This is a genomic window from Streptomyces sp. E11-3, from assembly GCF_046540415.1.
In the GTDB taxonomy this organism is placed as follows: Bacteria; Actinomycetota; Actinomycetes; order Streptomycetales; family Streptomycetaceae; genus Streptomyces.
This window is the reverse complement of record NZ_JAZGRL010000001.1, coordinates 477,677-593,019: the sequence shown is the minus strand read 5'-3', so window position 1 is coordinate 593,019 and position 115,343 is coordinate 477,677. Positions and strand designations below refer to the sequence as shown.

At 69.9% G+C, this 115,343-nt stretch carries 93 protein-coding genes, 1 tRNA gene and 2 pseudogenes (1 of these 96 cut by a window edge); 36 read left to right on the top strand and 60 right to left on the bottom strand.

Annotation, left to right across the window (positions count from 1 at the left end):
* On the top strand, positions 1–847 hold the 3' end of the coding sequence (locus tag U9R90_RS02655; RefSeq protein WP_411054728.1) for an Ig-like domain-containing protein. 2,519 nt of this gene lie to the left of the window's left edge; 847 of the gene's 3,366 nt are visible here — the last part of the coding sequence; the start codon falls outside the window, past its left edge; its stop codon occupies positions 845–847.
* A 117-nt stretch (positions 848–964) separates the two neighbouring features.
* On the opposite strand, the gene U9R90_RS02650 is transcribed toward U9R90_RS02655, so the two are convergent.
* Positions 965–1,309 (bottom strand): ArsR/SmtB family transcription factor, encoded by a 345-nt coding sequence (locus U9R90_RS02650; RefSeq protein WP_411054727.1) that lies wholly within the window; start codon positions 1,307–1,309, stop codon positions 965–967.
* Positions 1,310–1,390: 81 nt separating this feature from the next.
* On the opposite strand from U9R90_RS02650, the gene U9R90_RS02645 reads away from it, so the two are divergent.
* From U9R90_RS02645 to U9R90_RS02615, 7 genes are all read left to right on the top strand, one after another.
* Positions 1,391–2,440, top strand: a complete 1,050-nt coding sequence (locus tag U9R90_RS02645) for a flavin-containing monooxygenase (RefSeq protein WP_411054726.1) — start codon at positions 1,391–1,393, stop codon at positions 2,438–2,440.
* A 256-nt stretch (positions 2,441–2,696) separates the two neighbouring features.
* Positions 2,697–3,671, top strand: coding sequence for a PstS family phosphate ABC transporter substrate-binding protein (locus tag U9R90_RS02640; protein WP_411054725.1), 975 nt, complete (start codon positions 2,697–2,699; stop codon positions 3,669–3,671).
* The gene (pstC, locus tag U9R90_RS02635; RefSeq protein WP_411054724.1) at positions 3,668–4,615 is read left to right on the top strand and encodes a phosphate ABC transporter permease subunit PstC; all 948 of its coding nucleotides are present in this window, start codon (positions 3,668–3,670) and stop codon (positions 4,613–4,615) included. The genes U9R90_RS02640 and pstC overlap by 4 nt, the downstream gene beginning before the upstream one ends.
* The gene (pstA, locus tag U9R90_RS02630) at positions 4,612–5,517 is read left to right on the top strand and encodes a phosphate ABC transporter permease PstA (protein ID WP_411054723.1); all 906 of its coding nucleotides are present in this window, start codon (positions 4,612–4,614) and stop codon (positions 5,515–5,517) included. Before pstC ends, pstA begins: the two co-directional genes overlap by 4 nt.
* A gap of 62 nt (positions 5,518–5,579) precedes the next feature.
* Positions 5,580–6,428, top strand: coding sequence for a phosphate ABC transporter ATP-binding protein PstB (gene pstB / locus U9R90_RS02625; protein WP_411054722.1), 849 nt, complete (start codon positions 5,580–5,582; stop codon positions 6,426–6,428).
* A gap of 55 nt (positions 6,429–6,483) precedes the next feature.
* A complete protein-coding gene (locus U9R90_RS02620) occupies positions 6,484–7,275 on the top strand; it encodes a winged-helix domain-containing protein (protein ID WP_411054721.1) in 792 nt (263 codons plus the stop codon).
* A gap of 108 nt (positions 7,276–7,383) precedes the next feature.
* Positions 7,384–7,758 (top strand): ArsR/SmtB family transcription factor, encoded by a 375-nt coding sequence (locus U9R90_RS02615; RefSeq protein ID WP_411054720.1) that lies wholly within the window; start codon positions 7,384–7,386, stop codon positions 7,756–7,758.
* 101 nt (positions 7,759–7,859) lie between these two features.
* On the opposite strand, the gene trxB is transcribed toward U9R90_RS02615, so the two are convergent.
* Together trxB and U9R90_RS02605 are read right to left on the bottom strand one after the other, a co-directional pair.
* Positions 7,860–8,855, bottom strand: coding sequence for a thioredoxin-disulfide reductase (gene trxB / locus U9R90_RS02610; RefSeq protein ID WP_411054719.1), 996 nt, complete (start codon positions 8,853–8,855; stop codon positions 7,860–7,862).
* Positions 8,852–9,265, bottom strand: a complete 414-nt coding sequence (locus U9R90_RS02605; protein WP_411054718.1) for an arsenate reductase ArsC — start codon at positions 9,263–9,265, stop codon at positions 8,852–8,854. Before U9R90_RS02605 ends, trxB begins: the two co-directional genes overlap by 4 nt.
* Before the next feature lie 162 nt (positions 9,266–9,427).
* On the opposite strand from U9R90_RS02605, the gene U9R90_RS02600 reads away from it, so the two are divergent.
* From U9R90_RS02600 to U9R90_RS02570, 7 genes are all read left to right on the top strand, one after another.
* Complete coding sequence (locus U9R90_RS02600) at positions 9,428–9,739, top strand: ArsR/SmtB family transcription factor (RefSeq protein ID WP_411054717.1); 312 nt, start codon at positions 9,428–9,430, stop codon at positions 9,737–9,739.
* Complete coding sequence (gene arsB, locus U9R90_RS02595) at positions 9,739–10,860, top strand: ACR3 family arsenite efflux transporter (protein ID WP_411054716.1); 1,122 nt, start codon at positions 9,739–9,741, stop codon at positions 10,858–10,860. The genes U9R90_RS02600 and arsB overlap by 1 nt, the downstream gene beginning before the upstream one ends.
* Positions 10,861–10,902: 42 nt before the next feature.
* The gene (locus U9R90_RS02590; RefSeq protein WP_411054715.1) at positions 10,903–11,340 is read left to right on the top strand and encodes a hypothetical protein; all 438 of its coding nucleotides are present in this window, start codon (positions 10,903–10,905) and stop codon (positions 11,338–11,340) included.
* Between the two features lie 120 nt (positions 11,341–11,460).
* Complete coding sequence (locus tag U9R90_RS02585) at positions 11,461–12,519, top strand: hypothetical protein (protein WP_411054714.1); 1,059 nt, start codon at positions 11,461–11,463, stop codon at positions 12,517–12,519.
* A gap of 186 nt (positions 12,520–12,705) precedes the next feature.
* Positions 12,706–12,921, top strand: a complete 216-nt coding sequence (locus U9R90_RS02580) for a hypothetical protein (protein ID WP_411054713.1) — start codon at positions 12,706–12,708, stop codon at positions 12,919–12,921.
* 134 nt (positions 12,922–13,055) lie between these two features.
* Positions 13,056–13,193: a hypothetical protein gene (locus tag U9R90_RS02575; RefSeq protein ID WP_411054712.1), complete on the top strand. Its 138-nt coding sequence runs from the start codon at positions 13,056–13,058 to the stop codon at positions 13,191–13,193.
* Between the two features lie 96 nt (positions 13,194–13,289).
* Positions 13,290–15,395: a UvrD-helicase domain-containing protein gene (locus U9R90_RS02570; protein ID WP_411054711.1), complete on the top strand. Its 2,106-nt coding sequence runs from the start codon at positions 13,290–13,292 to the stop codon at positions 15,393–15,395.
* Here U9R90_RS02570 and U9R90_RS02565 read toward each other — a convergent pair.
* The 9 genes from U9R90_RS02565 to U9R90_RS02525 all read right to left on the bottom strand — a co-directional run bounded on the left by U9R90_RS02565 (position 15,379) and on the right by U9R90_RS02525 (position 25,195).
* A complete protein-coding gene (locus U9R90_RS02565; RefSeq protein ID WP_411054710.1) occupies positions 15,379–17,934 on the bottom strand; it encodes a polysaccharide lyase family 8 super-sandwich domain-containing protein in 2,556 nt (851 codons plus the stop codon). The two genes, U9R90_RS02570 and U9R90_RS02565, sit on opposite strands and share 17 nt — an antisense overlap.
* 204 nt (positions 17,935–18,138) lie before the next feature.
* Positions 18,139–18,232: transfer RNA gene (locus U9R90_RS02560), tRNA-Gly, on the bottom strand.
* A 64-nt stretch (positions 18,233–18,296) separates the two neighbouring features.
* Positions 18,297–19,112 (bottom strand): SDR family oxidoreductase, encoded by an 816-nt coding sequence (locus U9R90_RS02555; RefSeq protein WP_411054709.1) that lies wholly within the window; start codon positions 19,110–19,112, stop codon positions 18,297–18,299.
* Positions 19,109–20,770: an FAD-binding dehydrogenase gene (locus U9R90_RS02550; RefSeq protein ID WP_411054708.1), complete on the bottom strand. Its 1,662-nt coding sequence runs from the start codon at positions 20,768–20,770 to the stop codon at positions 19,109–19,111. Before U9R90_RS02550 ends, U9R90_RS02555 begins: the two co-directional genes overlap by 4 nt.
* Positions 20,767–21,414 (bottom strand): TetR/AcrR family transcriptional regulator, encoded by a 648-nt coding sequence (locus U9R90_RS02545; RefSeq protein WP_411054707.1) that lies wholly within the window; start codon positions 21,412–21,414, stop codon positions 20,767–20,769. The genes U9R90_RS02550 and U9R90_RS02545 overlap by 4 nt, the downstream gene beginning before the upstream one ends.
* Before the next feature lie 121 nt (positions 21,415–21,535).
* Positions 21,536–22,069 carry a chloramphenicol phosphotransferase CPT gene (cpt, locus tag U9R90_RS02540; protein ID WP_411054706.1) on the bottom strand — a complete coding sequence of 178 codons (534 nt, stop codon included), beginning with the start codon at positions 22,067–22,069 and terminating at the stop codon, positions 21,536–21,538.
* A 96-nt stretch (positions 22,070–22,165) separates the two neighbouring features.
* Positions 22,166–22,963 carry a crotonase/enoyl-CoA hydratase family protein gene (locus tag U9R90_RS02535; RefSeq protein ID WP_411054705.1) on the bottom strand — a complete coding sequence of 266 codons (798 nt, stop codon included), beginning with the start codon at positions 22,961–22,963 and terminating at the stop codon, positions 22,166–22,168.
* Positions 22,960–24,600, bottom strand: a complete 1,641-nt coding sequence (locus U9R90_RS02530; RefSeq protein ID WP_411054704.1) for an acyl-CoA dehydrogenase family protein — start codon at positions 24,598–24,600, stop codon at positions 22,960–22,962. The genes U9R90_RS02535 and U9R90_RS02530 overlap by 4 nt, the downstream gene beginning before the upstream one ends.
* Entirely contained in the window at positions 24,584–25,195 is a 612-nt protein-coding gene (locus tag U9R90_RS02525; RefSeq protein ID WP_411054703.1) for a TetR family transcriptional regulator, read from the bottom strand. Before U9R90_RS02525 ends, U9R90_RS02530 begins: the two co-directional genes overlap by 17 nt.
* Before the next feature lie 160 nt (positions 25,196–25,355).
* Between U9R90_RS02525 and U9R90_RS02520 the strand changes: the two genes are divergently transcribed.
* Both U9R90_RS02520 and U9R90_RS02515 read left to right on the top strand, forming a co-directional pair.
* On the top strand, positions 25,356–27,575 hold the full coding sequence (locus U9R90_RS02520) for an NADP-dependent isocitrate dehydrogenase (protein WP_411054702.1): 2,220 nt from the start codon (positions 25,356–25,358) through the stop codon (positions 27,573–27,575).
* A gap of 196 nt (positions 27,576–27,771) precedes the next feature.
* The gene (locus tag U9R90_RS02515; protein WP_411054701.1) at positions 27,772–28,212 is read left to right on the top strand and encodes a nuclear transport factor 2 family protein; all 441 of its coding nucleotides are present in this window, start codon (positions 27,772–27,774) and stop codon (positions 28,210–28,212) included.
* A 7-nt stretch (positions 28,213–28,219) separates the two neighbouring features.
* On the opposite strand, the gene U9R90_RS02510 is transcribed toward U9R90_RS02515, so the two are convergent.
* Both U9R90_RS02510 and U9R90_RS02505 read right to left on the bottom strand, forming a co-directional pair.
* Complete coding sequence (locus tag U9R90_RS02510; protein WP_411054700.1) at positions 28,220–28,936, bottom strand: HAD family hydrolase; 717 nt, start codon at positions 28,934–28,936, stop codon at positions 28,220–28,222.
* A gap of 25 nt (positions 28,937–28,961) precedes the next feature.
* On the bottom strand, positions 28,962–29,447 hold the full coding sequence (locus U9R90_RS02505) for an Lrp/AsnC family transcriptional regulator (RefSeq protein WP_411054699.1): 486 nt from the start codon (positions 29,445–29,447) through the stop codon (positions 28,962–28,964).
* A 156-nt stretch (positions 29,448–29,603) separates the two neighbouring features.
* Between U9R90_RS02505 and U9R90_RS02500 the strand changes: the two genes are divergently transcribed.
* Positions 29,604–31,403 carry a DUF2264 domain-containing protein gene (locus tag U9R90_RS02500; RefSeq protein ID WP_411054698.1) on the top strand — a complete coding sequence of 600 codons (1,800 nt, stop codon included), beginning with the start codon at positions 29,604–29,606 and terminating at the stop codon, positions 31,401–31,403.
* Positions 31,404–31,524: 121 nt separating this feature from the next.
* Positions 31,525–32,550: a LacI family DNA-binding transcriptional regulator gene (locus tag U9R90_RS02495; RefSeq protein WP_411054697.1), complete on the top strand. Its 1,026-nt coding sequence runs from the start codon at positions 31,525–31,527 to the stop codon at positions 32,548–32,550.
* A 23-nt stretch (positions 32,551–32,573) separates the two neighbouring features.
* On the opposite strand, the gene U9R90_RS02490 is transcribed toward U9R90_RS02495, so the two are convergent.
* Positions 32,574–33,530: a GlxA family transcriptional regulator gene (locus U9R90_RS02490; protein ID WP_411054696.1), complete on the bottom strand. Its 957-nt coding sequence runs from the start codon at positions 33,528–33,530 to the stop codon at positions 32,574–32,576.
* Between the two features lie 138 nt (positions 33,531–33,668).
* Here U9R90_RS02490 and U9R90_RS02485 point away from each other — a divergent pair, with 138 nt between their 5' ends.
* The gene (locus U9R90_RS02485) at positions 33,669–34,631 is read left to right on the top strand and encodes a proline dehydrogenase family protein (protein ID WP_411054695.1); all 963 of its coding nucleotides are present in this window, start codon (positions 33,669–33,671) and stop codon (positions 34,629–34,631) included.
* 57 nt (positions 34,632–34,688) lie between these two features.
* Here U9R90_RS02485 and U9R90_RS02480 read toward each other — a convergent pair whose 3' ends face one another.
* A complete protein-coding gene (locus U9R90_RS02480; protein ID WP_411054694.1) occupies positions 34,689–37,004 on the bottom strand; it encodes a xyloglucanase in 2,316 nt (771 codons plus the stop codon).
* A gap of 158 nt (positions 37,005–37,162) precedes the next feature.
* Entirely contained in the window at positions 37,163–40,120 is a 2,958-nt protein-coding gene (locus U9R90_RS02475; RefSeq protein WP_411054693.1) for a glycoside hydrolase family 48 protein, read from the bottom strand.
* Between the two features lie 255 nt (positions 40,121–40,375).
* On the opposite strand from U9R90_RS02475, the gene U9R90_RS02470 reads away from it, so the two are divergent.
* From U9R90_RS02470 to U9R90_RS02460, 3 genes are all read left to right on the top strand, one after another.
* A complete protein-coding gene (locus tag U9R90_RS02470; RefSeq protein WP_411054692.1) occupies positions 40,376–41,890 on the top strand; it encodes a cellulase family glycosylhydrolase in 1,515 nt (504 codons plus the stop codon).
* A gap of 49 nt (positions 41,891–41,939) precedes the next feature.
* Positions 41,940–43,676: a glycoside hydrolase family 6 protein gene (locus tag U9R90_RS02465; RefSeq protein ID WP_411054691.1), complete on the top strand. Its 1,737-nt coding sequence runs from the start codon at positions 41,940–41,942 to the stop codon at positions 43,674–43,676.
* A 228-nt stretch (positions 43,677–43,904) separates the two neighbouring features.
* Positions 43,905–44,912, top strand: a complete 1,008-nt coding sequence (locus U9R90_RS02460; RefSeq protein ID WP_411054690.1) for a LacI family DNA-binding transcriptional regulator — start codon at positions 43,905–43,907, stop codon at positions 44,910–44,912.
* Between the two features lie 99 nt (positions 44,913–45,011).
* Here the strand turns inward: U9R90_RS02460 and U9R90_RS02455 are convergent, their stop codons facing one another.
* From U9R90_RS02455 to U9R90_RS02430, 6 genes are read right to left on the bottom strand one after another with little or no spacing between them, the layout of a single operon-like run.
* Positions 45,012–46,949 (bottom strand): rhamnogalacturonan lyase, encoded by a 1,938-nt coding sequence (locus U9R90_RS02455; RefSeq protein WP_411054689.1) that lies wholly within the window; start codon positions 46,947–46,949, stop codon positions 45,012–45,014.
* A complete protein-coding gene (locus tag U9R90_RS02450; protein ID WP_411054688.1) occupies positions 46,924–49,173 on the bottom strand; it encodes a glycosyl hydrolase family 95 catalytic domain-containing protein in 2,250 nt (749 codons plus the stop codon). The genes U9R90_RS02455 and U9R90_RS02450 overlap by 26 nt, the downstream gene beginning before the upstream one ends.
* The gene (locus U9R90_RS02445; protein ID WP_411057612.1) at positions 49,170–51,143 is read right to left on the bottom strand and encodes a beta-galactosidase; all 1,974 of its coding nucleotides are present in this window, start codon (positions 51,141–51,143) and stop codon (positions 49,170–49,172) included. Before U9R90_RS02445 ends, U9R90_RS02450 begins: the two co-directional genes overlap by 4 nt.
* A gap of 4 nt (positions 51,144–51,147) precedes the next feature.
* Positions 51,148–52,074, bottom strand: coding sequence for a carbohydrate ABC transporter permease (locus U9R90_RS02440; protein WP_411054687.1), 927 nt, complete (start codon positions 52,072–52,074; stop codon positions 51,148–51,150).
* Positions 52,071–53,096 (bottom strand): ABC transporter permease, encoded by a 1,026-nt coding sequence (locus U9R90_RS02435; protein ID WP_411054686.1) that lies wholly within the window; start codon positions 53,094–53,096, stop codon positions 52,071–52,073. Before U9R90_RS02435 ends, U9R90_RS02440 begins: the two co-directional genes overlap by 4 nt.
* Position 53,097: 1 nt before the next feature.
* Complete coding sequence (locus tag U9R90_RS02430; protein ID WP_411054685.1) at positions 53,098–54,780, bottom strand: extracellular solute-binding protein; 1,683 nt, start codon at positions 54,778–54,780, stop codon at positions 53,098–53,100.
* A gap of 291 nt (positions 54,781–55,071) precedes the next feature.
* Between U9R90_RS02430 and U9R90_RS02425 the strand changes: the two genes are divergently transcribed.
* The 5 genes from U9R90_RS02425 (at position 55,072) to U9R90_RS02405 (ending at position 63,687) form a co-directional block, all read left to right on the top strand.
* A complete protein-coding gene (locus tag U9R90_RS02425; protein ID WP_411054684.1) occupies positions 55,072–57,975 on the top strand; it encodes a glycoside hydrolase family 3 C-terminal domain-containing protein in 2,904 nt (967 codons plus the stop codon).
* Positions 57,972–60,245, top strand: coding sequence for an alpha-xylosidase (gene yicI / locus U9R90_RS02420; RefSeq protein WP_411054683.1), 2,274 nt, complete (start codon positions 57,972–57,974; stop codon positions 60,243–60,245). The genes U9R90_RS02425 and yicI overlap by 4 nt, the downstream gene beginning before the upstream one ends.
* Before the next feature lie 249 nt (positions 60,246–60,494).
* Positions 60,495–62,267 carry an RNA polymerase sigma factor gene (locus tag U9R90_RS02415; protein WP_411054682.1) on the top strand — a complete coding sequence of 591 codons (1,773 nt, stop codon included), beginning with the start codon at positions 60,495–60,497 and terminating at the stop codon, positions 62,265–62,267.
* Between the two features lie 8 nt (positions 62,268–62,275).
* A complete protein-coding gene (locus tag U9R90_RS02410; protein ID WP_411054681.1) occupies positions 62,276–62,842 on the top strand; it encodes a SigE family RNA polymerase sigma factor in 567 nt (188 codons plus the stop codon).
* Positions 62,839–63,687, top strand: a complete 849-nt coding sequence (locus U9R90_RS02405) for a hypothetical protein (RefSeq protein WP_411054680.1) — start codon at positions 62,839–62,841, stop codon at positions 63,685–63,687. The genes U9R90_RS02410 and U9R90_RS02405 overlap by 4 nt, the downstream gene beginning before the upstream one ends.
* A gap of 101 nt (positions 63,688–63,788) precedes the next feature.
* Here the strand turns inward: U9R90_RS02405 and U9R90_RS02400 are convergent, their stop codons facing one another.
* From U9R90_RS02400 to U9R90_RS02380, 5 genes are all read right to left on the bottom strand, one after another.
* Positions 63,789–64,943, bottom strand: a complete 1,155-nt coding sequence (locus U9R90_RS02400; RefSeq protein WP_411054679.1) for a right-handed parallel beta-helix repeat-containing protein — start codon at positions 64,941–64,943, stop codon at positions 63,789–63,791.
* Positions 64,944–65,085: 142 nt separating this feature from the next.
* Positions 65,086–66,087: a galactofuranose ABC transporter, permease protein YjfF gene (gene yjfF / locus U9R90_RS02395; protein ID WP_411054678.1), complete on the bottom strand. Its 1,002-nt coding sequence runs from the start codon at positions 66,085–66,087 to the stop codon at positions 65,086–65,088.
* Positions 66,084–67,184, bottom strand: a complete 1,101-nt coding sequence (locus U9R90_RS02390) for an ABC transporter permease (protein WP_411054677.1) — start codon at positions 67,182–67,184, stop codon at positions 66,084–66,086. Before U9R90_RS02390 ends, yjfF begins: the two co-directional genes overlap by 4 nt.
* Positions 67,181–68,737 (bottom strand): sugar ABC transporter ATP-binding protein, encoded by a 1,557-nt coding sequence (locus tag U9R90_RS02385; protein ID WP_411054676.1) that lies wholly within the window; start codon positions 68,735–68,737, stop codon positions 67,181–67,183. Before U9R90_RS02385 ends, U9R90_RS02390 begins: the two co-directional genes overlap by 4 nt.
* Positions 68,738–68,742: 5 nt before the next feature.
* Positions 68,743–69,765 (bottom strand): ABC transporter substrate-binding protein, encoded by a 1,023-nt coding sequence (locus tag U9R90_RS02380; protein WP_411054675.1) that lies wholly within the window; start codon positions 69,763–69,765, stop codon positions 68,743–68,745.
* Between the two features lie 452 nt (positions 69,766–70,217).
* Between U9R90_RS02380 and U9R90_RS02375 the strand changes: the two genes are divergently transcribed.
* On the top strand, positions 70,218–71,726 hold the full coding sequence (locus tag U9R90_RS02375) for an alpha-N-arabinofuranosidase (RefSeq protein ID WP_411054674.1): 1,509 nt from the start codon (positions 70,218–70,220) through the stop codon (positions 71,724–71,726).
* Positions 71,727–72,009: 283 nt separating this feature from the next.
* On the opposite strand, the gene U9R90_RS02370 is transcribed toward U9R90_RS02375, so the two are convergent.
* The 3 genes from U9R90_RS02370 to U9R90_RS02360 are packed head-to-tail and all read right to left on the bottom strand — an operon-like array spanning position 72,010 to position 75,686.
* The gene (locus U9R90_RS02370; RefSeq protein ID WP_411054673.1) at positions 72,010–72,777 is read right to left on the bottom strand and encodes an enoyl-CoA hydratase-related protein; all 768 of its coding nucleotides are present in this window, start codon (positions 72,775–72,777) and stop codon (positions 72,010–72,012) included.
* 15 nt (positions 72,778–72,792) lie between these two features.
* Complete coding sequence (locus U9R90_RS02365) at positions 72,793–74,082, bottom strand: hypothetical protein (protein ID WP_411057611.1); 1,290 nt, start codon at positions 74,080–74,082, stop codon at positions 72,793–72,795.
* Between the two features lie 14 nt (positions 74,083–74,096).
* Positions 74,097–75,686, bottom strand: a complete 1,590-nt coding sequence (locus tag U9R90_RS02360; RefSeq protein WP_411054672.1) for an amino acid adenylation domain-containing protein — start codon at positions 75,684–75,686, stop codon at positions 74,097–74,099.
* 343 nt (positions 75,687–76,029) lie between these two features.
* On the opposite strand from U9R90_RS02360, the gene U9R90_RS02355 reads away from it, so the two are divergent.
* Positions 76,030–76,464, top strand: coding sequence for an NUDIX hydrolase (locus U9R90_RS02355; RefSeq protein ID WP_411054671.1), 435 nt, complete (start codon positions 76,030–76,032; stop codon positions 76,462–76,464).
* Between the two features lie 71 nt (positions 76,465–76,535).
* On the opposite strand, the gene U9R90_RS02350 is transcribed toward U9R90_RS02355, so the two are convergent.
* The 14 genes and pseudogenes from U9R90_RS02350 to U9R90_RS02285 form a co-directional block, all read right to left on the bottom strand.
* Positions 76,536–77,273: a hypothetical protein gene (locus U9R90_RS02350; protein ID WP_411054670.1), complete on the bottom strand. Its 738-nt coding sequence runs from the start codon at positions 77,271–77,273 to the stop codon at positions 76,536–76,538.
* A gap of 24 nt (positions 77,274–77,297) precedes the next feature.
* Complete coding sequence (locus U9R90_RS02345) at positions 77,298–78,725, bottom strand: hypothetical protein (protein WP_411054669.1); 1,428 nt, start codon at positions 78,723–78,725, stop codon at positions 77,298–77,300.
* 117 nt (positions 78,726–78,842) lie between these two features.
* Positions 78,843–81,692 (bottom strand): glycoside hydrolase family 2 TIM barrel-domain containing protein, encoded by a 2,850-nt coding sequence (locus tag U9R90_RS02340; RefSeq protein WP_411054668.1) that lies wholly within the window; start codon positions 81,690–81,692, stop codon positions 78,843–78,845.
* Positions 81,693–81,704: 12 nt separating this feature from the next.
* Positions 81,705–82,574 carry a carbohydrate ABC transporter permease gene (locus tag U9R90_RS02335; RefSeq protein WP_411057610.1) on the bottom strand — a complete coding sequence of 290 codons (870 nt, stop codon included), beginning with the start codon at positions 82,572–82,574 and terminating at the stop codon, positions 81,705–81,707.
* A 17-nt stretch (positions 82,575–82,591) separates the two neighbouring features.
* Positions 82,592–83,566 (bottom strand): carbohydrate ABC transporter permease, encoded by a 975-nt coding sequence (locus U9R90_RS02330; RefSeq protein ID WP_411054667.1) that lies wholly within the window; start codon positions 83,564–83,566, stop codon positions 82,592–82,594.
* A gap of 13 nt (positions 83,567–83,579) precedes the next feature.
* On the bottom strand, positions 83,580–84,857 hold the full coding sequence (locus U9R90_RS02325) for an ABC transporter substrate-binding protein (protein ID WP_411054666.1): 1,278 nt from the start codon (positions 84,855–84,857) through the stop codon (positions 83,580–83,582).
* An 85-nt stretch (positions 84,858–84,942) separates the two neighbouring features.
* Positions 84,943–86,808, bottom strand: coding sequence for a glycoside hydrolase (locus tag U9R90_RS02320; RefSeq protein ID WP_411054665.1), 1,866 nt, complete (start codon positions 86,806–86,808; stop codon positions 84,943–84,945).
* 57 nt (positions 86,809–86,865) lie between these two features.
* Positions 86,866–87,492 (bottom strand): annotated as a pseudogene (locus U9R90_RS02315) (ROK family protein); the annotation flags it as partial.
* Between the two features lie 223 nt (positions 87,493–87,715).
* A complete protein-coding gene (locus U9R90_RS02310; protein ID WP_411054664.1) occupies positions 87,716–89,059 on the bottom strand; it encodes a jacalin-like lectin in 1,344 nt (447 codons plus the stop codon).
* A gap of 155 nt (positions 89,060–89,214) precedes the next feature.
* Positions 89,215–90,459 (bottom strand): multiple monosaccharide ABC transporter permease, encoded by a 1,245-nt coding sequence (mmsB, locus tag U9R90_RS02305; RefSeq protein WP_411054663.1) that lies wholly within the window; start codon positions 90,457–90,459, stop codon positions 89,215–89,217.
* The gene (gene mmsA / locus U9R90_RS02300) at positions 90,456–92,030 is read right to left on the bottom strand and encodes a multiple monosaccharide ABC transporter ATP-binding protein (RefSeq protein WP_411057609.1); all 1,575 of its coding nucleotides are present in this window, start codon (positions 92,028–92,030) and stop codon (positions 90,456–90,458) included. Before mmsA ends, mmsB begins: the two co-directional genes overlap by 4 nt.
* Before the next feature lie 59 nt (positions 92,031–92,089).
* The gene (chvE, locus tag U9R90_RS02295) at positions 92,090–93,205 is read right to left on the bottom strand and encodes a multiple monosaccharide ABC transporter substrate-binding protein (RefSeq protein ID WP_411054662.1); all 1,116 of its coding nucleotides are present in this window, start codon (positions 93,203–93,205) and stop codon (positions 92,090–92,092) included.
* 243 nt (positions 93,206–93,448) lie between these two features.
* Positions 93,449–94,471, bottom strand: coding sequence for a zinc-dependent alcohol dehydrogenase (locus tag U9R90_RS02290; RefSeq protein WP_411054661.1), 1,023 nt, complete (start codon positions 94,469–94,471; stop codon positions 93,449–93,451).
* The gene (locus tag U9R90_RS02285) at positions 94,468–95,622 is read right to left on the bottom strand and encodes a mandelate racemase/muconate lactonizing enzyme family protein (protein WP_411054660.1); all 1,155 of its coding nucleotides are present in this window, start codon (positions 95,620–95,622) and stop codon (positions 94,468–94,470) included. Before U9R90_RS02285 ends, U9R90_RS02290 begins: the two co-directional genes overlap by 4 nt.
* 239 nt (positions 95,623–95,861) lie before the next feature.
* On the opposite strand from U9R90_RS02285, the gene U9R90_RS02280 reads away from it, so the two are divergent.
* Genes U9R90_RS02280 through U9R90_RS02270 form a run of 3 tightly spaced genes read left to right on the top strand, consistent with a single transcriptional unit; the run spans position 95,862 to position 97,977 of the window.
* On the top strand, positions 95,862–96,632 hold the full coding sequence (locus U9R90_RS02280; RefSeq protein WP_411054659.1) for an IclR family transcriptional regulator: 771 nt from the start codon (positions 95,862–95,864) through the stop codon (positions 96,630–96,632).
* The gene (locus tag U9R90_RS02275; protein WP_411054658.1) at positions 96,629–97,477 is read left to right on the top strand and encodes an SMP-30/gluconolactonase/LRE family protein; all 849 of its coding nucleotides are present in this window, start codon (positions 96,629–96,631) and stop codon (positions 97,475–97,477) included. Before U9R90_RS02280 ends, U9R90_RS02275 begins: the two co-directional genes overlap by 4 nt.
* Positions 97,477–97,977 carry a GNAT family N-acetyltransferase gene (locus U9R90_RS02270; protein WP_411054657.1) on the top strand — a complete coding sequence of 167 codons (501 nt, stop codon included), beginning with the start codon at positions 97,477–97,479 and terminating at the stop codon, positions 97,975–97,977. Before U9R90_RS02275 ends, U9R90_RS02270 begins: the two co-directional genes overlap by 1 nt.
* Here the strand turns inward: U9R90_RS02270 and U9R90_RS02265 are convergent.
* The 13 genes from U9R90_RS02265 to U9R90_RS02205 all read right to left on the bottom strand — a co-directional run bounded on the left by U9R90_RS02265 (position 97,966) and on the right by U9R90_RS02205 (position 112,013).
* Entirely contained in the window at positions 97,966–98,706 is a 741-nt protein-coding gene (locus U9R90_RS02265; RefSeq protein WP_411054656.1) for a hypothetical protein, read from the bottom strand. The two genes, U9R90_RS02270 and U9R90_RS02265, sit on opposite strands and share 12 nt — an antisense overlap.
* A 9-nt stretch (positions 98,707–98,715) precedes the next feature.
* Positions 98,716–100,455, bottom strand: coding sequence for a hypothetical protein (locus tag U9R90_RS02260; RefSeq protein ID WP_411054655.1), 1,740 nt, complete (start codon positions 100,453–100,455; stop codon positions 98,716–98,718).
* On the bottom strand, positions 100,452–101,276 hold the full coding sequence (locus U9R90_RS02255; RefSeq protein WP_411054654.1) for an SIR2 family protein: 825 nt from the start codon (positions 101,274–101,276) through the stop codon (positions 100,452–100,454). The genes U9R90_RS02260 and U9R90_RS02255 overlap by 4 nt, the downstream gene beginning before the upstream one ends.
* On the bottom strand, positions 101,273–102,961 hold the full coding sequence (locus U9R90_RS02250) for an AAA family ATPase (RefSeq protein ID WP_411054653.1): 1,689 nt from the start codon (positions 102,959–102,961) through the stop codon (positions 101,273–101,275). The genes U9R90_RS02255 and U9R90_RS02250 overlap by 4 nt, the downstream gene beginning before the upstream one ends.
* A gap of 2 nt (positions 102,962–102,963) precedes the next feature.
* Positions 102,964–105,222 (bottom strand): hypothetical protein, encoded by a 2,259-nt coding sequence (locus U9R90_RS02245; RefSeq protein ID WP_411054652.1) that lies wholly within the window; start codon positions 105,220–105,222, stop codon positions 102,964–102,966.
* A gap of 536 nt (positions 105,223–105,758) precedes the next feature.
* A complete protein-coding gene (locus U9R90_RS02240; RefSeq protein WP_411054651.1) occupies positions 105,759–107,426 on the bottom strand; it encodes a Mov34/MPN/PAD-1 family protein in 1,668 nt (555 codons plus the stop codon).
* The gene (locus U9R90_RS02235; protein WP_411054650.1) at positions 107,423–107,752 is read right to left on the bottom strand and encodes an EsaB/YukD family protein; all 330 of its coding nucleotides are present in this window, start codon (positions 107,750–107,752) and stop codon (positions 107,423–107,425) included. Before U9R90_RS02235 ends, U9R90_RS02240 begins: the two co-directional genes overlap by 4 nt.
* Before the next feature lie 3 nt (positions 107,753–107,755).
* Positions 107,756–108,331 (bottom strand): hypothetical protein, encoded by a 576-nt coding sequence (locus U9R90_RS02230; RefSeq protein ID WP_411054649.1) that lies wholly within the window; start codon positions 108,329–108,331, stop codon positions 107,756–107,758.
* A gap of 6 nt (positions 108,332–108,337) precedes the next feature.
* Complete coding sequence (locus U9R90_RS02225; RefSeq protein ID WP_411054648.1) at positions 108,338–108,853, bottom strand: ubiquitin-conjugating enzyme E2; 516 nt, start codon at positions 108,851–108,853, stop codon at positions 108,338–108,340.
* The gene (locus U9R90_RS02220; protein ID WP_411054647.1) at positions 108,850–110,055 is read right to left on the bottom strand and encodes a HesA/MoeB/ThiF family protein; all 1,206 of its coding nucleotides are present in this window, start codon (positions 110,053–110,055) and stop codon (positions 108,850–108,852) included. Before U9R90_RS02220 ends, U9R90_RS02225 begins: the two co-directional genes overlap by 4 nt.
* Positions 110,045–110,521 (bottom strand): hypothetical protein, encoded by a 477-nt coding sequence (locus U9R90_RS02215; protein ID WP_411054646.1) that lies wholly within the window; start codon positions 110,519–110,521, stop codon positions 110,045–110,047. The genes U9R90_RS02220 and U9R90_RS02215 overlap by 11 nt, the downstream gene beginning before the upstream one ends.
* Before the next feature lie 142 nt (positions 110,522–110,663).
* Positions 110,664–111,425 carry a hypothetical protein gene (locus U9R90_RS02210; protein WP_411054645.1) on the bottom strand — a complete coding sequence of 254 codons (762 nt, stop codon included), beginning with the start codon at positions 111,423–111,425 and terminating at the stop codon, positions 110,664–110,666.
* 198 nt (positions 111,426–111,623) lie between these two features.
* The gene (locus U9R90_RS02205) at positions 111,624–112,013 is read right to left on the bottom strand and encodes a hypothetical protein (RefSeq protein ID WP_411054644.1); all 390 of its coding nucleotides are present in this window, start codon (positions 112,011–112,013) and stop codon (positions 111,624–111,626) included.
* A 234-nt stretch (positions 112,014–112,247) separates the two neighbouring features.
* Between U9R90_RS02205 and U9R90_RS02200 the strand changes: the two are divergent.
* Positions 112,248–112,391 (top strand): annotated as a pseudogene (locus U9R90_RS02200) (IS982 family transposase); the annotation flags it as partial.
* Positions 112,392–112,739: 348 nt separating this feature from the next.
* On the opposite strand, the gene U9R90_RS02195 reads toward U9R90_RS02200, so the two are convergent.
* A complete protein-coding gene (locus U9R90_RS02195) occupies positions 112,740–113,087 on the bottom strand; it encodes a winged helix-turn-helix transcriptional regulator (RefSeq protein WP_411054643.1) in 348 nt (115 codons plus the stop codon).
* A gap of 80 nt (positions 113,088–113,167) precedes the next feature.
* Here U9R90_RS02195 and U9R90_RS02190 point away from each other — a divergent pair, with 80 nt between their 5' ends.
* Positions 113,168–114,004 (top strand): MBL fold metallo-hydrolase, encoded by an 837-nt coding sequence (locus tag U9R90_RS02190; RefSeq protein WP_411054642.1) that lies wholly within the window; start codon positions 113,168–113,170, stop codon positions 114,002–114,004.
* The gene (locus U9R90_RS02185; protein ID WP_411054641.1) at positions 114,001–114,885 is read left to right on the top strand and encodes an alpha/beta hydrolase; all 885 of its coding nucleotides are present in this window, start codon (positions 114,001–114,003) and stop codon (positions 114,883–114,885) included. The genes U9R90_RS02190 and U9R90_RS02185 overlap by 4 nt, the downstream gene beginning before the upstream one ends.
* Positions 114,886–115,151: 266 nt before the next feature.
* On the opposite strand, the gene U9R90_RS02180 is transcribed toward U9R90_RS02185, so the two are convergent.
* Positions 115,152–115,343 (bottom strand): hypothetical protein (locus U9R90_RS02180; RefSeq protein WP_411054640.1); only part of this gene is annotated, 192 nt, incomplete at its 5' end.

The following is a 115,343-nucleotide window of genomic DNA, read 5'->3' as shown; positions in this document are numbered from 1 at the left end:
CGGGAAGGACACCGCGACGTCGGGCGGTGCGTACGAGATCGTCAGCGATCCGCTCGGCGACGGGGTGTACGTCTTCACCGTGCAGCTGGAGGATCTCGCGGGCAATGTGACCACCGGGCTGTCCGGGCTCCAGGTGACCATCGCCCACAAGTCGCTGACACTGTCGGGCGCGACCGAGGACGTGGTCGTCGACATCGCCGAGGGCACGGTGACGGGCTATCCCGGAATCCCCGGTGGCGTGATCGGAATCGAGGGAGTTCCGACCGTGCGTCTCGACGCGAGCGGGAACGGTCTGTCCGTCGTGGGCGGTGCGGCCGACGAGTCGCTGACGTTCACCCCGACGAGCGCCGACGGCGGACGCCTGACCCGGGCGGGCACCGCACCGGTGCTGAACGTCTCCGGGGTGGACGGCCCGGTGGGGATCGCTCTCGGCAGCGGTGACGACGTCGTCACCCTCAGGGGCACGACTGGCGCCGATTCGATCACCGGCACGGTGGACACCTTGGCCTTGCTCGCGGTCGAGGGCCTGCTGGGGCTTGAGATCGTGACCGCCGAGGCCGAGCGGATCGCTGTCGTCGCACGTGACGGCAAGGACACGGTGGACCTCACCGTCATGGACACGGTCAGTACTCGTCTGTCCGTCGACGCGGGCCCGCCGACGACGGCCCCGCCGCCTCAGGGTGACGAACTGATCGTGCGGGCCGGCTCGCCGCAGGGCCAGGTCAACAAGTCACCCGGCGGCCCGAACACGGCGCAGGGGTCGGTGTTCGTCACCTATCCGCAGACCACCGATGCCGAAACGCGGGTCGACTACACGGAGGCCGAGAAGCTGGACCTCGCGAAGTAGCGCAGCCGCAGCCGCGGCCTCCGCCGCGCGGCGTCAAGCAGACCGAAGGCCGTGGTGTCCGCCGACAGTGCGACGCCACGGCCTTCGGCCGCTGTGGTCTGAGCACCAGGTCTCGGGTCAGCCGCAGGGGTTGGTGGAGGGGTTGGTGGAGGAGGCGCCCTGTGGCGGGCAGCAGCTCACCAGGTATCCCTGGAGTTGGGTCAGGCGCTCGGTGATGCCCTCGGTGTTGGTGCGGTAGCGGACGAGTTTGCCGTCGCGGGTCGAGGTGAGCAGGCCCCCGCGACGCAGCAGGGACAGGTGTTCCGAGGTCGTGGACTGGCCCAGGCCCGCGCGTTCGGCGACTTCGCCGACCGTGAGCTCGACGCCGCCGGTGAAGTGCAGCATCAGCTGCTGGCGGGTTTCGCTGGCCAGGGCCTTGAGGAAGTCCTGCAGCTGGTCGTCGGGCTGGGCGGGGGCGGTCACGGCTTCTCCTCGGGCAGTCGCTGGAGCTCCAGTGTACGCGGTACGTATCGTCACTTCCCGATATGACGATACAGTGGTGTCATGGAGCGCATGGAACACATAGACATCGCCGTGATCGGTGGCGGCCAGTCGGGACTCGCCGCCGCGTACGCCGCGAAGAAGGCCGGCCTGCGGGCCGTGGTGCTGGAAGCGGGCCAGGAGCCGAACGGCTCCTGGCCGCACTACTACGACAGCCTCACCCTCTTCTCGCCCGCCCGCTTCTCCTCGCTGCCGGGTCTGCCGTTCCCGGGCGACGGGCGGCGGTATCCGCGCCGCGACGAGGTGGTGAAGTACCTCAAGGAGTACGCCGACCAGCTCGGCGCCGACATCCGCTGCGGCCAACGCGTGACGAAGGTGTCCGCGAACGGCGGCTTCAGCCTCACCACCGAGACCGGCCAACAGCTCACCTCGTCCTACCTCATAGCCGCGACCGGCGGCTTCGGCGCCCCGCACACACCCGCACTCCCGGGCCTCGACGCCTTTACGGGAGAAGTCCTGCACGCATCGGCCTACCGCGCGCCGGACGCGTACGCGGGTCAGCGCGTCGTGGTCGTCGGGGCAGGCAACTCGGCCGTGCAGATCGCCGCCGAGCTGGCCAGGACCGCCCGCGTCAGCCTCGCCTCCCGCAACCCCGTGCGGTGGATGAACCAGCGCCCGCTCGGCCGGGACCTGCACTGGTGGCTGACCCGTACCGGCATCGACAGCGCCCCCATCGGTCGCTTCCTGGGCGGCCAGTCCATGCCGGTCATCGACGACGGCCGCTACCGGGCGGCACTCGGCTCCGGAAACCCGGACCGCAGGCCGCTGTTCACCCGCCTGGAACGTGACCGCGCGGTATGGGCGGACGGCACCCACGAGCACATCGACGCCGTCATCCTGGCCACGGGCTACCGACCGGACCTCGGCTACCTGGAGGGCACGGGTGCGCTCGACGAGCAGGGCGCCCCACTGCATCGCGCCGGAGTCTCGACGACCGTACGCGGCCTGGGCTACGTCGGCCTCGAATACCAGCACAACAATGCCTCCGCCTCCCTGCGCGGGGTCGGGTGCGACGCGGCGTACGTCCTGCGGAAGTTGGTGCGGCGGGCATGACGGTCGGGCGCCTGTTGTCCTGCGTGACAGCGGGCGACTGTCACGCGTAGCAGTGGGCGACTCCAGCCTCAACTCGCCTGCGGTCACTTCTGGATCACAACCCATCTATATAGATGACCCTCTATCGTTCATTCGCGATGGGGCTCCCGTACACCCGAGGTTCATATAGGAGGACTTCGATCCAAGGTGTCCGAACGGAGCGCGCTGCGCACCGATCCATACGCCGGGTGACCGGCAGACGCGAGGGTCGAGAGTCGTGAACATTTCCACTTCGTTGCGCCGGGTCAAGGCTCCGCTCGCCCTGGTGGCGGCTGTGACGCTGGCCGCGAGTGCGTGCGGCGGGTCCGACGCGGGTTCGGACGGCGAGAACGGTGGCGCGCTGTCCGGCAAGGTGAAGATCGACGGTTCCAGCACGGTCGCCCCGCTGTCCAGCGCCGCCTCGGAGTTCTATGCCGAGGAGCAGTCCAAGGTCCAGGTCACGGTGGCCACTTCGGGCACCGGCGGCGGCTTCAAGAAGTTCTGTGTCGGCGAGACCGACATCTCCGACGCCTCGCGTGAGATCAAGGACGAGGAGATCGAGACCTGCAAGAAGAACAACATCGAGTACGAGAAGTTCTCCGTCGCCAATGACGCGCTGAGCGTGGTCGTCCACAAGGACAACGACTGGCTGGAGTGCCTCACCACCGACCAGCTGAAGAAGATCTGGGAGCCGGGCTCCAAGGTGAAGAACTGGAACGAGGTGGACCCGAAGTTCCCGAAGGAGGAGCTGAAGCTCTTCGGTCCGGGCACCGACTCGGGCACGTTCGACTACTTCACCGACGCCATCAACGGCGAGGAGGGCGCCTCCCGTACGGACTACAGCCCGAGCGAGGACGACAACGTCATCGTGACCGGCGTGGCCGGATCCAAGGGCGGGCTCGGCTACTTCGGCTTCTCCTACTACGAGGAGAACAAGGACAAGCTGAAGCTCGTCGACATCGACGGCGGCGACGGCTGTGTCACGCCCAGCGTGGAGTCCACGCAGGACGGCTCGTACGCCCCGCTGGGCCGCCAGCTGTTCATCTACCCCTCGAACGCCGGTCTGAAGAAGCCGCAGGTCCTCGATTTCGTCGAGTACTACGTCGAGAACCACAAGAAGATCGCCGAGGATGCCCAGTTCATCCCGCTCAACGACGAGCAGGAGAAGGAGCTCGAGGCGTCCCTGGACAAGCTGAAGAAGGCCGCCAAGTGACCGGCCCACCTACCAAGTCTGCCGCGGGGACCGGTGTCCGGTCCCTGCGGCGGACGCGTCCGCGCTATGGCGAAGCCGCGGTCAAAGGGGTGCTGCTGACGGCGGCCCTGGTCTCGGTGGCCACCACGGTGGGGATCGTCATCTCGCTGATCCCCCCGGCCGTGGACTTCTTCCAACAGGTCAGCGTGGTGGAGTTCTTCACCGCCACGGAGTGGACCCCGCTCTTCGCCGACAAGCACTTCGGCGTGCTGCCGTTGGTGGCCGCCACTTTGGTGATCACGGGCATCGCGCTGCTCGTCGCGATACCCGTCGGCCTCGGTTCGGCGATCTACCTCAGCGAGTACGCCAACCCCCGGGTACGGAAGGTGCTCAAGCCCGGCCTGGAGGTACTCGCCGGTATCCCCACAGTGGTCTACGGCTTCTTCGCCCTGGCGTTCATCACCCCGTTGCTGCAGGACGTCATGCCCAGCGGCATGGTCCCCGAGGTGCGCAACGGCCTCGCCGCAGGGTTGGTGATGGGCGTGATGATCGTGCCGACCATCGCCTCGCTCACCGAGGACGCGCTGTCCGCGGTGCCGCACGCACTGCGCGACGGGGCGTTCGCGCTGGGCTCCGGCAAGCGCACGGTCTCCACCCGGGTCGTCGTCCCCGCCGCGCTCTCCGGCATCGTCGCCGCCTGCGTACTCGGTATCTCCCGGGCCGTCGGCGAGACCATGATCGTGCTGATCGCGGCGGGCGCGAAGCCCGACTTCACGCTCAGCCCCCTGGTGGAGATGGAGACGATGACCGCGTTCATCGCCCGCGCCGCCTCCGGTGACGTACCGGTGGACTCCCTGGAGTACAACACCATCTTCGCGGTGGGAGCCCTGCTGTTCGTCGCGACGTTCGTGATGAACCTGATCAGTATTCGTCTGGTGCGCAAGTACCGGGAGGTGTACGAATGACCGCGACCATCAAGGACGCACCCCCGGCGGCGCCCGGCCGCGGGACCCTGTCCGGCCCCCGGTTCCGCCCGGGCGAGAGCATCTTCCGGTGGGTCCTGCTGGCCTGCCTGGCCATCGGGTTCATCTTCCTGGTCGCGCTGCTCGCCTACATCCTCGTCGAGGCGTGGCCGCGGCTCGACTCCCGGCTCTGGAGCAACTTCCCCTCGGTCCGCAGGCCCGAGAACGCCGGTGCCCAGTCGGCCATCATGGGCACCATCTGGGTCATCAGCCTCACCGCGCTGTTCTGTCTGCCCACCGGCATCATGGCGGCGATCTACCTCGAGGAGTACGCCGACCCCGACCGCTGGTACAACCGGCTCATCGAGCTGAACGTCCAGAACCTCGCCGCGGTCCCCTCGATCATCTACGGCATCCTCGGACTCGGCCTGCTCGCCCGGCAGTTCGGCCTGGGTACCACGGTGCTCACCGCCGCACTCACACTCTCCCTGCTGGTGCTGCCCGTCGTGATCATCGCCTCCCGCGAGGCGATCCGCGCCGTACCCCAGTCCATCCGGCACGCCTCGCTCGCCCTGGGCGCCACCCAGTGGCAGACCATCTGGCGCCAGGTCCTGCCGGCCGCGGTGCCGGGCATGGCCACCGGTTCGATCCTCGCGCTGTCCCGCGCGATCGGCGAGGCGGCACCCGTGATCATGCTGGGCGCGGTCACCTTCGTCATGTTCAACCCCGAAGGCCTGCAGAGCTCGTACACCGTGCTTCCGGTCCAGATCTACAACTGGATCAGCGAGTCCCGGGAGGAGTTCCACCACCTGGCCGCCGCGGCCATCGTCCTGCTGCTGGCCATCCTGCTCGTGATGAACGCCGCCGCGATCTGGCTGCGCAACCGCTACTCCCGCCGGTGGTGACCGCCGTGACCTCCTCAACCGCTCAGCCGGACCAGCCTGTTACCCCTTCGCAGGAGACCCCCATGACCCCTCCCTCCGACGCCGCGAGCGGCACCAGGGCACCGAAGGTCGCCTACCGCGAAGCCCGCGACCTGGTCAGCCCGGTCTTCGAGGTCGGCAGCCTCTCGGTCTTCTACGCCGACCACGAGGCGGTCCGCGACGTCAACATGAACATCGGGCACCAGCAGATCACCGCGATGATCGGCCCGTCCGGCTGCGGCAAGTCCACCGTGCTGCGCGTCTTCAACCGCATGAACGACCTCGTGCCCACCGCCCGGGTGGTCGGCAAGGTCCTCTACCACGACGAGGACCTGTACGGCCGTGAGGTCGACCCCATCGAGGTGCGCCGCCGGATCGGCATGGTCTTCCAGAAGCCGAACCCCTTTCCCAAGTCGATCTACGACAACATCGCGTACGGGCCCAGGGTGGGCGGCTTCAAGGGCGATCTGGACGGCCTGGTCGAGGAGACCCTCACCCACGCCGCACTGTGGGACGAGGTCAAGGACAAACTCAAGAGCTCCGCCCTCGCGCTCTCCGGCGGGCAGCAGCAGCGGCTGTGCATCGCCCGCGCCATCGCGGTCAAGCCCGAGGTGATCCTCATGGACGAGCCCTGCTCGGCTCTGGACCCGATAGCCACCGCCAAGATCGAGGACCTCATGGAGCACCTGGCCGAGGAGTTCACGATCATCATCGTCACGCACAACATGCAGCAGGCCGCGCGCGTCTCGCACCGCACCGCCTTCTTCACGGCGGACGTCGACGACAAGGGGGAACGCCACGGCCGCCTGGTCGAGTACGACGAGACGGCACGCATCTTCAGCTCCCCCTCCGACCAGCGGACCGAGGACTACATCTCCGGCCGATTCGGCTGAGGGACCCGTCCGATGTCCGCGTCCCTTTGCGCGATTACGTGAAGGAGTTACGCGGGTGACACCCGACGCACACGAGCCGCCGAGTACCGCTGGCGACAGCGGGCCCGGCGGGCTGGAAGACGGCACGACCCCCGACCTGCTCCTCGCCGAGCCCGACAGGGAGCTGGCCGTCAAGGCCATGACGCGCTTCGAGAGCGCGGGCGTGCGCACCATCGTCTGCCACGACGGAGCCGAAGCCCTCCTGCAGGCCGGGGCCCGTCACCCCCGTGTCATCCTGCTCGGCGCCCCACTGCCGGTCGTCGACGCCGCACGGGTCACCGAGCTGATCTCCCGCTTCCACCCGGTGCCGATCCTGGTCGGTGCCGACCGTGAGGGCGCCGCGGAGGCCAGCGCCGCGGTGGCAGCGGGAGCCATCGCCTCCGTGGCCCGCCCGTACCGGACGGAGGAGATCGTTCCCATCCTCAAGTCCGGGCGGTCGCCGGGTGGTTCGGACCGACCGCTGAAGGTCGGTGACATCGAGCTCGATCCCGCGGGCCTCCATGTCAACGTGGCCGGGCGCCCGCTGCAGTTGCCGGTCCGTGAGTTCATGGTGCTGCGCTACCTGATGGAACGTCCCAACAAGGTGGTGAGCCGGGCCGAGTTGACCCAGGCGCTGTGGGGCACGGACGCCTTGGAGAGCAACACGCTCACCGTCCACATTCGCCGGGTGCGCAACAAACTCCGTGAAGCACCAGGGAGTTGCTGCACCATCGGCGCCATCCGCGGCATGGGATACCGCCTGGACTGCGGCCCCTCCTGCTTCGCCGGCGCCCCCGAGGAGTCGTCCCGGCCCGCGCCCACGGCGTAGGCATCTACGCACGGGAAGTGTCGCGGGAAAGGTGAACCCTTGGTGAACAAGGGTTGTGGTGTGGCGCAGGCCACGGGGGCGTATCCGCAGGCCGCTTAGGGTGCATAGATGGCTATCACTGCATACGGGGCGTCGGAGACAGCGGTGGACACGGCGCAGGCGGACGCGTGCTCGCCGAGCCTGGCCTGCCTGCTGATCGACCGCGAAGAGGCCGAGCGGCTGGCGGCCATGCTCAAGGCCATCGCCGACCCCACCCGGCTGCAGCTCTTCCGCCTCATCGAGCGTGCGCCCGACGGCGAGGCGTGTGTCTGCGACCTCGCCGACTGCCTGGGCTTCAGGCAGCCGACAGTCAGCCACCACCTGAAGATCATGACCGAGGCCGGCCTGCTCAGCCGCGAGCGCCGGGGGACCTGGTCCTGGTACTCGGTGAACCATGACGGCCTGCGCAAGGTGCAGGAAATACTGGAGCCCTCGGTCCACTGACGGTTCTCCGCACGCGACAGGGCCGGAACCCGGTAGGGGTTCCGGCCCTTCGTCGTGCCGCCGCGCGCGGGCCTCGGTCGAGTCCGTACGTCAGACGTACGTCAGGCGGTGGCCGCGGCCGGCTGGGTCGCGAGGTCGGCGTCCGCCAGGGTGGCCAGGTACCGCTCGGCGTCGAGCGCGGCCGCGCAGCCGCTGCCCGCTGCCGTGATGGCCTGCCGGTAGGTGTGGTCGACGACGTCACCGGCTGCGAAGACGCCGGGCAGGTTGGTGCGTGTGGTGGGCGCGGCGACCTGCAGGTAGCCCTCGTCGTCCAGGTCCAGCTGACCCTGGACGAGCTCGGTGCGCGGGTCGTGGCCGATGGCGACGAAGAGGCCCGTGACGGGGAGCTCGGAGGTCTCACCGGTCCGGGTGTCGCGGAGCGTGAGGCCGCCGAGTTTGCCGTCCTTCTCGTGGATCTCGGCCACCTCGCTGTCCCAGGCGAACGTGATCTTCGGGTCGGCGAAGGCGCGCTCCTGCATGGCCTTGGAGGCGCGCAGCGCGTCGCGGCGGTGGACGACCGTGACCGACCTGGCGAAGCGGGAGAGGAAGGTGGCCTCCTCCATCGCCGTGTCGCCGCCGCCGATCACGGCGATGTCGTGCTCGCGGAAGAAGAAGCCGTCACAGGTCGCGCAGTAGGAGACACCGCGTCCGGAGAGTTCGTCCTCGTTGTCGAGGTCCAGCTTGCGGTGCTGTGAACCGGTCGCGATGATCACGGACTTGGCGCGGTGCACGGTGCCCGCCGCGTCGGTGACGGTCTTGATCTCGCCGGTGAGGTCGACCGCGACGATGTCGTCGGGGACCAGTTCGGCGCCGAACCTCTCGGCCTGGGCGCGCATGTTGTCCATGAGCTCCGGGCCCATGATGCCGCTGGGGAATCCGGGGAAGTTCTCGACCTCGGTCGTCTGTACGAGGGCGCCGCCTGCCGTGACCGCGCCCTCGAAGACCAGGGGGCTGAGGTTGGCGCGGGCGGTGTAGAGCGCTGCGGTGTAGCCCGCGGGGCCGGAGCCGACGACGATGACGTTCCGGATGTCGCTGACGTTCCGTACGTCGTCGCTCATGCCGTCTTCTCCGGGGCGATCTCGGCGATCAGGCCCTCGATCAGGGTCTTGATCTCGTCGCGGATGGGGCGGACGGCCGCCACGCCCTGACCGGCCGGGTCCTCGAGCTTCCAGTCCAGGTAGCGCTTGCCCGGGAAGACGGGGCAGGTGTCTCCGCAGCCCATCGTGATGCAGACGTCCGACTCCTTGACCGCGTCCACGGTGAGGATCTTCGGGACCTCGGCCGAGATGTCGATGCCGACCTCGCGCATCGCCTCCACGGCGGCCGGGTTCACCGCGTCGCCGGGGTTCGACCCGGCCGAGCGGACCTCGACACGGTCACCCGCCAGGTGGGTCAGCCACGCGGCGGCCATCTGGGAACGTCCGGCGTTGTGGACGCACACGAAGAGGACGGAGGGCTTCTCGGACATCGGAGGTCTCTCTTGTCTCGCGACGGGGGCGGGCGCTGGACCGCTGACCGCACAGGTCGCGGGCTGCGGCTCACATCAGCCGCTCAGTCGCTCGACCACTCAGCTGCGGCTCACATCAGCACCCGGTGGTGTCAGCCACCACTGATGTGACAGTATCAGTCCATGATGACGTCAGCCAACACTGATCTGATCCGGGTCGTCGCCGACCCGCTCAGGCTGCAGATCGTGACTCTGCTCGCCCACGAGACCCTGTGCACCAGCCATCTCGTGGCAGAGACCGGTGCCCGGCAGACCAACCTCTCCAACCACCTCCGCGTGCTCCGCGAGGCGGGCGTGGTGGAGACCGAGCCGTGCGGGCGCTTCACGTACTACAAGCTGCGGCCCGAGGTCATCGAGGCCCTTGCCGAGGTCTTCGGCGAGCTGGCCGCCACCGCGCGTACGACGATCGAGACCAACCGAAAGCGAGCCTGCTGATGACCGCGACCGAACCCGGCACCACCGCACCGCCAAAGGCGGGCGATGATGCCTCGATCGCCGATGCCTCGATCGTCGCCAAGCTCTCCACGCTCGACCGCTTTCTCGCGGTGTGGATCCTGCTCGCGATGGCCCTCGGCCTGGGGCTGGGCCGGGCGATCCCGGGCCTGAACGACGCGCTCGCGAAGGTCGAGATCGGCGGGGTCTCGCTGCCCATCGCCGTCGGCCTGCTGATCATGATGTACCCGGTCCTCGCCAAGGTCCGCTACGACAAGCTCGACGCGGTGACCGGCGACCGCAAGCTGATGATCTCGTCGCTCGTCATCAACTGGATCGCCGGGCCCGCGGTGATGTTCGCGCTGGCCTGGATCTTCCTGGCCGACCTGCCCGAGTACCGCACCGGCCTGATCATCGTCGGCCTGGCCCGCTGCATCGCCATGGTCATCATCTGGAACGACCTGGCCTGCGGCGACCGCGAGGCCGCCGCCGTCCTGGTCGCCCTCAACTCCGTGTTCCAGGTCCTCGCCTTCGGCCTGCTCGGCTGGTTCTACCTCGACCTGCTGCCCGGCTGGCTGGGCCTCGGCGACGGCGAGAGCCTCGACATCTCGATGTGGAAGATCGCCCTGAACGTGGTCATCTTCCTCGGCGTGCCGCTCCTCGCGGGGTTCCTGACCCGCCGCGTAGGCGAGCAGAAGCTGGGCCGCGAGGCCTACGAGTCGAAGTTCCTGCCGAAGATCGGCCCTTGGGCGCTGTACGGCCTGCTCTTCACGATCGTCATCCTCTTCGCCCTGCAGGGCAAGACCATCACCTCGCAGCCGCTGGACGTCGCCCGGATCGCCCTCCCGCTGCTGGTCTACTTCGCCGTGATGTGGGCCGGAACCTTCCTGCTCGGCAAGGCGATCGGCCTCGCGTACGACCGCACCACGACTCTCGCCTTCACCGCAGCGGGCAACAACTTCGAGCTCGCCATCGCGGTCGCGATCGCCACCTTCGGCGTGACCAGCGGCCAGGCGCTCTCGGGTGTCGTCGGCCCCCTCATCGAGGTCCCGGTCCTGATCGCCCTCGTCTACGTATCGCTGGCCTGGCGCAAGAAGTTCGCGGCGGACAAGCTCACTACGTGATCCACCCTTGTGGGCGGCGTGCCGGGCCGGGAGTATCGGGGCATGGGGGATGAGCGATGTGCGCATGAACTCGTGGTCGGACAGTGCACGGAGTGTGCTCCGGTGCCTCGGGGCCTTGTTGCCCGGGTCTACGTCACCAGCGGCGGCTCGGTCTTCCACCGCGCCACGAACTGCGAGGCGTTGCATGACGGGCAACGGAAAGCCCGCCGTTTCGGCCGGGACAATCACGTCCCGCAGCAGATAGGGGTGTCCGTGGCGCTGGCGGAGGGGCGGGGCGCCTGCATTCCCTGTTTCCCCGACTTCCGGCCTTCGGCCGAAGCGAAGCCATGCCGGGTGCTGGTGAATGGTGCCTGGGTACCGGGGCTGCTCACCCAGTGGCGACGAGGACCCGACGGCCGGTGGTCCGGCGTGGTGACGTGCATCGCCGACGGCGATCAGGTGACCGTGACCAAGGACCAGACAGAGCTCCGGCCGGCGTAGCTCACCCGGCTGCTGACTGCCCTCGCGGTATCTCAGCTCACCGCCCCCGTGGCGCTGTGCGCGCCCGCCGGTGCTCGTGAGCTGGGATAATGCGCGGGTCAAGGGCTGGGGGGAGGACGCATGGCCGTGTTCGTGTGTGCGGGGTGTGGCGTCGTGTTGACCGCCCCTGTGGCGCAGGTCGCGCTTCCCGTCCATGCCCGTCAGCGGTACGGACACGCCCTGCTCCCCGCGCTGATGGAACCGGGGACGTACGCCATCGACCCGGAGCCCTCCGGGCCGCCGTGGCGTCCGTGGAGCGAGATCGGAGCGGACGAAGCAGCGGCGCGCGGCGTCTTCGCACCGGTGCACTCGCTCTCCTTCGGGGCGCCGGGAGCGATCGTCGTCGCGCCGGGTGACATCCGCGGCACCGTCTTGATCCCCGAGCGATGCGATGGCTACTGCATGGGACTGGACGGGAGGGATGGCCCGAACCTCGCATGCGCGCAGTGCGGGCGGGCGGTGGCGACCCGGATCGACGACTGCACGTACTGGCAGGCGGTGTGGCTCGACCCGGACGCTGTACGCCGCGTCCCCGCCGACGACCCCGCTCGCCGTACGGTCGACTGGGAGGCGCTGGCGGGGGAGCGGCAGGGCACGCCGCCGGTCGAGGCGTCCGGCGTGTGGAGCCCACGGTGGGAGGCGGCGGTCGGGGCGGCGCTGGCCCACCTGCTGGCGGCCTCGGCGGGCATGCCGGTGGCTGTCCCCGACGGCCTCGTCGCGGACACGTTCGCACGCGCGCTTGAGGCGCTGCTCCCGCCTGGACCGCCAGCGAAAACGGTGGCCTTGGCCGGGCCGGGGCTGTCCGCGCCCGACCCCGCCGCCAGCATCGCCCTGGTTCCGCGACATCCGCAGACGGGGAAGGCGTGGCGGCCGTCCGGCACTGTGGACAGCGTGCCGTTGGCCGCCGACGTGTGGCTGCATCTCGCCTTCCACCAGGATCAGTTGACCGTTCCCGTGACAGGCGGAATGCCCGACGGCGTCCTTCGCGACGATCCGCTCCCGCTGCGTCCTCGGGAGCTGTTCCGGCCCGACTCGCGCGTGTTCCTCGACACGCTGGCACGGCTGCCTGCCGTCGATCAGCCCTGGCTGCGCAGGATCTACGAGCACGTCAAGGATGCCCCGTACGCTCGACCGTTCTAGCACCGGTGCATCGCGGCGCACGGGTGCCGTGTGCCTGCCCTATGCCCTGTTGTGCGCCTGGGGAATTCGGCCCCAGGCGAGCGTTTTATCGCCAACCACCAGTAAACGGACCACTGCATCGCCTGGTTCGGGCTATGCAGAAAGGCCGGGATGTCTGACGTCTCTCCTGATGGGAGGACTGGCCGGATGATTCTGACGCTCAACTTGGCGGTACTGCTGGCGGTCATCATCGTCCTGCGGCTACGTCGGCGCGTGCAGGCCCGAAGTCGGTCCGACCAGATGCTGACCGTGGCCCTTGTGCTGGTGTTCGGCGTGCTGATCGCCCCGACCAGCTTCGGCCAGGGGGTCTTGAACTTCGTGGGCCAGCTCTCGCAAAGCATCTCGGAGGCCGGCAGCCCGTGAGCGCCGCGGCTGCCGCCTGAGGTCTTCGCCCTGCTTGGGGGTGAGGACCTCGTACGCCTCAGTCGAGGCCGCATCGAGGAATCGGGACAGTTCATCGGGCTGACTCCTGCGAACTGGACGGGCAGCCAGGCGAGTTGCGGACCTACCTCCGCGACAAGGTGTCCCGCTGGCGGAATCAGGAGATCCAACTGCTCGGCGACGACACGGTGGCGGCCCGCGCGCGCCGTCTCATGCGTGCCGCCATCGGCGAGCGCGCCACGCTCGGAGGGTGACCGGCAACAGGCCGATCTCCAGGGCGCGGTGTGCACCCTGCCCTTCTGGTCGCGGAGCGCTCTATGATCGCTACTCCGTGTGCGAGGGGGCTTGGTATGGGGGCGGCTGGTTGGTCGGCGTCTCGGAGGGCGCAGGAGGCGCGGCGGCAGGAGCGGGTGCTGCGGGAGCAGTGGCAGGCGGCCCGGCAGCGGGCACGTAGGTGGGAAGCGGCGAGCGAAGGGGAACGCCGGGTCGCCGCACAGTTGTTGGTGCTGACCGAGCGAGGCTGGCGGCTGCTCGTGGACCGCCGGTGGCCGGGGACCCGAGCGGCCAACGTGGACATGCTGCTCATCGGCCCCGGTGGTGTCTTCGTCATCGATGTGAAGAACTGGCGGTCCGAACCGGAGGTATCGGACGGCAAGCTCCGCGCCGGAGGCGAACCGCGTGACGTCCACGCGGAGAAGCTGCTCGCGGTGACGAAGGCCGCCGAGGGCGCGGTGGCGGCCTTGGGTTTGTCCCCTGTGGCGGTCCAGCCGCTGATGGTTTTCGCGGGGCAGCGCGTTGACGCCGAGTTGGGCAGAATCCGGCTGTTGGGAGAGCACGCGGTAGGTCCCGCCCTGTTGTCGCAGAGCAACCGGGTTCGCCCGGCGTCGGTGCGCGCCATCGCCGACCACCTTGAGCGTGTCTTCCCCGAGTACGAGGAGTCGGCCGTCACCCAGGTGCGGCCTACTCAGACTCAACCCCAAGAGCCGACGTCTGACGGCTTGTTCGACATCGAAGGTCTGCGGGACGCCGCACTGGACGAAGCACTGCGGGCCCCGATCGAACAATGGATGACCTTCCTCCACCCCGACCAGATCGCGCTGGTCCGCCGCAACTGGGCCGGACCCGCACGGATCAGCGGCCCTGCCGGGACCGGGAAGACGGTCGTCGGCCTGCACCGTGCCGCCTATCTCGCTCAGCGCAGCACCGGCCGCATCCTGTACGTCACCTTCGCCAACAACCTGCCCAGGGTTCAGGGCACGTTCCTCAAGACCATGTCCCCGGCCGTCGCGGACCGGTTCGACTTCCGGAGCCTGCACTCCTGGGCCCAGGAACTCCTCCACGCTCGCGGGGTCCCGGTTCGGCTGCATGGCGACAAGGCCGAAACCGCCTTCAGCCTCGCCTGGAAGCACGTCGGGCGCGACAGCGTCCTCGCCGAGGTCGATCCCGCGCCTGGGTACTGGCGCGAGGAGATCGACCACGTCATCAAGGGGCGGGGTATCACCTCCTTCGCCGAGTACGCGACCGTGCCCCGGCGCCGCCGTCGGGCAGGCCTGCGCCGGGCGCATCGAGAGGCGGTGTGGGCCCTGTACGAGGCCTACGAGTCGTTGCGTGTCGAACGCGGGGTGCACGACTTCAACGATGTCCTCTCGCTCGCGTTGGCAGAGGTCGAACGCGGAGCAAGCAGCCCTCGGTACGCGGCGGTCATCGTGGACGAGGTCCAGGACCTCACGCTCGTCGGCGTACGGCTGCTGCACGCCCTGGTGGGCGACGCGCCCAACGGGCTGCTGCTCGTCGGGGACGGCCAGCAGGCCGTCTACCCCGGTGGATTCCGCCTCTCCGAAGCGGGGATCGACATCCGCGGCGATCGCGGACAGGTGCTGAGCATCAACTACCGCAACAGCAAGGCAATTCTGGACGCGGCGCTCGCCTTGGTCGCCGACGACGCGTTCGAGGACCTGGACGGGGTACCCACTTCGGGGCTGCGGGACGTCGATCTGACGTACCACGAGGGGCACGTGGTACGTGTCGTGAAACCGACGCGGCCCGAGCACGATCAGGCGCTTCTTGACGCCCTGCGGTCGCTGCCCACGTCGGCGCGTCCCGACGTGGCCGTGCTCTGCCCCTCCATGCGGGCCATCGGCCACTACCAGCGTCTGCTCACCCGGTCAGGCCTTCCGGTATGCCTGTTGGAGCACTACGACGGCCATCGGGTCGATGCGATCAAGCTCGGAAGCTACCGCCGCGCCAAGGGGCTGGAGTTCAAGTCCGTCTACCTACCGCAGCACGATGCCGGTCTGACCAGCGCCAGTACGGAGCGCGACACCGGCCTGTCCGAAACCGCGCGCGAACGCGCCGAACTCGCCCGGAGTCAGCTGTTCGTCGCGATGACCCGGGCGAGGGACGTCCTCTGGCTGGGCAGTGTCCGGCCTGAGGCTGCCCCTAACCCCGCAGGGTGACGGTGAGGCTTCGGCCGTAGGCGTGGTGGGTGTTGAAGTCGAGGCGGGTGCCGCCGTGGGTCGGGGTGACGCGTACGCCGTCGTCCGATGTGACCTTGCGCAGGGACCTGCCGCGGATCAGGACGCTGACCGAGTCCCGGTGCATGGTCGGGTCGGAGACGGCGACGGTGGTCAGGCCGCGGCGCCTGCGGTGTACGAGGACCGAGGCAGGGCCCTCGATGCGGAGTCCCCCGGCTTCGTGGCGGCCGGGCGTGAAGGTGTTGGCGGCTGTGAGGCCGAGGCCGGTGTGGGCGGCGGCCTGGAGGCGCGGGGTGTTGGACAGGATCTTCAGCGGGCCGCCGTGGCGGTACGAACGCAGCGCGGGCTCGGTCGCGTTCGGTATCAACGCGTAGGCCAGGTGGGAGGGCTGGGCTTCAGCGGGCTGGTCAATCGTCAGGCTGAAGACGTTGCGGGTCACGGGGGTGTCCGGGTTCGCGGTGCGGACGGCTCTGCGGCTGCGGGTGACCTCGTCCAGGGCGACTCGTACCTGCGGGGTGTCGAGGAAGACGTAGCCGACGGCGGCGCGTTGTGTGGTGTTGGCGTAGCGCAGGTAGTGGAGGTCGGCGGTGCCCGGACCGGTCCAGGGGCCGCCGTCGCGCAGGAGGCCGGTGGCGGAGATGTGGTCGTCCGGCGCGGCGGTACGGGCGTCGACGGTCGTGGTCACCGGCCGTCCGGCGAGGTCGCCGACCCCCGCGGCGAGTACCACGATCTCGTCGTCGAACAGGAACCATGACTTCGTCGCCGTCGCGTTGCGGTAGGCCACGAAGTCGTCCGGCAGCAGGCCCGACTCCTTGTCGCGGTAGGGGACATCGTCGGACAGCACCATCGCGGCCGTGCCGTACGCCCCGAGCACCGCGCCACCGGAGTGCCGGTTGGTGCCGCGCGGGAAGTAGACGTAGGTGTTCTGGGACTCGGACGACGGGGTGAAGTTCAGTGGGTGGCCGGGGTTGTCGTAGTACGGCTTTCCGTACAACTCAGGGATAGTGCGGCGCTGTTGGACCGGCGCGGTGACACCGGCGAGGCCGTACGGGGAGACCGTGGTGAAGTAGTCGACGCCGTACGACCGGGTCTGGTCCTGGCCGGAGAGGTAGAGGTAGTGCGCGCCGTCGCCCTGGAACCACGGCATCAGGTTCTCGCCGTTCATGTACTCGTACTTGCTGATCCGTTCGGAGCTGCGGGCCAGCGCGAAGGCGTAGCCAGGTCGGCGGTGCACGGCCTTGTCCATGGCGTTGAAGGCGACGCTGCGCGCGGCGGGGTTGAGGTCCGCGGGTGGGATGGAGGCGTCGCCGATGATGTCGGCGTAGCGCACGATGCTGACGGGGGAGACGAAACGGGCCGGATCGAGCGCGGTGGGTGTGGTCGCGCGCAGGTGTTTGACGTAGCCCTTGAGGGCGGTGGCGTCGGTGCCGGTCGCGAGCGAGGAGAGGTCGACGACCGCTTCGACGATCACCGCGACGTCGGCGTAGCCGGTCGTCGTACGGGACACCGCCCGCCCCTTGACGATCTCCATCATCCAGCCCTCGAAGATCAGCGGCGCGAAACCGTCGCGCACCCAGCCCCGTACGGTCGGCACCAGCTCCGCACCGTGCGCGAAGCCCGTGCCGTCGAGGATGGTGAGGGTCTGCACGACCCGGGTGAGCAGGCCCTTGCCGTAGGAGCCGGTGTAGGCGACGGAGGAGTGCTGGAGGAAGGAGCCGTCGGCGTAATGGCCGTCCGTGACACCGTGGTTGAGGTGGTAGGGGTCGATGGTGACGAAGACCGTCAGCTGGTCGGTGAGGGCCTTGCGGATGCGCAGATCGTCGTCGAGGAGGGCGCCTTGCAGGATGCGGTTGGTGGTGATGTCGGCGAGGTTCGCGCCGGTGTGGAAGCGCGAGTCGAGGTCCACGTCCCCGTCGATGCCGTTGCGGAGATAGGCGTCCATCGACGTGACGTAGGTGCGGATGAGGGCTGGGCGGTAGGCCCGTACCTGGTCGGACAGGAGGGCCAGGGTCTTGCTGATGTGCTGGGAGATGCCGATCTCCCAGTGGTACCAGTTGCCGTAGTAGCCCTGGGACTGGTCGCCGTAGTACCGCTCGTGCAGCCAGACGAGTCCGTCGATCACCCGGCGCTGCACGACGGTGTTCTCGAACAGGTCTGAGGCGGTGTCCCCGCTCGGCGCTGGGGTGCGGGTGGCGAGCGCGATCTCGTAGAGCCGCCTGAAGGCGGTGTTGAGGTTGGCCTCGTTGGTGCCGAGGGGCAGACCGGCGAACAGTTCGTCCTCGGCCGCGTTGTCCATCGCCGTCAGGTTCGTACGCGCTGTCTTGTCGACGGTGGCGAGCTTGTCGGCCGTCTCGGGGCGGGAGTTGGACGCGGCGGTCCCGGCGAAGAACGCCACGGTGTTGGCCAGGAGCCGCGCGCTGCCCGCGGCGACATCGGCGGCGCTCGCCCGCTGCGAGGGGATTACGGACAACAGGCCGGTGGCGGCCAGGGTGGACAGCAGACGTCTGCGGCTGATCTCCATGTGCCCTCCGCCGGTGATGAGTTGGCGCTCTGGCGGGCGGAGTCAAGCAGATGCCCCAGGTGTCGACAAGGGGGCAGAACGGTCGGCTACGGCGATGCCGCCCGCCCCGTGTCCCCCGTGGCGGGCGGCTCGCGCCGTGCTGTTCAGAGGTCAGAGTCGGCGGCGGCGACGTAGCGTCCTGGGCCGCTGGACGACACCGGCCGAAGCCGGCGACGGGATTCGAACCCGCGTTGCTCTCTTGGCAGGAGAAGTAGCCGCAGCCTGCGCACCTGAACGAGATCGAGCCTAGCCGCACCGGTCCGTGACGGCACGCGAATTAGTCGCCGCCGCCTCCATACAGACTGGCAGGACGGCCGTGCGGGTCAGCGCAGGCCGTGGCGGCGGGCGACCATCCGTTCGGCGGCCGAGCGGGGGACCAGGCGGCGTAGCGCGAAGACCAGCGGTGCGTTGCTGCCCACCGCGTAGAGCGGCTTCGGGCGGGTGGCCTCGATGGCCTTCACTATGGTCGCGGCGACCTTCTCGGCCGGGATGCCGCTGGCCTCGTTGGCGTTGAGGGCGGCCAGCATCGTGCGGTACTCGTCGGCGAACGGGGAGTCGTCGGCCACGTACTGCGTGCGGCGTTCGCTGATGCCGGTGTTGATCGCACCGGGCTCCACAGTGGTGATGCCGACCCCGTACGGCGCGACCTCGCGCCGGGCGGCGCTGGCGAAGCCCTTGAGGGCCGCCTTGGAGGCGACGTACGAGGAGCGGTAGGCGAGCGGGAAGCTGGCGAGCATCGAGCCGACCATGACGACGCGGCCGTGGCGCCTGGCGCGCATGCCGGGCAGCAGGAGCTGGGTGAGGCGGACGGCGCCGAAGACGTTGAGCTGGAAGAGGCGGCCCACGGCGTCCATGGGGAGTTCCTCGAAGGGGCCGTTCTGGCTTTCCCCGGCGTTGTTGACCAGGACGTCCACCGCGCCCGCCGCCTCGGCGCAGGCCGTGATGCTCGCCTCGTCGGTGAGGTCGAGGGCGAGGTACTCGACGCCTGGGACGGGGTGGGCGGTCGCCGATGGCTTGCGGCTGGTGCCGTACACCCGGTAGCCGCGCCGGACGAGGGCCTCGGCGACGGCCGCCCCGATACCGGACGAGGCGCCGGTCACCAAGGCCGTGCCGCGGCCCGTGCCGCGTCCGGTGTTCACGCCAGCCGCCGAGCCAGCGCGCGCCCCGCGGCACGGCCGGAGAAGATGCAGCCGCCGAGGAACGTGCCCTCAAGCGCGTTGTAGCCGTGTACGCCTCCTCCGCCGAAACCGGCCACCTCACCGGCCGCGTACAGGCCGTCGAAGGGCGTGCCGTCGGGGCGTACGACCTGCGAGTCCAGGGTCGTCTCAAGGCCGCCGAGCGTCTTGCGGGTGAGCAGGTGCAGGCGTACGGCGATCAGCGGGCCCTGCGCGGGGTCGAGGAGGCGGTGCGGCTTGGCCACCCGCATCAGCTTGTCCGGGCGGTAGTTGCGGGCGTTGTTGACGGACATCATCTGGAGGTCCTTGGAGTACGGGTTGGCCGTCTCACGGTCGCGGGCCACCACCTCCCGTTCGACCTGGGCGAGGTCGAGCTTGGGGCCGGGGGTGATCGCGTTCATGCCGTCGACGAGTTCGGCGAGGCTTCGGCGTACGACGAAGTCCTCACCGTGGTCGAGGAAGGCCTGTACAGGGCCTGGCGCGCCCTTCTTCACGCGCGACAGCACCAGTTTGATGTCCTTGCCGGTGATGTCGGGGTTCTGCTCCGAGCCGGAGAGGGCGAACTCCTTCTCCACGATGGCGCGCGTGAGGATGAACCAGCTGTAGTCGTAGCCCGTACCGACGATGTGCCGCATGGTGGCGAGCGTGTCGTGGCCGGGGAAGAGCGGCGCGGGCAGCCGCTGGCCCGTGGCGTCCAGCCAGAGTGACGACGGGCCCGGGATGATGCGGATGGCGTGGTCGGGCCAGACGGGGTCCCAGTTCTTGATGCCCTCGGTGTAGTGCCACATCCGGTCCCGGTTGACGATCGAGCCGCCCGCGCTCTCGGTGATCCCCAGCATCCGGCCGTCCACGTGCGCGGGGACGCCGGTGATCATCGACTGGGGTGCCGGGCCGATCCGGTCGACCGGCCAGTTCTCGCGCACCAGTTGCTGGCTGCCGCCGATGCCGCCGGAGGTCACCACCACGGCCTGGGCGCGCAGTTCGAATTCCCCCGCGGTCTCGCGGGAGGAGGCGACGCCGCGTGGCTCGGTCGACGGGGCGAGCACGGTGCCGCGTATACCCACGGCGGCCCCGCCCTCGACGATCAACTCGTCGACCTGGTGCCGGTGTTTGAAGGTGACCAGGCCGCGCTCAGCGGCGGCCATCACCGGCTCCAGGAAGACCCGTACGACCTCGGGGCCCGTGCCCCAGGTCAGGTGGAAGCGCGGCACCGAGTTGCCGTGCCCGCTCGCTGAGCCGCCGCCGCGCTCGGCCCAGCCGACCATCGGGGTCAGGCGCAGGCCGAGCCCGCGCAGATAGCCGCGCTTCTCGCCGGCGGCGAAGTCCACATACGCCTGCGCCCACTTGCGCGGCCAGTGGTCCTCGCGCTCGCGGTCGAAACCGGCCGAGCCGAGCCAGTCGGCGAGGGCGAGATCGTAGGAGTCCTTGATGCCCGCCCGTCGCTGCTCGGGGCTGTTGACGAAGAAGAGCCCGCCGAGCGACCAGAAGGCCTGGCCGCCGATGTTGGCCTCGTTCTCCTGGTCGACGACCAGGACCCGGCGCCCCGCGCGGGTGAGTTCGTACGTGGCGACCAGTCCGGCCAGCCCCGCGCCCACCACGATGACATCGGCGTCTTCGCTCATTGCGGCTCCTCGGTGATCGGTGCGCTGGTCGGTGTGCTGATCGGTGTGCTGATCGGTGTGCTGTACGACTGCAGAACGTGCTGGAACAGCTCCTCGCGGCGGTGGCGCGCGGCGTCGCTGTCCGGTTCGAGCAGGACCTGTACGGAGGTGCCGTCATGCACCGCCACCAGGGCCTGCCCCAGTGCCGTCGCGTCGGTGACTCGGCGTCCGGCCCGGCCGAGCGCGGCCACCACGACCGGCAGGATGGTGTCCTGGATGGCCTGCTCCCGCGCGGCCATCACCCGCCGCAGACCGGGGTTGCGCAGCGCGTGCGCGGTGAACTCCGCGGTCACCCGGTACCAGGCGTCCTCGACGGGGATCGCGCGGAGCGCGGCCCGCAGCGCCTCGTCCGGCGTCGCGTCGGGCACCTCGGCCAGGGCGGCGCGCAGTCCGGCGATCAGCTGCGTCGAGCGCTCCTCCCACATGGCGAGGAACAGCTCGTCCAGCGAGGAGAAGTTCGAGTAGAACGCGCCGCGCGTGTACCCGGCCCGCTCGCAGATCTGCTCCACCGTGGAACGCCCGAAGCCCTCTTCCGCGAACACGTCGAGTGCCGCTACGAGCAGCCGCTGCCGGGTCTTCTCGCGGCGGGCCGTGGGTGCCGCCATGGCTCACCACCTCTTTCGATACATGAACGTATCCGATACGCGCGTGTATCGAAAGAGGTGGGGAGTGCCTGACCGGCTGCCCGCGCTGACGCAACGCCGACGCCCGCGGCCGGTCCGGTGATCAGCTGACGTGGGCGGCGATGGTTCGCGCGCACACCAGGGACTCGGTGTGCGTCGTGTCCACCTCCAGGTCGTAGGACACCCCCTCGTGAACCGCATCCGCCTGCGACGCGGCCATCCCCTGGATGCGATCTCCTCGTGCGACCTCACGGCCCGCGGCGACCGCACTCTCACACCTGACGCCGACCCACAGCACGGTCAGGTGGCCCAGAGCCTTCCGCCACCGCTGCTGGGACGCCGCCGAGCCGAGGAAGACGTCATCGATGATGATCCTGGCTCCCGCACCGGCCATCGCCACGATGCCGTCCCTCCAGGCCGCCTCCAGCGCCCGGAAGTCCGCCCCGACGCTCACCTCGCCGTCCGCCGCGAACACGATGCCCTCGTCCGACGCCCGCATCTTCGCGGGCATGGCGTCGACGAACGAGTCGCACCCGAACGCCAGCCACGGATCCGGCAGTACGTCCTGCAGGCACCGTACGATCCCGGACTTCCCCGAGCTGGAACCACCGTTGAGAATGATCATCTGTGTCGTCACCGCGCCACGGTATGGCGCTTCCCGTACCGCACGAAACGAATATCGGCGCGCCCTGCGCTGCTGCCACGGCTCCGTGAACGTGTCCCGGTGACAGCATCAGCAGGGCGCGTCGAACGCGCCATGGCGCCCCGCACCCGAGGCGAACCGCGCCGCCCCCGCCAGGGTGTCGGCCGCCAGTGACACCGTGCCGTGGGCGAACTCCCCGGCGAGCGCGGCCGGTTCACTCAGACCCTCCTGGTCGAGTACGGACAGCCGGTCGTGCCGTAGGCAGGTCTGCGGGAACGCCGCCAGCTGGGCCGCGAGCTCCTGCGCGGCGGACAGGGCCTGCCCGGCCGGTACGACGCGGTTGGCCAGGCCGATCCGCAGGGCCTCGGCCGCGTCGACCGGCCGGCCGGTCAGGATCAGGTCCATCGCGACGCTGGTGCCGATCAGCCGGGGCAGCCGTACGGTGCCGCCGTCGATCAGCGGGACGCCCCAGCGGCGGCAGAACACGCCGAACACCGCGCTCTCGTCGGCCACCCGCAGATCCGCCCAGAGCGCGAGCTCCAGACCGCCCGCCACGGCGTGTCCCGAGATCGCGGCGATCACCGGCTTGGACAGACGCATCCGGGACACGCCCATCGGGGCGTCGCCGTCCGCCGCCACGCGGTTGCCCTCCCCGGTGCTGACGGCCTTGAGGTCGGCGCCGGAGCAGAAGGTGCCGCCTTCGCCGTACAGGACGGCGACCGAGGCGTCCGGGTCGGCGTCGAACGCCCGGAACGCGTCCGCCAGCGCGGTCGCGGTGGCGCGGTCCACGGCGTTGCGGACCTCGGGCCGGTGCAGCGTGATCGTGGTCACCGGCCCGGCACGCCGTACGTGTACGGCCTCCGGAGGAGAGGGCTCCGCGCCGCTCACCGCGTGCCTTCGGCGGGGCGCGTCCGTTCGATGATGGCCGAGGTGTCGACGCCGGTCGGCAGAGTGCCGAAGGCGATGCCCCAGTCGCTGTCGAGCCGGGACGCGCAGAACGCGTCCGCGACGGCCGGGTGGCCGTGCCGCAGCAGCAGCGAGCCCTGGAGCACCAGCGCCATCGACTCCACGATCCGGCGCGCCCGGAACTGCACGTCGTCGAGGTCCGTGAGCTGCTTGCGCAGCCGCGCGACGGCCGAGTCCAGGCGCCGGTCGGCGCCCGCGGCCCGTTCGACCTCCGTGAAGAAGGCGTCCACCGTCTCCGGCTGCTTGCCCATCGCGCGCAGCACATCCAGGGCGGCGACATTTCCCGACCCCTCCCAGATGGAGGGCAGCGGCGACTCGCGGTACAGCCGGGGCAGCCCCGACTCCTCTACGTAGCCGTTGCCGCCGAGGCACTCCAGGGCCTCCGCGGCGTGCGCGGGCGCCCGCTTGCACACCCAGTACTTACTGACCGCGAGACCGATCCGGCGCAGCAGCTCCTCCGCCTCGTCACCGGCCGTCGCCCGGTCGACGGCACCGGCCAGACGCATGCCGACCACGGTCGCCGCCTCCGCCTCGACGGCGAGGTCCGCCAGTACGTTGGTCATCAGCGGCTGGTTGATCAGCCGGTCGCCGAAGGCGCTGCGGTACGTGGCGTGGTGCACCGCCTGGACGACGCCGTGCCGCATCCCGGCCGCGGAGCTCACCGCGCAGTCCAGCCGTGTCATGTTGACCATCTGGATGATGGTGGCCACGCCCCGGCCCTCCTCGCCGACCAGGCGGCCCAGCGCACCCTCGTACTCGATCTCGGACGAGGCGTTGGAGCGGTTGCCGAGCTTGTCCTTGAGGCGCTGTAGCCGGATCGCGTTGCGGGTGCCGTCCGGCAACACACGTGGCACCAGGAAGCAGGACAGCCCGCCGGGGGCCTGGGCGAGGGTGAGGAACACGTCCGACATCGGTGCCGAGGTGAACCACTTGTGCCCGGTCAGCGCGTGCAGTCCGTCGCCCGCGGGCACGGCGCGCGTGGTGTTGGCGCGTACGTCCGAGCCGCCCTGCTTCTCGGTCATCGACATGCCCGCGATCAGCCCGCGCTTGGTGGTCGGCACGCGCAGCCCGTAGTCGTACGTGTCCGAGGTCAGCAGCGGTTCGTAGATCCTGGCCAGCTCGGGCTCGGCGCGCAGCGCGGGCACAGCCGCGTACGTCATCGAGATCGGGCAGAGGTGTCCGGGGTCGGTCTGGCCCCATACGTACACCTTCGCGGCCCTGGCCACGTGTGCGCCGACGCGGTCCTGCCGCCAGGGCGCGCCGTGCAGGCCATGCTCCACGGCGACGGTCATCAGGTCGTGCCAGTACGGGTGGAACTCGACCTCGTCGACGCGGTGGCCGTAGCGGTCGTGGGTGTGGAGTACCGGTGGGTTCTTCTCCACCACCCTGGCCCACTCCTGGGCCTCCTCGCCGCCCGCGCGGACGCCGAGCTCGCGCACCTCGTCCTCGGCCCAGGCGGCGCCCTCGCGGCGCAGGCCCTCCAGGAGGGCCGGGTCATTGGCGACGTCGTACCCGGTCAGCGGGGGGACCTGGTTGGTGACCTCATGTGTCGCTGGCATCGGTGACTCCCAAAGCTCGGATGGTGAAGGTGACCAGGGCGGGCACGGTGTCCGGCCCCGCCTGAGGGTCGGACAGCGGCCCGATGAGCGCCTCCGCGCCCGCGCCGACCAACGCGGCCGCGGTCAGCGCGGCGTCCTGCGGGGGCAGCACCCCGCGCGCGACGCCTTCCGCGATGCGCTCGGCGAACACATCGCGGAAGGCGCGCCGGAATACCAGGCGCTCCGCGTCCACCGCGGGGTCGGCGGGCTCGGCGAGCAGCGCGTACGCGAGCCGCGGCGCCTTGAGGGCCCGGCTCGCGAACGTCTCGATCGCCGCCACTATCGCGTCGACCAGATCGGCGTGCCGGTGCGCGGCCTGGGACACCGCCGCCACCTCACGGGACACCACGGTGCGGAACAACTCGACCGAGAGTGCGGACTTGCTGGGGAAGTGCCGGTACAGGCTGCCGGTGGCCAGCCCCGCGCGCTCGGCGACAGCCGACATCGTGCAGCCCGCGTACCCCCGCTCGGCCAGCAGCTCGACGGCCGCGTCCAGGACGGCGCCGCGCTGGGCGTCGAGACGGGCCTGCACCGCGGGGGTACGTCGGTAGGGCATATAAGAAGTGAAGCAGTGATTCACATCTTCAACAAGAGTCTGTCGCCAGTCCGCCCGATACGCCACGGGCCGCCGAAAGGGGCAGGGTCCTGTCAGGCCACGGCCGATCACGAGATATCTTGATGTCGAGCAATGTTGCAGACGTGGAGCGGAGCACCCGGTGACTGACTCGACCATCATCTATACGCACACTGACGAGGCCCCGGCCCTGGCGACGTATTCGTTCTTGCCTGTGGTCCAGGCGTACGCCTCGACGGCCGGGGTCGGCGTGGAGACCCGTGACATCTCCCTGGCGGCGCGGATCATCGCCAGCTTCCCCGAGCGCCTGACGGAGGACCAGCGCATCGACGACGCGCTCGCCGAGCTCGGCGAGCTGGCCAAGACTCCCGGCGCGAACATCATCAAGCTGCCGAACATCTCGGCGTCGATCCCGCAGCTGAAGGCGGCCGTCGCCGAGCTCCAGAAGCAGGGTTACGCCCTGCCGGACTACCCGGACGACCCGCAGAGCGACGAGGACAAGGACGTCCGCGCGCGCTACGACAAGGTCAAGGGCAGCGCCGTGAACCCGGTCCTGCGCGAGGGCAACTCCGACCGCCGCGCCCCCGCGTCGGTCAAGAACTACGCCAAGGCGCACCCGCACCGCATGGGCGCCTGGACGGCCGACTCCAAGACGAACGTCGCGACCATGGGCGCCGACGACTTCCGTTCCACCGAGAAGTCCGTGGTGATCTCCGAGGCCGGTGCGCTGCGCATCGAGCTCGCCGGGAACGACGGCACCACCACCGTGCTGCGCGAGTCGGTACCCGTACTCGCCGGTGAGGTCGTGGACGCGGCGGTGCTGCGGGTCGCGGCGCTGCGCGAGTTCCTCACCGCGCAGATCGCCCGCGCCAAGGCCGAGGGCGTGCTGTTCTCGGTGCACCTGAAGGCCACCATGATGAAGGTCTCCGACCCGATCATCTTCGGCCACGTAGTGCGCGCCTTCTTCCCGAAGACCTTCGCCGCGTACGGTGACACGCTCGCCGCCGCCGGTCTGAGCCCGAACGACGGCCTCGGCGGCATCCTGGCCGGTCTCGACGCGCTGCCCGATGGCGCGAAGATCAAGGCCTCCTTCGAGGCCGAGCTCGCCGAGGGCCCCGAGCTCGCCATGGTCGACTCCGACCGCGGTATCACCAACCTGCACGTGCCGAGCGACGTCATCGTGGACGCCTCCATGCCCGCCATGATCCGTACCTCCGGTCACATGTGGGGACCGGACGGCGACGAGGCGGACACCCTCGCGGTCCTGCCCGACAGCAGCTACTCGGGCGTCTACCAGACCGTCATCGAGGACTGCCGCGCCAACGGCGCCTTCGACCCGTCGACCATGGGCTCGGTCCCCAACGTCGGTCTGATGGCGCAGAAGGCCGAGGAGTACGGCAGCCACGACAAGACCTTCGAGATCCCCGCCGCGGGTACGGTGCGCGCTGTGGACGCCGCGGGCGACGTCGTCCTTGAGCAGGCCGTGGCCGCCGGCGACATCTTCCGCATGTGCCAGGCCAAGGACGCGCCGATCCGGGACTGGGTCAAGCTCGCCGTGACCCGCGCCCGCGCGACCGGCTCCCCGGCCGTGTTCTGGCTCGACGAGAACCGCGCCCACGACGCGCAGCTGATCGGCAAGGTCAGGACGTACCTCGCCGACCACGACACCGACGGTCTGCAGATCGAGATCATGTCGCCGGTCGACGCGACGGCGTTCTCGCTGGAGCGCATCCGCCGCGGCGAGGACACCATCTCGGTCACCGGTAACGTCCTGCGTGACTACCTGACCGACCTGTTCCCGATCCTGGAGCTCGGCACCAGCGCCAAGATGCTCTCGGTCGTGCCGCTCATGAACGGCGGCGGCCTCTTCGAGACCGGCGCCGGTGGCTCCGCCCCGAAGCACGTCCAGCAGCTGGTCAAGGAGAACTACCTGCGCTGGGACAGCCTGGGCGAGTTCTTCGCGCTCGCGGCCAGCTTCGAGCACCTGGCGCAGACCACGGGCAACGCGCGCGCCCAGGTGCTCGCCGACACCCTGGACCGCGGTACCGCGACCTTCCTCAACGAGGACAAGTCGCCGACCCGCCGTGTCGGGGGCATCGACAACCGCGGCAGCCACTTCTACCTGGGGCTCTACTGGGCGCAGGAGCTGGCGAAGCAGACCGACGACGCGCAGCTGGCTGAGGCGTTCGCGCCGCTCGCCAAGACGCTGGCCGAGCAGGAGGAGACCATCGTCGGCGAGCTGCTCGCCGTGCAGGGGTCGCCGGCCGACATCGGTGGCTACTACCAGCCGGACGCGGCCAAGGCCGAGGCCGTGATGCGTCCTTCGGCGACGCTGAACCAGGCGCTGGCCACGCTCGCCTGACGCGCGCCAGCCGCACAGCTGACCCGCACCGCCGCGCACCGAACGCCACTGCGCCCGCGCTCCGCGCGGACGACGGGGGTTCAGAAACAGGCTCCTACCCCCGAGGTAATCGACCGGCATCTCCTCCCTCCGGCAGGATCGAGCACATCGGCGGGAAGCTCCGCCAGGTACCGGCCGCAGTTGCGAGGAGAGCGCCATGTCCGTCAAGTCCACCGCCACCGCGCCGGGTTCCGTCGCCGAGGCCACCCGGGCCGTCGTGCAGGAGTTCCTCGCCGCCCGGCTGGCCGGGGACACCACGCGGCTCGTCGAGCTCTTCGCCGCCGACGTCGACTGGCTGCTCGCCGAGAACCCCGCCGTCCCGTGGATCCGCCCGCGGTCGACCGCCGCCGAATGCGCCGCCCAGTCCGCGGAGCTGGCGGAGCACACGGTGCCCGAGGACGCCCGTGCCTCCCTCGACACCTTCCTCGTCGACGGCACCGACGCCGTCCTGACGGGACACCTGTCGGGGACCGTACGCGCGACGGGGAAGTCCTTCGAGGGCCCGTTCGCTCTGCGCCTCACCGTCGAGGACGGCCGGATCACCCGGCACCACCTCTACGAGAACAGCCTGTCGATCGCCGAGGCCTGCACCCCGTGAGGGCCGGTCAGACCCCCGTCACCGGCCGCGTCAGCCAGTCGTACGCCGCGCGTGCCGTGAACTCTGCCTGGCCGCCCTTGAACAGCAGCTCCGCCGTGGCGAACTCCGCGTCGTCGGCGCTCGCCGCCACGTACGGGATCGCCACGCACCGCATCCCGGCGCCATGCGCCGCCACCACGCCCGGAGCGGCGTCCTCCAGTACCACGCAGTCAGCGGGATCGACCCCGAGCCGACGGGCCGCTTCCAGGAAGATGTCGGGTTCGGGCTTGCCTCGGGCGACCTCTTCGGCGGAGACGATCGTGGGCAGGAGCGTGTCCAGGCCCGTGCCTTTGAGGATCGCCTCGATCGCGGCACGCGAGGAGCCGGATGCCACCGCCATCGGTACGCCGTCGGCGTGCAGCAGTTCCACGAAGGCGTACATCTGCGGGTACGCGCGCGTGGCGGTCCTCGCCAGCTCCAGATAGCGGTTGTTCTTGTCGGCGAGCAGCTCTTCGAGCGGAGCCGTGAGCCCGTACTCGTGGCGCCAGAGCGCGAGCGTTTCGGCCGTGGAGATCCCGATGTAGCGCTCGTGGTCCTGCCAGGTGAAGTCGGTGATCCCGTGCCGGGCCAGCAACTGGCGTCCCGCTTCGAAGCAGTTCGGTTCGCTGTCCACCAGGGTGCCGTCGAGGTCGAAGATGACCGCGGTGGTGCGGGGGATGCGCGGGCTGGTGTTCGAAGTGCTCATGGTGTCCAGGATGCCCGTACACCGCTCAGCGGCGCTGCTCACCGGCTGCTCGGCCCACCGCCTCGACCAGCGGCAGCAGCCGGTGCGGTACCCGCTCGCGCAGCACCACCTCGGTCCGGGTACGCACCACACCCGGCAGCTGGATCAGCTGCTGGATCACATCCTCGAGGTGGGCGTTGTCGCGGGCGGCCACCCGGGTCAGCAGGTCGCCGCCGCCGGTGATCGAGAAGGCCTCGATGATCTCGGGAACGGCGGCCAGCGCGTCGCCCACCTCGTCGAGATGCCCCTGGGTGACCTCGATGTGGACGAACCCGAGCACCGGGTGGCCGAGCGCGGCGGGGGAGAGGGACGGGGCCGTACCGGTGATCACTCCGTCCCGTTCGAGACGGTCGAGCCGCGCCTGCAGGGTGCCGCGGGCGATCCCCAGGATGCGGGCGTACTCGCGCACGCTGGTACGCGGCTGCTCCAGCAGCAGTCGCAGAATCCGGGTGTCCAGCTCGTCGACCGCCATGGTTCGTTGGCCTCCTGGGTGCGCAGCATGATCGCGTACGACTTTACCCAGGGTGTGGCACTGAGGGGCTGGCGCGCGAGTGGTGGAGGGGTTGACGCCTGCGAGGAGGGGTTGAAACCATTCAGGGTCGTTCGGTGCCACCGACCAGGGAGACACGTGCTCAATCCGCTCGCTCAACTCCCCCTCGAAAGCCGCTCCGACCTTCAGGAAGCGGTCCGGGCACTGTGCGCCCCGCTCGCCCGGCGGACCAGCCCAGCAGGCGCCCGGGTCCGCGCCGGTCACACGGCCGCGCACTTCGGTGACGCCCCGGCCGAACTCGAAGGGTTCGCCCGCCCGTTGTGGGGGCTTGTTCCGCTGGCCGCGGGCGGCGGCGACTTCGACGGATGGGAGCGCTACCGGGAGGGACTCGTGGCCGGAACCGATCCCGGGCACCCGGAGTACTGGGGCGCGATGACGGGCTTCGACCAGCGCATGGTCGAGTCGGCCGCGGTGGGCCTCGCCCTGGCGCTGGTCCCGGAGCACGTCTGGGACCCCCTGCCGCCCAAGGCACGCAGGGCCCTGGCCGACTGGCTCTTCGAGATCAACCGGCACGACATCTGCGACAACAACTGGCTGTTCTTCCGCGTACTGGTCAACCTCGGACTCGCCCGTGTCGGCGAGCGCCACGACCACCAGGCGACGCACCAGGCGCTGGACCGGCTCGAAAGCTTCCACATCGGCCAGGGCTGGTACGCCGACGGCCCCGCCAGGCCGAGCGACTACTACGTGCCCTGGGCCCTGCACTTCTACGGTCTGGTCTACGCCAAGCTGGCCGGAGACCAGGACCGGGCCCGCGCGCAGCGGTTTCGCGAGCGGGCCGCCGAGTTCGCCGGTGACTTCCTGCACTGGTTCGCCGCCGACGGGTCGGCGCTTCCGTACGGCCGCAGCCTCACCTATCGGTTCGCCCAGGGCGCGTTCTGGGGGGCACTCGCCTTCGCCGATGTGGACGCGGTGCCGCCGGGCGTCGGCAAGGGGCTGCTGATGCGGCATCTGCGCTGGTGGGCCGCGCGTCCGATCTTCCAGCCCGACGGGACCCTGTCCATCGGGTACGGCTACCCGAACCTGTCGATGGCCGAGGGGTACAACTCGCCGGGCTCTCCGTACTGGGCCCTGAAGGCCTTCCTGCCGCTCGCGCTCGCGGACGAACACCCCTTCTGGGCGGCCAAGGAGGAGCCGCTGCCGCGGCTGCCGGAGGTCCATCCGCTGCCGCACGCCCAGATGACCATGCTGCGGGATCCGGCTGGTTCCCACGTCGTCGCCCTGACCAACGGGCAGCCCGCCGAGGGCCATCGGCACAGCGCCGAGAAGTACGCCAAGTTCGCCTACTCCACGACCTTCGGCTTCAGCGTCCCGGTCGGCGGCCAGGGGCTGGCGCACGCCGCGCCCGACAGCATGCTCGCGCTGTCCGACGACGGCACCCACTTCCGCGTACGTGAGGAGGCGGTGCTGGCCGAGCGCGAAGGCGAGGTGCTGCATTCGCGCTGGGAGCCCTGGCCGGGCGTCGAGATCGACACCTGGCTGCTGCCGCACACGCCGTGGCACATCCGTATCCACCGGCTGCGCACCGACCGGACGCTGGCCAGTGCGGAAGGAGGGTTCGCCGTCGACCGCGCAGGCCACGAGGCCGCGGCCGCGCGCCGGGGCGCGGCGTCCGCCCTCGCCTGGGCGCGCGGTGCGGCGGGCGCCAGCGGCATCCGGGACCTGACCGGTGCACGCACCGGCGAGGTGATCAACCCGGAGCCCAACACCAATCTGGTCCTGCCCCGCACCGCACTGCCGCTACTCCACGGTCGGCACGACCCCGGAGAGCACTGGCTGGCCTGCGCGGTCCTCGCCGACCCGGACACCGGGCGCTGGGAGCAGGCCTGGGACGCCGGTGCGCCGCCGCTGCCCGAAGGGTACGTCCCGCGCCCGTGAGGGCCCGGGTCAGCCATCCGTAGACCTGCCTGTAAGGCCGTCTGCAAGGCTGTCTGTAAGGTTTCAATCGGTCGGGGCGGTGCTAGATTCTGCCCCGTACGTTTCACAAGGAGGTTCGTCTGTGGCGACCCAGCCCGGGGCAGTGAGTGTGAAGGACGTTGCCGCCGCCGCGGGCGTCTCGCTCGGCACCGTGTCGAACGTACTCAACCGCCCGCAGCTGGTCAGCCCGGCCACCCGGGCCAAGGTCGAGGCGGCCATCGCCGAACTCGGCTTCGTCCGCAACGAGTCGGCGCGCCAGCTGCGCTCCGGCAGCAGCCGGATTCTCGCGTACGTGATGCTCGACGCGGGCAACCCGTTCTTCACCGACGTCTCCAAGGGCATCGAGGAAGCGGCGAAGGCCGCCGGGCTCTCGGTGTTCCTGTGCAACAGCAACGAGAGCGCCGAGCAGGAGGCCGCGTATCTGGATCTGCTCGAACAGCAGCGGGTCCAGGGCGTGCTGATCACCCCCGTCGACAGCACCTCGCCCCGGCTGACCGCGCTGCCCAGCCGTGGCACACCCGTGGTCGTCGTGGACCGGCCGACCCAGGACGCGGCGCACTGCTCGGTCGCGGTGGACGACGTACTCGGCGGCGACCTCGCGGTCACCCACCTGGCCGAGCTCGGGCACACCCGGATCGCGTACGTCGGCGGTCCGGCCGGGCTCGGGCAGGTGGCCGACCGGCGCGCGGGCGCCCGCCGGGCGATCGAACGGGCCGGGCTGCCCGCCGATACCCTGGTCGAGATCGAGACGGCCGGGCTGACCGTCGCCGAGGGGCGGCGCGCCGGGGAGCGGCTGACCGCCCTGCCGGAGCGGGAGCGGCCGACGGCCGCGTTCTGCGCCAACGACCTGCTCGCCCTGGGCGTGCTCCAACAGGGGGTCGGGCTGGGTCTGCGGGTTCCGGATGACCTGGCGATCGTCGGCTACGACGACATCGAGTTCGCCGCCGCGGCGGCCGTCCCGCTGACCTCCGTACGCCAGCCGCGGCAACTGCTCGGCCGCACCGCCGCCGCACTCCTCCTGGACGAGTCCGCCAACCCCGACCACGAGCACCAGCGGGTGATCTACACCCCGAAGCTGATCGTCCGGACCTCGACGCGGGGCCACTGACCCGAGCCAGAACCCCACGCTCCTCATTTGTTGTGCGGGGCTCGGAAGGCGCGCCGGTAGCCCTGGGGTGTGATTCCCAGCCGTCGGACGAAGTGGTGGCGCAGGTTGTCGACGGTGCCCAAGCCGGTACACCGGGCGATGGCGGTGATCGGGTCGTCGGTGGTCTCGAGGTGGTGCTGGGCGAGCAGGACGCGCTGTCCTGTCAGCCATTGCAGAGGGGTGGTCCCGGCTTCCTGCTGGAAGCGGCGGGCGAAGGTGCGCGGGGACAGGTGGGCGTGGCGGGCCATGGCCTCGACGGTCAGGTTCTGGTCGAGGTTGGCTTCGATCCAGCCCAGGACGGGGGCGAGGGAGCCGGTTCCTTCCCGGGGCTGGGGGCGTTCGCGGTACTGGCGCTGACCGCCTTCCCGGTGCGGGGCTGCCACCATGCGGCGGGCGATCGTGTTGGCGACGGCACTGCCGTGCTCCCTGCGGACCACGTGGAGGCAGGTGTCCACACCGGCGGCGGTGCCGGCCCCCGTGATGATCGGGTCCTGGTCGACATACAGCACGTCCGACTCGACCCGGGCGCGCGGGTGGCGGCGGGCGAGTTCGTCGGTGTAGCGCCAGTGGGTGGTGCAGCGCCGCCCGTCCAGCAGGCCCGCCTCGCCCAGCAGGAAGGCTCCGGTGCAGATGCTCAGGACACGGGCACCTCGCTCGGCGGCGGCACGCAGCTCATGGGCCAGGCGGTCCGGCTGCCGCACCCGAAGATCGTAGGCCGGGACGCAGATGAGATCTGCGGAGGAGAGCCGCTCCAGGCCATGAGGGGTCCGTACGTCGAAGCCGTGCCGAGTGGACACGCTGTCGCCCGTGGCCGAGACGAGGGCGAAGTCGTAACCGGGCAGCGCGTCGTCGCTCCGGTCGATGCCGAAGACCTCACAGAACACGCCCAGCTCGAAGGCATGGCTGCCTTCGAGGGCCAGGACGGCCACATCGCGGATCATCAGGTCCCGGTCTCCTTCACGGCCGACGCGGATGGCGGGATTTTCAGCCTACCTGTCATTTCTGCCACTCCCGCCGTGTGCCTGGTCCTGGAAGGCTTGCCGCGTCCCCCGCACACGAGACCGAGAGCCAGGCGCCCTATGACCACGGAACTTCCCGCCACCGGTACCACCGCACTTGCGTCACAGGCCGCGCAGGTCCTGCGGAGGCTCGCGCTCGACGAGGAGCTGAAGTGGCGCGTCCCGGATGACCAGGTCCTGGGACCCCTGGCCCGCAAGGTCGCCCGGCGTTTCGTGGCCGGCGAGAGCCTGACCGATGCGCTGGAGCGCGCGCAGCGCATCCTCGCCGACGGCCACCGCGTGAATGTCGAGTACATGGGTGAAAGCTGCCGCGACCCGCAGCGGGCCACGACGGAGACCGCCGTGTTCCTCGACGCGGCCCGGCTCCTGCCGCACGGATGCTCGATTTCCCTCGATCTTTCCCACATCGGTCTCGCCGTCGACGAGGAACTCGCCCTGGCCAACGCCTCCCGCATCGCGGCGGCCACCGCCGAGACCGGCCGGGAAATGGTGATCTCCGCCGAGGGCTCCGACCGTACCGATGCTGTGCTGGCCGTGCACCGCACCCTGTGCGAACGGTTCGACCACGTCGGCATCACTGTCCAGGCGCGACTGCACCGCACATCCGAAGACCTGCGGGAACTCCTCGCGCGTCCCGGCCGCATCCGCCTGGTCAAGGGCGCCTTCCTCGAACCCCAGACCATTGCCTACGCGCGCGAAGATCCCGCTCTGGCCGCCGCCTACGTCGACTACGCGGAACAACTGGCCGACTCGGGCCACCCGTGCTCCTTCGCGACCCATGACTGGGACCTGATCCACCGCATTGACCACCATCTCGGCGGGAAGGGCCACGAGACCGCGCCCTGGGAGTTCGAAACCCTCCTCGGGCTCGGACCCGACCGTCTCGACGTCATGGCCGGGCATGGCCACCCCACCCGCGAGTACGTCGTCTTCGGCACGGAATGGTGGCTCTATGTCTGCAACCGGCTCGCCGAAGATCCCCAGCGGCTGCTCCAAGCCCTCGTCGACGCCGCGTCAACATAAGGGTGCGGACGGGGTGTGGGGGACGCGGCATGCGTCCCCCGCACCCCGCACATGCGGCTACCCCGCCGTGTCGCCGTAGACGATCCCGCGTCCGTTGGTCGAGACATACACCCTGCCGTACACCCGCGGATCACCGGTGATCGCGGCGCCCGTCCAACCCCACTGGTGCGCGTCGTCGTTGATGCGCACCCAGCTCGCGCCCTCGTCCGTGGACCGGAAGATTCCGCGCACGCCGCCGATCTTCGCGCTGGTGTAGAGCGTCTGGTACGAGGCGCCGGGCGCGGCCTTGCCGAAGCCGATGGTGTCGGCCTCCTCGACTCCGGGCACCCGGGTGAAGCTCGTACCGCCGTCCGTCGAGTGCCACAGGCCGTACGTGCCCTCCGGCTTGCCGCCCGCGAGCCAGATGTCGCCCTGTTCGCCGGGTACGGCCTGGAAGCGGACGTCGCCCTCGGCGGGGAGACCGGTGGCCTTGGCGGTGAAGGTCGCGCCGCCGTCCGTGCTGACGTAGAACGTTCCGGCCGCGAAACCGTAGAAGGTGCGGGGGTCGGCGCGGTCGGCCTCGACGGTCGCGCCGTCCGGGATGCCGGATGAGGCGGTCCAGGACGAGCCGAAGTCGGATGTGGTGTGTACGCCCGTGCCCTGCGGGCTCCAGACGACACGGCTGCCGTCGGCCGCCGCGGCGACCGTGCCGCCGCCCGTCACGCCCGAAGGCTCCTGGCCGCCCCACCAGTTGGCGGCGTTGTCCGTGGAGAAGGCGATACGCGGCGCGGAGGCGCCGTTGCCGACGCGTACCACCGTGTCCGGGCGGGACTCGGCGTAGTCCAGGCTGGTGGTCGTGTCGAAGTTCGGTGAGGTGTACATCAGCGAGGGGACCTTGGTGAGGTCCGTGTGCCGGAAGCCTCCGATGTCACCCAGGGCGCTCAGGAGTGGGGCGCCGGACGGGGGAGCGGCGAGGTCGTTCACCGCCGTCTCCTCCAGGCCCTCGATCATCGGCTTGATGGTGAACTTGCCGTTGCCGTCATCCCAGTTGGTGAGGTTTTCCGTGCCGTAGATCGTCGCGCCCGTGCCGTACATCATGCGGTCCGAGTCGAACGGGTCGATCTCCAGGGCCTCGGTCATCCAGCCCAGCTTGGGCGTCTGCTCCGGCGGCGCCGGGTTCGAGCCCCACGACAGCCACGGCACGGACGAGACGTCCATGGTGTAGCGGTTGGCGCGCTCGGGGTAGGGCGCGAACTCCCAGGCCGATGTCCAGTTCTCGCCGCTGTCCGTGGTGCGGAAGAGCTGGGTGTCGGGCCACCAGGAGCTGTAGCCGGTCACCATGACCGTGCCCGGGTTCTGCCGGTCGACCGTGAGCCCGCTGTAGCCGTAGGACGTATCGGCCTCCGCTACCGGGCTGATGTCCTTCCACTTGTTGTTCTTCGTCGAGTACCGCCACACCTGGCCCTTGTCTCCGTCGTAGGGGCCGCCCTTGTCGCTGTAGGCGATGTAGAGGTAACCGTTCTCGGCGTCGAGCACGCCCTTGTGGGGGAGGTGGCCGGTGGGCTGCTTGGCGATCCTGGACCAGCTGTCGCCGCCGTCCGTCGACCGGTAGACCGCGTTCTCCTTGTCGGCGACCCCGACGTAGATGGTCTGGGTCGCGCTGTAGCCCGAGCCGGTGGACTCGTCGAAGGTGACCCAGACGATGCCCTGGTTGTCGGAGGCGTAGCCGCTGGAGTCGTCCGGGTCCTGGGCGTAGTTACCGGAGTTGGGGAACGCGGTCACCTCCGACCAGGTGACGCCCGCGTCGGTGGAGCGCCATAGGCCCTTGCCGCTGGGGGCGCCCAGGTACAGCACTCGGTTGTCGTGCGGGTCGACGGCGAGGCGCTCGCCCATGCCGCGCCCCGGCATGTTGCCGCCGAGCTTGAACGGCAGGTCAGTCTTGCGCCAGGTCTCGCCCCGGTCGGCGGAGCGCAGGATGGCGCCGCTGCCCGGGTCCCAGTCGTTGGTGTACGTGCCGACGGCCGCGTACACCCGGTCCGGGTCGACGGAGTCGGAGGCCAGGCTCGCCACTCCCGTATGACCCCAGTCGTCCCAGCCGACCGAGTCCAGCAGCGGCTTCCAGGTCTTGCTGGACTGCTGCCAGCGGTAGGCGCCGCCGATGTCGGTGCGGGCGTAGGCGAGGTGTTGTTCGCTGCGGTTGAAGACGATGCCGGGGACGAAGCCGCCGCCGTCGATGCGGACGTTCTTCCAGTCGTACGCCTCGGTGGCGGGGGCGGTGACGGGTGCTTCCGCGGTGGCGGTACGGGCGCCGGGATCGGCGGCCGCCGCCGGGCCGCCGACCAGAAGACCGGCGACCAGACCGAGCAGAGCGGGGAGTGCGCGCGCTCTGTGCACGCGGGGGACAGGACGCATGAGAAGTGTTCCCTCGGAGCGGATCGAAGTGGATCGGTGCGGGTGAGTGCGTGGTTGCGGCTGGGCGGTTGGGGACGCGGGGGAAGGCCGGGCGGGCCCGGGGAGGGGTCCGCCCGGCCGGAACAGGGGGCGCGGCGGGGCTACTCGAGCAGCTCCCCGTACGCGCCCAGGGCGAGGGCGATATCGGCCTGCGCCCAGAACCGGTGGTAGGTGAAGACGGGTGCCGCGCCGCCGTCGAGATAGCTCTCGATCTTCGGCCAGGCCGGGTCGTCCTCGTAGAACGAACGGATCGAGGAGAACGTCGAGTCGGCGTCGATCGGGTCGCCGTTCGGCATCGCGCCGGTCCAGCCGCTCGGTACGTAGACAGGGTCGTCGAAGCGTTCGTAGTCGGTGCGGGTCTCCGGGACCGCGATGCCCAGCGGGTCCTGGTGGTGCTCCCACATGCCGTCGAGCAGCGCCTCGGCCGTCGACTTCGCCTCCGCGTCACCGGACTTGGCGGCGTAGTAGGTCAGGGTCTTGGCGTATGCGGCGGCCACGCCCACGTCGTTGGTGTAGTCGGTGACGGTGACGTGAAGTCCCCCGTTGTCGCCGGGAGTTGACGGGTCCCAGGTGTCCGGGGCGCCCGACCACTCCAGCGTCGCGGGGATGCGGTACGTGCCGTCCGGGTTGACGGTCGTCTCGGACAGGGCCCAGTCGACCCACTTGTCGAGGACGCCCTTCGCGTCCGCGTCGCCCGTCTCGTGGTAGTACTCGGCGACCCGCTCCATGGACCACGCCTGGAAGCCGAACCACTGGTTGGACGGCGGGTCGTGGTACACGGGCTTCTCGTCGTAGTACATGCCGTAGAAGGTCGGCGTGCCTGCCGGCGGCTGGGCGTAACGGCCCTGCCAGCTGTTGGTCGCGCCGCCTGCGATGCCGCCCTCGTCGGACTGCAGCCACTGGTAGAACTCGATCTGCCGGTCCAGGCTCTTGGCCCAGTCGTCCCGTCCCGTCGCCGACTCGGGCTTGAGCGCGTCGTACGAGCTCAGGGCGTAGGCCGCCATCGGGTTCTGGTAGCCGCCGTGGGCGTGGCTGGAGCCGATACGCCAGGCCCAGCCTGCCGAGCTGTCCAGGGCGCCGCCCCAGGCGTAGTACCACGACAGCAGATAGTGCGAGCTGTCCTTGCCGCTGCCCGCCGGGCAGGCGGTCGGTCCCACGCAGTCGCCGATCTTCTTGAAGTACTTGTCGAACATGGCGTAGCGCAGATTGTCGCCCATCTTCGCGGCCTTGCCGACCGTCGCCGCGATCTCGCCCTCGTTGCCCTGCTCCTTCGCCCACATGTCGGCCCAGTACGCGGCCTGTACGGCACGGGCGTCGGCGTCCGGGGCGTTGGTGAACTTCCACTGCTTGGCGTACGTGGCGTCCTGGGTGAACAGGTCGAGATAGCCGTTGTCGCCGCCGTAGGTAAAGTTGTCGCAGGTCGGCTGGGGGATGGTCTCCCAGACGGACTCCTGTGCGCCGCGCTGGAAGGTGTTGATGTACGACGGTCCTGGCGTGGCGGGACCTGCCTGGCACTCACCGGGCGCGTTGCCGTAGCCGTAGACGTTGTCCACGTCCTGCAGCCAGTGCATGCCGTAGATGTCGTCCGTGCCGTACGTGCTCTTCAGTTCGGCGGCGATCGGGTCGGAGCCCGCCGCGGCACCCGGGTCGAGCGGGGCCGGGTACTGCGAGGGCTCGTCCAGCTCCGGGGCGTAGGTCGCGGGATCCGACGCGTTGTAGAAGGAGTTCGTCGGCTGGTCGGCGGCCGTGGGGATCATGTACGTCTCCATGGTGTCCCAGGCGCCGTTGAACCTGTCCCAGTCACCGGTGATCTTGCCGTACATGGCCTGCAGCCAGATCAGATAGCTGTACGCCTCGGACGTCGTCTGGTGGCCGTGGTCGGGGGCCTCGACGATGAGGGTTTCGACCGAGTGGTACGGGATGCCCTCCGGTGAGAAGTAGCCGTTCGCCGGGTCGGTGATCTTCCCGTACAGGTCGAGGAACCGGGCGTCGTACTCCTTGGACCCGGCGAGCTGGGTGACGGTGACCTCGGCCTTGGTGTGTCCCGGGGCCGAGGCCGTGAAGGTCGCGGAGCCGGTGCCCGACGCGTCGGCGGTGATCGTCACCCGCTGGGCGGTGCTCCAGTTCGACGGGGTGAAGGTGAGGCTCGCGCCGTCGGTCACCGACAGACCCGAGTTCCCCGCGGTGCGCTCCACGCTCACGGTGACGTCCGACGACGGCTCGGTCGACAGCTGTACGTCGAAGGTGCCCGACTCGCCCTGTACGACGCCCAGTTGTGCGGGCGAGGCGACGATGGTCGGGCCGTCGGCGACCGTGATGCCGACCGGTGTGGACTCGCCGGACGCGCCGACGCTGTCGTAGGCCCGCGCGTAGAGCGAGTGCCCGCCGCTCTCCAGGCCGTCCACGTCGAGCGTGTACGGCGCTGTGGCGTCGGTGCCGAGCAGTGTCGTGTCGTCGTAGAACTCGACCTTGCTGATGCTCGCGCCGTCCGCGGCCGCCGCCGTCGCTGCCATCGGCACGGCGCTGCCCTCGGTGAAGACGGCACCCGCCTCGGGGCTGGTCAGCACGGTGACCGGGGGTGGATGGGCGCCGTTGCAGGGCGTGCCGTTGACGGTGAAGTCGGTGGGCGCGGCGTTGGTGCCGCTGTAGGTGAACTGCCCGGCCGTGGAGACGGAGCTGCCCGGGGCGATCTCTGCGTTCCACGCGGCGTTCCCGACGCTGACCGACTTCCCGGTCTGGGACCAGGTGCCGTTCCAGCCGCTGGTCAGCTGCTGGTCGCCCGAGTAGGTGTAGTCCAGGGTCCAGCCGTCGATCGCGTCGGAGCCCCGGTTGGTAATGGTGAGCTCGGCGGTGAAGCCGGAGCCCCAGTCGTTGGTCGTGTAGTCGACGCCGCACTGGGCGGCCGCGGCCTGCGCCGGAGTGCCGCCGACGACGGCCATGCCCAGCGGGAGGGAGAACGCGGCGGCCAGCGCCGTCCATAGCCGGTGCGTACGTCTCCTGCGGCGTGTTCTTCCCGCGCTTCGTGCGCTTCCTGTTCTTCGAGTGCTTCCTGGCGACATGGGCTTGAGCCTCCTCGCGGCTCGGAGGGGATGGGGGTGTGCACAAGCCTTGAACCAGTGGGAGCGCTCCCAGAATGGTGAAGAGAGAAAAGGGGGTCAAGATACGTGAAGAGTCGAATAAATTCGACGGGGAAGAAAAGCAATTCCTCTGTTGCTTGACGGCACTTGATGCTTTAGCGTCCTCATCCACCAGTGGGAGCGATTCCGTCAGTCGACGTGCCGTGCGCGGTACGTCCGATCGGCAAGGAGTCGCTCATGCGACACCCCCCGCCTTTCTCCCGCTTGACTCCCTTACTGGCGCCGCTCGTCGGAGTGGCCCTCGCCGTGTCGGGCACGGCACTCGTACCCGCCGCGGCTGCCGCTCCTGTCTGCACGGTCACGTACGAGACCGTGGGTGAGTGGGACGGCGGCTTCCAGGGCTCCGTCACCCTCACCAACAACGGCCCTGCGGTGAACGACTGGAGCCTCGTCTTCGCGTTTCCCGGCGACCAGCAGGTGACCCAGGGCTGGAACGCCCAGTGGTCCCAGTCGGGCGACACCGTCACGGCGACGAACAACGACTGGAACGGCGCACTCGGCACCGGCGACAGCACCACCGCTGGGTTCCTCGCCTCATGGTCGGGCACGAACGCCGCGCCCACCGCCTTCACCCTGAACGGCACGGCCTGCAACGAGGAGGCCGAACCCGACCCGAGCGATCCACCGGATCCGACCGATCCACCCGACCCGACCGACCCACCGGACCCTGAGGACGGGCCACCCGCCCTGAAGGTCTCCGGAAACAAGCTCGTCGACGCCGAAGGCGCCACCCGCCGGCTGCTCGGAGTGAACCGCTCGGGCGGCGAGTTCGCGTGCGTCCAGGGCTACGGCATCTTCGACGGCCCCGTCGACGACGCGGCGATCCAGGCCATCGCGGACTGGAACGTCAACACCGTCCGTATCCCGCTCAACGAGGAGTGCTGGCTGGGCCTGGACAACATCGACCCGCGCTACGCGGGCGCCAACTACACCACCGCCATCAAGGACCTGGTGCGCCGCGTCGAGGACCACGGGATGACACCGGTCGTCGAACTCCACTGGTCCTGGGGTCAGTACACCGGCAACTCCGCGGGCTGCTCGGACGTCCACGCTAGCTGCCAGAAGCCGATGCCCAACGCCGAGTACACCCCGGCCTTCTGGACCTCGGTCGCCAGCACCTTCAAGGACGACCCGGCCGTTGTCTTCGACCTGTTCAACGAGCCCTACCCGGACCGCGCCACCAACACCGCCGAGCAGGCCTGGACCTGCTGGCGCGACGGCGGCGACTGCCCCGGCATCGAGTACGAGGCCGCCGGTATGCAGAGCCTCGTCGACGCGGTACGGGACACCGGCGCCGAGAACCTGCTCCTGGTCAGCGGACTCGCCTATTCCAACGACCTCAGCCAGTGGCTGTCGTACGCGCCCGATGACCCGGCGGGCAATCTGGCCGCCGCCTGGCACGTCTACAACTTCAACACCTGTGCCGACGAGAGCTGCTGGGAGAAGACCCTCGCTCCGGTCGCCGCCCAAGTGCCGCTGGTGGCCGGTGAGATCGGCGAGAACACCTGCGCGCACTCCTTCGTCGACCGCGTCATGCGCTGGTTCGACGACCGGGGCCTGTCCTACCTCGGCTGGACCTGGAACACCTGGGACTGCTCCGCGGGACCCGCGCTGATCAGCGACTACGACGGCACACCCACCGCGTACGGCACGGGGCTGCGCGACCATCTGCGCGCCCTTGACGGGTCCTGACACGGACCGCTCCAAGAACGACGGACCCTCCAAGAATAAGGAGATCAGCATGAGCCGCACTGTCCCCAAGAGATCCCCCCGAGCACGCACCGCGTTACTCGCGGCCTGCGCCCTCATCGCCACAGCGGCCGGGACCGCCATGGCCGCCGAGGCCGATGTCCAGGCGGCTGCCCCCGGCTGCAGCGTCGACTACGCGGTGCAGAACGACTGGGGCTCCGGTTTCACCACCGCCGTCACGGTCACCAACACCGGTGACGCGGTCAGCAGTTGGGATCTGAAGTGGTCCTTCGGCGGTAGCCAGCAGATCAGTCAGGGCTGGAACGCCGAGGTGTCCCAGTCCGGCGCCGATGTCACCGCGTCGGACGTCGGGTACAACGGCACCCTCGGTACCGGAGACTCGGCCTCCTTCGGCTTCAACGCCAGCTACAGCGGCAGCAACGCCGTACCGGAGACCTTCACGCTGAACGGCGTCGCCTGCAACGACGACGGAGGCGGCGACCCCGACCCTGACCCCGACCCGACCGACCCCCCAGGCGACAAGGTCGACAACCCGTACGCGGGCGCCAAGGTCTACGTGAACCCGGACTGGTCCGAGAAGGCCGCCGCCGAGCCAGGCGGCACGGCGATCGCCGACCAGCCGACCGGCGTGTGGATGGACCGCATCGCCGCCATCGAGGGCACCGCCGACGCCCGCGGCCTGCGGGCGCACCTGGACACCGCGCTCGAGCAGCAGGGCGACGACGAAATGGTCGTCCAGGTGGTCATATACAACCTGCCGGGTCGCGACTGCTCGGCGCTCGCCTCCAACGGCGAGCTGGGCCCGGAGGAGATCGACCGCTACAAGAACGAGTACATCGACCCGATCGCGGAGATCCTCGGCGACGAGAAGTACGCGGGCCTGCGGATCGTCACCACGGTCGAGATCGACTCGCTGCCCAACCTGGTCACCAACACCGGCTCCCGGCCGACCGCGACACCCGAGTGCGACGTGATGCTCGCCAACGGCAACTACGTCAAGGGCGTCGGGTACGCGCTCGGCAAGCTCGGCGCGATCGACAACGTCTACAACTACGTGGACGCGGGCCACCACGGCTGGATCGGCTGGGACGACAACCTCGCCGCGTCCGCCGACGTCTTCTACGAGGCCGCGAACGCCGAGGGGGCCACCCCCGCCGACGTCCACGGCTTCATCACCAACACCGCCAACTTCAGTGCGCTGAAAGAGGAGAACTTCTCCATCACGGACACGGTGGGCGGTAAGTCCGTCCGCGAGTCGGCCTGGGTCGACTGGAACAGGTCCGTGGACGAGCTGTCCTTCGCGCAGAGCTTCCGCCAGCGGTTGGTGTCCACCGGCTTCGACTCCGGCATCGGGATGCTGATCGACACCTCCCGCAACGGCTGGGGCGGACCGGAACGGCCCACAGGACCCGGCGCGATGACCGACGTGGACACCTACGTCGACGGCGGCCGCTACGACCGCCGTATCCACGTCGGCAACTGGTGCAACCAGTCGGGCGCGGGTCTCGGCGAACGCCCCCAGACGGCCCCTGAGTCCGGGATCGACGCGTATGTGTGGATGAAGCCTCCGGGCGAGTCCGACGGCTCCAGCGAGGAGATTCCGAACGACGAAGGCAAGGGCTTCGACCGGATGTGCGACCCGACGTACGAGGGGAACCCGCGTAACGGCAACAGCATGTCCGGCGCGCTGCCTGACGCCCCGGTCTCGGGCCACTGGTTCTCCGCCCAGTTCCAGGAGCTGCTGAGAAACGCTCACCCGGCGCTGTAGCGCCTGGTACCCCTGGTGCGGCAGTCTTCGGCGGAAGGGTGCCGCACCAGGCCAGCGGTGACGCTCAGGGAGTGAGCAGGAATCGAAGCGCTTCGACTCGGCCTATGGACACCACAGGTGCGTGCGCATAGGCTCGGAGAGTTACCTGAGCCTGATACGAGAATGGCGACGGGTGTGGCGTCCGTCGAAGCGGTTCGCCACCCTGGTCGCCCTGTTTGGGAGAGCTGAATGGTCACCCTCGCCGAGGTCGCCCAGCACGCCGGAGTCTCGGCCAGCACGGTGAGCTATGTCCTCAGCGGCAAGCGGTCGATCTCGCTGGGAACCCGTGAGCGCGTCGAGCGCAGTATCCAGGAGCTCGGCTACCACCCCAACGCGGGCGCCCGCGCCCTGGCCAGCAGCAAGTCCAACATCCTCGCGCTGATGATGCCCCTGCGCACCGACATGTATCTGCCGGTGATGATGGAGATCGCCGTCGCGGTCGCGACCACGGCCCGCGAGCACGGCTACGACGTCCTGCTGCTCACCGGCGAGGAGGGCACCGCGGCCGTCCGCCGGGTCACCCGCAGCGGACTCGCCGACGCCATGATCCTGATGGATGTCGAGCTGGAGGACGAGCGGCTGCCGCTGCTGCGCGAGAGCGACCAGCCCGCCGTGCTCATCGGACTGCCCGCCGAGACGGCCGGACTGACCTGCGTGGACCTGGACTTCGCGGCGACGGGCGCGCTGTGCGCCGAGCATCTGGCCGGGCTTGGACACCGCGATATCGCCGTGATCGGTGAGGCCCCCGCCGTCTACGAGCGGCACACCGGGTTCGCCGAGCGGACCCTGGACGGGCTGCGGGGCACCAGCCGCGAGCTCGGGCTCAGGATGCTGCACCGGCCCTGCGAGGGCGGGTACCAGGCGGTGTCGGCCACTCTCGCCCGGATCTTCGATGAGCGGCCCGGCACCACAGGGTTCGTCGTCCAGAACGAGTCGGCCGTGGAACCACTGCTCGGCCTGCTGCGCCAGCAGGGCCGCGCCGTACCCGAGGACGTGTCGGTGGTCGCCGTCTGCCCGGACCAGGTGGCGCTCCAGTCGTCCGTGCGGCTGACCTCGGTCGCCATCCCCGCGCAGGAGATGGGGCGCCAGGCCGTGGAACGGGTCATCGCCAAGCTCGACGGTCAGGGCAAGGACGAGGTGGTCCTGCTGGCGCCGGAACTGGTCCAGCGCGCCAGCTCGGGCCCGGCGCCGACCTGAGAGGCTCGGCGCCTGAGCTGAGAAGCCCGACGCCTGAGCTGAGAAGCCCGACACCGACCCGAGAGCCTGTCCCGCGCACCCAGGTCGGCGCCCGAGCGACTACCTCGTACCGAGGTAGTAACTGGTGTGCGGCGGCTGGTTGTAGCCCGTGTTCTGCCAGGCGATGCCGAGCCGGTAGACCGGGTCGTGCATCAGGGTCGGCAGCCGGAACTCGGTCGGATGCGGGGTGCTGTAGAGCCGTAGCGCCGTGGAGTCGGCGTTGCGCCAGATCATCTCCTCGCGCCAGTCGCCGAGGATGTCGCCGGACAGCACCGGGTTGCCCTTGGTCCAGTTGTTGGACTTGGCGTCCTGGTCGTACCAGATGCGGTCCAGGTCCGTGGAGCCGTTGTACTTCAGGATCTGCGCGTAGCCCACGCCCGCCGAGCCCGACCAGCGGTGGTCCAGGAGCTCCCGGTGTGCGTCGCCGTCCCACCAGATGGCGGAGTTGAACGAGTCGCCGCCCGCGAACGTCGGCACACTGTCGCTGATCTTGGTGCCGTCGGCCGCGTAGAACCCGCCGGCGCTGGACCAGCACTCGGCGCCCGCGTACTGCCGTGTCAGGTCGGCGCAGATACCGCGGCCGACGTCGCTGCCGGTCCGCTGACCCCACAGGATCTCGCCGGTGCGCGCGTCGTGCATCTCGTAGCCGTACGCCGCGTCCGTGTGCTCGTGCACGTTGAACGATTCCAGGCCCGGCCGGGACGGGTCCAGGTCGCCTACGTGCATCGCGTCGCCGTGGCCCAGCTTGGTGGTCCACAGGCCGCTGCCGTCGTCGTCCACGGCCATCGCGCCGTAGAGGATCTCGTCCTTGCCGTCACCGTCCACGTCGGCGACCGAGAGCTGGTGGTTGCCCTGCTGGTCGTAGCCCTTGCCGTAGTTGGTGGACGAGTTGGTGTCGAACTTCCAGCGGCGGGTGAGGTCGCTGCCGTTCCAGTCGTACGCGGCCAGGGCGGTGCGCTCGTAGATGCCGCGCGTGAAGACCATGCTGGGGTGCGAACCGTCCAGGTACGCGGTGCCGGAGAGCAGCCGACCCTCGCGGTTGCCCCAGGTGTCGCCCCAGTCGGCGACGTTGCCGCGGGCGGGCTCGAAGGGTACGGAGTCCATCACCCTGCCGGTCTGGCCGTTGAAGACCGACAGATACTCGGCGCCACTCAGCACCGCGCAGTTGTCGGCCAGATGCGAGGCGTCCGGGTCGCCGATGACGGTGCCCGCGGAGTCCTTGGAGCCGTCCGATGCGCGCACCGCCATCTCGGCCTTGCCGTCGCCGTCGTAGTCGTACACCTGGAAGGAGTCGTAGTGGGAGCCGCTGCGGACGTTGGTGCCGAGGTTGACGCGCCACATCCGGGTGCCGTCCAGCTTGTACGCGTCGTAGACGGTCGGGCCGGTGCAGGTACCGGAGTTGGCCACATCGGTGGCGTTGGAGGGTACCCACTTCAGGACCAGCTCGTAGGCGCCGTCGCCGTCCAGGTCGGCGGCGGAGGCGTCGTTGGCCGAGTAGGTGTAGGCGACGCCGTCGCGGGTGGTGCCGCCGGACGGCTTGTCCAGCGGGATGTCGCGGCGGCCCGCGTTCCAGGCCGTGGCCTTCTCGCCCGGCTGCTCGGCGCCGTTCACGACCGCGCGGATCTCGTAGGTGGCGCCTGTACTGCCGCCGCTGTCCAGGAAGTTGGTCTTCTGGGTCTCCTCGATCAGGGTGCCGCCCCGGTAGAGCCGGAACGAGAGGTTCGCGGGGTCGTCGCCGAACATCCGCCAGGTCACCAGCACCCCGCCGTCGGCGGGCACGGCGACCAGGCCGCGGTCGAGCTGCTCGGCGACGCGGGCCGCCGCGAGGGCCTTCGCGGGGCTGTTGGCGGCGGTGGGCAACGGCGTCTCGTCGGCGGCTCCGGCGAGCTGGTCGACCGCGAGCATGCTGCCCGTGGCGACCATCAGGGTGGCGAGTACGCCTCCGGTGAGTTTTCCGGGACGGCGGTGCCGACTAGCGGTGCGGGTGCGTCCTTGCATCGGGACCTCGCATGTCGGGTACGGGTACACCCCCTGGTCGCCACCGCACCGGCAAAGGTTGCCCGTTGACCAAGTCGATGTGCCAAGAGTCGGCCGGCGTGATGAGGTCGATACGAGAGGTACGGGTGGGGTGGATGACGGCGGTGCACTCATCCGCCGCCCAGGCGAGGTCGACGGTGGCCCCGAAGCGGGTGCGCACGCCGCGCAGCTCGCCGGCCGGGTAGCCCTCCGGGAGGGCCGGGAGCAGCACCAGACGGTCCGGCGATGACTGGATGAGCGCCTCGATCAGCAGCGCGGGCAGGGCGTGCGCGGCGTCCGCGTTGTAGACGTCCCGCCGTGGGTAGTGCGCGCTCATCAGCGAGGTGTGGAAGTAGTCTCCGGTCAGGACGTGCCGCAGCGCCGCCGACGCCCGCTCCGGGTCGCGCAGCCGGGCGGCGATCAGCGCGTGGTGCAGATGGCCGTGCGCGGAGTCGTTCTCGGCGCCACGCAGCAGCAGCGCGCGGTGCGCGGCCTTCGCCAGGTCCGGAGTGTCGTACGGGTTGATCTCGTCCAGAGGCCAGACCGGGTAGAGGTGGCTGAGGTGGCGGTGGTCGTACGCGTCGCCGAGGCCCGGCCAGGCCCACTCGGCCAGCGCGCCGTCCTCGTTGACCAGGTAGTCGGGCAGCCGGTCGGCCAGGGCGCGCAGCCGGGCGGCACGGTCCGGGTGGTACGCGGCCGCGGTCAGCAGGGCGTGCCGGGCCGCCGCGATGTCCATGGTGGCGTTGACGGTCACCCAGCTCCCGCCCTCCGGGCGGTTCTCCGGCGAGTACGAGGGGACGATGGCCAGGCGCCCGTCGGGGCCGGTGCGGCTGAGGAAGTCCTCGTAGAAGTCGGCGACTTCGGCGAGCGCGTCGGCCAGCCGCGGGTCGCGGGTGCCATGGATGGCGTCGTGGTCGACGAGCGGCTGCAGCAGCCAGTCGGCGCCCGCCGTCCACAGGTGCAGCGGATAGGCCCGCTGGAAGTGGTGGGTGTGGCCGTTCTCGCCGTCGGTGTGCGCGGGGGCGACCACCCCGCGGGCCCCGAAGACGGCACGGGCGTTGTCGCGCCAGTGCGCCAACTGGCCGTGGATCAGGGTCGCCTGGGCCTCGGTGACCTCAGGCAGCGCCCCGGCCGCGGCGGAGGCGGTCTGCAGGCCCAGGTTGGCGTCGGTGGTGAACGCGCCCGACCAGGCGGTGTCCCAGTCGCCCGTCCACAGGCCGGTCAGCCGGGGCGGCAGCATCCCGCTGGCGCACAGCAGGTGGTAGCGGCCCGCGGCGAGCAGCCGCTCCAGCAGCGCGGGGCTCTCGGGTCTGCGGAGCAACGCGCTGCCGCTGAGGGCGCGTTCGTCCGGCGCGGCGCCGAGGTCGAGTGCCACCCTCTCGTAGGCCGGGCGGTGCAGCGCCTCGTGCCGGGCGAGCAGCCGCCGGTACGCGTCCGCGACGCTGTCCTCGCCCGCCAGCGCGCCCAGGGACGCCGCATCGGGCCCGGTGTCCAGCTCTCCCGTATGTCGCCGCACCCGGGTCAGCAGCAGGAGCTCGCGGGCGCCCGCGACCCGGGCGCGGGCGCCGGAGAGGCTGATCGTGCCGCCACGGACCCGGGCGAGGCTGAGGCCGGTGTACCCGCGGTCGCTGTCCGGGTAGTGGGCCCGTAGTGTGAGCAGCACACCGTGCTCGGTGAGCAGCGTGCCATGGCCCACGGACAGGTCCTTTGGCGCACCGGGCAGCCGGTGGTCGAGGGCGAGTTCGACGGTGAGGTCCGCGTCGGTGACGTACTGCACGATCACGTCGTCCGCGCGCGAGACGAAGACCCGGCTGCGCCATCCGCCGCACTCCGCGCTGACCACGCCGGTCGCGAACCGGACCGTACGCCGGTAGCCGTGTCCTTTGACGGCGGATGTGCGCCGCACATGGGTCCGGAAGGCGGGATGGAAGGGTTGCACCCATTGCAGCGGGCGGCCGTCGGTGAAGTCCTCGGCGGCTGTGGTGTCCCCGGTGAGCAGCCGGTCCTGGAGGCCGGGCAGCTCGGCGGCCAGCTCGGGCGGGCGCGCCTGCTCGGTGCCGTTGGGCCGGACCAGTGTGTGGTGGTTGACGATCACCTGGTCGTCCCGGGGATCGCCGAACACCATCGCGCCATGGCCGCCGTTGCCGCTCAGGAACGCGTCCTCCCAGCGGGCGGCGGGCTCCGGCTCCCACGTCCCGTGGATCACGACGCCTGTTCCAGTACGGCCACACCGTAGCGGCCGAGTGACACCACGTCCTGTATCGCGGCACCGGTGAGCAGGTCGCGGTAGTGCCCTGGCAGTGGCACGGTCGCCGCGTCGCGGCCGTGGTTGAGGAGGAACAGCAGCTCGCCGCGGCGTACGGCCTCGACACCGAGGGGGAGGCCATGGGGTGGAGGCCGTACGCCTGCCTCATGGGCGACCCGCGTCAACAGCGCACGCAGGGCGGCCGGTTCGGGGAGCGTGGAGAAGTACCAGGCGCGGTCACGGCGCAACAAGGCGGGCAGCCCGTCGAGCTCACCGCCCCGGTAGGCGGCCACGACCTCGGCGTCGTCGGCGGCCGTCAGCTCCTCCGACCACAGCGTGCCGTAGAAGGCCCCGCAGTCCACCCGCTCCTCGGCCTCCAGCGGCCACCACTCGTGCAGCACGCTGATGCCGAACAGGTCGCGCAGCCGGGCGTCCATGCCACCGGGACGCACCCGGTCGTCGTGGTCGGCGACGCCGGTGTGGAAGCCGCAGACGAGGGTGCCGCCGCCGGCCACGTACGCGAGGAGGTTGTCGACGGCCGTGTCGGTGAGCAGGTAGAGATGCGGGACGAGGACCAGCCGGTAGCGGGACAGGTCGTGCTCGGGGTGCGCGAAGTCGGTCGGGGTGTTCGCCTCCCACAGGGCGCGATGCCAGGCGCGTACCACCTCGGGATGGTCGAGCCGCGCCGAGACCCGCCCCTCCTGCTGGTCCGCCCACCAGGAGTCCCAGTCGTGCAGGATCGCCACCTCGGCCGTGACCCGGGTGCCCGCCACGGCCGGTGCCAGCCGGGCGAGTTCGGCGCCCAGCTCCTTGACCTCGGCGAAGACGCGGCCCTCCTCGCCGGCGTGGCCGAGCATGCCGGAGTGGAACTTCTCGGCGCCCTGCCGGGAGGCCCGCCACTGGAAGAAGCAGACGCCGTCGGCGCCGCGCGCCACGGACTGCAGTGACAGCAGCCGGTTGAGGCCGCGCGGCTTGGGGTGGTTGACGCCGCGGAAGTTCACCGGGCCCGCCGCCTGCTCCATCACCAGCCATGGGCCGCGCGCCTGGGAGCGGGTCAGGTCGCCGATCATCGCGTTGTCCTGCCCGGCCCACGGGTCCCTGGGATCGGGGTAGATGTCGACGGAGACCACGTCCTCGTGCTCCGCCCACTGCCAGGCGTCCTGCCCGGACCACAGCGGCATGAAGTTGGTGGTGACCGGAATGTGCGGCGAGTGCCGGTTGACGATGTCGCGCTCGGCGAGGTAGCACTCCAGGAGCGCGTCGGACGTGAAGCGCTTGAAGTCCAGTACCTGGGTGGGATTTCGCATGTACTGGGCCCGGCGCGGCGGGATGATCTCGTCCCAGGCGTCGTAGCGCTGGCTCCAGAAGGCGGTGCCCCAGGCCTCGTTGAGCACCTCCAGGGTCCCGTACTTCGCGCGCAGCCAGCCGCGGAAGGCGCGGGCCGCCTCGTCGCCCCAGTCGTAGGTGCAGTACTCGTTGTTGATGTGCCACAGGGTGAGGGCCGGGTGGCTGCCGTAGCGGGCCGCGAGGTCCTCGGTGAGGGCGGCCGCGTACCGCCGGTAGACGGGGCTGGAGTGCGCGAACTGCTGGCGCGAGCCCCACCACACGATCCGGCCGTCCTCGTCGCGCGGCAGTGTCTCGGGGTGCAGCGTGCCCATCCACGGGGGAGGGGACGCGGTCGGGGTCGCGAGGACGACCCCGATGCCGTTCCCGTGTATCAGGTCCATCAGCCGGTCCAGCCAGTCGAACTCGCGGGCGCCTGGCCGGGGTTCGATCCGCGCCCAGGAGAACACCCCGAGCGTGACGGAGTTGACCCCGGCCTTCTTCATCAGCCGTACGTCGTCGAGCCAGACCTCCTCGGGCCACTGCTCGGGGTTGTAGTCGCCGCCGAACAGGAGGCGGCCGCGGGTGGTGTCGTCGAGTGCCGGAATGGGACTACCCCTTGATCGCGCCGGTGAGCATGCCTTGCTTGAAGTGTTTCTGGACGAACGGGGACAGCACCGAGACCGGCACCAGGGCGAGCACCATGACCGCCATCTGGATGGCCAGCGGCGACAGCTGCCCCGTGTTGATCGCCTGCGCCAGGCCGGTCGGCCGCTCCTGCTTGATGACCAGCTGGTTGAGGATGTTCTGCAGTGGCAACATGTCCGGGTCGCTCAGGTAGATGGAGGCGTTGAACCAGGCACTCCAGTAGCCGACCGCGTAGAAGAGGGTGATCACCGCGATGACGGCCCTCGACAGCGGCATCACGATCTGCCACAGGATGCGGAAGTCACCCGCCCCGTCGATCCGGGCGCTCTCGATCAGCTCCTGCGCGGTGCCCATGAAGAACGCCCGCAACACCAGGATGTTGAAGACGTTCACCGCACTGGGCAGGATCAGCGACAGATAGGTGTCGGTCAGACCGAGCCCCTGCACTACCAGATACGTGGGGATCAGACCGGCGCCGAAGAACATCGTGGCCAGCAGGAACATCAGCAGCGGCCGGTGCAGCACCGACCCCGTGCGGGACAGCCCGTACGCGCACAGGATCGACACCGCCATGCTGAACAGCGTGCCGACGACCGTCACGCCCGCACTCACCAGCGTCGCCCGGGTGACCTGCCCGCCGCCGAGCAGCTCCTGGTACGCGACGAAGGTGATGTCGCGCGGGACCACCACCAGACCGCCGGTCTCGGTGATGGTCTGCACCGACGACAGGCTGGTGACGACCACCACCCAGAGCGGGAAGAGGATCGCCAGGCACACCGCGACCAGGGTGACCCCCTTGATGGCGAGCCCCGCCCTGGTCGGCTGTTCCTCCCACGCGGGCCGCAGCCCGCTGCGGCTGTTCGGCCTGATGCCGAAGGACAGCAGGCTCATCGCTTGTACACCCCCTGCTCGCCCATCAGATGGGCGACCTTGTTGGCCGCGAGGACCAGCAGCAGTCCGAAGACGCCCTTGACGATGCCCACGGCGGCCGCGTAGCTGAAGTTGCCGTTCAACAGGCCCACGTTCCAGACATAGGTGTCCAGGACCTCGGCGGCGGTCGGGCCGACCGCCGTGCGTTGCAGCAGGATCTGCTCGAAGCCGACGGTGAGCGCGTTGCCCACCTGGAGCACCAGCAGCAGGGCGACGACCGGGCGCAGCGCGGGAAGCGTGATGTGCCACATCCGGCGCCAGCGGTTCGCGCCGTCCATCGCTGCCGCCTCGTACAGGTCGGGACTGACCGAGGCCAGCGCGGCGAGGAACACGATCACACCCCAGCCGGCGTCCTTCCAGATCATCTCGAAGGTGATCAGGAACTTGAAGAGCGCCGGATTGGTCATCAGGTCGATGCCGTCGTGGCCGTGGTCGCGCAGCACCTGCGACACCAGACCCGCGCCGCCGAACATCTGCTGGAAGACCGTGATGACCAGCACCCACGAGAAGAAGTGCGGCAGATACAGGATCGCCTGGGCGACGGCCTGTACCCGTGGCCGCACAAAGCTGTTGATGAACAGCGCCAGCAGGATCGGCAGCGGGAAGAACAGCGTCAGCTGGATCGCGAAGATCGCGAGGGTGTTCCGCAGCGCCTGCCAGAACAGCCGGTCGTCCACCATCTGCTGGAACCACTCGGCACCCACCCAGGGGCTCTGGCCGATGGCCTCGAAGGCGTTGTCCGCGATGTAGGGGTCGTAGTCCTGGAAGGCGACGACATTGCCCAGCAGCGGTACGTAGTTGAAGACCAGCAGGAGCAGCAGCGCGGGTACGGTCATCAGCAGCAGTGTGCGGTCGCGCCGCAGCCGGTGCCGCAGGGTGATGCCGCCCGGCGGGGGTTTCCCTGTGCTGCCGCGGCGCCGGGGCGGGCCTCCGGACCGCTGCTGGGGGGTGGAGTCGCGGGCTTTGGTGATGCTGTGCGTCATGTCAGGAGGCCGCGTCGCCGGTCTCGTCGAGCAGCTTCCTGTACCAGTCCCGGAGTTTGTCGCCGCCGCCCGACTTCCAGTCGGACGTCGCCTGCTGCATGTCGCTGACCTTCTTGCGGCCGCGCACGATGTCCTTCTCCAGGTCCTCGAACTGGGCGTTGAGGCTGGTGTAGCGGTTCGGCTCCTGGATCTGCATCCCGTGGAACAGCGGCTCCCTGGTGTGCGCGCCCTGCCGTTGCTGCCACTCGATCATGCCCTTGACCACGTCGGGGTGGTCGGGGTGCGCGCGGAAGGGGGCCGGGGCCGCGATGTACTCGTAGGTCGCGAAGGCCTGGTTGTTGCCCAGCTCGGTCTTGGTGAGCAGCCCGTCCTTGAGGGTGTGGTGCTTGCCCTCCACGCCGTACGCCTTGAGCCGCTGCTCCTTCGTGCCGTAGGGGGCGGCGCAGAAGTTGGCGAGGGCGAGGATCTCGCGGACGGTCTTCTCGTCGGCCTTCTTGTTGACACAGCACCAGATGTTGGAGGGTGCGCCTGCGAACAGGGTGGGGTCACCGCCGTCGTGGGCGAAGTAGTCCATCGCGGCCATCCTGAACTCCGGCTTGTCCAGGCGCTGGACCGCGGTCTTGCCATACCAGTCGGAGATGTCCATGTTGTACATCCACACCTTGCCGGAGGCGAAGAGGCTGCCGATGTCGCCCTGTTCGGCCTTGGCGTCCGGGTGGACGAAACCTGCCGAGTACAGCGAGCGGGACCACTCCAGGGCTTCCAGGTACTCGTCGGTCTCGTAGCGGTGGATCAGCTTGTCGCCGTCCAGCTTCCAGTAGTGCGGCCTCTCGGGCAGCACACCGAAGAAGGCGAACGCCGCCCATGACATGTCGCCGCAGGCCCAGACCTTGCTCTTCGGGGCGTTGACCTCCTTGCAGAGGTCGAAGAACTCCTGGGTGGTCTTCGGCGGCTGGTAGCCCTCCTTGTCGAAGAGGTCGGCGCGGTAGAAGGGCGCGATGTTGGGGGTGGACTCGGCCGGGAAGGGCAGCCCGCGCAGCTTGCCGCCGAAGACCGCCCGCTGCCAGGCGCCGGTCGGGATGGCCGCGAGGTTGGGGTACTCCTTGACCTTGTCACCGCTGAGATACGGGCCCAGGTCGGCGAACTTGTTGCTGATCGCGCCGGGGATCTTGCCCGCCAGCTCCCAGCCGGGTATCACCACCGCGTCCGGCAGGGAGCTGGAGGCCAGCACCGCGCCGAGCTTCTGGCCGTAGGTGTTGCCGTCCTGGTTACGCCAGTTGACCTTGACGCCGGTCGCCTCGTCCATGGCGGTCCAGTACGGGTTGCCCTGCTTGGGGGACGTCCCCCACAGCGGGGCCATGATGCTCACCTCACCGCCCTTGCCGAGCTTCTTCGGCACCGAGACGGCGAGCTGGTCGGCCGGGAGCGCGGTGGTGAAGCCGACCGCCGAACCGTTCTTGCTCGGGATGTCCGGCGTGACGGCCTCGGACGCGACATAGGTCGGAAGCAGGTCCTTGAGCTTCTTGCCGGAGGTCGTGCCGTCGTTCTTCGAGCCCCCGCCTGAGCCGCTGCACGCACTGAGCAGCGGTACGCCGCCGGTCACCGCGGCCGCGGCCACCGCCGTGGAGGCGAGGAAGCTTCTCCGGCTCGGAGCGGAGCTCGGGGAGGGGGAGTTCGGCGTCATTGCGTCAACCCTTCGTGGCGCGCCTGGACACACGGCGGGTACACCCGCTGGTCAGCTTTCGAAGCGCTTCGATATTGCTGCGAGGTTAAGTGAAGGCTCAGACCGTCACAAGGTGCGTGCCTAAATTTCCCGGAGCTCCTGGGGGGGGCGCCAACAGGGAGGCTCTCATATGGGTATCGACGGGCTCTCGGAACAGTGTCTTGACATTCGTGCCGCCGAGCGCACAGCATCGAAGCGCTTCGAGGAAGTTGTCAGAGGCGCGCTCCACTCACCTGCCAGGGGGACCCGTACGTGACCGACAGTCCGCCGCCGTTCCGCGACCCCGAGCTGCCGCTCGGCCGACGCCTGGACGATCTGCTGGCCCGGCTGGCACTCGACGAACGGATCGCGCTGCTGCACCAGTTCGCGCCCGCCGTCGAGCGACTCGGCATCGGCTCCTTCCGCACCGGACAGGAGGCCCTGCACGGCGTCGCCTGGATGGGCCCCGCGACCGTCTTCCCCCAAGCGGTGGGGCTCGGCGCGACCTGGAACGACGACCTGGTGCGCCGGATCGGCGCGGCGGTCTCCGTCGAGGCGCGGGCGATGCGCTCCCGCGACCCGCGCGTCGGCCTCAACGTCTGGGCGCCGACCGTGAATCTGCTGCGCCACCCGCTGTGGGGCCGGGGCGAGGAGGGCTACTCGGAGGACCCCGGGCTCACCTCCGCGATCGCCGTCGCCTACACCCGCGGCCTGCGCGGCGACCACCCGGTCTACTGGCGGACCGCCCCCGTGCTCAAGCACTGGCTCGCCCACAACAACGAGACCGACCGCGACACCTCGTCCGCGTCCGTACCGCCGCGTGTGCTGCACGAGTACGATCTGCGCGCCTTCCGCCGGGCCGTCGAAGCGGGCGCGGTCGCCGGGGTGATGCCCGCCTACAACCTGGTCAACGGCCGCCCCAACCACGTGTCGCCGTATCTGCGCGAGCACTTGCGCCAGTGGACCGACGCGGACCTGCTGGTGTGCTCCGACGCGGGGGCGCCCAGCAACCTGGTCGACTCGGAGAAGTACTTCGCCACCCACGAGGAGGCCACCGCCGCGGCCCTGCTGGCGGGCGTGGACAGCTTCACCGACCACGGCACCGACGCCTCGGTGATGACCGCCCGGATACGCGGCGCCCTGGACCAGGGGCTGATCGGCGAGGCGGATATCGACACCGCCGTCCGCCGCCACCTGTCCGTCCGCTTCCGGCTCGGCGAGTTCGACCCCGGTCTCGACCCGTACGCGGCCACCACACTGCGGGACTTCGACACCCCCGAGCACCGGGCCCTTGCCCAGGAGGCCGCCGAGCAGGCCGTGGTGCTGCTCAAGAACGACGGCCTGCTGCCGCTCGCCGAAGGCACCCGGATCGCGGTCGTCGGGCTGCTCGCCGACACCGTCAAGACCGACTGGTACAGCGGCACCCTGATCCGCCGCGTCACCCCGTTGGACGGCATCCGCGCACGCTTCGGAACCGAGAACGTCACCTTCGCCGAAGGCGCCGACCGGGTGCGGCTGAAGTGTGCGGCGGGCTGGCTCCAGGTGCTCCACGCCGACGCCCACGGTCCGGCGCGCGGCGCCGAGGGCGCCCTCGACCCGGCCCTGCTCGTGGGCCGCACCGACCTGCCGCCGCTCACCGTGGGATCCGAGCCGACCGAACTGGCCCTGGTCGACTGGGGTGACGGCGTCTGTACGCTGCGCGCCCCCGACGGCCGGTACCTCTCGGTCGCCGACGACGGGTACGTCCGCGCGTCGGCGGACGAGCCGGGCGGCTGGGTGGTCCAGGAGACCTTCAGGCTGGAACGCGAGGGACGAGCGGGCGGCGATGACACGTACCTCCTCAAGCACACGGGGACAGGGCGGTATGTCTCAGTCGCCGCCGACGGCGTAAAGGTTGCCGAGGAGGGAGACATCTTCGAGGTCGAGTTCCTGGAGCGCGGTGAGGAGGCCGTGGCGCGCGCCGCGGCCGACGCGGACGTGGTGCTCGTCGTCGCCGGGAACGACCCGCACATCAACGGCCGCGAGACCGAGGACCGTACGTCGCTGGCCCTGCCGCCGCACCAGCAGCTCCTCTGGTACGCGGCCCACGCCGCCAACCCGCGCACCGCGTTGGCTCTGGTCTCCTCCTACCCGTACGCGGTCGCCGACGCGCACGCAGCCCTGCCCGCACTGCTGTGGACCGCGCACGGCGGGCAGGCTGCGGGCACCGCGCTGGCCCGTGTCCTGGCCGGTGACGTCTCCCCGGCCGGGCGGCTGCCGCAGACCTGGTACGCGTCCGACGCGGACCTGTCCGACCTGCTGGACTACGACATCATCGGCTCCCGGCAGACCTACCTCTACTGCGACAAAGTCCCGCTCTACCCGTTCGGGCACGGCCTGTCGTACGCGTCCTTCGCCTACGAGAACCTGACGGCCGAGCGCGACGGCGACGCGCTGCGGGCCGCGTTCACCGTCACCAACACCGGTGTGGTCGCCGCCGACGAGGTGGCCCAGCTCTACGTCCGGGCGCCGCGCGGACCGGTGGACCGGCCGTTCCGGCAGCTCCTCGCGTACCGCCGTATCCCGCTCGCCGCGGGTGCCGCACGGCGCGTGGAGTTCCGGATACCGCTGGCGGACCTCGGCTACTGGGACGTGGCCCACGACCGCTGGACCGTGCCGTCCGGAGCGTACGAGCTGTTGGTGGGAGCCTCCAGCGCGGACATCCGGCGCACCGTCGCCGTCGAGATCGACGGCGACCCGATGGCCGCCAGACCGGTTCGGGGGGCCGGTCTGGCGGCCGTCGCTTACGACCGGCAGTCGGGCACCGAGATCGTCGACCGCACCAAGGTGGCGGGCGACGCGGTGACACCGGCCGGCGGCGACACCAAGGAAGACGAGACCAAGGAAGGCGAGCCCAAGGAAGGCGAGACGCGGGAAGGCGAACTGCTCTTCCGGGACTGCGACTTCGGCGACGGGGTCACGGCCGTCACCGTGGAGGCCGCAGGCGAAGGCACCGTCGAGGTCGCCGTGGACGAGACGGTGACCCTGACCGTCCCGCCGACCGGGGGGCCGTACACCTACACCACCCGCACCGCCGCCTTCACCGCCCGCGGAGTGCGCGACGTACGGGTCAGGCTGCGCGGCCCCGTACGCCTGGCGCACCTCTCCTTCCCCACCTCAAGGAACCCCACGCGATGAAGTTCACCAACGGCTTCTGGCTGATGCGCGACGGCGTGCAGGCCTCGTACGCCACCGAAGTGCGCGATCTGCACACCGGCGAAGGCCACTTCACGGCGTACGCGTCCGTCCAGCGCGTACGGGACCGCGGCGACACCCTCAACTCCGCGCTCATCACCGTGGAGTGCTTCTCCCCGGCCGAGGGCGTGATCGGTGTCCGCACCACCCACCACGCGGGCAAGGCGCACCACGGCCCCGACTTCGGCCTGCCCGGTGCCGACATCGACGCCGGTGGCGCGGCCAAGATCCGGCGCGAGGACACGGTCACCGAACTCACCAGCGGACCGCTGACCCTGCGCCTGGACTCCGCCGCGCCGTGGGGCCTGGAGTTCCTCGACGCCGACGGGCGCCGGCTGACCGCCGTCGAGCGCAAGGGCACCGCCTTCGCCACCACACCGGACGGCGCCCACCACATGATCGGCCAGCTGGCGCTAGGCGTCGGCGAGCAGATCTACGGGCTCGGCGAACGCTTCACGCCGTACGTCAAGAACGGCCAGAGCGTCGACATCTGGCAGGCCGACGGCGGCACCAGCAGCGAGCAGGCCTACAAGAACATCCCCTTCCACCTCTCCTCACGCGGCTACGGCGTCTTCGTCAACCACCCGGGGCGGGTCTCGTACGAGATCGGGTCCGAGTCGGTCGGCCAGCTGCAGTTCAGCGTCGAGGACCAGGCGCTGGAGTTCTACGTCGTCGCGGGTCCCACGCCCAAGGACGTGCTCAGCCGGTACACCGCGCTCACCGGGCGCCCCGCGCTGCCCCCGGCCTGGTCGTTCGGGCTGTGGCTGACCACATCCTTCTGCACGCCCTACGACGAGGAGACCGTCGCCTCCTTCGTCGACGGCATGGCCGAGCGCGATATCCCGCTGAGCGTCTTCCACTTCGACTGCTTCTGGATGCGCGAGTACCAGTGGACGGACTTCCGCTGGGACCCGGAGGTCTTCCCCGACCCGGAGGGCATGCTGAGCAGACTCAAGGAGCGTGGACTGCGCGTCAGCATGTGGATCAATCCCTATATCGCCCAGAAGTCCCCGCTGTTCGCGGAGGCCGCGGCCGAGGGCTTCCTGGTCACCCGGCCCAGCGGCGACATCTGGCAGTGGGACCTCTGGCAGCCCGGCATGGCGCTGGTGGACTTCACCCACCCCAGAGCGCGCCAGTGGTACACCGACAAGCTGCGCGCCCTGCTGGCCATGGGCGTCGACTGCTTCAAGACGGACTTCGGCGAGCGCGTCCCCACCGATGTCGTCTGGCACGACGGCTCCGACCCGCAACGGATGCACAACTACTACGCGCAGCTCTACAACCGGGTCGTCTTCGACCTGCTGGAGCAGGAGCGGGGGAGCGGTGAGGCGGTGGTCTTCGCCCGCGCGGCCACGGCGGGCGGGCAGCAGTTCCCGGTGCACTGGGGCGGCGACTGCTTCGCATCCCTGGAGGCCATGGCCGAGTCGCTGCGCGGCGGTCTGTCCCTGTCGCTGAGCGGCTTCGGCTTCTGGAGCCATGACATCGGCGGCTTCGAGGGCACCCCGGACCCGGCGGTGTTCAAGCGCTGGCTCGCCTTCGGGCTGCTCTCCTCGCACAGCCGCCTGCACGGCAACGTCTCGTACCGGGTGCCGTGGGCCTTCGGTGAGGAAGCGGTCGCCGTGGCACGGAAGTTCACGCTGCTCAAGCACCGGCTGATGCCCTACCTCTACGGGGCGGCGGCCGAGGCGCACCGCACCGGGGTGCCCGTACTGCGCCCGATGCTCCTGGAGTTCCCAGACGACCCGGCCTGCCGCACCCTGGACCGCCAGTACATGCTCGGGCCCGACCTGCTGGTGGCGCCCGTCTTCAGTGCCGACGGCGAGGTCGAGTGCTATCTGCCCGAAGGCACCTGGACCCATCTGCTGACCGGCGAGACCGTCAGCGGCCCCGGCTGGCGGCGCGAGACCCACGGCTTCGACAGCCTGCCGCTGTACGTACGCCCCGGCGCGGTGCTCCCGCTGGGCGCCGACGACCAACGCCCGGACGGCGACTGGCTCGACGGCCTCACGCTTCTTCTCGCCGCGGACGTCCACGACACGACGGTCACCGTCCCGGGCCGGGACGGCACGGCCGCGGCCGTGTTCCGTGCGGTGCGCGAGGACGAGGAAGTCCGGGTCACCGCCGAGGGCTGCGAACGGCTCTTCAGGGTGCGCACGGTGCGCGGGGACGCGGCGGCCAACGGCTCGGGCGAGGTGGTCGTGCGGCTGCCCTGACACCGGCCCGCGGGGGGCGAGTTCCGGACGACATCCCGCCATATTGTTGACCGATGAACAAGTCGAATCTACGGTATCGCTGTTCGGAACCACAGATCACGTACGGAACTCCGAACGCCGGGGTGGGGACAGCGGACGCGCACGACGCGCGGCCGCCGCTGGGAAATTTCTGTAATCCGGGCCCTGACCTGGCCGTCTCCTCTCACAGGACGGCCGGGTAGAGTGCCCGCCCCGAGGTGCGGAGAAGGTGTGGACGAGCGTGCGACGCGTGGCAGGATCGAGGCCGCGCAGGCCGGTGACCGGCAGGCGCTGGAAGAGGTTCTCGCCGCCGGGCTGCCGCTGGTCTACAACGTCGTGGGCCGCGCGCTGAACGGCCATCCGGACGTCGACGACATCGTGCAGGACACCATGCTCCGGGTGGTCCGCTCGCTCGGGGAGCTCCGCGATCCCGACCGCTTCCGCTCCTGGCTGGTGGCCATCGCCATGCACCGCATACGCGACCGGGCGCGGGTGCGGCAGCCCGTGCCCGCCTCCGCCATGGCGTACGAACCCGCCGACCCCGGCGCCGACTTCGTCGGCCTCACCATCGAACGGCTCGGCCTTGCGGGCCAGCGCCGAGAGGTCGCCGAGGCCACCCGCTGGCTGGACGAGGACGACCGGCAGCTGCTGTCGCTGTGGTGGCTGGAGGTCACCGGTGAACTGACCCGGGCCGAGCTCGCCGCGGCCCTGGGCCGCAGCCGCCCGCACACCGCCGTACGCGTCCAGCGCCTCAAGGAGCGCCTGGAGGTGGCCCGCTCCCTGGTACGGGCGTTGGACGCGGTACCGCCGTGCCCCGACCTGTCCGCGCTCACCCGGGACTGGGACGGCACCCCGGGATCGGTGTGGCGCAAGCGCATCGCCCGCCACCAGCGGGGCTGCCCGCGCTGCGGCACGCCCGCGCCCGATGTGGTCCCCGCCCAACGCCTGCTCGCCGGGCTCGCCCTCGTACCGCTGCCCGCAGGGCTCGCGGCACCCGCGCTCCTGGCACTCGGCGGCGGGGGCACCGCCGACGCGGCCGCCGCCGCACCCGCGCTCATCGGTGCCGATCCGGTGGGCCTCTCGGCGCAGCTGGCCCAACTGGTCGCCAAACCCGCCGTGCTGGGAGCCGCGGGCCTCACGCTCGCCCTGGGCGGCGCCTATGTGATGCACGAGGGTGCCACCCCGCGGCACTCGGCTCCCGCCCCGGCATCCCCCGATCCGGCACCTTCGCCCGCTTCCTCCGCCGCGCCCTCACCCACCCCGTCGTCCTCACCTTCACCCTCACCCTCACCCTCGCGTTCGCCGTCACCGAGCCGGGCCGCCCCGGCCCCCGAGGCGAAGCCGTCCCGTACCCCCTCCGGCGCGTACGGCAGCGTCGTCGACGCGGCGGAACGGGCCCCGGACCCGAGGGCGATGCCCGCAGCGCTTCCACCACGCCCCGAGGGCACGCTCACCAGCTCCGCGGGGGACAAGGCGGTCATGGTGCACCGGGGCGACACCGTCGCCCTGACCGGCCGGGGCTACTTCACCGTGCGCTGGCAGCTCGTCCCCGCCGAACGGGCCGGGTCCCTGACCATGCCCACCTGGACCGGCCTGGACGGCAAGCTCTTCCACGTCGCGTCCGGTGGCGGCCGTCGGATGGACGACCAGATGCCGCAGGCGACCGCCAGCCCGCACAGCTGGATGGGCGCGCCCGACACCGGCTACACCGTGCTGCCCGCGGGAGCCCAGCAGATGTGGCAGAACGAGTACTTCTACCTCGACGGCGAGATCACCCTGAACCAGAACGAACGCGGCGCCGACTACAACCTCATCGTCATGCCCGCCGACCGCAAGACCATCGACGACGACCTGCGGCGGGCACCCGACCCGTTCGCGGGGACGGTGCGCTACGGCTACGTACGCGACAACGGCACCGACACGGCACCCGTCCCCCAGTACCTCACCCGCGCCTCCCCCCAGGACCCGGCCACGGTGGCCCAGCGCTCCCGGGTCGGGGAGTGAGGCCGCCGATGCGCAGACCCAGACCCAGACCCACCGACGGCGACGCCGCCGCGGAGTTCCACACCTTCTTCGAGGAGCAGTACGCGGCGCTCGCCCGCCTCGCCTACCTGCTCACCGGCGACGCCGACAACGCCGACGACCTGGCCGCGGACGCCTTACTGGCACTCTGGCACCGCTGGGACCGGGTGCGTGCCGCCGACCACCCGGTCGCCTACGCGCGTGGAGTGGTCACCAACATGGCGCACAGCCGCATCCGCAGCGCGGTACGCGAGCGACGACGGATCACACTCTTCTGGTCCCCACGCGATGAGAAGACCGACAACCCCGACATACCCGCCGTGGTCGACGTACAGGAGGCACTGGGCAGACTGCCGTTCCGCAAACGAGCCTGTGTCGTGCTGCGGCACGCCTTCGACCTGTCCGAGAAGGACACCGCCCAAGCGCTCGGAGTCTCGGTGGGTACGGTGAAGAGCCAGACCTCGAAGGGGATGGCCGAGCTACAGCGGCTGCTCGGCCCGCACACCACCGTGGAACGGGTCCGCGCAGGTGCCGTGGACGCCGGGGGAAGGACATGATGGACGACGAGCTGCGCAGGCGCCTGCGGGACGCCGCGCACGCGCACCAGCCCGACCGCGAGCGGATGCTCGCCCGCGTCGAGCGGGGCATGGCCGAGCGCCGGGCCCCTCGTATGTCGGAGCCCCGCACACCGAGGGCGTCCTGGGTACGGGTGGTGAGCGCGACGGCCGCCGTCGCCGGGGTCTTCGCGCTCGGCGGATACGCCGTCGCCTCCGCCGTACGCGGCCCGGAGACACCCCCGCAGACCGTGGCCACCACGCCAGGACCCGAGACGGAGACCGAGCCGGGTGCCCCCGAGCGGTCCCCGGAGCCCAGCCGGACCCCCGACCCGCCGACCCAGCCGCCCAGCAGCACCCCGAAGCCGCCCCCCGCGAGCACCACCGGCCCCACGCGGTCCGCGCCGACCCAGCCCGAGCCGGAGACCGAGACCGGCTCGAAGACGGTGCCGGTGGCGGAACTGCTGTGGGCCGACGGCTCCATCGACCCCGGCAGCTCCGCCTACTGGGGCCAGAGCAACCTCACCATCAAGGCGAGGAAGCCGCTGACCGCGCTCACTGTCGAACTGCGCGTCGCACAGACCGGCCAGGTCGCGGACACCGGCAACTGGCGCTCACTGCCCGCCGAGGACTTCGACGTGACGGTACGGGAGCAGGGCGGCGCCCTGGTGTACCGGTGGACGCTGAAGTCCGGGCGTACGGTACCGGTCGGCGAGCACGTCTTCGCCGGGCAGTACAACCACGCCGAGGGCCAGCGCGACGCGGGCGACGACACCTACCGTATCGAGGCGGACACCTCGGACGAACGAGCCGAGTGGAAGGGCGACTTCGCCCCGACCTCCGACTAGGGCTGTCCGCCGGGGACAGGCCCTGGCTTCCGAACAGCACCGTGCCCCCACCGGTTCCGACCGGTCGGGGCACGGTGCCGCCTGCGAGAGTGTGCGGCAGGTCAGTTCATCGGGGCGCCGATGGCGTCGGTGCCCGTCACGAGGAAGGTGGTCGCCGGGAGCGCGCCGTTCGCCTTGCGGGCCCCGTAGGCCGAGCTCGCGTCGGTGGACTTGAAGCTGGGCGTCGCGACGCCGCTGTCCCAGTTGTTGGCCGCCGAGACGGTCCTCGAACCCAGCTTCGCCAGACCCTGGCTGTTGGACACCGCGAGGTTCCTGGCCAGCCGCGCCTTGCTCTGGGCGAAGTAGAAGCCGTGCTGCTTGTTGGCGTAGGCGGTGTTGCGGTGCAGGATGAACGCGGCGTGGTTGCTGTTCTCGGTGAAGCCGTGCTTGGTGTTGTCCCAGGCCGCGTTGTTCTTGACGATGTGCGCCGCGGTGGCGCCGCCGCCGCCGAGCTTGAAGCCGTTGCCGTTGCCCTCGAAGTCCTTGTCGTTCCAGCGGTTCTTGCCGTTGCCGAAGGCCCAGCTGTTCTCGATGGTGATCGGCGTCGCGAACTGCCAGAGGTCAAGACCGTCGTCGGAGTTGTTGAACAGGCGGGCGCCGGAGATCCTGTTGCCGCTGCCCGAGCCGAACTTCACCGCGATACCGTCCGCGTTCTGCCCGTGGTTGGCCGCGTCGTAGTTGCCGTGGCTGTCCAGGTTCTGAACGAGGTTGTTCACGGTGTTGTCGCCGCGCAGGTTGAACCCGGTGTCACCGTTGTTGGCCGTGACCAGATTCTTGAAGATGCCGCCGGTCGACGAGGTGACCACCACGCCGTGCGCGGGCGAATTCTGGAAGGTCATGTTCTCGATCGTCCAGTAGCTGCCGTAGATCCCGGTCAGCCAGGAACCCGACGGCAGCTTCGAGCCGTCGATCTTCACCTTCTCGCTGCCGTACGCGGTCAGCGTGATCCGGTTCGAACCGGTGCCGCTGGCCGTGGACTTCAGCGTCTTGGACGGCCGGTATGTGCCGCCGCGCACCTGGATGGTGGTGCCAGCCGAAGCGTTCGCGACGGCCTTCTCCAGAGCCGAGGTGGACGACACCACGACGGTGCTGCCGGCCGCGTCGGCGTCGCTCGGGGCGAGACCCAGGTAGACGCCTCCCGCGCCCGCCGCGACCGCGACGGCGGCCGCGACGGCGAGCGGGCGGGTCCTGCGGTGGCGTCCGGTGCTGCTGCTCACAGCAGTCGTTCCTTTCCTAGGGGGTGGTGACAGAAGGCGGCCCCGGAACCCCGTGTCCTCAAGGCCGCCTCCATCCCCCTGTCTCCGCCGCCGGTCGGAAAGGTTGCCGCGGGCGCGGATCTTTCTTGTACGTCCTCGAACGTCAGGCACTTCCCGGGGTACGGCGTGCCGTGAGAACCCGCTGCAGCAGGACGAAGGCGAGCAGCAGCGCACCCGTCACGATCTTCGTCCACCAGGAGCTGAGGGTGCCTTCGAAGTTGATGATCGTCTGGATGACACCGAGTACGCAGACCCCGAGCACCGTGCCCAGGACGTACCCGGCGCCACCGGTCAGCACGGTGCCGCCGATGACGACCGCGGCGATGGTGTCGAGCTCGGTGCCGAGCAGGTTCAGGCTGTACCCGGACTGGGTGTAGAAGGTGAACAGCACCCCGCCGAGCGCCGAGCAGAACCCGGAGATCGTGTAGGCGGCGATGACCGTGCGGCGTACCGGCAGGGCCATCAGCTCGGCGGACTGCGGGTTGTCGCCGACCGCGTACACCCCACGCCCGAAGCGCGTGTAGTGCAGTACCCCGAAGGCGATCGCGACCACCACCAGGGCGATCACCACACTGACGGAGATGAACGTCCCTCCGGACAGCGGGATACGGGTCTGCGCCGCGGTGGCGAAGAACGGGTCGGTGATGGAGATCGACTCGGTGCTGATCAGGAAGCACAGCCCGCGCGCGAGGAACATCCCCGCGAGGGTGGCGATGAAGGGCTGCACCCCGAAGTCATGGACCATATGGCCCATCAGCCTGCCGAGTCCCGCACCCACCGCGACCGCGAGCACGATGGCGACCAGGGGCGGCACGCCTGCCCGCTCCACCATCCAGGCGACCATCATCGTGGACAGCGCCGCCACCGCGCCGACGGACAGGTCGATGCCCCCGGTGAGGATGACGAAGGTCATCCCGACCGCGAGGACCAGCAGACCCGCGTTGTTGATGAGGAGGTTGAGCAGGACCTGGCCGTCCAGGAAGCCGTAGTAGCGGGAGTTGCCCGCCGCGAGCAGCGCCAGGAACAGCACCGCTGTGGAGGCGACGGGGACATAGCCGCGCCGGTGCGACACGGCGAGGCGGAGGCTGGTCAGCGCGGCGCTCATGTGTTCTGGACCTCGCGGGGGGTGGGCTCGGTGGGCTCGGGGCGTGCCACGGGTACGGTCGCGGGTGGCCCTGGACGGCCGCGTTTGAGACGGGAGGTCAGCGCGGTCCGGAAGGCCGGGGACTGCAGCAGGCAGACCGCGGTCACGACACAGGCCTTGAAGACCAGCGTGGTCTCCGGTGGCACCCCGAGGCTCAGCACGACGGTGGTCAGGGTCTGGATGACCAGCACCCCGACCAGGGTGCCGCCGAGGTAGAAGCGGCCACCGGTGAGGGCCGTACCGCCGATGACCACGGCGAAGATCGCGTCCAGTTCGATCCAGAGACCGGCGTTGTTGCCGTCGGCCCCCGAGATGTTGGAGCTGATCATCAGCCCGGCGGCGCCCGCGCACAGCGCGCAGAAGGCATACACGCCGAGGGTCAGACCACGGGACTTGATGCCCGCGAGCCGGCTCGCCTCGGGGTTGCCGCCGACGGACTCGACCAGCACTCCGAAGGCGCTGCGGCGCACCAGCAGCGCCACCACACCGAGGACGACCCCGGCGATCAGTGTGCTGAAGGGCAGGCCGAAGAGATAGCCGCCGCCGATGAGGTGGTACGGCGAACTGCTCACGGTGACGATCTGGCCGTCCGTCACCATCTGGGCGATGCCCCGACCCGCGACCATCAGGATCAGCGTGGCGATGATGGGCTGGACGCCGACGTAGGCGACCAGGAAGCCGTTCCACAGCCCGGCCACCAGACAGAGGCCGAGCGCGATGCCGACGGCCGTGAGGACCCCGGACGTACTGTTCTGGTCGGCCAGTTCGCTGATCCGGGTGCAGGCGACCGCGCCGCCGATGGCGACCACGGCGCCGACGGACAGATCGATGCCCTTGAGCGCGATGACCAGCGTCATCCCGAGGGCGATCAGGGCTAGCGGGGCGCTCAGACGCAGGATGTCGATCAGGTTGCCGTAGAGGTGGTCGCCCTGGACCCGGATCGAGAAGAACGACGGGTTCTCGACGACCGCGACCAGGAGCAGGCCCGCGAGCAGGGCCAGCGGCCAGAACAGGCGGTGCCGGGCCAGGGCGCGCAGCCGCTCGGGGGCAGTGCTCATGCCTTCTCTCCCTGGGGTACGGGGTGGTGGTCCGGTGCGTCGTCGGCTCCGGTGGCGATGACCTCCATCAGACGGTCCACGGTGAGCGCCGCGTCGTTGGGCAGCGAGGCGACCAGCTCCCGGTCGCGCAGCACGGCCACCGTGTCGGACAGCCGGAGCACCTCCTCCAACTCGGCGGAGACGAAGAGCACGGCCAGACCGTCGTCGGCGAGGCCGGTGATCAGCCGCAGGATCTGCGCCTTGGCCCCGATGTCGATCCCGCGCGTCGGCTCGTCCAGGATCAGCAGCCGGGGCTCGGTGAGTAGCCAGCGGGCGAGCAGCACCTTCTGCTGGTTGCCGCCGCTGAGGTTGCGCACCGGGAGTTCCGGGTCGCGGGGCCGGATGTCGAGCGTCGTCATCCACCGCGAGACCAGCTCATCGGTGCGCCGCGCCGACAGCGGCCTGGCCCAGCCCTGCGCGGCCTGCAGCGCGAGCACGATGTTCTCGCGGACCGTCAGATCCGGGATCAGCCCGTCGGTCTTGCGGTTCTCCGACAGATACGCGATGGAGCGCGCGATTGCGGCCCGCGGCCCGCGCAGCGCCACCGGGCTGCCGTCCACGGTGATCTGGCCGTGGTCGGCGCGGTCGGCCCCGGCCAGCAGCCGGGCACTCTCACTGCGCCCCGAGCCAAGCAGCCCGGCGAGCCCGGTGACCCGCCCTGGAGTGAGATCGAGGTCGAAGGGTGCGATGGCGCCCTTTCGTCCGAGGCCCCGGGCGGTGACGTACGGCTTGGTGGTGCTGTGCTCGCGCGGGGCACGGTGCTCCTCGGCCTCCAGGTCGCGCAGCTCCTGGCCGAGCATCCTGGCGACGAGGTCCCGGCGCGGCAGGGCGGCGGTCTCGTACTCGCCGATCAGGCCGCCGTCGCGCAGGACGGTGATCCGGTCGCTGATCTCGTAGATCTGCTCCAGGAAGTGCGAGACGAACAAGACCGCGACCCCGTCCGCGCGCAGTCTGCGCAGCACCGCGAAGAGGCGGTCCACCTCGTCGCGGTCGAGGCTGGACGTCGGCTCGTCCAGGATCAGCACCCGGGCATCCACGTCCATGGCACGCGCGATGGCCACCATCTGCTGGATGGCCAGGGGCTGGCTGCCGAGCTCGACCCTGACATCCACATCGAGGTCGAGACTCGCGAGCAACTCCCTGGCCCTGCGGCGCAGCTCCTTCCAGTGGATCGTCCCGAAGCGGCGCGGCTCCCGGCCGAGCAGCACGTTCTCCGCGACCGACAGGTTCGGGCAGAGGTTGACCTCCTGATAGACGGTGCTCACGCCGTGGGCCTGCGCCTGCAGAGGGCCGGTGAACCGTACGGGCGCGCCCTGGAGGCATATCTCACCGGCCTCGGCGGTGTGCACACCGGTGAGGACCTTGATCAGGGTGGACTTCCCCGCGCCGTTCTCGCCCATCAGGGCGTGGACTTCCCCCGGGAAGAGGCGGAAGTCCACGGCGTTGAGGGCGCGCACACCCAGGAAGTCCTTGACGATGCCCGTGGCCTCCAGCACGGGCGCTGCGGGTGCCATGTGCATCAGTACTTACGGTTGGGGAGTTCGGCCTCGGCCTGGTCCTGGGTGAAGACGCCCTCCTCGGCCTCGATGCGCTTGTCGACGCTCTCGCCCGCGGCGACCTTCTTGACGAGGTCCATCACCTGGGGGCCGATCAGCGGGTTGCACTCCACCACCGTGTTGATCTTCCCGTCGGCCATCGCCTGGAAGGCCTCCTTGATGCCGTCGATGGACACGATGCGGATGTCCTCGCCCGGCTTCTTGCCCGCCTCCTCGATGGCCTGGATCGCGCCGATCGCCATGTCGTCGTTGTGCGCGAACAGCACATCGATGTCCTTGTGCGACTTCAGGAACGACTCCATGACCTCCTTGCCCTTGGCCCGGGTGAAGTCACCGGTCTGCGAGGCGATGAACCTGAACCGCTTGTCCTTGCCGACGATCTCGGCGAAGCCCTTCTTGCGGTCGTTGGCCGGGGCGGACCCGGTGGTCCCCTCCAGGACGACGATGTTGAACGGGCCGTCCTCCTTGGTGTCCTCGACCAGCCACTTCCCGGCGCGGCGGCCCTCCTCCACGAAGTCCGAGCCGATGAAGGTGACATACAGACTGTCGTCGGCGGAGTCCACGGCACGGTCGGTGAGGATCACCGGGATCTTCGCGTCCCTGGCCTCCTTCAGGACGGTGTCCCAACCGGACTCCACCACCGGCGAGAAGCCGATCACATCGACCTTCTGCGTGATGAAGCTGCGGATCGCGGCGATCTGGTTCTCCTGCTTCTGCTGGGCGTCGGAGAACTTCAGAGTGATCCCGGCCTTCTTGGCGGACTCCTTGATGGAGGTGGTGTTGGCGGTACGCCAGCCCGACTCGGAACCGACCTGGGCGAAGCCGAAGGTGATCGCCCCGTTCCCGTCACCCGAGCCGCCCCCGCCCGACGGCTTCTTCTTCTCGCCGCCGCATGCCGCGAGGGGCACGGCGACCAGCGCGGCCCCCAGGGCCATGGTGAAGTTGCGGCGGCTCAGGCCCGGATGGCTGCTGCCTTGTGCGGTCATTCGACACTCTCTTTCGTGGTGCGTGATGCGGTGGGTGACGTGGTGGGCGATGCGGTGGGCAGTGCGGTGGGTGACTGGTGGTGAGGGTCGTCCCATACGCTCCCCGCTCGTTCGACATACCGAATGCTGCTCGCAACTTCGAACGGACCGTAAAGTCGAACGTGATGCACGTCAACGGTTCGGACGAACTCCCGTGAGAATCACGGCCGATGTTCGGTCGGGCGAACGGGAACGCCGCCATCTCGGCCAGGGGGTGACCAGGTGCGCGGGTGCGCGGGGGTGTGCATCCCGCGCCGCAGCCCCCGCCGACATCTCGCACCGCAACTCGCTTACCCCGCACCGCCCCACCCATTGACCCGGCATTCCGGCCCCGCTTACGGTCTGAATGTCTGTCCGGACAACCGCTCAACGTCCGGTATTTCGAACTTGCTTGAGGGAGTCTTGAGGGAGTCATGGCCCGTTCCGCCCGCTTCACCCTGCACCCCGGCTTCGCCGTCGGCGCGGTCGATCCCCGGCTGTTCGGCTCCTTCGTCGAGCACCTCGGCCGCTGCGTCTACACCGGCATCCACGAGCCGGACCACCCGACGGCCGACGAGGCGGGACTGCGCGGCGACGTCCTCGACCTGATCCGCGAACTCGGCGTCACCGCCATCCGCTACCCCGGCGGCAACTTCGTCTCCGGCTACAAGTGGGAGGACTCCGTCGGCCCCGTCGACGAGCGCCCCCGCCGCCTGGACCTGGCCTGGCGCTCCACCGAGAGCAACCGCTTCGGCCTCAGCGAGTTCATCGACTTCCTGAAGAAGGTCGGCCCGCAGGCCGAGCCGATGATGGCGGTCAACCTCGGCACCAGGGGAGTGGCCGAGGCCCTCGAACTCCAGGAGTACGCCAACCACCCCTCGGGCACCGCCCTGTCCGACCTGCGGGCCGCTCACGGCGACAAGGACCCCTTCGGCATCAGGCTCTGGTGCCTGGGCAACGAGATGGACGGCCCCTGGCAGACCGGCCACAAGACGGCCGAGGAGTACGGGCGCCTCGCGGCCACCACCGCCCGCGCGATGCGCCAGATCGACCCGGACGTCGAACTCGTCGCCTGTGGCTCGTCCGGCCAGTCCATGGACACCTTCGCCGCCTGGGAGGCGACGGTACTCGCCGAGACCTACGACGTCGTGGACTACGTGTCGCTGCACGCCTATTACGAGGAACTCGACGGCGACCGCGACTCGTTCCTCGCCTCCGCCGTCGACATGGAGTCCTTCATCGAGAACGTCGTCGCCACCTGCGACCACGTGGGGGCCCGGCTCAAGTCCAAGAAGAAGCTCCACCTCTCCTTCGACGAGTGGAACGTCTGGTACCTGTCCAAGACGGAGGCGGAGGTCAGCGCACTGGACTGGCCTCAGGCCCCCCGCCTGCTGGAGGACAACTACACCGTCACCGACGCCGTCGTCTTCGGCTCCCTGCTGATCGCCCTGCTGCGGCACGCCGACCGGGTGACCGTCGCCTGCCTGGCCCAACTGGTCAACGTCATAGCGCCCATCCTGACCGAGCCGGGCGGCCCGGCCTGGAGGCAGACCACATTCTTCCCGTTCGCCCAGGCGTCCCGGCACGGCCGGGGGCAGGTACTCGACGTACGGGTGGACTCGCCGACGTACACGACAGCGAAGTACGGGGAGGTGCCGCTGCTGCACGCCACGGCCGTACACGGTGAGGACGGCACGGTCACCGTCTTCGCCGTCAACCGCGACCAGCACCAGCCGCTCCCGCTCGAAGTCGCGCTGCACGGCCTGGAGGTGACCGAGGTCGTCGAGCACAGCGCGCTGGCCGACGCGGACCCGGAGGCCCGCAACACCCTCGCCGAGCCGGAGCGGGTCCTGCCGCACGACGTACCGGACACGGCCCTCGCGGACGGCACTCTGAGCGCCGTCCTGGAGCCGCTGTCCTGGAACGTGATCCGGCTGCGCTGAGGCGCGTACGGATGCCAGACGGGGTGCGCCCGGGTTGAGGGTCCTGGGCGCACCCGCGGGGGGCGGGGGGGGGCGGGGGGGNGAGCGCCGTCCTGGAGCCGCTGTCCTGGAACGTGATCCGGCTGCGCTGAGGCGCGTACGGATGCCAGACGGGGTGCGCCCGGGTTGAGGGTCCTGGGCGCACCCGCGGGGGGCGGGGCGGGCCGGTGCGAACCGGCCCGCCCCGTACGGATCCCTGGGGCCCGACAGACCCGTACGTCCCGTTGGGGTCCGACAGGCGGACCTACCGGCCGGTGAACCGCGGCGGGCGCTTCTCGAGGAAGGCGCTCATGCCCTCGCTCTGGTCCTCGGTCGCGAACAGCGCGTGAAAGACCCGCCGTTCGAAGAGGATGCCGTCGCGCAGCCCGGTCTCCAGGGCGCGGTCCACCGCCTCACGGGCCGCCGTCACGGCCGCCCGACCGTAGGAGGCGATGGCCGCCGCGGCCCGCGTCGCCTCGTCGAGCACCGCCTCATCGGGCACGACCCGCGAGACCAGACCCGAGCGCTCGGCCTCCGCCGCGTCCATGGTGCGGCCGGTGAGGACCAGGTCCATGGCCTTGGCCCGGCCGACCAGCCGGGTCAGTCGCTGCGTCCCGCCGATGCCGGGGATCACCCCGAGCTTGATCTCCGGCTGCCCGAACACCGCGGACTCGCCCGCGATGACCAGGTCGCACATCATCGCCAGCTCGCAGCCGCCGCCCAGGGCGTATCCGCTGACAGCCGCGATCTTCGGCGTACGGAAGGCGGCGAACTCCTCCCAGCCCGCGAAGTAGTCGTCGGCGGCCATCTCGCTCGCGGTCCTGCCCGCCATCTCCCTGATGTCCGCGCCCGCCGCGAAGACCTTGTCCGACGAGCCGGTGACGACGAAGCAGCCGACCTCCGGGTCTCGGTCCAACGGCCGGAGTGTGTCGAGGAGTTCGGTCATCAGGTCGTGGCTGAGCGCGTTGCGCACGGCGGGGCGGTGCAGGCGTACGGTGAGGACCCGGCCGTCCCGATCGATCTTGAGGTTCATCAACACACCTTTCTGTCAGGAGTCCCAGATCGCGCCGTACGCCGGAATGCCGCGGCGCTCCAGGCCGTGCACGACCTGCCAGGTGAGCTTCTTGTTGGAGATGCAGATGACCGCCTCGGCCCCGAACTCCCGGTAGGCGGCGTACGCCAGCCGCACCATGTCGGGCTTGCCGTCGGTGCCCGTGTTCCACACCACCGCGTCCGGCTGGACCGCGAGGATCTCGTCGACGAGCGCGTCCCCATAGGTCTTACGCGGGTCACGCGTCGCCCACACCAGGCGCGAGGGGACTTCGGCGGCCAGCAGATGGGGCAGGCACGGGCCGATACCGCTGCCCGTCGCGACGTAGATCACCTTGCTGAAGAGGGTCTCGATGTTGGCGACGCCCGCCGTGGTGATGCCCTTGACCCACACCCGCGACGGCGCGTCGTCGATGAAGGAGCCGGTCCAGTCGCCCGCCCGCGAGATGGTCAGCCGGAAGCCGGGACGGCCCGGCGTCGGCACATTGGCGAAGGAGTGCCACTCGGTGAGCGGGCTGCGGCTGATCGTCGTGGACGACCCGGCGAACGGCGTCACCCCGTGATCGAAGCGGGCCAGCGCCACATGCGAGGAAGGCCGTTCGACCCGGACGTCGACCTTGCGCAGCCGCATCCAGGGCAGGGCGACGCTGAAGGTGACCAGCGCGAGAATCCAGATGCCGGGTTCCCCCGGCCCGGGCGCGAGCAGCAGTGTGTGCGCCCAGAACAGCAGCAGCGCACCCCAGCCCCCGAAGCGGTGGATCTTCTCGAAGCGGTCGTGGAAGCGGGACCGGAAGGGCGGCAGCGCGGTCGCCACGATGAACACCAGCAGGGCGATCAGCGCGTACGACACGACCAGCACCCCGGCCGAGCCGCCACCGGTCGTCAACGCCGCCGTCAGCGCGAGGAACCACAACGTCCCGGCCAGCGCACCCCCCACATGCAACCCGCCGAAGTGGTACACCTTCCCCAGGGTCCAGCGCACCTTCAGCGGCCAGGTCACCGGGGCCGCGGTGGCCAGCCGGAAGAAGAGGTTGACGACGTACTGCTGACGGACCACGACCGCCAGCGCCAGGTTGGTGAGCGCCGCGTATCCGAGGGTGCGCTCGCCGGGCGGGCCCCCGGCGAAGAAGCCCAGGTTGGCCGCGATCACGCAGGCGGCGAGGCGGTGGTAGTGCATCAGCCGCGGGTGCTTGAGTACCCGCCGGGGCCAGGAGGCGAGCGGCGGCAGCTCGACGCCGTCGCCGAAACGCGCGTCCGCTGTCGCCTCCCGGGGGAGTGCCTGGCGCACTGGTGGTGACGTGGTCACCGGGCCACCTCCTCGGTCAGCCGCAGCAGCGCCCCCTTGTCGACCTTGCCGCGGTCGGTCTCCGGCAGCGCGGCCAGCGGCAGCACGGCGTCCGGCACGCAGTAGTACGGCAGTACGGCGGCCACCGCATCGCGGGCCGCGGCCGGGTCCACCTCCTGCGGGCACACGAAGGAGACCAGGCTGCGCGCGTCGCGCTTGAGGGTGACCGCCCGGGCGCAGCCGGGCAGCGACTCCAGGACCGCGGAGACCGCGTCGGGTTCGACCCGGAAGCCCCGTATCTTCACCTGGTCGTCGGTCCGGCCGAGGTGTTCGAGCTCGCCGCCCGGGGTCCAGCGGCCGAGGTCGCGGGTGCGGAACATCAGACGGCCGCCGCCGAGGAAGGGGTCCGGGGCGTAGCGCTCCGCGTTGAGCGCGGGATTGCCGAGATATCCGGCGGAGACGCAGTCGCCGCCCGCCCACATCTCGCCGCTCGCGCCGATGGGCACGGGTCTTTGGCGCTCGTCCAGGACGTAGACCGTGTTGTTGGGTGTCGGGCGGCCGATGGTGAGCAGGGCCGCGTCGGGTGTGTGGCGCCGCATCGTGTTGACGATGGTCGTCTCGGTCGGACCGCAGCAGTTGTAGAAGACGGCGCCCGCCCTGGCCCACAGGTCGGCCAGCGGGCGGGGGCACGGCTCCCCGGCGACGGCCACGGTCCGCACGCGCGGGCAGGACGCCGGGTCGATCCCGGAGAGCACGGTCGGGGTGGCGATCACGACGTCCGCACGGCGCACGGTCTCGGTGATGTCCTTGCCGCGGATGAGCAGGGTGCCGCCGCCCGTGAGACAGCCGAGGATCTCCCAGGCCGCCATGTCGAAGGCGATGTTGAGGATCTGCGCCACCCGCTGACCGGGTCCGATGCCCAGCCTGCCGGGTTCGGTGAGCAGGATGTTGCAGACGTTGCGGTGGGTGACGGTGACGCCGTTGGGGGCGCCGGTCGTGCCGGAGGTGAAGAGTACGTAGCAGCCGTCGTCGGGCCGTACGGCGCGCGTCGGACTGGACCGGGAGAGCGCGGGGGCGTCGGCCCACGACTCGTCCGTCGCCTCGTCGAGGGCGATCAGGACCTGCCCGTCGGGCCGCGGAATCCGGTCCGCGTCGGTGGCACGGGTGAGGATCACCCGTGCCCCGGTGGCCCGGATGACCTGGCGCAGCTGGGTGGCAGGGGCGAGGCGGACGTCCTGCGGTACGTAGGCGGCACCGGCCTTGAGCGTGGCGAGCAGGCCGACGAGCATCGGGATCGATCGACGGAGGAACAGACCGACCCGGTCGCCGGGCCGTACGCCCTCGCGGACGAGCCGCGCGGCGAGCCGGTCGGCCCGGCGGTCGAGCTCGCCGTAGGTGATCGTCACGCCCAGGTGCTCGGCGGCGACGGTGTGCGGGGTGGCCGCGGCCCAGTGCTCGAAGGCCTCGTGGACGAGGAGATACGGCAGCGGAGCGGTGGGACCCCGGCCGAACTCCTCGAAGAGGCGGCGGTCGCGGGGCGTGAGGTGGCCCAGCAGGGATGTCAGGGGCGTAGGGGCGTCATGGTGGGCAAGAGAGAGCGGACCCATGTACGGGAGACCTCCTGGCTGTTGCGCATGACGGATCTCTGGAGGTGGATCGTTGGGCATGCCGAACGCCGTACGGTCTTTTCGGTGTACTTCCGAGTACTCCCGAAGGGCCCGGGACCCCTTCGGAGCGACGACTCTAGCCCGCCTCCTTCAACTCTCAACTAGTCCTGTTCGGCCAAGAGTTGATGCGCAATCGGCCACATGTGGCGTCTTTCGTCACAGCGGCAACTCACGGCCCGCCCGGCGGCGACCTTAGGCGGGGGGAGGTGCGCCCGCGCGATACGGTGGACGTTTCAGCGGGTACGTTCTGAACACGACCCCCTCCACCGAGCGGTGAGGCAGCATGGGAATCCCCGACGAGAACTACTTGGCGGCGGCCGTCGTGATGCGGCGCGGCCGGGTCCTGCTCGTACGGCGCAGTCGGACCGAGAGATTCCTGCCCGGTGTGTGGGGTGTGCCCTGCGGCAAGCTCAAACCGGGGGAGAGCCCCCAGGTCGGAGTCCTGCGGGAGCTCAAGGAGGAGACCGGGCTGCGGGGTTCTGTGGTGAGCAGAGTCGGCAGCTCGTCGTTCGTCAGCGAGTACGAGGGGCGCGAGATCAAGAACTACCAGGACAATTTCCTGGTGTGCCCCCTCAGTACCAGGATCTCCCTGCCTCTGCCCGACCAGGCCTACGACTGGATCGACCCGCACGATCTCGGGGGCGTGGAGATCGACGCGTACAACCAGGAGATCGTGCGCCAGGCCGTCGAAGCCGCGCCGCACGCCGCGCCGCACTGACGGGCGCTCAGCGGCCCGCTCGCTCAGCCGTTTACCAGCTCAGCCGCCTGCCAGCTCAGCGGCCCACTAGTTCAGCGGCCCACCAGCTCCGCCACCGCACCGACCTCCGCCAGATACCCCGCCACATCCAGCGGCGACTTCGCCACCACCGCCGGACGGTGCGCCGCATCCGTGAACACATCCGTGTGCCGACGCCGCCGCACCCCCGTCTCCAGGAAGAGCGTCACGGTCGGCCGCGCCCCCGTACTCCAGGCGCGGTGCAGGGTGTACGGCGCCAGGGCGTAGCCGCTGCCCGCCCGGTACTCCGCGCTCTGTGACAGCCGTAGCCGGGCCGCACCGACGGGCCTGAGCAGCCACTCGCCCTCCGTGCCCGGCTCGTCCGACACCGACTCCTCATAGCGCGTCGTCGCCAGGCCCGGCCCGTCGACCGCCACCTCGTACAACTCCATGACGAGACCGCCGCACACCACGAACGACGCCAGCGACGAGCGGTGGTTGTGGATGTCCCCCAGCCCCTGGGAGCGCTGCGGCGCCGGATGCCAGACGTGGGCGCGCAGCATATGGCGGGGGCTGCCGTCGATCAGCAGCAGCTTGTCGAAGCCCAGGACATGCCGGTACGACAGCCGGGCGCAGGCCGCCGGGTCACCCGCCCCCGAGGCGAGCTCGCCCAGCAGCTCCAGGAGCCGTTCCTCTGCGCCCAGTTCGGCGACGACCGCCCGTGCGGCCCGCACCACATCCCGGTCGTCCTGATCTCCGTCCAGCGCCCGCGCCAGCAGTCGCCGCGCCTCCTGAACCCGCCGTTCAGCCATGCACCCCTCCTGTCTTCTCGGCGCTCACCTCGCTGGTTCAGGCCCATCGGGCTGGTACCGCCACAGGGCGTGGGCCCGCAGCGCCGAGATACCCTGATAGGTCATCCACAGCGGGCGGCGCGGCTCCGCTGTGTCGATTCCGGCCCAGGTCCAGATCCCGTCGGTCTGCCCCCGCCACACCGCCGCGGCGGCACCGGCCAGCTGCTCCCGCCACACCTCCTCCAGACCCTCCGCCCGCGCGAGGTCACGGGCGGACGGAGTGAGCAGGGCCCGCAGCACCCAGGCGGCCGTGAACTGCCGTACGTTCAGGACCTCGTGGTGCGTGGGTGCGTCGGTGCGCGGGCGGCGGATCTCCTCCCGGAGCCTGGTCAGGTCACGGCAGGTGTCGTGCCGCGTCGAGGGGCAGGCCAGCAGCCAGCGCACGCCGTCCTCGCGGGCGGCGCGGATGTGCTGGGGCTCGGCGCCGGGGGAGCGGGCCGCGCGGTCCAGGGCCACCACGGCCTCCGCGGTGTGCACGGCGGTCGGCGGGCCGTGCGGCGGGCTCAGCCGGCGGGCCCAGCAGCGGCGGTGCTCGCGTGCCGGATCGGTGACCGCTCCCTGGACGAGTGCGTCCCGCAGTGCGGGCAGCGCCCGCGCGTCCGGCGCCGCTCGCAGCAGTCCGCGCAGCACGATGGTCAGCACATGCGTCGACTCGCACCCGGCGCGGTCCAGCTCGCGGGTGAACGCGGACGCGCAGCGCGCCGCTTCCTCGGCCACCCGCTCGGGGTCCGCGCCCGTCCTGGCCAGCGCACCCAGGACCAGCGCGGTCACCTCCGGCCGGGACTGCGACCCCTGGGAGCGCGCCGACCAGCCGCCGTCGGGCAACCGCAGGTGCCACAGTGTCCGCACCAGCTCACCCGTGGCGAGCCGCCCGTCGGGCACCCCGAGCTCCAGCGCGATGTGCAGCCCGTACGCCGTGCCCACCGGTGTCGGCCGGACCTGCGGCGGCTGCCCCGGACGCCGGCCGTCGGCCTCGCCCAGGGAGTGCGGCCAGCCGGTGAGCCGCCCGCAGTCCGGGTCCTCGACCACGCTGAGCTCCGCGATCAGCGTGTCGTACGTCGCCGCGGTCAGCTCCGGGAACGGTCCGGGACTCGGCAGCGCGGGCGACGTGGCCGCGGGCGGCGCCCCCGGTATGCGCTCGCGCGCCCGGGCCCTCACCAGCGCGGCCGACAACCACGCCGCGAGTCCCGTGCCGAGACCGCTGACCCCGGCGATCGCATAGCGCGCGGAGTTCCCGGCGATGCCGTCCGGCAGGATGCCGAGCAGCGACTGGAACACCGCATACGCCACGGCGGCACACCCGAAGCTGCCCAGCCAGCCGACGAACCGCGCGGGCGGTGTGGCGGGGCGTGCGGGCGGAGCGGGACCAGCGTCCGGTCTGGTCGGGCTGGGAACCGGGTGCTGTCGTGACACGGTGTGCTCCCTCCCCCCAGGGCGTCCCGTGGTTCGTTGCGGAGGGTGCCAGTCTAGTGGTGGGGGGTGACACCGCGTGAGTCCGCGGTCACGCCGATGTGGCGCGGCCTGGTCTGGTCACCCGCCCTTCATGGGAGAGAAGAGGAAAGTGAACTCCGCTGGGGCGGCGTGGAGTTGGTACTGGGGGAGCACTCCGGGGCCGCAGGACTGCGAGCCGATGCCCTGCTGCCCGTGGTCGAGGTTGACCCAGACCGTGTCGCTGGGCACCAGGTCCGTCGGATGCTCTGCGGCGTCCACCCGCTCGGTGGACCAGCGACGGGCCGTGAACCAGAACTCCGGTTCGCCCGCCACCCGCAGCCCGCCGATCTCGGCCCAACGGACGGCGGCCCGTGCGCCGTTCTCCTGCGGCCGGACGTACGGCGTCTGCATCTCGTCGACATCCGAGTGCCACAGGCCGACCATGGAGGCGGTCGCGGTGTCCGGATAGGCCTCGCCGGGGCCGCCGCCGAACCACTTGGTGGCGTCGGCCGAACGCGGCAGTCCCAGGCGGATGCCCAGGCGGGGCAGTGGCAGCCGCCAGGTGCCATCGGGCGTGACGGAGACGGTCAGTTGCAGCCGGGTTCCGTCCGACGTCCACCGGTAGCCGACCGCGAGCCCGGCCTCGCGGGCCGCGGGCGCCACGCGGGTCCGTACCGTCAGTGCGTCGCCGGTCAACTCCACGGCGTCCAGGCGGTGTTGCATCCGGTGCAGGCCCAGCTCGCGCCAGAGCACGCCGTAGCGCGCGTCGGGCTGCCAGGGGGCGCCGTTGTCGTTGTCCGTCGGGGCCCGCCAGACGTCCAGGCGCGGGGCGTGGGTGAAACCGACGGGGCCGACGGTGCGCAGCTCCCCGGTGCGGGCGTCGAAGGAGGCCGGGCCGAGGGTGATCAGCCGCTCGCCGCGGTGCGGCCGGTCACCCACGGCGGGGGCGGCCCGCTGGCGCGGCGTCACCACGAACTGGCCCCAGGCGACCTGATGGTTGATGTCGGCCACGGACATGGCCCGTACGGTCCACTGCGTCTCAGCGCCCCCGCCGTCCGTCAGCGGCGGCGGGAGCTTGACCTCCGCCTGCTCCCCGGGCGCCAGCGGCGGCACCGGCAGCGGACCGGCCTTCACCGTGTCCCCGTCCACCTGGAAGGACCACTCGAAGGTGAGATGGGCGAGGTCCGAGAAGTCGTATCCGTTGGTGATCAGGACCGTCCCGGCCGCGCCGTCGCCCTCGATCCGTACCGGCTCGATGACCTTCTTGTACTCGATCAGGCCGGGGGACGGGGTGCGGTCGGGGAAGAGCAGTCCGTCGCAGACGAAGTTGCCGTCGTGCAGCTCCTCGCCGAAGTCGCCGCCGTACGCGTACCCCAGCTCGGCGTGGGCCAGGCCGTGGTCGATCCACTCCCAGACGAAGCCGCCCTGGTTGCGGGCGTGCGTCTCGAAGAGACGCTGGTACTCGGCCAGTCCGCCGGGTCCGTTGCCCATCGCGTGCCCGTACTCGCAGAGGATGAAGGGGAGTTCACGGCGCTTGTGGGTGCCGCCGTCCTGGCGGCGGCCGATCAGGTCGACCTCGGCGTGCGGCGGGTACATCCGCGAGTACATGTCGGTGTCGCGGCAGTCGATGTCGCCTTCGTAGTGGATGAGGCGCGAGCTGTCCCGCTCGCGCGTCCACGCGGCCATGGCGGTGAGGCCGCGGCCTGTGCCCGCCTCGTTGCCGAGCGACCAGATGACGACCGAGGGGTGGTTCTTGTCGCGCTCGACCATCCGGGCCGCCCGGTCCAGGAGGGCCGGGGTCCAGCGGTCGTCGTCCACCGGGTTGTCGCGCCAGCCCTGTTCGACGAAGCCGTGGGTCTCCAGGTCGCACTCGTCGATGACCCACAACCCGTACTCGTCGCAGAGCGACAGGAACGCGGGGTGCGGCGGGTAGTGGCTGGTCCGTACGGCGTTGATGTTGTGCCGCTTCATCAGCTCCACGTCGTGGCGCATGGTGTCCAGGTCCAGCGTCCGGCCCGTCTCGGGGTGGAACTCGTGCCGGTTCACGCCGCGGAACAGCACGCGCCTGCCGTTGACCTTGATCACGCCGTCCTCGACGCACACCGTACGGAACCCGACGCGCAGCGGCACCCGCTCGCCCGCGGTCGCCAGCTCACCGTCGTACAGCCGGGGCGTCTCGGCGGTCCACGGTTCGACGGCGACCGTCACCGACTCGCCCGTGGCCACCTCGACCCCCAGCTCGGGCACGGTCACCCGGCCGGGGACCTCGCTCTCGACCCGCAGCGTGCCCTCGCCGCTGACATGGTCGTACGACGCGTGTACGAAGAAGTCGCCGACCGAGCCCGGCGGGCGGTGCAGCAGGGTCACCTCGCGGAAGATACCCGGCAGCCACCACTGGTCCTGGTCCTCCAGATACGAGCCCGCCGACCACTGGTGCACCCGCACGGCCAGCACATTGCCGCGCGGCCTCAGCAGCGCGCCGACCGCGAACTCGTGCGGCAGTCGGGAGCCCTGGAACTCGCCCAGGTCCTCGCCGTTCAGCCACACCTTCGCGCAGGACTCGACGCCGTCGAAGCGCAGCACCGTGTCCCCGTCGCCCGGCCAGTCATCGGGCAGGTCGAAGACCCGCAGGTGGTCGCCGGTGGGGTTCTCGGTCGGTACCCGTGGCGGGTCGACCGGGAAGGGGTACAGATGGTTGGTGTAGATCGGCGTGCCGTACACCCCGTCGCCCTGCAGCACCCAGTGCCCCGGAACCGCCACCTCACCCCAGTCCCCGGCGTCGTACCCGACGGCCGCGAACGAGGCGTCCTCGGCGTCGGCCGTAGGCGACAGCCTGAAGCGCCAACTTCCGTTGAGGGAAAGGGACGCGGCATCGGACTCGGGGTACCAGGCGCGTGGCGGGAGCGTCCCGCGGCCGGGCGACACGGTTTCGACGTACGAAAAGGTCATGCTTCTCCTCGGTCAGCCCTTGATGCCGGTCTGTGCGACCCCCTGCACCAGCCAGCGCTGGAGGAAGAGGAACACGAACACCAGGGGCAGAATGGAAATCGCGGTGGCCATGAAGATCAGATGGAAGTTGACGGTCTGGTTGGTCATGTAGGAGGACAGCGCGACCTGTACGGTCCAGGCCTCCTGGTCCTGGCCGATGACCAGCGGCCACAGGAAGGCGTTCCAGCCGGAGATGAAGGTGATGACGGCGATCGCCGCGAAGAAGTTCTTCGAGTTGGGGACGACGATCCGCCAGTACGCGCCCCAGTAGCTCAGCCCGTCCACCCGCGCCGCCTCCTCCAGCTCCTTGGGGAACCCCAGGAAGTACTGGCGGAAGAGGAAGCAGGTGAAGCCGGAGAACAGGCCGGGCACGATCAGCCCCTGGTAGCTGGAGACCCAGCCGAGCGACGACACCAGCACAAAGCTCGGGACGAAGGTGACGGCCGCCGGGACCATCAGGGTGCCCAGGACCAGATAGAAGATCTTGTTGGCGTGCCGGTACGGGATACGGGCCAGGCCGTATCCGGCGAGCGAGCACACCAGCAGCGTGCCCAGAGTGTGCGCGACGCCGACGACCCAGGAGTTCCACAGGGCGGTGCCGAAGGGCACCAAGTCGTCCGAGAAGAGCTCGGAGATATTCCCCCACTGGATATCCGAGGGGAAGAACTGCCATTCCTCGCCGGTGATTTCGGCGTCCGTGGACAGGGCGTTGCGGACGATCAGATAGAAGGGGACCAGGAAGAGCAGGGCGCACAGGGCGGTGGCGGCGTACAGGCCCGCGCTGCCGAAGGCGCCGCGCCGGTTGGCCGGGGCGGTGGTCGCCTTCCTCGCGGTGGTGGTCACTTTCTTCGCGGCGGTGGTCACTTGGCATCGTCCCCTCTGCCGAAGCCGAGGAACCGGCCCTGGAGCAGGGTCACGGCACAGATCAGCACGGTCAGGATCATCGCTCCGGCGCTGCCGCGCCCGTAGTCCTGGTTCTCGCCGAGCGCCATCTTGTACAGCTCCACCAGGGGTGGCTGGCCCCAGGTGGCCTTGGCCAGCAGGTTGTAGAACTCGTCGAAGGCCTGATAGGCGGCCACGAGCAGGAGCAGGATCACCGCGGTCGAGGTGGCGCGCAGCTGGGGCAGGGTGATGTGCCAGAAGGTCTGCCAGCCGGGCCGGGCGCCGTCGATGGCGGCCGCCTCGTACAGTTCGTCGGGGATGTTCTGCAGCGCGGCCAGGAACAGGATCATGTAGAAGCCGGACTGCAGCCACAGCCGTACGGTGAGGATGACCAGCCAGTACCAGGGCGGGTTGGGGTTGGCCAGCCAGGCGATGTTCTCGATGCCGAACAGGTCAAGGACCGTGTTCATCAGGCCGAAGCGGACCCCGCTGAAGATGGACATCTTCCAGATCAGCGAGGCCGCGACGAACGACACCGCCGTCGGCAGGAAGAACACCGACCGGAAGAACGCCTTCATGAACCGCAGCCGGTGCACCATCAGCGCGAGCGCCAGCGAGAACGCCCAGGTGACCGGGACGACCAGCGCGGCGAACACGGTGAAGGTGCCCAGACTGCGGACGAAGTCGCCGTCCGAGAGCATGGTGGCGTAGTTGTCGAAGCCGACGAACTCGGTGGGGTTCACCGTCGCCCGCGCCTCGAAGAAGCTGAGCCACAGGCTCCAGCCGATCGGGATGTAGACGAAGACGAGCAGCCCGGCCAGGAAAGGGCCGGTGAACAGCCAGAAGCTCAAGGTGCGGCCGCGCACGCCGCGCTGGTGCCGGGCGGGGGCCGCCTCGGTGGGCGCGCGGCGTGGGACGCCGGTGCGGGTCTTCGTGGTGGAAGGGGTGGACATACCGGGCCGCCGCCTATCCGAAGAGCGACTTGAGCTCGCGGTTGATCTTCTTGTCGGCTTTGTCGAGTGCGGCCTCGGGCTTCATGTCGTTACGTACGGAGTCGGCGATGACGCCCTCCATGGCGTTGATCATGGACTGGGTCCAGTACGGGTTGTCGAAGTGCCCGTACTGCCCGGCCAGTTGCACGCCCTCGGCGGCGAGCCCCGTCTTGAGCTTGTCGGCCTTCGCGGCGATGGACTTGCGCGGCGGGATGTGGAAGCCGTAGTTCAGCGCCCAGTCCTCCTGGTGCTCCTTCTGGTCGATCCAGAGCCACTTCACATACTCCTTGGCCAGGTCGACGTCCTTGGCCTTGGCGCTGACGAACATCGACCAGCCGCCGTTGATGAGCGAGGGCTTGCCGCTGTCCGCGGCCTTCGGGAAGGGGATGATGCCGACGTCGTCGCCGTGGGCCTTGAGGATCGCGGGCATCGCCCACATCCCGCACCACTGCATCGCGGCGAGGCCCTGCGTGAAGGCCGAGGGGTCCCAGTAGTCGGCCGGTGCGTCGAGCAGCAGGCTGCCGCTGGTGAAGAGCTTCCGCAGGGTGGCCAGGCCCGCGGCGACCTCGTCCGTGTGGTAAGCGATCTCCTGCTTGTCGGTGAGTAGATCGGCCCCGCACGACCAGACCAGCGGCCGGGCGATGTCGGCCAGGTTGTTGCCGAGGAAGAGGCCCTTGACCTTGCCCGTGGTGAGTTTCGCCGCGGCCTCGACCAACTCGTCCAGCGTGCTGGGCGGCTGGAGCCCCGCCTTGTCCAGAAGCGACTTGCGGTAGTAGATGAACTTGGGGTCGTCGATCATCCGTATGCCCCAGATCTTGCCGTCCATGGTGTGCGAGGCGATGTCCGCCTCCACGAAGTCGTCCTGGACGGGCTTGATGATGTCGTCGAGCGGCACGATCTGCTTGGCCCGCACCATCTGGATCTGCGGGTGGAACTCGAAGACGTCCGGGGCCTTGGAGGACAGCAGGGCCGAGAACAGCTTGCTCTCGAAGTTGGAGCCCGTGATCCACTGGGTGGTGACGTTGGCCTGGTCGAAGCCCTTGGCGTACCGCTTGATCGCGTCCTGGGTGCCGGCCTCGCCGTACGCGTGGAAGTACTGGGTGAGTTCCTTGCCGGAGCCAGAGCCGCTGCCGCGCCCGGTGTTGCCGCCGCAGGCCGCGAGCGCGGCGAGTGAGGCGGCGCCTCCCAGGGTGCGCAACATGGTGCGGCGGGACGGGTTTCCGCTGTTCGGCATTCCGTGTGTCGGCGACATGGTGAAGGCGTCCTTGTCTCTCGAAGGGTCGTTCGTTGTTCGGGATACCGGACGGCCGGGTGGCCGTCCGGTATCCCAGGGGTTGCTACTGCCGTGTCCAGGACTGGTTCAGGCCGCCGTTGCAGCGGTACAGCACGACCTTGCTGCCGTCGGCAGTGGCCTGACCGCTGACGTCAAGGCACCGTCCGTCGGCCTCCAGGACGATCTGGCCGTTGCCGTTGAGCAGCCACTGCTGGTCGGGGCCGCCGTTGCAGTCCTGGGTGCCGAGCGTGCTGCCGTCGGCCGTGAGACAGCCGTTCGCACCGCTCAGGGTGCCGTCCGCGGCGTACGACCACTGCTGCTCGTCGCCGCCCGTGCAGGTGTTGATCGCCGAGCCGGTGAAGCACTTGCCGGACTGGCTGCCGACCAGGGCGCCGGTGAGCGCGGTCGGCGTGGACCGCTTGCCCTGGCCGAGCACGTAGGTGGTGACCGAGCGGGGCGTCAGGGTCGCGCTGGCGCTCGCCCCGTCGACCTGTGCGGGGGCCACATCGGACCAGTCCTCGGTGGCCGATGTGCGCACCGCGCGCTGCGGGGACAGCTTGGACTTGTTGTTGAAGTGCAGGTCGAGCGGGGTCTCGGTGGTGTTGTGGTTGTTCACGACGACCACCCAGCGGCCGTCCACGTCGTAAGCGGAGGCCTCGACCCCGGCCGGTACCCCGGTGATGTCGTGGGCCCGCGAGCCCTGCTTGACGAACTTGCTGTACTGGCCGAGCGCGTAGTACCGCTTCGTCGTGTAGAGCTTCTGGTTGCCGCCTGCCGCGTACTCCTTGTCGTAGTAGAGCAGTCCGTCGTTCCAGCCGTTGTCGTTCTTCCGCCCGTGCTCGGTGTCCAGCTCGGTGGTGCCGGACATGTTGGACACGGCCGTCCACCAGTGGAACGCCGAGTCATGGGCGGTCGCGAAGTCCTTGTGGATGATGCGGGACATCAGCAGGGCGTTGTCGATGGTGGGGTCGTACTCCTTGTTCCAGCCCGTGCCGCCCTTGCCGAAGCAGCAGATCTCGGTCGCCCACGGCTGCTTGCCGAACGCCTTGGACGTCTCGTAGACCCTGGCGAGTGAGCCGTCGCCCGGATTGTTGTACGTGTGGTGGGCGAGCTTGGCGACGTACTGGGCGGTGCCCTCCTCTGCCAGCCACTGGGGCACCTCGCTGTTGAAGCCGTCGGTGCTGCTCGACTCGTCGGCGATCAGCCCGGTGCCGAGGCCGCGCTTGGCGAGCTCGGCGCCCACGGCGCGTACGATCGCGCCGCGCTGGCCGACGTCGACCAGCATGCCCTCCTGGCCGCAGCCGGCGAAGCTGTTGGCGGGCTCGTTGAACGGGCTGAGGTAGTCCAGGTCGACACCCTTGCCCTTGAAGTGCTCGGTGACATCGGCCAGATACCGCGCGAAGTCCTCGATATGCGCGTCGTCCAGATGGCCGCCACAGCTCTGGCCGTTGGTCTTCCACCGGGCCGGGGCGCTGTTGACGAAGCCGATGATGTCCTGAACGCCGTACGTGGCCGCGTACTTGACGAAAGTCTGGCCACCGGCGTCCTCGGACCAGTCGTAGGAGCCGTCGTCATTGAGGAAGTCCTCGGGGGCGCGCTCCGGAGTGGTGACGGCGGTGCCGCCGCCACCGATGTTGTAGCGGTAGCTGCTCAGATCAAGCCCGCCCTGGCTGAACAGCAGCTTCGCCGCCTCGGCTTGGGCCTCGGGCGAGAAGTTAGCGAGGTCGTTCACCCACCAGGCGCCGGAGGCACCGATGTTGTCGATGGTCTGGGCCGGATGCGGCGACACCTCGGCGGCCTGAGGTGCGGCGGCCTCGGGCGGCTGGTCCGCCGACGCGGCGGCGGGGGTCAGGGCGGTGGCTGCCAGGGCGAGCGTCGCGCAGGCGCTGGCTACGGGTAGGCGAAGGCGGCTCTTGCGGTTGGTCCTCACGCCGGTTCTGCCGGTTCTCACACCGGTCGTACGGGGCATGGGGCATCCCTTCGTCGACTATGAAGGCGTGCTGCGGGTCCTTGCCGTGCCGTTGGTACGGCGGCTCTTGTGTCCTACGGACGCCAGTGAGCCCTCAAGCGCGAAGGTCGCCGCGCCCAGGCTGACGGGGTCGGTCGGAATCGGGCTGAGCACGATCTCGGTGGCGGTGAGGGGGCGTGGCAGCGCATGCCGCGCCACCGCTTGGCGGACCTCGTCCAGGAGCGGACGGCCGAGCTTGACCGCCACCCAGCTGCTGAGCACGATCACTTCCGGATTGACCAGGTTGACCAGACCCGCGATGGCCGCGCCGAGATAGCGGGCGGTCTCCCGCACCACCCTGACCGCCACCGGGTCGCCCTCGGCGACCGCCGTGGCGAGCGCGTCGATGGTCGCGGTCTGGTCGTCGGGGTGCAACAGCGGGCTGTCCGGGCTCAGTTCGCGCAGATGCCGCATGATGCCGGGCGCCCCGACGTAGGTCTCGACACAGCCGTGGTTGCCGCAGTGACACGGCCGCCCGTCCAGGACGAGCGTCGTATGCCCCCACTCCCCGGCGGTGTTGGTGACCCCCCGGTGCAGGGCGCCGCCCAGGGCGAGCCCGGCCCCCACNCGACGCCCGGCACGCACCCTCGCCGCACGGCGCCACAGGACAGGTGGCTCCTTCCCCAAGCTCTCGGCTTCTCCCCCACTCTCGGCTCCGCTCGAGCGGGAGGTGCCCCCCTGAGCAGGGGAGACCCCATTCATGACCTGCAACGCCGCACGCCGAGAGCACGCACCGCCGGGACATCAGCCGCTTCGCGGCGGGCGCTGCGCCCGCGCTTCGCGCGGACGACGGGGGTTCAAAGACAGGCTCTGAGGTGCGGCCTCGCGGTCAGCCGATCGGTGCGTAGAGCACACCGAGTTTGTCGATCTCGTCCCCTGAGCGCCCCGTGAACCCGACGATCCGCCGTCCGGGTGGGGCGCTCAGGGTGACGCGGTCGGATGTGGCCGTACCGGCCGAGACCGTACGGCCCTGGTCGGTGGTGAACGCCGCGGAGAAGAGACGAGTCCTCCCGTCCTTCTTGCCCTTGCTGAGGGTGACCGAGGTGAGGTGCTCACCCGCGCCCAGCGTGAGGGACGCGGCGGTGCCGCCCGTACCGCCGTGGCGCAGCACCGTGCCGTCGTCGTGGGTGAGGGACAGAGCGTCCAGGCGCGCCGCGCCGCGCAGCGTGAGGGTACGCGGCGCCAGGGTCGCGGGCAGCCGGACGGCGTCGTTGAAGGCCGTGCCGTGCGGGCCGCCGAAGAAGTCACTGGCGCGCAGGCCGCCGTCTGGCAGGGACCAGGAGAAGCCGACCGCGTGCGGGTAGTGGTCGGAGAGGTGCTCGCCGTCGTCGCGCAGGAAGGAGCGCCAGGCGTTCTCGTAGCGGGTCGCGGTGAGGTGTACCAGGTCGCTGCCCCGGTACAGGACCTTGTCGACCACCTCGCAGTCGTCGGTGGGGGCGGCTTTGTCGCAGCCCAGCGTGTCGCTGCCGGGTGCGGGGATGTCGCCGCCGCGGATGAGGTCCACCCAGGGGTCGGCCAGGCCGTTGTCGTCCAGCAGGGTGCGGATGTTGTCGCCCGCGCGGGTGTAGCGGGTGTTGGTGTCGCCCATGACGATGACCGCGTTGCCTGCGGAGTTGGCCTGGATGAAGTCCGACAGCTGCACGATGTTGGCCCGGCGCGCGGCCAGCGCGGCATCGGTCACGTCGGCATTGGTGTGGACGTTGTACAGGTCGACGAAGACGCCTTCGGCCAGCCGCACGCGGGCGAGCGTGAAGCCCTTGGGCGTCAGGCAGTCCGCGTTGGTGCAGTTCTTCCAGCGCACCCGCTGGAAGTCCTCGAAGGGGTAGCCGGACAGTGTGTTGAGTCCGTCGCCGAAGCCCGCGCCGCCGCTGGTCGCGGTGCGGTGCGGGTGGCCGTCGTTCGCGTACAGGGCCGCGTGGTAGTTGAAGTCCTCCTGGACGTTGACGATGTCGTACGGGCCGAGGCGCTGCCCGATCAGCGGGGTGTTGGTCTCCGGGTCACTGTCGCCGAGCCCGGCGGGGAGGCCCGCGATGTTGTACGTGAGGACGTCGAAACTGCCGGAGTCGGCGGCCTCCGCCACGGCAGGCGCCGCCGTGGCGGGGGCCGTGCTCGCGGCCGTCAGACAGGTGAGGGCGAGCGCGCCCGCGGCGAGCGCGCTCAGGAGTCTTCTCATGGGGGCTCCATCGGGTCGGGGACGAAGGAGTGCACGGTCGTCGAACGGAACGTCTTACCGGGGCGCGGCACTGTCGTCGAACGGGAAGGTCTCACCGGGGCGCAGCACTGCCATCGGGAACGACGCCTGGTTGGGGGAGTCCGGAAAGGGCTCCCTCACGCGCCGACCCTGCGCTTGTTCCACACGTCGAACCCGACCGCCGCCAGCAGCACGAGGCCCTTGATGACCTGCTGCCAGTCGGTGCCGACACCGACGAGGTTCATGCCGTTGTTGAGCACACCGAGTACCAGGCCGCCGATGATCGCACCCAGTACGGTGCCGACGCCGCCGCTCATCGACGCGCCCCCGATGAACGCGGCCGCGATCGCCTCGAGTTCGAAGTTGAGTCCGGCCTTGGGCGAGGCCGCGTTGAAGCGCGCCGCGAACACCAGACCCGCCAGGGCGGCGAGCATACCCATGTTCACGAACACCAGGAAGGTGACCCGCTTGTCCTTCACGCCGGACAGCCTGGCCGCCGGGAGGTTGCCGCCGAGCGCGTACACATGGCGGCCGATGACGGCGTTGCGCATCACATAGCTGAACCCGACCAGCAGCGCCGCCAGGATCAGCAGGACCACGGGCGCGCCCTTGTAGCTGGCCAGCAGCAGGGTGAAGGCGGTGACGGCGGCCACCAACGCGGTGAGTTTGAGCAGGAACAGGTTCCGGGGGAGCACCTCAAGGGCGTACTCCTGCTGGCGCCTGCGGTCGCGCACCTCCTGCTGCACCACGAACAGGATCAGTGCGAGGCCGAGCAGGAGTGTGAGGTTGTGGTAGTTGGTGGTGGGTCCGGCTTCGGGCAGGAAGCCGTTGGCGACCTTCTGCAGCCCGCCGGGGAACGGGCCGAGTGTCTGGCCCTCCAGAACGATCTCGGTGAGCCCGCGGAAGAGCAGCATCCCGGCGAGTGTGACGATGAAGGACGGCAGTCCCAGATACGCGATGAAATAGCCCTGCATCGCGCCCGCGGCCAGTCCCAGGAGCAGCACCAGGACGACCGCGAGCGGCCAGGGCACCTGGTGCTCGGCCATCAGGACCGCGGACACCGCGCCCACGAAGGCGGTGAGCGAGCCGACCGACAGATCGATATGGCCCGAGATGATGACGATCATCATGCCGATCGCCAGGATCAGGATGTAGCTGTTCTGCAGCACCAGGTTGGAGACGTTGCGCGGCAGGAGCAGGTCGCCGCCCGTCCAGGCCGCGAACAGCGCGACGATCAGGCCGAGGGCGAACAGCATCCCGTACTGCCGCGTGTTGCGGCGGATGCCGTCGAGCAGCAGTCGGCCGAGACCGGGACCCGGTGCGTTCGGTTCTCCGGGCGGCGGGGCGTCGGCCGGTGTCTTGGCCGTCAGATGGGCGCTCATGGGTGGGACCGCTCTCTTTCGCTTCCCTCGGGGGCTTGAGGTTCTTGGGGGCGTGGTGAGTTTCTGGTCATGAACCGCATCAGGACTTCCTGGGAGGCCTCGGCGCGCGGGACCTCACCGGTGAGCCGTCCGGCGGCCATCGTGTAGATGCGGTCGCACATACCGAGCAGCTCGGGCAGTTCCGAGGAGATGAAGACGACGGCCTTGCCCTCGGCGGCCAGTTGGTCGATGACCGTGTAGATCTCGAACTTGGCGCCCACGTCGATGCCACGGGTCGGCTCGTCCAGGATCAGCACATCAGGACCCGCGAAGATCCACTTGCTGAGGACGACCTTCTGCTGGTTGCCGCCGGAGAGCCGCCCGACCGGTTCGAAGACATGCGGCGCCTTGATGTTCATGGACTGCCGGTAGCCCTCGGCGACCCGCCGCTCCTCGTGCGCGTCGACCACCCCGCGCCGGGCCACCTTCCCCAGCGCGCTCAGCGTGATGTTGCGGCCGATGGTGTCGATGAGGTTGAGCCCGTAGTGCTTGCGGTCCTCGGTGACGTACGCGATGCCGTGCTCCACCGCCTCCGGGACGGTCCTGGTGCGGATCTCCACCCCGTCCTTGAGGACCGTGCCGCCCGCGTACCGGCCGTAGGTGCGCCCGAAGACGCTCATCGCCAGCTCGGTGCGGCCCGCGCCCATCAGGCCCGCGATGCCGACGATCTCGCCGCGCCTGACCCGCAGCGAGACGGAGTCGACCACCTTGCGCTGCTGGTCGATCGGATGGTGCACCGTCCAGTCGCGGATCTCCAGGGCGGGCGCGGCGCCCGTCTCGGCGTCATGCGGGGTGCGCTCGGGGAAGCGGTGGTCGAGGTCGCGGCCGACCATGCCGCGGATGATCCGCTCCTCGGTGGTCTCGGCGGCCTTCACATCGAGGGTCTCGATGGTGCGGCCGTCCCGCAGGATCGTCACGGAGTCGGCGACTGCGGCGATCTCGTTCAGCTTGTGCGAGATGATGATCGAGGTGATGCCCTGGCCCTTCAACTCCAGGATCAGATCGAGGAGTTTGCCGCTGTCCTCGTCGTTCAGGGCCGCCGTCGGCTCGTCGAGAATGAGCAGCTTCACCTCCTTGGCCAGGGCCTTGGCGATCTCGACGAGCTGCTGCTTGCCGACACCGATGTCCGCGACCCGGGTCTGCGGATGCTCGCCCAGACCCACCCGGCCGAGCAGCTCGGTGGCGTGCCTCAGTGTGTCGTGCCAGTCGACGACACCGCGGCGGGAGTGCTCGTTGCCGAGGAAGATGTTCTCCGCGATGGACAGATACGGCACCAGGGCGAGCTCCTGGTGGATGATGACGATGCCGCGTCTCTCGCTGGCCCTGATGTCCTTGAACCGGCACGGCTCGCCCTGGAAGAGGATCTCCCCCTCGTAGCTGCCGTGCGGATGGACACCGCTGAGCACCTTCATCAGCGTCGACTTACCCGCGCCGTTCTCGCCGCAGATCGCATGGACCTCTCCCGCGCGGACGGTCAGCGAGACGTCCGACAGCGCCTTGACGCCGGGGAAGGTCTTGACGATGGAGCGCATCTCGAGAACGGAACTCGTCTCGACAGCGGAGCTCGTCTCCAGGTCGGGCCGTGCCGTGCTCACTTGAGGTCGCTCTCCTTCAGGTAGCCGGAGTCGATGAGCACGGGGCGGTAGTTGTCCTTGTCCACGCTGACCGGGTCGAGCAGATACGACGGCACGACCTTCTTCTCGTTGTCGTAGGTCTCGGTGTCGTTGACCTCGGGCTTCTTGCCGTTGAGTAGCGCGTCGACCATGTTCGCGCCGACCTTGGCGAGCTCCCGGGTGTCCTTGAAGACGGTCTGCGTCTGCTCGCCCTTGACGATCGACGCCACCGAGAGGGCCTCCGCGTCCTGGCCGGTGACCACCGGCAGCGGCTTGCTCTTGCTGCCGTAGTCATCGGATTTGAGGGCCGACAGGATGCCGATGGAGATCCCGTCGTACGGCGAGAGGACCGCGTCCACGCGCTCCTTGGAATAACTGGAGGTGAGCAGGTCGTCCATGCGCTTCTGCGCGGTGCCGCCGTCCCAGCGCAGGGTGGTGACCTGGTTGATCTTGGTTTGCTTGGACCTGACGACGAGCTTCTTGTCGTCGATGTAGGGCTTCAGGACGTTCATGGCGCCCTGGAAGAAGTAGCGCGTGTTGTTGTCGTCGTTGGAGCCCGCGAACAGCTCCAGATTGAACGGGCCCTTCTCCGAACCGTCCTTGAGCCCCAGCTTGTCCACGATGTACGTGCCCTGGAGCTCCCCGACCTTCTCGTTGTCGAAGGAGGCGTAGTAGTCGACGTTCTCACTGCCGAGGATGAGCCGGTCGTAGGAGACGACGGGGATGTCGGCGTCGGCGGCCTGTTGGAGCACGTTGCTCAGCGCACGCCCGTCGATGGCCGCGATCACCAGGGCGTCCACACCCTGGGTGATCATGTTCTCGATCTGTGAGACCTGCTGGTCGGTGTCGTCCTCGGCGTACTGGAGGGTGGTCTGGTAACCGTGACCCTTGAGCTGGGCGACCATGTTCTTGCCGTCGGCTATCCAGCGCTCGGAGGACTTGGTGGGCATCGCGATGCCCACCGTCATGTCCTTGGCGCTCTTGCTGTCCTTGTCCTCCTTGCTGCCGCCCTCGCTGCTCTGCCCGCAGGCGGTGAGGGAGAGGGACAGGGCGAGGGCGGCGACGGCGGCGGTGGTGATGCTGCGGGTGCTCATGGTCATCAGTCCTTGCGGGTCGTGTCGTCGAGAGCGGATGGGGCGGGGGCGGAGCTGTCCGTGCCGGGTGCGTCGGGGCCAGGTGTGTCGGGNCTCCCATGTTCGAAATATCGGATGGTATTCGAGTCATTGGATGTACGGCGGTACGGAGGCTGTTCAGGGCGCTCCCCGTACCGCCGTACGGACAAGGGGGCACGGGGGGTAGGGGAGCCACCGGGCTAGGGGAGCCAGCGGGCTAGGGGGCTAGGGGAGCAGCAGTACCTTGCCGGTCTTCGGGTCGCCGCCGCCGACCAGCGCGATCGCCTCGTCGAACCGCTCCAGCGGGAACTCGTGCGTGATCAGCGGTGCCGGGTCGAGCAGCCCGAGGCCGAAGGCCCGTACCGCGTCCGACCAGGCCGATGAGGGGGCGCCGAACACGCTGCGCAACTCCAGCTGGCTCAGCGACAGATGCACCGGGTCGATGCCCACCGCGCCCGGCGTGAACATCCCGGTGAGGACGACGCGGCCGCCCCTGCGGGCCAGCAGGCAGGACGAGGCCGCCGTGGGCGGTGCCCCCGCGGTCTCCACCACCAGATCGAAGGTGCCGTTGACGGTGCCGTTGGCGGACAGTGCCGCATCCGGCGTCAGACTCTCACTCGCCCCGAATCGCAACGCCAGTTCGCCGCGCGCGGCACGGGGGTCGATGACGGTCAGCTGGGCGGGCGACGCGGCCGCCAGCAACTGCACGGCCAACAGCCCGAGGGTGCCCGCGCCGACCACCGCGACCCGCTCACCGGGGCGCGGCCGCCCGGTGCGTACCGCCGCCGCGATCACGGCGGCCGGTTCGAGCAGGGCGGCGGCCCGTAGGTCGGCGTCCTCGTGGAGCGGGTGCAACAGCCGCGCGGGCACCGTCACATGGTCGGCGAACGCGCCCGGCTCGGTGAACCCGGTCTCCGCGTACCCGCCGGTGCACAGGCTGGTCTCTCCGCACCGGCAGCGCTCGCAGACCCCGCAGGCCCGGAACCCTTCGGCGACCGTCTTGCGGCCGACGAGCGCGGGATCGACGCCCTCGCCCACCGCCTCCACGGTTCCCGACCACTCGTGGCCCGGCGTGAGGGGGTAGCGGACGTAACCCGGGTCGCGATGGCCGTCGTACACCTCGCGGTCGCTCATACAGATCCCGGCCGCGGCGACCCGCACCACCGCCTCGCCGGGCGCGGGCACCGGGTCCTCGCGCCGCACCAGGCGGTGGCTGCCGGGCCGGTCGATGATCAGCGCGCGGCTCACTTCGGTGCCCTCTGCTCCCAGCCCTCGGCCCACAGGTCGAACCGGGCCCGCTGCTGCGGGAACTCGGCCGCGGCATCGACATCCAGCTCGACACCCAGGCCCGGGGCGTGCGAGAGCGCGAAGGAGCCAGTCTCCGGATCCACCTCGGGCGCCCCCTGCACCACCTTCTTGATCTCCGCGTCCGCGAAGTCGTTGAAGTGCTCCAGGATCTTGAAGTTCGGGGTGCAGGCGGCGAGTTGCAGCGAAGCGGCGGTCAGCACCGAACCGCCGACGTTGTGCGGGGCCACCAGCACGTAGTGTGTCTCGGCGGTCGCGGCGAGCTTGCGGGTCTCCAGGATGCCGCCGATATGGCCCACATCCGGCTGGATGATGTCCGCCGCCTGCGACTCGAAGAGCTCCCGGAACTCGATCCGGTCATGGATGCGCTCACCGGTCGCGACCGGCAGCTCTACCTTCTCGGCCACCTTTTTGAGCGCCTTCAGATTCTCCGGCGGTACCGGCTCCTCCAGCCAGGCGGGACGGAACGGCGCCAGCTCGCGTGCGAGCCGCAGCGCGGTGGCCGGGCTGAACCGCCCGTGCATCTCCAGCATCAGCTCGGTGTCCGGGCCGATCGCGTCCCGTACCGCCTCGATCAGCGACACCGCGTATCGGCTCTCCTCGGCGCCGAGCTCGAAGTGCCCGGTGCCGAACGGGTCGATCTTCAGCGCCCGGTAGCCGCGCGCCACCACCGCCTGGGCCGCCTTGTGGTACGCGTCCGGGGTGCGCTCGGTGGTGTACCAGCCGTTGGCGTACGCCTTGACCTGGTCGGTCACCTTGCCGCCGAGCAGCTGCCACACCGGCACCCCGAGCGCCTTGCCTTTGATGTCCCAGCAGGCCATCTCGATGACCGCGATGCCCGACATGACGATCTCGCCGGCCCGCCCGTAGTCGCCGTACTTCATCCGGCGCACCAGGTCCTCGATCGCGAACGGGTCGGATCCGGCGATGTGGTTCGCCTCGGCCTCGCGGAGATATCCGACCAGCGCGTCGGTGTGGCCGAGCATGCGGGTCTCGCCGACACCGGTGAGCCCCTCGTCGGTGTGGACGAGCACATAGGTCAGGTTGCGCCAGGGGGTCCCGACGACATGAGTGCTGATTCCCGTGATGCGCACGGCAGTTGCCCCTAGAGTCCGTGAGTCCGTTGGTCCGCTGAGTCCGTGGGAGTCGTTCGAGATTTCGTCATGCGTTCGAAATGTTGGCGTGACCGTAATCAGCGTCTCCCAGGGGTGTCAATGGGTTGTGCACCGGTGGATCCCGCCCAACCCATTGCCGGGCGAACGGAGCGATGGCTAGCCTATGTTCGTCATACCGGGCACTGCCCGAAGTCTCGAACGGAAGAGTGGTGGAGGCCATGGGACGCCTTGTCCCCGCGGTGACCAGGGCGCTGGACATACTCGAACTGTTCCTTGAAGGCGACGGAACCCTCTCCGCGCCGGATGTCACACGCAAGCTCCAGCTGCCGCGCACCACCGTGCACGAGCTGCTGACCACCCTGGCTGCCCGCTCCTATGTGGTGTCCGTACCCGAACAGCCCGGCCGCTACCGACTCGGCGTCCGCACCTACCAGTTGGGCAGCCGGTACGCGGAACAGCTCGACCTCGCCGCCGAGGGGCAGCGGGTGGCCCGCGAGGTCGCCGAGACCTGCGACGAGACCGTCCACGTCGCGATCCTTGAGGACACCGACGTCATCTACATCGCCAAGGTGGACTCCACGCACGCGGTCCGGATGGTCTCGGCCGCGGGCCGCAGACTCCCCGCGCACTGCACATCGGTGGGCAAGATGCTGCTTGCCTCACTGCCCGCGGGCGAGCTGGACGCCCGCCTCGAAGGCAGCGAACTAGTCGCCATGACGCCGGGCAGCATCACCGACCCCGACGCGCTGCGCGCCGCACTCGCCGACATCCGCGAACGCGGCATCGCCGCCGAGCACCAGGAGTCCAACCCGGACGTGAGCTGTGTCGCCGCTCCCGTACGCGACAGCGCGGGCCGGGTCGTCGCCGCGCTGTCCATCTCCGTACCGATGATCCGGTGGACTGAGGACCGCGAGGGCGAGCTCGCCGAACTGGCCGCCAAGGGCGCGGCCGACCTGTCCGTACGGCTCGGGCACCGGGGCACCAGGTGAGGGTCGAGGTCGCGGTACGGGAACGGGCGGCACTCGGTGAGGGCCCCACCTGGGACCCGGACACCCGGCGCCTGATCTGGGTGGACATCCTGGGCTCCCGTGTCCACACCTACAGCCCCGCGGACGGCCGCCGCACCGTCATGGCCACCGAGCAGCACGTCGGGGCGGCGAAGCCGAGAGTCGGCGGCGGCCTGGTGGTCAACCTCCGGGACGGCATCGGTCTGTACGCCCCGGACGGCACGTTCTCCTGGCTGATCCACGACCCGGTGCCGGGCCGACGCGGCAACGACGCGGCCGTGGCGCCCGACGGGTCCCTGTGGGCGGGCACCATGCGCTACGACGAGGCGAGCGGCGGCGGCACGCTGACCCGAGTCTCCCCCGTCGGGGACGTCACCAGAGTCTTCCCCGACACTCCCGTCGCCGTCAGCAACGGCATCGGCTGGAGCCCCGACGGCTCGCTGATGTACTACGTCGACAGCCCCACGCGCCGCGTCGACGTCTGCCGCATGGACGGCGAACTCCCGCTCGACCGCCGCCCCTTGGCGACCATCGAGCCGAACGCCGGCTTTCCCGACGGCCTGACCGTGGACGCCGACGGCTGCGTGTGGATCGCCCTCTGGGGCGGCGCCCAACTCCGCCGCTACACCCCACGCGGCGACCTGGACCGCACGGTCGACCTCCCCGTATACCGCCCCACGGCCTGCGCTTTCGGCGGCCCCGACCTCCGCGACCTGTACATCACCACAGCCCGCACCGGCTTGTCCGCCCCTCACCCCCTCGCGGGCTCCCTCCTGGTACTCCCGGACGCGGGCCAGGGCCACCCGAGCCCGGGGTTCGACGGCTGATGACCACCTGGGACATGCGCCCCGCGGAACTGGCGGACGTGGAGGCGATCGCGGAGCTGCGGGCTGAGGTGATGCGCCCGGACCTGGAGCGGTTGGGCCGGTTCGACGAGCACCGGGTCCGGCAGCGGCTGCGGGATTCCTTCTCCCCGCGGCACACGTCGGTCATCGTGGCCGACGGCGCCTTCGCGGGCTGCGTCACCTTGCGACCGGCCGAGGACGGGCGGTGGCTGGAGCACTTCTATCTCGCCCCAGGTAACCAAGGGCGAGGGCTCGGTTCGGCCGTCCTGCGAACACTGCTGAAGCGGACCGATGCCGACGGCACGCTCGTCCGCCTGAACGTCCTGCAGGGCAGCGCCGCCCGTCGGCTGTACGAGCGCCACGGGTTCACCGTGGAGGCGCAGGACCCGATCGACATCTACATGCTGCGACGGCCCGCGCCCGTCGGAAGGGGTTCCGGAACAGGTTCCGGAACAGGGCTCGGAGCAGGCTCACGACAGTGAGACGTTGTCCACGGTGACGACCGCTTCCTGGGTGATCGGCTGCATGGAGTTGAAGGCATGGCGCCTGGTCGCGGGGGACAGTTCGTCGTTGCGGTAGACCTCTGTCAGCTCGTCCTGGAGCGCAGGCCTGAGCGCGGGCTCCCGAGCCAGTCGCACACCGAGGTTGACCAGGATCTCCAGCTCTGAGCGGAGCAGCGAGCGGATGAACTCCACGCCGTCGCGCCGGTTGCGGACCCGGTCGAGGATCGTCGCCAGCCAGTAGCGGCACATGTCGGCGACCGTGTCGAGCAGCAGATCCTGCTCCTTGTACTGCCGGTCGTCAAATTCCGCCACATCCCGCAGCGCCGAGGCGGCGTCCAGGAAGGACTGCCAGGTGAGGAGCTCGACCACGCCGTCCTGAAGAGCGGTGGCCTCGGACTTCGCGGACAGTCCGGGCGAGACGGAGGCCATCGCCTCGCGGCGGGCGTGCTCGGTGCGTACCTCATGGCTGTGTTTGATGCTCGACAGCCTGTCGCGCACGCGCATGAGGTCGCCGGTCATCTCGTAGGTCAGCTTGAAGCGCCTGTCCTGGAGGTTCGCGAGCAGTTCGACGGTCGGCCCGCTGCTGTGTATCCGATCGGACGGCGCAAGGTTGACGGACAGCCAGCTGTCCTTCGTCCTGAGGCTCAGATCCGGATCCGTCAGGCTCTCCTGCTGATGCTCCCACTTGTCGACCTCACGGTAGTACATCGTTGTCTCCTACTGCCGCGGGGTGGCAGGACCGAGCTGGAAGTCAGGCGGGTCGGCGTCATCGGGGGGATCGTCGTCCTCAGGTGGGTTGTCCTCCTCTCGACGATGCACAGGTCCGAGTTCGAAGTCCAGCGGTCCATCGGCCTGGGTCATGCGGTTTCCGGCCTCGTCCCAGAGCCCCAGGAGGTCGTCGAAAGTGAGCAGAGGCTGCTGATCCGCGTCGGCCTTCTCGGCGGTCCGAGCGGCGATCTTCGACTTGATCAGCCTTCGCCACAGGTCCAGGGCGTCGTGCAGCCAGTCCAGCGGGGCCGCACTGTCGGCCCTGCACTGGTCGATCATCTTCTCCGCCAGCTCTATCACCTCGACCGGACTGACCTCCGTGAGAGGCGGACCGGCCGTTGTGTGTACGTACTTGACCACCGTCTTCTGGTCCAGATGACTGTCGGCGAATACGGACATGAAGTAGGTTTCGTCGTCTGGGGGAAGTTCGCTTTGAAGTTCACCCGCGGCCCGTGCCGGAAGGAGCAGCACCACACGAGACCCTGAATCGCCTCGTTCGCCGGGCGGCTCCTCGCCATGGCCGCTCCAGCGCTGGGAGTAGGCCAACAGGGTGCTCAGCCACGCCCGGTCGGCCGTTCCGCTGCCGTTCAGCTGACCGACGAACCAGACGTTGCCGTCGAGCCCGGACACCGTCATGGCCAGTTGGCCCAGTACGGAGATATCGCTGTCGGTGCGTACGAAGACGTCACGGCCCCGTGCGTTCAGTTCGGCCGTGAGCCAGTCGAAGCAGCGCCCTCGGGCCAGTTCTCCGTCGACGCCGATATAACTGATCCGGTGCCGCTGGACGTTGGCGACCAGTTGGGCGAGGAGCTCGTCGGAAAGCAGCGGGCGCGGGGCCGCCGCCGTCGGCGGGGCCGCCCGGCCCGATTCGGCCGGGGGCTGCCAGGGGGCGGTCGGAAGCGGGGCCTTCTCGTCGTCGAAGAGTTCCTTGGCCAGTTGGTGCAGTACGTCGGTTGTCGCCATCTCCAGCGAGCCGTCGCACACCACGATGTCGAACGCGGTCCGAAGCTTGATCGCCTTCCGGGTGGTCTCGTACCAGCCCAGGACCTTGAGCCGCTTCTCGGTGTTCAGGATCACCGAGTCGAGCTGGTGGTTGATCTCGCACCAACCCCAGCAGTACACGGCGTTGAACCCCTCCAGGTGGGATCTGAGGGCTTGGTGCATCCCACCGACATGCTCGGCGCCGTTGTCGCAGATGTCCGGCTCACAACCGTAGAGCAGATGCTCCCCGGCGTTGATGAAGAGCGGGTGCGGGCCCTTGGCCTTGATCTCCAGTACGTGGGGCAGCGACTCGCTGCACTCGTACCGCGTCATCGTCACGCCGAGTTCAGTCAGGGACGCGTAGAACCTACCCGCGTTGTCCGTGGCGATGATCGACCGGAGGTACCCGTCCCGGACCAGCCGTGCGATGCACCACAGGGCCTCCGTGTCGGGCTCCCCGTCCGGCGGCGAGGTGTGCTCCTCCATCCACTGCCTACGGTGCTGCTTCTCCCCCAGAATGCTGCGCCAGGCCGTGTCGACTCTGCGGTGCACCGGAACCCCCAGGTCATCCTCGAACACCTGAGGGCGCGGATGCTTGAGGAGCGCCGCGCCGCCGTCGAATCCGACGACGAGCGCCGCGTTCCAATCGCTCTGCTGGTTGTGCAGCTTCAGGTTCATGCTGAACTGTGCGACGTTCAGGTCGCTCATGGCATGAGTCCCTCCTCCAACGCGGCGATGAACCCGCCGAAGCAGCCGAGGTCGCCGTCGACGAACCACGCCGACTTGGGGTTCCTGGCCGACATGAGCGACAGCACCATGGGCGCGTCCGGGAACTGCAGGTTGGCGTAGACCATGTAGGAGCCGGTGCGGCTGAACGCCTCCAGGACGTTGAGGTGGAAGAACGAGTAGCCGCACACCACGGCGGGCTGTCCGGACCACATCTCCACGGCCTTGCGGATCGCCTCCGGGTACTGGGTGATCTCGGTGCTGGTCATGAAGTTGATGCCCCACCGGTAGTCGCCGTGCAGCTTCACGATCCGCAGCCGGGGACCGTGGTGCGGGGAGATCCGTGGGGCGACCACGTCCGGCACCAACTCCGGTACGAGGACCACTTCGTAATCCTCGTGCTCACGCAGTCCGGCCGCGTGGAAGGCCTGTTCCAGCAGGTTGTCGATGTTGAAGGTGAAGACCACGTCGGCGTATCCGGCCCGCATCAGCCGGGTGAGGCCGTGATAGGGGGAGTCGGGGCGCGGGGTCCGTTTGACGTGCGGAGCGAGGAAGTCGGCCCTGGACAGGTCCGCTCCGATGTTGTCGCAGAACACGTCGAACCGGTACTGCGGACTGCCCCAGGTGCCCCGGTCGTCGGGCATGGCCCGGCGGAGCAGTTCGGCGTTGAGGGGCACGCCGTCGTGGGCCGAGCAGCCGGCGCCCAGCCAGAAGACCGGCTTGCCCTCGCGGGGTACGTCGGAGCGAGCCGACTTCATGTAATCGACGAGGAAGCCGACCGTGTCCTGTGCGCTCAATGTCATCTCCGCATGTCTCGCATAAGGCTGAAGTCGAAGTGGGGCTGTTCGGTCCAGGCGTCCTCCGGTACGAGCCGCCAGGCGGGCGTCCCCGAGCCCGTGTCCTGCACCAGTGCGTCGAAGTCGGCGACAAACGGCCCGTACGTCCGCTCGACCTGCTCCGCCATGGCGTCGAGGTGGTTGTTGCGCAGCGCGGCGACCGACTGGCGCACCCACTCCTGGACATGCATGGGCTGGCTGTAGGCGCGCAGCACCCGCAGCAGGGCCTCCTGGGTGAGTCTCGCCGCGCCGTCGGCCTGGCCCAGCAACTCCTGGGAGGCACGGTTGACCACCTGCTGGATGTCACCGGGGGTCAGTCCGTGGGACCGCTCCGCCAGGAGCTTCAGGTCGGCCGACTCCGGACGTACGCGGGTGCTGAGCCGGTTGAGATAGAGCTCGAAGACCTGGGAGCGCACCTCCGGGCCGGGGAGTTCCACCGGCAGCTTCTGGTCGAAGCGGCGCAGCATCGCCGGGTCGATGCCCCAGATGCGGTTGGTGCAGCCGAAGAACAGCACCGCGGCACCGGACTCGCGAAGCCGGTCGACTTCCTGGATCCAGTGCGCGGCCAGATGGATGCGCCAGTCCTGGCTGTCCTCCCGGGACATACCGATGGCGTCCACCTCGTCGGCGAAGAGAATGGCCGGCTGGAGGTCGATGACCTGGTCGATCAGGCTCGTGAGGGCTTTCTGGTCGTCGCCTACGTACCGGTTCAGGACCTCGTTGAGGCGGATTCGCACGATGGGCAGGTCCAGCTGGTGCCTGGCCTGGTACTCGCCGGCGAGGGCCCGGATGATGTGGGTCTTGCCGCAGCCCGACGGACCGAACATCAGCAGGGACTGGGTCGGCGACTGCCCGTACTCGGCCAGCTTCCGGCGCAGGGCCTCGATGTCGGGCGAGGCGAAGTAGGTCTCGAACAGCTGCTTGACGGTGCTGGTGAAGCTGCCCGGGTGATCGAGACCGCCCACGGCGGCGAAGGTCGGTTCGGAAGCGGCGGACTTCGGCGCGGCCGTATGCGTCGACGCGCTCTTGGGGCTGCCGTCGGCGGCCATGGGGTGGTCCGGCATGAGCCGGGCGACCGTGTCGACGTCCGACTGGTAGGCCTCGTGGTGGCCCGCCGAGCGGTGGCAGTGGGCCCGGGTGGCGATCACTTCGGCCAGCAGCTCGTCGGCGCGCTTCGGCGGCAGGGGCGCCGCCTGCACCAGCCGTACCAGCCGCTCGCACACCACGAGCGCGTCCTCGGCCTCGGTCTCCGTCTCCAGCTGGTCAAGCAGCATCGCCAGCTCCTCGCAGACCCCTTCCTCGACGAGAGAGGGCCTGCTGCTGCGGCCAAGCGCGCGCAGATAGTGCTCAAAGGCCTGTTCGTGGTCCCCGCGCCAGGCGGCGAGCTCTCCGCGCAGCGCGGTGGCGTCACCCCCGGCCCCGAACTCCTCGACGGCGCGTCGGAGATCGTCCTCCGCCAGGTGCAGCCGGGAATCGTCCGCGTCTGTCGCGGACCGCGTCGAGGCCCAGGCACGGGCGTAGTACGCCTCCCAGCGGTCGGCGCCGGCCGCGACGGCCTTGTCGAACAGCGACCGAGCGTCCTCGACCCGCTCCTCTCGCAGCGCCTCGACCCCCTGCTCGTAGTGGATCTCCCAGTCGCGCGGACGTCGCATGGTCATCCCTCCCCTCCGGTCGTGGGACGTGGCCACAGCATGAGCCGTGCGGAGCGGGTGGCGCCCGGGCCGGTGCAGCGCACCAGGCACGCGGGGGCATGCTGCCCGTCGGCCGCGGGCGGCAGCCGGACTCCGGCCCCCACCTCCAACGCCGTACGCAGCTCGCCGTGCCGGTCGGCGAGTTCGCCCACCAGGAACGTGCCGTAGCGTGCTGCCGTACGCAGCTCGGCGGGTGAGGCGGCGGTACTCGCGACGACCAGACCGTGACCGTGTGCGGCTCCGTCGGCCCCGAACCAGTCGAGGACCCGAGCCGGTACGGTCGCGAGGCTCCCGGACACCAGCACGCACACCGGCTGCCACGTGTGCGGACGGACCATCCCCCGCTCCGTCCAGGCCGAGGCGAACTCCGTCCGGGTGGCGAACTCCGTCCGGGTGGCGTGATCGGTGTGGTCGGTGTGGTCGTCCTGGGAGATGTCGAACCAGGAGTCGTCGTCCTGGTAGTCGAGTAGGGCGGCCAGCGGCTCCGGCGCGTCGGCGTCGGCGGTAGTGTTGGTGACGACGGCGGTGTTGGTGACGGTAACGGTGTCGGCGATGTCGTCTGTGCCCTCTGTGCCCTCTGTGCCCTCTGTGCCGTCGGTGTCGTCGGACGGGTCGGTCTCGGCGGTCTGTTCGTCGGTGCCCCGCGGCCGTGCCCTGAGCTCGAATCCCTCGGGCCAGATATGCGTCGCGGCTGTCGGAGGGCTGTCGGACTCCCGCACGGCCTCGGCGGCGTGGATGAGGGACCCCGTGACGAGGGCGAGCGCCACGGCCGCGGCCGTCGTGTCGTCGGCGGGCAGCTCCAGGAGCACCCCGCGCGGCGCTTCCGGCACCGGATCGCGCGGATCCTGCCAGCTCAACGAGATGGCCTCGCGCAGGGATTGGGCCGCCCTCGTGGTGCGTTCCAGGAGCAGAGCGACGCGGCGCAGCGCGTCGGGACCGCGGAAGCTGAGGCGTGCCCGGGCCTCGACCACCCGGGCGGCGATTCGACGCGGTGCTTGGCTGCCACTCGCGGCCAGTTCGCGCGCTCCGTCGTCACCGCAGACCGCGTCGAGCAGCCCGCTCAGGCAGTCGTCGCCCGCCGGGTCGGGGCACGGACCCATTCCTGCGATCAGACAGTCGAGGACCGCCGCCCGGGTGTCGGGGCGCTGGAACTCCGCCACCCAGGCGTGCGCGCGCCGCCCCCAGGGGCCTCCGTCGGCCAGCCGGTGCCAGCTGCCGGTGACGCGGTGCGCGGGATCCTCCGGCCCGGGGAGCCGGGCCCACAGCACCGGGACATCGGCGCCCACCAGTTCCGCCGCCAGGTGACCGCTCAGCTCCGCGTCGCCGGCGCTGCCGAGCAGCAGCGCCGGGCTGCCCGGCGCGACCTCCAGGACCTGGTCGCCACCATCCGGACCGATGCCGACCACCGCCCGCAGGAGTACGGGGTCCGAGGTCGACGGGAGACTGCCGGGCAGGCCCTCGCGCACGGCCGGGGACCGGGTCCCGGTCAGGTCCGGTGGCGGGTACTCGGGCAGGCTGTCCGGCGCGGGCCAGGCGCGTCGCCGGGCCGTGCCCGCGCCAACACCCGCCTGCGCGCGGATGCCGCGGACGCTGTCCCGAAGGGGGGTCGGCAGCGAGGGCGGGGGCGCGGTGACCGGTGGCGCCGTATCCGGGATGTCCGGGGGCGGGGGCGCGGTGACCGGTGGCGCCGTATCCGGGATGTCCGGGGCGGCGGGCATCAGGTCGGTCAGGGGCAGGAACCAGCCGCTGCGCCGGGCGATGCCTTCGAGCTGACGGCGCAGCCTTCGGCGACGGCCCCGCATCGGCCCGGCGCACAGGTTCCGCACCAGCGGGCCTTCCAGCAGCTGCTCCTGCAGGCCCTCCCGCTCCAGCCACTGGGCGAGCGCCGAGCCCCCCAGGTGAGGCCCCGGCGGCGACGGCTCGCCGAGCCGGTCCGCCAGAGCAGGCGAGCGGTTCAGGTAGGTATGCGCGTACCGCACGTGGGGATCGCCGGGGTCGGCGTCGCCGAACTCCGCGGCGGGCTCACCGTGCACGGACACGACCAGGCGGAAGCAGGCGTACGCCGAGACACGGTCGCCCAGCGCGTGCAGGGCACGGCCGCAGAGCACCAGATCCTCGGTGTCGACGTACAGCCAGTGCTCCAGCGGCCGCAGCGCGGCCTGGCCCAGCAGTTCCTCCACGATCAGCCAGTACCGGCCCTCCCGGTACCACCGTCGCCTCATGTCCGTGTCGACAAGAGTCGCCACGCTTGTCCGTCGGCTGAGCAGCCTCGCGAACTTGGCGTAGCCGCCTTCGGGTTCGGTGGGGGCGGTCGTGTCGTCGGGGGGGGGGGGGGGGGGGGGGGGGGGGGGGGGGGGGGGGGGCGCCCCCCCCCCCCCCCGCCGCGTCCGTCTCGCTGAGCCGCCGGACCAGTCCCGGAGCAGGCCGCACCCCCTGGTTGAGCAGGTGCCGGGCGCGCAGGGTGCAGGAGGTCGCGGTGGCGGCCATACGCACGGCCAGCCAGAGTTCGGCGACCCGCGCCCACCACTCCGCGTCATCGGACCGCCCCTCGCGCACCGCGTCGGCCAGCGCACGGACGGCGTCGTCGTCGACGGCCACCGACCGCGGCACCGTGGTCGGTTCGGTCAGTCCATGGACCGCGGCGAACGCGCGGGCCGCGCGCACCGGATCGCCGTCGAGCAGACACTCGACCACCGTCGGTACGGTCATCCGCTCTCCCCCTCCCCGCTCTCCCCGCCGCGCACGCTCGCAGGCCCGCTCAGACCCTGAACCGGTACAGCGACTCGTCGGCCCGGACGTAGACACGCCCGGCGCGGTCCGCGCCTAGGCCCGTGGGCTTGACCGGGTCGATGTTGTCCGAGTCGAGGAAGTGGCAGAGCAGCCGCAGCGACTCCCGTTCGAAGAGGGCGAGTTGACGTCCCGTGCGGTGCTCGAACAGGACGTGGATGCCCGATCCTCCACAGCAGACCTGCACCACCGGTACGTCGTGGAACGGCTGGGGCAGGTCGGACGTACCCCGCAACACCCATGTCCCGGCCTCGTGGCGCCAGGTACTGAGCGAACCGTTTCCGGCGGTGAGCAGAAAGGGCGCGGAGGACGACTCGGACACCGGCTCTTCCAGGACGAAGTGGTGGTCAGCCGCGGGCAGTGGCCCGGATGCCAGCGGGCTGATGCCCTCGACGCGCTGGGGATACGGGTAGCGGTACCAGCGGCTGTCGGTGAGTACCCAGATCTCGTCCTGGGCCGCGAGCAACTGCCGGCAGGTGCCGTCGAGCCCCTTCATCACCATGGTGTGGAACTCGTACTGGTAGCCCGCGTCGTTCTGCTTCACGGTCGGCGGCAGCTTGTACAACCGCTGGTCATCCGCCGTGAGATAGAGATCGTCGTCGGGGCCGAAGGAGAGCGTGCTCAGACGGACCCCCAGAGACACGTGCACCCACAGGCCGCGGGCGATGTCGTAGCGGCGGACCGTCTCCGCGTCCGGGTCCAGCATGCAGCAGATGCCGTGGTGTACGGCGATGTGGTCGGTGAAGTCGTCGTCGACCAGCACGCGTTGCAGGACGTCCCGCAGCGGGCGGGTACGCAGGAGCCGGTCTTTGACCAGCGTCAGTTCGGCCGCCGCGCGCACGTCCTCGGCCGCGGCGCTCGCGAGTCCGACGATGAGTTGGAGCTCCGAGCCGCTCCCCAGCAGCCACCGACGGCCGGCCGAGGACTGCTTCGGTGGCAGCAGCGCCTGCCCCAGCGGGCCGCGGGGATCGATACCGAGAGCCGTGAACAGGCTCAGCACCCGCAGGGCGGAGGTCTCGGCGGAGTCCTCGGGCATGCCACAGGCCCGTAGGGACCGCCGGTGGTTCTCCAGCCCGGAGCGCGGCGGGACGGCCTGAGTCGTGACGCAGTAGTCGTCGATGGTGCGCAGCCGGCCGTCAGCCCACCGCCAGAAGCCCACCGGCACGCCCCACTCGCCGGCCCCGATCACGCAGGACACGTACCACGGGGTGGCGAAGTGGCGCTGGTGGGTCCGCTGGTCGGTGCGGGACATGAACGGGGCGCCGTCCACGTGCGAGTGGTACCAGCCGACCACGTACTCGTCGGCGCCCTCCTCCAGGCGGGCCAGGATGGCGTCCATGGAGGAGTCGTCGAAGTCGAAGTGCACCTGGCTGCGGCTCTCGCTGGGCACCGCGAGCGAGTCGGTGATCCGTACCGCGTACTGGTCCCCGGTCCGGTAGTGCCGTCCCAGCAGGACGCCTCCGCACTCCTGTTCAGGGTCGAGCGCGGAGTGGCTGCGCATGCCCGCCAGTACGTGATCGGCGACCTCAAGCCGGAAACCGTCGCTCCCCACAGGAATGTCCGCGATGCGCGGGGGCGTGTCCTTCAGGGAGACCCTCGGCACCGGGCTGATCGAGAAGTCCGGGTCGGCATCGGTCATGACCGGACCCCAGTCGACGTCTTCGGCCGCACGGCGGTGGCACCGGCGCGCGCCTCGGCCGACATGATCAGGGTGTGCCCTTCGGCGACCTGGGCGGCGCGCAGGGTCTCGCCCTCAAGGAGATAGCGGTTCCCCTCCTTCCACCGGAGTCGGTAGGGGATCCGGCGTCCGCTGCTGTCCTGGTCGTCGAACCCCAGGTTCGCGTCGATGAGTTTCTTGATGATGGCGGCGACGTTGATGTCCAGGGGCAGGCTGATGTCCCAGGAGCTGGTGCCGAAACTCGCACGGAGAATGACGGGAATCGATTCCGGAGCGGGGGCTGTCATGTTCTACCTCGCGGCGCTTGAAGTTGCGGGGACGGCGGCGGACGACGACGTGGGATTGACCACCAGATCGAAGTCGAAGTCCAGTTCTTCGGCCGTGAGATTCCGGCCTGCGGTGGGCGAGTAGTCGTTCTCCCGAGCGGCTTCGACCGCTTCGTAGAGTTCGCAGGCAGTGGGGTTCGTGGCGAGTACGGAGACCTCCACCCCGACGAGTTCGCTGTACCGGCACACGGCCGACAGGGCGTCACGGAACGCGCCGGAGTGGCACTGCACCGTGGCGATTTCCGCCTGGACGATGACACAGTCGTCGACCAGGAGCAGCCGTGCCTGATGGCATCGCTGGTTCCAGCGGGAGATGAACCGCAAGACGGTGACGCGCCGGGCGGGCAGCACATCGCGCTGCAGCAGCACCCGCAGGTACACCCAGCGTTCGCCGGTGCGCACCTCCAGCGCCGCGCGGTAGTCGTAGCAGGGGATGAGACACCGTACGCCGGTGAGCACGGTGTTGTTGTCGACGATGCGGTAGTGCCAGCCGAGCTGGTCGAAGTATTCCGCGGCGGTGTGCGCGTCGATCTTGGCCATGTCGGCCTATTCCTTCCCTGGTTCGGGGCGCGGAGAGGCCGTGATCTCGAATGCCGGGACGACGGCCGGACGAGGGTCGATCGGCACGATCGTCTCGTCCCGGCTCAGCTCCTCCCAGAGCCACAGCGCGGCTTGTGTGTCGAGCGGGTCGTAGATGTTGAAGGACTTGTACTGGACGAGTTCGCACAGCGCCAAGCACAGTTCCGCGAGTGGGAGGCCCGGATACCAGATGTCGCCCATGCATACCGTCGGCGGTTTGAAGTTCGGATGGAATATGGCCGTCTTCCAGACCACGGTCGGTGGCAGCACCGGAAACTTCTCGCCCAGGACGAGGTCGAATTCATGCTCATCGGACTTCATCAGGACGCCCTTGAGTTGAGCGAGGCCCAGACAGCTCATCTTGACGGTGTATTTCGTGGGCGGATTTCCCAGGCTGTGGAAGCTGATGAGCTCACTGCGCTCGGCGAGGTCGAGCATTCCCGCGTAGTCGTTGGTGAGCCGCCGGTGGTGAGGTGAGGTCATCCGTGCCGCCTTGGGTCGAGTCCGGCCAGTTCCGACTCCGGTGGGAATCCGGGGAGTTCGAGGTGCACGGGGCTGTTGGCGTGCACGCCGTCGGCCGCGACCCAGGTCCACGGAGGGAAGCCGGTCTCACCGGGGGAGAGCCCGGCCCAGGGTTCTCCCCCGGTCATCAGGTTGGACAGGTCGGGGACGGTTGGTGCGCCGCAGTTGGCGCAGGCGCCGTGGTCGTCATCGGGTGTGTCCGTGCTCGGCTGGACGTGGTTGACCACGTGGGTGCTGCCGCATCGCGGGCACACCACCCGTGAGTTGATCTCCATGGGCAGGCGCAGCACGGCTCCGGGCTCGTTGGAGGCGTGACGCCAGGAGCTGAGGAGCCCCGCCCAGTTGGTGTCGGCGTGCGTCCAGGCGGCCGGGGCCCTGGTCAAGGCGGCTGCCTGGGGGTGCAGCCAGCAGTCCTTGCGGCGGGGGAGTGCGGTGCGGACGTACTGGTCAGTGGCGAGGTCGAGGCGTATCTCCTCGCCCAGTCGGACGGGCAGGGTGTCCGGGGTGTGGTGGATCCACTTCACGGCCTGCTGGACCATGAGCGCCGCCACCACCGATGCCCCGAGTGCGGTGGTGGGCACACCCTGGCCGTACTGGGCGCGCCGGGCGTAGGCGAGGCAGGAATGGCGCAGGGCCAGCTCGCGCAGGTCCTCTTCGGTCAGCGTGCACACATAGCAGGGGCCGGTGTCGTCCGGGGCGTACAGCCGTACCGCGCCCTCCCACGGGGAGAGGCCCCCGTCCACGTACAGACAGCCCGCCAGTCCGGCGAGCTGCCCGAGCGCGATCCGGGCGGCCGCGTTGTCGACACAGCCGAAGGCGACATCCATCCGGGCCAGCAGCCCGGCGCCCGCCACGGTGCGCAGTTCCCCGTCCAGGGCGACAACCGAGCAGTCCGGGTTGATCCGTACGGCGGCCGACCGGGCGACCTCGACCTTGGGGCGCCCGATGTCCTTGTCTGTGAACAGCACGGACCTGCCGAGGTTCCCGGCCTCCACGCGGTCGAAGTCGACCAGGACGACTGTTCCCCAGCCGAGCAGGACGAGGTTCTTGACGACCTCGTTCCCCAGAGCTCCGGCCCCGACCACGATCGCGCGGGCGTCTTTCAGCAGAGCCTGACGCCACCACGGGAGCGACGTCAGCCGGGCGTAGCGCTCACTGGCCATGCGTCCCCTGACTGTCCGGGGAGAATCTGCAGTTGCGCGAGCAGCAGCGGCTCCCCACCAGGTGCTCCCAGCAGTCCGGGCAGTAGCCCTCGCCGCACAGCGGACAGCGAATCACCTCGGTCCCCGCCGTGAAGGCGGTGAAGCAGTGCGGGCAGTGGCGGCCGGTCAGAGCGTCGCCGGGGGCGAGGGTCAGGTGTTGGACCTCTTCGTAGACGGCGAGTCGGCCGCCGAGTTCGAGAGTGTCGCCCTGGTGCAGGACGGCCATGCCGGTGACGGCGGTGCCGTTGCGGATGACGTCCATGCCGTCCGGCATCAGCACACCGAGGCCTGACTCGGTGTGCAGAACCCAAATTCCGGACTTGCGTTCGGATACCTCGGCATTCAGGGGTGCCCGGAGGTTTTCGGCGGGCAGGAGGAACCGACGGCCGCGCTCCGGCAGAGCGATGTGCCAGCCCGTGAAGTCCAATCGGGGAAACGGTGAAAGATTCGAACCCATGGGTGATCCGCCTGCTTTTCGCGGCCGTCCGGGGCGGCCATTATCAGCGTGGACCAGGCGGGCGAGCAAGACGGTGACAGGGGCAGAAATCGGAACCCCCAATCCCTGCCCGTCAGTTGACAGGCGGCCGACCCAGCGCCCACAGATGCTCGAACTGATCGATCCAGTAGTCATTCCAGCGATTACTGCTGGCCCGGCTCAGGTTGATGTGCATACGGGTGCCCGTGTGAGGCCCGTGAACAGCGTGAAACTCGACGATCAGCGATCCGTTGTTGGTACCGGGATCGACGGCGAACAGGCTGAATCCGGGGCTGAAGTCGATGAGCCGATACTCGAAACTTCCCGGAACACTCCAGCCGCGCATCGTCTCCATCCGGGACATCACGGTCCGTATCGACGGAACCAGCGGTTCCACGGCGAACTCCTGCCCGTCGTCCAGCTGTCGGGCGGCCACCCGCACGGCCTCGGTCGCGGAGGGGTCGAGCAGGAGAACGCGCACCTTGCCGTCGGCGCGGGACAGCACCTGGCTGCGGAGCGCCTCGCAGGTGCTCGAATTCAGCAGGTTGATGCCCGAGGGGGCGAAGACGGCGACGTCGCGGGCCCCGGCCAGCTGGCTGGCGACCGAGACCGCTTCGAGGTCCGTACGGTCGTGCAGCACCGCGTCCACCTCCGGGACCCGCGGGCCGGGCAGCGTGATCCGGAAGACCAGCAGCCCCACACCGGCCAGCAGGACCGTCAACTGGAGCCGCTGGGACAGCACATCACCGACCAGGGACAGCGCGCTGAAGACCAGCGCGCACGCGGAGACCACGTACGCGTCGAGATGCGTGCGAGTCCGGAGATCGCCGAGCACACGCTGCCAGGTCCGTCGCATGAATCCCCCGGTCACTCGGCACCCCGTCCAAGGTGCAGTCCGTCGAAGAGTTCAGCGTAGGGATGCCGCCCCGGTCCCGACTAGACGATCAATTCCAAGGGGTGCTGCGAAGGGTGTGGGGTGGGCGGCGGCCGAAGCCACCGCGAGACGGTCAGGCGGCGGGCTGCCGGCCCTGGTTGTCGAGGTGGCAGCGGGCGGTCAGGCGTCGGGGTCGACTTCGGGGTGCGTGAACCGCACGGGCTTGCCCAGCGACCGGGCGTAGGCGATTTCGGCTCGGGTGCTGTCTCCGATGTAGTCGCCGACTACGAGCACCTCATCGGCGAGCCGGATCTTCGCCCGGTGCAGATCGTCGAGTTGAACCTTCAGCGCCTCGGCCTCGACAGGATCGGACCAGAGTTCGTGCGGCGACTTCATGTCGCAACCCGGCTTGACGACAATCTTTCCGGCTTTGGTCTCCCGCAGCTCGGCCTCGGTCATCTCGGTCATGAAGCGGGTGGAGCCGCAGATCACGACGATACGCGGGAGGCTCAGCTGCTTCTTCGCGTCGGCGAGCTTCTCCTCGGGGGTGAGCAGGTGCGGGTATGACACTGGTTCCTCCTGGTGGTGTGGTCCAAGGGGTGCCTGCGGAGACGAGAACGAGGGTGTCCAAGATCGTCTTGTGGCGAACGACGTGGACACCCTCGCGAGGGCACTCTATGCGGCGACCGACGACATACTGAAGGAGCATCCCGAGCTGGCGCCGTGGCGCCCGCCGGTCTGATGCGAAGCGTCGACCGGATCCTGGCCACCACCACCTCGGTGTGGAGCGACGACGTATAGGTCGTGGACTCCACCCCGGTGGAATGCGGCCGCTCCCGCGAGACCGTCAAACGCTCCGACCTGGCAGGCTGGGCCGAATACGGCTTCTGCGCCAGCCACAGCCGCTCTTCTGGGGCCTGCGCCTGCACCTGGTCTGCACCCTTCAGAGCCTGCCCATCGCCTTCGCCCTGACCGGGGCCAAGCCCGACGAACGCGCGACCCTCCGTGCAGAGCCGTCCCATCCGGCGTGGGGTGGCGGCCTGGTCCTGGCCTTGCTGCCGGTGCTGAGCGTCGCCTCGTGCAGCGCGGAGCCGAGGAAGTTCCCGCATGCCTTTCCCGGCTCACACACCGATGTGGGCGCGCGGCAGACGTTCCGGGACTTCCGTGTCGACGTGCCGGCGTCGGCGGAGGTCGTCGGGTACTACGCGTGGTCCTCGGACGACATGTACCCAATGGCGGCCGTGCTGCGGAAGCCCTGTTCGGCAGTGCCCAGGTGCGCAGGCCCAGGGTCGGGCCTCATACGGGAGACGTGGACGACGTGGTGTGGGTGGTGGCCCAGTCGCAGATGGCGGCCAGGGGTTCGCGCAGGGTCTTGCCGAGTTCGGTGAGGGCGTACTCCACGTGTGCGGGCGGGTCTTCCTTGAGGACTCGTCGCTCCACCAGTCCGTCTGCGGCCATGCCGCGCAGTGTCTCGGTGAGCATTTTCTGGGTGATGCCGGGCAGCCGGCGGCGCAACTGGGCATGGCGTTGCGGCCCGGCGAGCAGTGCGTAGATCAGCAGGACGCGCCACTTGCTGCCGAGCCGCTCAAGTGCCTGCCGTGTCGCGCAGCCGGGGTCGAGTACCTCGGGGATGATCAGGGCCATGACGGTGACGGTCCCTTCTGTGGAAAGGCACTTCAAAGTGCCTTCTGTTCCGGGGTGTTGTGCGCCTCTAGCGTCGAGTCATGACCGATCTTGCCATTCACACGTACACCGCGGACGAGTCCGGCATCTTCGCCAACGCCTATCTGCTGCAAACGCCGCACGGCGTGGTGCTGATCGACGCCGGATTGCGGGTCTCCGACGGCCACGCCATCGCAGAGCGTGCCGCCGCACTGCGCGGCCCGGTTCTCGCGGCCTTCGTCACCCACGCCCACCCCGACCACTTCAACGGGCTGCCCTACGCGGTCGGCGACGACGTCCCCGTGTACGCCGGCGCGGCCGTGGCCAAAACCATCGCGGAGATCGCCGAACCCAAGCGGGAGCAGTGGCAGCCGTTGTACGGGCGAGAGTGGCCCGACCGCTACCGGGTCCCGGAACGAACGCTGGGCGACGGCGTCACCGTGGAGCTCGGCGGGCTGCGGATCACCCTCCACGAGCTGGGCGCGGGCGAGAGCCACGCCGACTCCTGCCTCCTGGTCGAGGCCGGAACCGAACGCGCTGCCTTCATCGGCGACCTGGCCTTCGGTGATCTGATGCACTCCTACACCGCGGATGGCCATACCGGAGCGTGGCTGGGGCTACTGGACCGGCTGGAGCAGGAGCTGGCCGGGGTGCCGCTGTATCCCGGGCACGGCGCGCCCGGCGACACGAGCCTGTTGTCCGCCCAGCGCCGGTATCTGCTGATGTTCCGCCAGGCCGTGCTGCGTATCGCCGACGGCCGCCCCGCTCTGGCAGACGACCAGAAAGCCGAGCTGACCGCATTGATGGAGGCGTATTCGCCGCAGGCGGCGCTGCCCTGGATGGTGGGGCTCGGCGCCGACGCGGTCGCCCGGGAATTGGCGAAGGGAGCCGGGAAATGACGGTCCTGGAACAGGTCGCCTTCACCGCGGACGGCCCCGAAGGCGGCCTGGAGCTGGTCGGCGAGCTGCGGCTGCCCGACGGGCCGGGCCCCTTTCCCGCAGTGGCGCTCACCGGCCCGTTCACCGGGATCAAGGAACAGGTCACCGGCACCTACGCGGAGCTGCTCACGGCGTCCGGATTCGCCACCCTCGCCTTCGACCACCGCGGCTTCGGCCAGAGCCCGGGGCGGCGCGGCCACGAGGACAGCCAGGGCAAGCTGGCGGATCTGCGGGCCGCCGTCGGCGCACTGGCCGACCGTGCGGAGGTGGCCGAGGACCGCATCGGCCTGGTCGGCATCTGCCTGGGCGGCGGCTACGCGGTCAAAGCGGTGGCCACGGACCCGCGGGTGCGGGCGGTGGCCGGGATCGCGGGGGCGTACAACAGCCCGGTGCGGTTCGCCCGAGGTATGGGCATCGACCGCTACCGCACTGCCCTGGCCACGTTCCTGGACCGCTACGACGAGACGCTGCCCGCCGTCGCCCCGAACGGCGGGGAGGCGGCGATGCCCGGCGAGGAGCCGTACGCGTACTACGGCACCGAGCGCGGAGCGGCGGCCTCCTGGGTCAACCAGGTCACCCGGGGCTCGTTGCACTCGCTGATGACCTTCGATGCGCTGGGCGCGGCCGAGCTGCTGGGCGCCACTCCCCTGCTGATCGTGCACGGGAAGGCGGACGACTACTGCTCGCCGGAGCTTGCCGAGGCGATGTACGAGCGGGCCGCGGGGGAGAAGGAGATCCGCTGGCTCGACTGCGAGCAGCACATCGACCTCTACGACGTAGCCCCTTATGTGGGACAGGCGGCCCAGACGACCGCCGACTTCCTCCACCGCCACCTCGGCTGAGGTCTCTTCGCCCAGAATCCGTCACGTGGGTCATCTCATGCGGCTCCGTCCGGCACCGTCCTGCCCGAGGCTGCTCAACCTCTACGGCGCAGGTCAGTCCAGTCACGCCCAGCCCCGAACGCCCGGACGACCATGGGGAAGGCGTGTTGGGGGCAACCCCTCACGAGTTCGAATGCCTCATCACGCACGCCCGCTGCCCGCGAGCAGGCCATCGCGCGTGTCCCACCCGCAGGTGGGTGAGCGTGAGGAGAGCCTGACGGGAGGGCTCACTTTTTGTTAGCCTTAAACGTTTGCGCGGCCGCGACGGCTGGCGATGCTGCCCGTCCGCTTCCCTTTCCTCGTCGGCTGATCAGTCCTGCCGGGCCTTCCTCGGTACGTTCCCCCTGCGGAAGGCTCTTCATGAACCACCCGAACCGCCCCGGCACCTCGAACGGCGACCCCGCCCAGCCGGCCACCCC

Coding starts and splice junctions, on each gene's coding strand:
- U9R90_RS02430 (WP_411054685.1), bottom strand. CDS start 54,780: ATGACGCCGAACTCCCCCTCCCCGAGCTCCGCTCCGAGCCGGAGAAGC.
- trxB (WP_411054719.1), bottom strand. CDS start 8,855: ATGAGCGACGACGTACGGAACGTCAGCGACATCCGGAACGTCATCGTC.
- U9R90_RS02465 (WP_411054691.1), top strand. CDS start 41,940: ATGAGCCGCACTGTCCCCAAGAGATCCCCCCGAGCACGCACCGCGTTA.
- arsB (WP_411054716.1), top strand. CDS start 9,739: ATGACCGCGACCGAACCCGGCACCACCGCACCGCCAAAGGCGGGCGAT.
- U9R90_RS02235 (WP_411054650.1), bottom strand. CDS start 107,752: ATGACAGCCCCCGCTCCGGAATCGATTCCCGTCATTCTCCGTGCGAGT.
- yjfF (WP_411054678.1), bottom strand. CDS start 66,087: ATGAGCGCCGCGCTGACCAGCCTCCGCCTCGCCGTGTCGCACCGGCGC.
- U9R90_RS02570 (WP_411054711.1), top strand. CDS start 13,290: ATGGGGGCGGCTGGTTGGTCGGCGTCTCGGAGGGCGCAGGAGGCGCGG.
- U9R90_RS02460 (WP_411054690.1), top strand. CDS start 43,905: ATGGTCACCCTCGCCGAGGTCGCCCAGCACGCCGGAGTCTCGGCCAGC.
- U9R90_RS02645 (WP_411054726.1), top strand. CDS start 1,391: ATGGAGCGCATGGAACACATAGACATCGCCGTGATCGGTGGCGGCCAG.
- U9R90_RS02385 (WP_411054676.1), bottom strand. CDS start 68,737: ATGGCACCCGCAGCGCCCGTGCTGGAGGCCACGGGCATCGTCAAGGAC.
- U9R90_RS02240 (WP_411054651.1), bottom strand. CDS start 107,426: ATGACCGATGCCGACCCGGACTTCTCGATCAGCCCGGTGCCGAGGGTC.
- U9R90_RS02250 (WP_411054653.1), bottom strand. CDS start 102,961: ATGCGACGTCCGCGCGACTGGGAGATCCACTACGAGCAGGGGGTCGAG.
- U9R90_RS02265 (WP_411054656.1), bottom strand. CDS start 98,706: ATGTACTACCGTGAGGTCGACAAGTGGGAGCATCAGCAGGAGAGCCTG.
- U9R90_RS02475 (WP_411054693.1), bottom strand. CDS start 40,120: ATGTCGCCAGGAAGCACTCGAAGAACAGGAAGCGCACGAAGCGCGGGA.
- U9R90_RS02195 (WP_411054643.1), bottom strand. CDS start 113,087: ATGGCCCTGATCATCCCCGAGGTACTCGACCCCGGCTGCGCGACACGG.
- U9R90_RS02310 (WP_411054664.1), bottom strand. CDS start 89,059: ATGAGAAGACTCCTGAGCGCGCTCGCCGCGGGCGCGCTCGCCCTCACC.
- mmsB (WP_411054663.1), bottom strand. CDS start 90,459: ATGAGCGCCCATCTGACGGCCAAGACACCGGCCGACGCCCCGCCGCCC.
- U9R90_RS02355 (WP_411054671.1), top strand. CDS start 76,030: ATGGGAATCCCCGACGAGAACTACTTGGCGGCGGCCGTCGTGATGCGG.
- U9R90_RS02380 (WP_411054675.1), bottom strand. CDS start 69,765: ATGACCGCACAAGGCAGCAGCCATCCGGGCCTGAGCCGCCGCAACTTC.
- U9R90_RS02245 (WP_411054652.1), bottom strand. CDS start 105,222: ATGAGGCGACGGTGGTACCGGGAGGGCCGGTACTGGCTGATCGTGGAG.
- U9R90_RS02220 (WP_411054647.1), bottom strand. CDS start 110,055: ATGGCCAGTGAGCGCTACGCCCGGCTGACGTCGCTCCCGTGGTGGCGT.
- U9R90_RS02590 (WP_411054715.1), top strand. CDS start 10,903: ATGGGGGATGAGCGATGTGCGCATGAACTCGTGGTCGGACAGTGCACG.
- U9R90_RS02510 (WP_411054700.1), bottom strand. CDS start 28,936: ATGAGCACTTCGAACACCAGCCCGCGCATCCCCCGCACCACCGCGGTC.
- pstA (WP_411054723.1), top strand. CDS start 4,612: ATGACCGCGACCATCAAGGACGCACCCCCGGCGGCGCCCGGCCGCGGG.
- U9R90_RS02440 (WP_411054687.1), bottom strand. CDS start 52,074: ATGAGCCTGCTGTCCTTCGGCATCAGGCCGAACAGCCGCAGCGGGCTG.
- chvE (WP_411054662.1), bottom strand. CDS start 93,205: ATGAGCACCCGCAGCATCACCACCGCCGCCGTCGCCGCCCTCGCCCTG.
- U9R90_RS02405 (WP_411054680.1), top strand. CDS start 62,839: ATGATGGACGACGAGCTGCGCAGGCGCCTGCGGGACGCCGCGCACGCG.
- U9R90_RS02280 (WP_411054659.1), top strand. CDS start 95,862: ATGGGACGCCTTGTCCCCGCGGTGACCAGGGCGCTGGACATACTCGAA.
- U9R90_RS02390 (WP_411054677.1), bottom strand. CDS start 67,184: ATGAGCACTGCCCCCGAGCGGCTGCGCGCCCTGGCCCGGCACCGCCTG.
- U9R90_RS02585 (WP_411054714.1), top strand. CDS start 11,461: ATGGCCGTGTTCGTGTGTGCGGGGTGTGGCGTCGTGTTGACCGCCCCT.
- U9R90_RS02330 (WP_411054667.1), bottom strand. CDS start 83,566: ATGTCCACCCCTTCCACCACGAAGACCCGCACCGGCGTCCCACGCCGC.
- yicI (WP_411054683.1), top strand. CDS start 57,972: ATGAAGTTCACCAACGGCTTCTGGCTGATGCGCGACGGCGTGCAGGCC.
- U9R90_RS02370 (WP_411054673.1), bottom strand. CDS start 72,777: ATGAACCTCAAGATCGATCGGGACGGCCGGGTCCTCACCGTACGCCTG.
- U9R90_RS02515 (WP_411054701.1), top strand. CDS start 27,772: ATGTCCGTCAAGTCCACCGCCACCGCGCCGGGTTCCGTCGCCGAGGCC.
- pstB (WP_411054722.1), top strand. CDS start 5,580: ATGACCCCTCCCTCCGACGCCGCGAGCGGCACCAGGGCACCGAAGGTC.
- U9R90_RS02600 (WP_411054717.1), top strand. CDS start 9,428: ATGATGACGTCAGCCAACACTGATCTGATCCGGGTCGTCGCCGACCCG.
- U9R90_RS02230 (WP_411054649.1), bottom strand. CDS start 108,331: ATGGCCAAGATCGACGCGCACACCGCCGCGGAATACTTCGACCAGCTC.
- U9R90_RS02455 (WP_411054689.1), bottom strand. CDS start 46,949: ATGCAAGGACGCACCCGCACCGCTAGTCGGCACCGCCGTCCCGGAAAA.
- U9R90_RS02325 (WP_411054666.1), bottom strand. CDS start 84,857: ATGTCGCCGACACACGGAATGCCGAACAGCGGAAACCCGTCCCGCCGC.
- U9R90_RS02485 (WP_411054695.1), top strand. CDS start 33,669: ATGACCACGGAACTTCCCGCCACCGGTACCACCGCACTTGCGTCACAG.
- U9R90_RS02255 (WP_411054654.1), bottom strand. CDS start 101,276: ATGACATTGAGCGCACAGGACACGGTCGGCTTCCTCGTCGATTACATG.
- U9R90_RS02190 (WP_411054642.1), top strand. CDS start 113,168: ATGACCGATCTTGCCATTCACACGTACACCGCGGACGAGTCCGGCATC.
- U9R90_RS02210 (WP_411054645.1), bottom strand. CDS start 111,425: ATGCGACGGACCTGGCAGCGTGTGCTCGGCGATCTCCGGACTCGCACG.
- U9R90_RS02615 (WP_411054720.1), top strand. CDS start 7,384: ATGGCTATCACTGCATACGGGGCGTCGGAGACAGCGGTGGACACGGCG.
- U9R90_RS02225 (WP_411054648.1), bottom strand. CDS start 108,853: ATGACCTCACCTCACCACCGGCGGCTCACCAACGACTACGCGGGAATG.
- U9R90_RS02375 (WP_411054674.1), top strand. CDS start 70,218: ATGGCCCGTTCCGCCCGCTTCACCCTGCACCCCGGCTTCGCCGTCGGC.
- U9R90_RS02545 (WP_411054707.1), bottom strand. CDS start 21,414: ATGGCGGCACCCACGGCCCGCCGCGAGAAGACCCGGCAGCGGCTGCTC.
- U9R90_RS02360 (WP_411054672.1), bottom strand. CDS start 75,686: ATGGGTCCGCTCTCTCTTGCCCACCATGACGCCCCTACGCCCCTGACA.
- U9R90_RS02525 (WP_411054703.1), bottom strand. CDS start 25,195: ATGCCCTACCGACGTACCCCCGCGGTGCAGGCCCGTCTCGACGCCCAG.
- U9R90_RS02505 (WP_411054699.1), bottom strand. CDS start 29,447: ATGGCGGTCGACGAGCTGGACACCCGGATTCTGCGACTGCTGCTGGAG.
- U9R90_RS02530 (WP_411054704.1), bottom strand. CDS start 24,600: ATGCCAGCGACACATGAGGTCACCAACCAGGTCCCCCCGCTGACCGGG.
- U9R90_RS02490 (WP_411054696.1), bottom strand. CDS start 33,530: ATGATCCGCGATGTGGCCGTCCTGGCCCTCGAAGGCAGCCATGCCTTC.
- U9R90_RS02410 (WP_411054681.1), top strand. CDS start 62,276: ATGCGCAGACCCAGACCCAGACCCACCGACGGCGACGCCGCCGCGGAG.
- U9R90_RS02340 (WP_411054668.1), bottom strand. CDS start 81,692: ATGACCTTTTCGTACGTCGAAACCGTGTCGCCCGGCCGCGGGACGCTC.
- U9R90_RS02270 (WP_411054657.1), top strand. CDS start 97,477: ATGACCACCTGGGACATGCGCCCCGCGGAACTGGCGGACGTGGAGGCG.
- U9R90_RS02565 (WP_411054710.1), bottom strand. CDS start 17,934: ATGGAGATCAGCCGCAGACGTCTGCTGTCCACCCTGGCCGCCACCGGC.
- U9R90_RS02470 (WP_411054692.1), top strand. CDS start 40,376: ATGCGACACCCCCCGCCTTTCTCCCGCTTGACTCCCTTACTGGCGCCG.
- U9R90_RS02550 (WP_411054708.1), bottom strand. CDS start 20,770: ATGAGCGAAGACGCCGATGTCATCGTGGTGGGCGCGGGGCTGGCCGGA.
- U9R90_RS02185 (WP_411054641.1), top strand. CDS start 114,001: ATGACGGTCCTGGAACAGGTCGCCTTCACCGCGGACGGCCCCGAAGGC.
- mmsA (WP_411057609.1), bottom strand. CDS start 92,030: ATGCGCTCCATCGTCAAGACCTTCCCCGGCGTCAAGGCGCTGTCGGAC.
- U9R90_RS02435 (WP_411054686.1), bottom strand. CDS start 53,096: ATGACGCACAGCATCACCAAAGCCCGCGACTCCACCCCCCAGCAGCGG.
- U9R90_RS02260 (WP_411054655.1), bottom strand. CDS start 100,455: ATGAGCGACCTGAACGTCGCACAGTTCAGCATGAACCTGAAGCTGCAC.
- U9R90_RS02350 (WP_411054670.1), bottom strand. CDS start 77,273: ATGGCTGAACGGCGGGTTCAGGAGGCGCGGCGACTGCTGGCGCGGGCG.
- U9R90_RS02605 (WP_411054718.1), bottom strand. CDS start 9,265: ATGTCCGAGAAGCCCTCCGTCCTCTTCGTGTGCGTCCACAACGCCGGA.
- U9R90_RS02580 (WP_411054713.1), top strand. CDS start 12,706: ATGATTCTGACGCTCAACTTGGCGGTACTGCTGGCGGTCATCATCGTC.